Here is a 115,343-nt window from a genome sequence, read left to right on the forward strand (position 1 = left end):
CAGCTGTTTGTTGAGACAGTACCAGATGATGTAAAGAGATTGTATAATGAGGCAGCAGAAAGGGACTTGAGTTCGCTTGCTCAGACTGCGCATCGCCTGAAGGGTGTGTTTGCCATGCTTAATTTGACACCGGGCAAGCAGCTTTGTGAAACGTTAGAACAGCACATAACCGAGTGTGACAATTCAAACATTAAAAATACCACCAGTGAAATTGACCGCTACGTCAACGAACTGCTGCAGCAAGGTAACCAATAATATGAACAACCTGAACGTAATTATTGCCGATGACCATCCTATTGTTCTGTTCGGCATTCGCAAGTCACTTGAACAGATTGAATGGGTCAATGTTGTCGGTGAGTTCGAAGATTCCACAGCATTAATCAACAGCCTTTCCAAGCTCGACGCCAACGTCCTGATCACCGATCTGTCGATGCCTGGTGAAAAATATGGCGACGGTATTACGCTGATTAAGTATATCAAGCGTCACTATCCGGACCTGTCGATCATCGTTCTGACCATGAACAACAACCCGGCCATCCTCAGCGCCGTGCTGGACCTGGACATTGAAGGGATCGTGCTGAAACAGGGCGCGCCAACCGACCTGCCTAAAGCGCTGGCCGCACTGCAAAAAGGCAAGAAGTATACGCCGGAAAGCGTGGCTAAACTGCTGGAGAAAATCAGCGCGGGCGGCTACGGCGACAAGCGCCTGTCCCCGAAAGAGAGCGAAGTGCTGCGCCTGTTTGCGGAAGGTTTCCTGGTAACCGAAATCGCCAAGAAGCTGAACCGCAGCATCAAAACCATCAGTAGCCAGAAGAAGTCGGCGATGATGAAGCTGGGCGTGGATAACGATATCGCGCTGCTGAACTATCTTTCATCCGTCAGCACCATGCCGGTGGATAAAGACTAAACCCCCAGGGCTTGTCCTGAGCCTGGCTCCCGCCAGGCTTTTTTTATTGTCCGCGTTACCCTTCCCGGCTTTTCCTGACCCGATCCGCGTAAAACGCCAGCGTCTGCTGTAGCGTGTCCAGCGTAACCGGCTTCGACAGACAGTTATCCATACCCGCTTCCATACAGCGCTGTTTTTCTTCCGCCAGCGCGTTGGCGGTGACGCCGACCACCGGGAAGGTCAGGCCCAGCTGCCGCAGGCGCTGCGTCAGGCGATAACCGTCCATATTCGGCATGTTGACGTCGGTCAGGACAATATCAATCTCGTTGCGGCTCAGCACGTTGAGCGCATCCACGCCATCCTGCGCCGTTTTCACCCGATAGCCCAGCGAGCCAAGCTGATCGGACAGCAGCATGCGGTTGATAGGGTGATCGTCCACCACCAGGATAAGAATATCTTCGTTGGTGACGCTTTTCTCGTCCGTTTCCGGCAGCTCTGACGAAGCGTCCGGCATCTCTACTTCAACACGATAGATGCGTCCCAACAGCGCGGGCAGCTCGTGCGGCGTGGTGGTGCCGTAAACCCAACGCCCCGGCGAGAGCTCCTGCGGGCCATCGTTATGGCTGCCGTCAAAGCGGATAGTCGCCCGGTGCACCTGCTGACTCTGGAAGTCGTAATCGGTCACGATCACGTCATCCGGCTCGCAGCGGCTTAGCTCATGCAGGCGCTGCACCTTCAGGCCGTGCCCGTCGAGCAATTTTTCCAGGAAAGCGGCCAGCGCCTCGTTACGCAGTTCCAGCCAGCAGGTTTTGCCTTCCAGGCCTTCGTGCCGCTGCGGGGTTTTCACCTTGCTGTTATAAAGCGGAATGCGCACGATAAACTGGCTGCCCATTCCCGGTTCGGAATCGACCTCAATATCACCGTCCATCATATTGATCAGCTTTTCACAGATAGCCAGCCCCAGGCCGGTGCCCTGGAAATTACGCTGCACGCCGGTGCCGACCTGAAAGAACGGATCGAACAGGCGGGTGATCTCTTTGGCCGGTATGCCCACGCCGGTATCACGCACGCGGAAAGCCAGATAGCCGTCTTTAACGTAGGCCTGCAAAATAATGCCGCCGGTGTGGGTAAACTTAATTGCGTTGTTCAACAGGTTAGAGATGACCTGCTGAAGGCGGATCGGATCGCCGTCCAGCGTGACCGGCACGTCGCTGTCGATAAAGCACCAGAGCGTCAGGCGTTTTTTCACCACCATCGCCAGATAGTTAGAGGCGATATGGGTGATCACCTCGCGCGGCGCGAATTCCCGTGGTTCAATACGCAGCTGCTCGGACTCAATTTTAGAGAAGTCGAGAATATCGCTGATGATTTTCAGCAGCAGGCTGGAGGAGTTATTCATCGCCGTGACCAGCGACTCTACGCCTTTAGGCAGCGCGCGGGTTTGCAGCAGATCCAGGTTGCCGATAATGCCGTACAGCGGCGTGCGTAGCTCGTGGCTGACCGTGGCCAGGAACATGGATTTCGACTGGCTGGCCTGCTCGGCAGCCTGCGCCATTTCCTGTAGCGACTCTTCCATTTTCACGCGTGCGCTGACGTCCACCAGTACGCAAATCGCCACGTTTTCGTTGCGATAGCGCGAATGCACAAAGCTGATTTGCAAATTGGTATTGCTGCCGGTCAGCACGTCGACAAAGTTAACCTGCTGGCCGCAAATAATTTCGGTCAGGCGCTGCCTGTCTTCCTGCGTCAGCATACTGAGGTAGTTATGTGCCAGCTCGTTGCTGAGGATATTGGTGCCGTCGCTGGTGCGCAGGATGCAAATGCCGACCGGAGCAGAGGCGACGATTTTACGGTTAAACTGCTCGTGCTCTTCCAGGCGATGGGCATTATCTTCGGCGGGCAAAAACATGCGCCGCTCAAACAGCCAGGCCAGCGTAAACAGAATAATGGCGCTGATGACGTTCAGCAGAATGGCATTGATGATCAGCATTTTCAGCTTTTCGACCATCTCGTTGGTCTGCACCGAATAGACCATGGTCAGCGAAGACGGCGTCAGCGTTTTTTTCAGCACCAGCTGTTTGTAGCCGTTGATATAGCCGAACCAGGTACTGTCGTCGGGCAGATCGTCCAGCGATACCCGGCTGCCGGGCCGGGAAGAGGCAAGCACGCGCTGATTGTCTGCGTCCAGCAGCATAGCGTTGACCGGGAAGCTGCCCGGCACCACAAAATCATCCAGGCGGATGGTTTGCTCAATGCCCAGCAGCGCCGCCATTTTGCTGGCGACATACACCGGCGTCACCATATAGTAGTAGCCCGTACCGGGCTGGCTGGCCGGCGCGATCCAGAAGAAGCTGTTTTTGCGCTCTTCATCATTGCCGCTGCGGTATTTCAGGATGCGTTCGTGCAGCGCTTTCAGCGCGCGCTCGCGGTCGGCGGAGGCGTTGCCGACGCCAAAGTCTGCCAGGCACAGGCTTTCACCGCCAATAAAGAACACCCTGTTCAGCTCATAGGCGGAAGCGAAATTGGCTTTCCAGTAGTGCAGGAAATAGCTCAGCGACTCCAGCGAATTGCGCCAGACATCGCTCATGGCGCTACAGTCAGAGTCGGAATAGAGCGGATAGAACTGTGGCAGCGCCGTTTTGCCGGGAAAAACGCCGTTGAGCACGTCAAGGCCATTGGCGGACGCGTTCAGCCGGTTCTCGGCGATATATTTCAGTTCTCGCGTAACGTCTGTAGAATGGCGAATATACCACTGCGCCTGCTCAAAGCTGGCGTTGAACTCCTGCCGTACCTGCGCCTCTTTCTCGTGCAGCACGTTAATAATATAAAAGGTGGTGAGCAGCGCACCGAGCGTCCAGAGCATCAGCGCCAGCGCCCGGAACAGATAGCGAGAGATCCTTAACGTTGTTCTGAACGAGACTAAATATTTCAAACGGAACCTACAGTGGCGGCTGGTCGGGATGACAAATACGATCCCGCTACAGTACCGCCAGAGCCGTTAAAAAGCCAGTTACCCGTACGCTCAACGCGCTGTTTTCTGCGTAAAACGCCGCGCTTACTTAAGACTTTTCTGGATAACCGTCAGCGGAACGGCGACAGGCCGCAAAAACGTCGCTTTTTTGCGCCAGCGCGGCCAGTTTCTCGGCAGATTCATTCATACAACCCAGCGATAGCGCAATAATCTCCTCTCTGGAAGGTCGGCGCGCGCTCTGGCTTTGCGCTTTTTGATTTTTTCTCGATAACATAAATAGCCTCCTGCACATATGTCTGATGATAAAGATAACCGGCCGCCTCTGCGTGCCGGATAAGAAGACGATGATACAACCTGCCCAGCTTTTTCCGGATCGCCACCGCTACCAGCATCATCGGCCGATGCCGTTGCGAAAAATCCTCTATGGCGGCCCCAATTCCCTGCACCATAAACTTCTCCAGCTCGCTACGCGTAAAGTTCATGCCGCCGTCAGGCTTAAAACGTCCCTCTTTGCCTGGCAACAATAGCGCATCGTGCGGATAAAAGCTTACTATCCAGGCGAAATTTTCAACATAATCATGCGTCCAGTTTCCAGTAAAAAGAAAGTACATTGCCCTGTGTAATGGATTGATCTCAACAATGTATTTCCGGTTTCTTCCGTCCCACTTAATTACGCTGACCAGATAACATTCTCCCCTGCCCGTCAGCGGAGAAAAATAACGTTCGGCTTTGATTTGCATGGCAACCCTCCGTAGTTCGCCCTGCGTGTATAGCAATCCTCTTCGCCGCTGTCCGTTTCGGACGCCAATCCTGCGTAGCTTCTTCCGCATTTTCTTCGGCGCATAAAAAAAGGCCGGTTCACTGAACCGGCCTCTGGCACCTTAAGCGGAAGAAATTACTCTTCTTCGTCGCCTTCCGGCGCGTCATCTTCCATCACTTCCGGCGCGATGTCCTCGTCGCCTTCGGCCACGCTGCCGTCGATAGCATCCAGCTCTTCTTCAGCAACCGGCTCGGCCACGCGCTGTAGGCCCACCACGTTTTCATCTTCCGCAGTACGGATCAGAATAACGCCCTGGGTGTTACGGCCAACCACGCTGACTTCAGACACGCGGGTACGCACCAGCGTACCGGCATCGGTGATCATCATGATTTGATCGCTGTCGACCACCTGCACCGCGCCGATAACCGGCCCGTTGCGCTCGGTGACCTTGATCGAGATAACGCCCTGGGTCGCACGAGACTTGGTCGGGTACTCGCTGTTGGCGGTACGCTTACCGTAGCCGTTCTGCGTCACCGTCAGGATAGCGCCGTCATCACGCGGCACGATCAGCGAGACCACACGATCGCCTTCCGCCAGCTTAATGCCGCGCACGCCCGATGCGGTACGGCCCATCGCGCGCACCGCGTTCTCGGCGAAGCGCACCACTTTACCCGCCGCAGAGAAGAGCATCGCTTCATCGTTGCCGTTGGTCAGCGCCACGCCAATCAGCTCATCGTCTTCGCGCAGGTTGACGGCGATAATGCCGGCGCTGCGTGGACGGCTGAACTCGGTCAGCGCGGTTTTCTTCACGGTGCCGCTGGCGGTCGCCATAAAGATGTTCCAGCCTTCCGCGTATTCACGCACCGGCAGAATTGCGGTGATGCGCTCGTTCGCTTCCAGCGGCAGCAGGTTGACGATAGGACGTCCACGCGCGCCACGGCTCGCTTCCGGCAGCTGATAGACCTTCATCCAGTAGAGACGACCACGGCTGGAGAAGCAGAGGATCGTATCGTGGGTGTTGGCCACCAGCAGGCGGTCGATAAAGTCTTCTTCCTTGATGCGTGCTGCCGACTTGCCTTTGCCGCCGCGACGCTGCGCTTCGTAATCCGTCAGCGGCTGATATTTCACGTAGCCCTGATGCGACAGGGTCACGACCACATCTTCCTGGTTGATCAGATCTTCAATATTAATATCGGCGCTGTTGGCGGTGATTTCCGTGCGGCGTTTGTCGCCAAACTGGTCACGCACCAGCTCCAGCTCTTCGCGGATCACTTCCATCAGGCGCTCTGCGCTTTCCAGAATGCGGATCAGCTCGGCAATTTGCTCCAGCAGCTCTTTGTACTCGTCCAGCAGCTTTTCGTGCTCCAGGCCGGTCAGCTTCTGCAGACGCAGATCCAGGATCGCCTGGGCCTGCTGTTCGGTCAGGTAATACTGGCCGTCGCGAATGCCGTACTCTTCTTCCAGCCACTCCGGACGCGCCGCGTTGTCGCCCGCGCGTTCCAGCATGGCGGAAACGTTGCCCAGCTCCCACGGACGCGCCACCAGACCCGCTTTCGCTTCCGCTGGCGTTGGCGCGTGGCGGATTAGCTCGATAATAGGATCGATGTTGGCCAGCGCGATCGCCAGCGCTTCAAGGATATGCGCGCGATCGCGAGCCTTGCGCAGTTCAAAGATAGTCCGGCGCGTCACCACTTCACGGCGGTGGCGAACAAAGGCTTCCAGAATATCCTTCAGCGGCATGATCTTCGGCTGGCCCTGATGCAGCGCCACCATGTTGATGCCGAAAGAGGTTTGCAGCTGGGTCAGCGAGTAGAGGTTGTTCAGCACCACTTCGCCTACCGCATCGCGCTTCACTTCCACCACGATGCGCATCCCGTCTTTATCGGACTCATCGCGCAGCGCGCTGATCCCTTCCAGACGTTTCTCTTTCACCAGCTCCGCCATTTTCTCGATCAGGCGCGCTTTGTTCACCTGATAGGGAATTTCGTGGATGATGATGGTTTCGCGGCCGGTTTTAGCGTCCACTTCCACTTCGCCACGCGCGCGGATATAGATTTTGCCGCGCCCGGTACGATAGGCTTCTTCGATGCCGCGACGGCCGTTGATGATGGCGGCGGTCGGGAAGTCAGGCCCCGGAATGTGTTCCATCAGCCCTTCAATGCTGATGTTCTCATCTTCGATATAGGCCAGACAGCCGTTGATCACTTCCGTCAGGTTGTGCGGCGGAATGTTGGTCGCCATGCCCACGGCGATGCCCGAAGAACCGTTAACCAGCAGGTTCGGGATCTTGGTCGGCATGACTTCCGGGATCTGCTCGGTGCCGTCATAGTTCGGCACGTAGTCGACGGTTTCTTTTTCCAGATCCGCCAGCAGCTCGTGAGCGATTTTAGACATGCGCACTTCGGTATAACGCATTGCCGCAGCGGAGTCGCCGTCAACGGAACCGAAGTTGCCCTGGCCGTCTACCAGCATGTAGCGCAGCGAGAAAGGCTGCGCCATACGCACGATAGTGTCATACACGGCGGTATCGCCATGCGGGTGATATTTACCAATAACGTCGCCGACAACACGGGCTGACTTTTTATAAGGTTTGTTCCAGTCATTGCCCAGCACGTTCATGGCATAGAGCACGCGACGGTGTACTGGCTTCAGGCCATCGCGGACGTCTGGCAATGCACGGCCAACGATGACCGACATGGCATAATCAAGGTAAGAGTTCTTTAGCTCTTCTTCGATATTGACCGGTGTGATTTCTCTGGCCAGGTCACTCATGGAGGCGCTTTCCTTCTAAATTATACCCGGATTTAAAGGTGCGAAAGTATATCACCTTTAGGCACTATGGTGAACGGAAAGCGTCGTTCCGCCCGCTTTAATCGCGCGCTTTTATCCTGTCGGCCGTTCGCCTGCGGAAAGATGTATACTGAAGCCAAACTTCCAGGGAGTAAGAAACAATGAAGGCAGAGCAAAACAGCGCCACGGCTAACGTGGATCATCAGGAAATTGCCAAGTTCGAGGCGGTCGCGTCGCGCTGGTGGGATCTGGAAGGCGAGTTTAAACCGCTGCACCGCATTAACCCGCTGCGCCTGGGTTATATCGCTCAGCACAGCGACGGCCTGTTTGGCAAAAAGGTGCTGGACGTCGGCTGCGGCGGCGGCATCCTGGCGGAAAGCATGGCGCGTGAAGGCGCCGAAGTGACCGGCCTGGATATGGGCGCGGAACCGCTGGAGATCGCCCGTCTCCATGCGCTGGAAAGCGGCGTGAAGGTCGACTACGTACAGCAAACCGTTGAAGAGCATGCGGAGCAGTTCGCCGGTCAGTACGACGTGGTGACCTGTATGGAGATGCTGGAGCACGTGCCGGATCCGCGCTCGGTGGTGCACGCCTGCGCGAAGCTGGTTAAGCCCGGCGGCGAAGTGTTCTTTTCCACCCTTAACCGCAACAGCAAATCCTGGCTGATGGCGGTGATCGGTGCGGAGTATGTGCTGCGCATGGTGCCGCGCGGTACGCACGATATTAAAAAGTTTATCCGCCCCGGCGAGCTGCTGAACTGGGTTGATGAAACCTCGCTGCGCGAGCGTCATATGATTGGCCTGCATTACAATCCGCTGACCAACAAGTTCAAGCTGGCGCCGGGCGTCGACGTTAACTATATGGTGCATACGCACCGCCCTGCGGAATAACGCCTCTTCCCTTAAGGACGCTGTTTCTTAAGGGAAATTTTTTCCTGCCTCCGCTTTGGCTGCACTTCCCTTCTCGCACCGCACTTTTTGTCCTTCTGCCTTTGCAGGAATTTCTTATTAGCTTCGGCGTAAATTTTATTTCGTGCCTGCGTCGCTTTTTTCGCCATTCGTCAGGATATTTTCAGCATCTGAAGTATACTTTTTGGCCAAAAAAAAAGGCGGCGGATCAAGGGTGCGCAAAGATCCCGCATTCAGGAAAAATAAGAAAAAATTTCTCGCCCTGTTGACATGGACCCAGGGCCTTGAGAAACGCGGACTTAGGAAAACGGCCAGCCCGCGATCAGTAAAATTGCCGCTGCGTCAAGGCTTGTTAAGATCGCAGAAATTACTAAAATAACCACCATATTGTTATCAATACTTCATCCACCCCCTATATATAGTGTTTATCCACAGAGTTACTCACACGTGAGCAGTCTGTGTATAAACGGGGGATATTTTCGATCTCACGGACAGGATAAAAACGCCACATGAATCAGAGCCTGCTTGTCACTAAACGCGATGGCCGCACCGAACGCATCAATCTGGATAAAATCCACCGCGTGCTTGACTGGGCTGCAGAAGGTCTGCAAAACGTTTCCGTCTCTCAGGTTGAACTGCGTTCCCATATCCAGTTTTACGAAGGCATCAAGACCTCCGACATCCACGAGACGATCATCAAGTCTGCTGCCGACCTGATCTCCCGCGATGCGCCGGACTATCAGTACATGGCCGCGCGCCTGGCTATCTTCCACCTGCGTAAAAAAGCCTACGGCCAGTTTGAGCCGCCGAAGCTTTACGATCAGGTGAAGCGCATGGTCGATCTGGGTAAATACGATCGCCACCTGCTGGAAGACTACAGCGTGGAAGAGTTCGAGCAGATGGACGGCTTTATCGACCACTGGCGCGATATGAACTTCTCCTATGCCGCCGTTAAGCAGCTGGAAGGCAAATATCTGGTGCAGAACCGCGTGAGCGGCGATATCTACGAAAGCGCGCAGTTCCTCTATATTCTGGTGGCGGCCTGCCTGTTCTCCGGCTATCCACGTGAGACGCGTCTGGATTACGTAAAACGTTTCTACGACGCGATTTCTACCTTTAAGATTTCCCTGCCGACGCCGATTATGTCCGGCGTGCGCACCCCAACCCGCCAGTTCAGCTCCTGCGTGCTGATCGAGTGCGGCGACAGCCTGGATTCGATTAACGCCACCTCCAGCGCCATCGTGAAATATGTTTCCCAGCGCGCCGGTATCGGCATCAACGCTGGCCGCATCCGCGCGCTGGGCAGCCCGATCCGTGGCGGCGAAGCCTTCCACACCGGCTGTATTCCTTTCTACAAGCATTTCCAGACGGCGGTGAAATCCTGCTCGCAGGGCGGCGTGCGCGGCGGTGCAGCGACGCTGTTCTACCCAATGTGGCATCTGGAAGTAGAAAGCCTGCTGGTGCTGAAAAACAACCGTGGCGTGGAAGGCAACCGCGTGCGTCACATGGACTACGGCGTACAGATCAACAAACTGATGTACACCCGTCTGCTGAAGGGCGAAGAAATCACCCTGTTCAGCCCGTCCGACGTGCCTGGCCTGTATGACGCTTTCTTTGCCGATCAGGAAGAGTTTGAGCGCCTGTATACCAAATACGAGAAGGACGACAGCATCCGCAAGCAGCGCGTAAAAGCGGTAGACCTGTTCTCACTGATGATGCAGGAACGCGCCTCAACCGGCCGTATCTATATTCAGAACGTTGACCACTGCAACACCCACAGCCCGTTCGATCCGGCTATCGCGCCCGTGCGCCAGTCCAACCTCTGCCTGGAGATTGCGCTGCCGACCAAACCGCTGATGGACGTCAACGACGAGAACGGCGAAATCGCGCTCTGTACGCTGTCGGCGTTCAACCTTGGCGCCATTGAAAGTCTGGACGATCTGCAGGAGCTGGCCACGCTGGCAGTGCGCGCGCTGGATGCGCTGCTGGACTATCAGGATTACCCAATCCCGGCCGCCAAACGCGGCGCGATGGGCCGTCGTACGCTGGGTATCGGCGTGATCAACTTCGCGTACTATCTGGCGAAGCACGGCGTGCGCTATTCCGACGGCAGCGCCAACAACCTGACGCACAAAACCTTTGAAGCCATTCAGTACTACCTGCTGAAGGCCTCCAACGAGCTGGCACAGGAGCAAGGCGCCTGCCCGTGGTTTAACGAAACCACCTATGCGCAGGGCATTCTGCCGATCGACACCTACAAGAAAGATCTGGATGCGATCAGCAACGAGCCGCTGCACCTGGACTGGGAAGCGCTGCGCGAGGCGATTAAAACGCACGGCCTGCGCAACTCCACGCTTTCCGCGCTGATGCCGTCAGAGACCTCTTCGCAGATCTCCAACGCCACCAACGGCATTGAGCCGCCGCGCGGCCATATCAGCATCAAGGCTTCCAAAGACGGCATTCTGCGTCAGGTAGTGCCGGAGTATGAGCGTCTGAAAGATCAGTATGAGCTGCTGTGGGATATGCCGAATAACGACGGCTATCTGCAGCTGGTCGGCCTGATGCAGAAGTTTATCGACCAGGCGATTTCATCGAACACCAACTACGATCCGACGCGCTTTGCCAACGGTCGCGTGCCGATGAAACAGCTGCTGAAAGATCTGCTGACCGCCTATAAGTTCGGCGTGAAAACGCTTTATTACCAGAACACCCGCGACGGCGCGGAAGATGCTCAGGACGACCTGGCGCCATCCATTCAGGATGACGGCTGTGAAAGCGGCGCCTGCAAGATTTAACCAAAGCGGGGCGAGCTTCGCCCCCTGATTTTACGTCGGGCCGGGTTTTCCCTGCCCTTCCTCACTGGATAATGTCATGGCTTACACCACGTTCTCGCAAAATAAAAACGACCAGCTGAACGAACCGATGTTTTTCGGCCAGCCGGTCAACGTCGCCCGCTACGACCAGCAGAAATACGGCATTTTTGAAAAGCTGATCGAAAAGCAGCTCTCCTTTTTCTGGCGCCCGGAAGAGGTGGACGTGTCGCGCGACCGCATCGACTACCAGGGCCTGCCGGACCACGAAAAGCATATCTTTATCAGCAACCTGAAATACCAGACGCTGCTGGATTCCATTCAGGGACGTAGCCCGAACGTGGCGCTGCTGCCGCTGATTTCGATCCCCGAGCTGGAAACCTGGGTCGAGACCTGGGCGTTTTCTGAAACCATCCACTCGCGCTCTTATACGCATATCATCCGCAACATCGTTAACGATCCGGCGGTGGTGTTTGACGATATCGTTACCAACGAGCAGATCCTGTCGCGCGCCAAAGATATCTCCGGCTACTACGACGATCTGATCGAGATGACCAACTACTGGCATCTGCTGGGCGAAGGCACGCATCAGGTCAACGGCAAAACCGTGACCGTTAACCTGAGAGCGCTGAAAAAACAGCTTTATGTCTGCCTGATGAGCGTGAACGCGCTGGAAGCGATCCGCTTCTACGTCAGCTTTGCCTGCTCGTTTGCTTTTGCCGAGCGTGAACTGATGGAAGGCAACGCGAAAATCATCAAGCTGATTGCCCGTGATGAAGCGCTGCACCTGACCGGCACTCAGCATATGCTGAACCTGCTGAGAAGCGGCGAAGACGATCCGGAGATGGCGGAAATCGCTAAAGAGTGCCAGCAGGAGTGCTACGACCTGTTTGTGCTGGCCGCGCAGCAAGAGAAAGAGTGGGCGGAATACCTGTTCCGCGACGGCTCGATGATTGGCCTGAACAAAGATATTCTTTGCCAGTACATCGAATACATCACCAATATCCGCATGAACGCTGTGGGTCTGGAGCTGCCGTTTAAAACCCGCTCTAACCCGATCCCGTGGATCAACTCCTGGCTGGTTTCGGACAACGTGCAGGTTGCGCCGCAGGAAGTAGAGGTCAGCTCTTATCTGGTTGGGCAGATCGATTCCGAAGTAGGCGAAAACGACTTCGACGACTTCCAGCTGTAACATGCGGATGTACGTTACCCTCAGCGCCTGCGGCACGCGTCTGGAATGCGCTGAGGATCACCCTAACCTGCTGACGACGCTGGAAGCCCACAACTATCAGGTGGAGTTTCAGTGCCGTGAAGGCTACTGCGGCTCCTGTCGTATGCGCCTGGTAAAAGGGGAAGTCAGCTATGCGGAGAAACCGCTGGCCTTTATTCAGCCGGGAGAGATCCTGCCGTGCTGCTGCAAGGCTAAAGGTGATATTGAGATCGAGATCCTGCACCTTTAGTTGTACGCTAAATAACCGCGCCCTCCGGCGCGGTTTTTTTAGCCTCGCTGCGTCTCCACCACGCCAATCCAGCCGTGGCCGCCCGTAACCTCCAGACCATCCAGCCAGCGCCGCAGCATATTCAGCGCCATCATGGCAGAGACGTCCTGACGCGCCTTCAGCCCGTGCCGGTTGTTGCTGAACTTTACCCGCTGGCTCCAGCAGCCCTGCGGCGTAAAGAGGGCAAAGCCGAGGTGATTTTCTTTTTCTGCGCCAACCACCAGCGCCAGATCGGCTTTATCCGCTTCGGCTAACCGTTGCGCGCGCTGCATCAGTTCAGCCAGGCTTTCATCCTGTGACGGCAGCACGTTGCCCGCCGCCAGCGGCGCCTGTACCGAGGCGAGCTGATACTGCACCAGTCCGGCGGTAAATTGTTCGCTGACCGCCAGGCGATGGGTCTGTTCCTGCAGGCGACGCGACAGCTGCGCGGGCAGCCCTTCCGTACCTTCAAAAATCGTGCTTTCGCCAGCGATCTCGCGCACCTGCTGCCAGAACTGCTCCATCTCAGGCAGCTTAGAGGCCGGGCCATTCAGCTTCAGCTCGATAATCGGCATTGAGGCGCGGTATCCCATTACCACGCCTTCCGGCAGCGGCAGCGGTTCGATTTCTGACGCCAGATCGCTTTCTCCGCGACCAAAGGTAGTCAACCGCAGGCATACCGGCGGGTCTGACACCGGGAAGCGAGCTTTAAGACGAGGCAGAATTTGCTCCTCGACCATTCTTTTATATTCTGACGGCACGCCGGGGGTGAAGAAGATCCAGCAGCGGTTGAGCTGAAGCGCAAAACCGCAGGCGGTGCCGATCGGATTGTCAATCATCTCGGCGCCCGCCGGGATTTCCGCCTGCTTGCGGTTGCTGTCGGCCATTTTGCGGCCGCGTCCGGCAAAAAACGCCTCCATCTTCGCCAGCCACTCTTCCTGCATCACCAGCCCGACGCCTGCCGCTTTCGCCGCCGCAACCGCGCTTAAATCATCGCTGGTCGGCCCCAGGCCGCCGTTGACGATCAGCACATCCGCCACCTTGCTGCGCTCGGTAAGCACGCTGACCAGCTCTTCCATACTGTCGCCAACGGTCTGGCGGCTCGTCATGGGTAATCCCTCTTGAAACAACAGTTCGGCCAGCCAGGCCGCATTGGTATCCACGATTTGCCCGTGCAGCACTTCATCGCCGGTAGACAGCATTTCCACTCTGATCATGATCTTCTCCGCATTGTTCAGACCTGTTTAACAGTATGAAGCCTCACGGGAAATTACAACGTCATTTCACCATCAATACGGCAAATGGCAGCAATAGCTAACGCCAGATTGCCGTCGATTAACCGAAGCGGGCAATATAGCCCACACAATAGCCAGTGCCGATTGAAAAAGAAATTTTGAAAGGTATCACTTCAGTTAACGAGGATATGCGCTCATGACCAAAAAAGGACTCACCACCGCCTCAGGCGCGCCAGTCGCCCATAATAATAATGTAATGACTGCCGGACGCCGCGGCCCGATGCTGCTACAGGACGTTTGGTTTCTGGAAAAGCTGGCCCACTTCGACCGCGAAGTGATCCCGGAGCGCCGTATGCACGCCAAAGGCTCCGGCGCTTACGGCACCTTTACCGTAACTAAAGATATTACCCGTTTCAGCCGGGCGAAGATTTTTTCCGAAGTGGGCAAAAAAACCGACCTGTTTATGCGCTTTTCTACCGTGGCCGGCGAGCGCGGCGGCGCGGATGCCGAGCGTGATATTCGCGGTTTCTCGATGAAATTTTATACCGAAGAAGGCAACTGGGATCTGGTCGGCAACAACACCCCCGTTTTCTATCTGCGCGATCCGCTGAAGTTCCCCGATCTGAACCACGTGGTGAAACGCGATCCGCGTACCAACCTGCGTAACCCAACCTACAAATGGGATTTCTTCTCGCAGCTGCCGGAGTCGCTGCACCAGCTGACCATCGACTTCAGCGATCGCGGCCTGCCTACTTCCTATCGCCATATTCACGGTTTCGGCAGCCACACCTATAGCTTTATCAACGACCAGCAGGAGCGCTTCTGGGTTAAATTCCATATGCGCTGCGAACAGGGCATTCAGAACCTGATGGACGATGAGGCCGCGCTGCTGATTGGTCGCGACCGTGAAAGCTCGCAGCGCGATCTGTTCGACGCCATTGAGCAAGGCAACTTCCCGCGCTGGAAATTCTTTGTGCAGGTTATGCCGGAAGCCGAAGCCTCCTCCACGCCTTACAACCCGTTCGATCTGACCAAAGTCTGGCCGCACGCCGACTATCCGCTGATTGAAGTGGGCGAGTTTGAGCTGAACCGCAATCCGGACAACTACTTTGCCGAAGTGGAACAGGTCGCCATGAGCCCGGCTAACGTAGTGCCCGGCATCGGTTTCTCGCCGGATCGGATGCTACAGGGTCGCCTGTTCTCCTATGGTGACGCGCACCGCTATCGTCTGGGCGTCAACCATCATCAGATCCCGGTGAACGCGCCGAAGTGTCCCTTCCACAACTATCATCGCGACGGCGCGATGCGCGTGGACGGCAACAGCGGCAACGGCGCCACCTACGAACCCAACAGCTTTAACGTGTTCCAGGAGCAGCCCGATTTCAGCGAGCCGCCGCTGTCGCTGGAAGGTGCAGCCGACCACTGGAACCATCGCGAAGATGATGACTACTTCACCCAACCGCGCGCGCTGTTTAACCTGCTGAGCGAAGAGGAACACCAGCGGATGTTCCAGCGTATCGCCGGAGAGCTGCGTCAGATACCGGAGTTTATCCAGCAGCGCCAGCTCGCGCTCTTTTATCAGGTGCATCCGGCCTACGGCGCAGGCGTGGAACAGGCGCTGAAAGAAGCAAAACAGGGCTAAATGTCGGGCCGTCTTTGGCCTCGATAGCGCCAGTCAGCATAGCCATGCCGGGATATTTTCCCGGCATTATTGTTTGATGACCAACTTAAAAGCCTGCGGGTGTATTGCCGTTTTTTACAGCAGCACCACAGCGGTAGAGGCTGAGCGGACAGGCGATCGCGCATGGACGCGCGAAACAAGCCTGGATAGTCGTATTCACGGCGTCTCCGTGTTCCGCTCTGTCTCTGCGGCTATTCACCCAACGAAGTAGCGAACTGACGGCTGAGCATAGTTTTGTCAACAGTCAGTAATGCCGGAATTTGTTCCGGCATTACTGTTTTTCCTGCCGTAACACCCACTCCGCCAGCTGCCTGCGGGAAGGCTTGATGCCGCCGCCGCTCAGCTTCGGCAGTGTGTACCAGCGCACCGGGCGTTGAAACCCGGCCAGATTTTTTGCCGCCCAGTCCTGCAGCGGCGCGAACGAAGACGTGCCCTTGAGCGCCACCAGCGCGACCGGCCGGTGACCATATTCCTCATCAGGCTGCGGCACGATAAAAACCTGCTCCACCGTTTCGTGCCGGGCCAGCACCGCTTCCAGCTGTTCGGGTTGAATACCTTCCCCCGCCGAGAAAAACAGATTGTCCAGACGCCCGCTAATCAGCAGATTGTTACCGCGCTGCACACCACCATCGCGCGTGTGAAACCATCCTTCCTTATCGGTAAGCGGCAGCAGCTTCCCGTCCTGCCAGTAGCCGCAGGCCAACGCCTCTGAACGTATAGTAATTTCTCCCTCGTTTAGCCTGATGCTATGACCGGGCAGCGGATCGCCGACGCCTGGCTCGCCGTCCGCCCTTTTCGCCGCCACGGTCGAGGCCGTTTCCGTCATGCCGTACCCGCACCAGCAGGCGATGCCGCGCGCTTCCGCCTGAGCGGTCAAGGCTGGCGAAATAGCCGCGCCGCCAAGCAAAACGGTGCCCAGCCGCAGCGTCGGCTTCTGCAGCAAACGCCAGAGCTGCGTAGGCACCAGCGAGGCAAAAGTCGCTTCCGGGCTGATTTTGTTATCGCTGAGCACCAGCCTTGCGCCGCGGTAAAGCCAGCGCCAGAAAATGCCCTGGCCGGAAACATGAAACAGCGGCAGCGAGAGCAGCCAGCTGTCGTCCGCCCCGAAGTTCAGCCTTGTCGTTACGCCGTGCGCGCTGGCGAAATGCGCGTTAAAGGTGTGTGCAGCGGCTTTCGGCAGGCCGGTGGAGCCGGAGGTTAACGTCAGCGTGGCGATGGCGTCGCGCTGCCAGCGGGCCGGGATCGGGCCAGCTTGATTGATTATCTTTAACGCAGGGATATTTGCTGGCCCCTCGCCGTTCAGCGTCAGCGCATAGTCCATATTTAACGAAGGCAGCAGCGCGGCAGTCTGCCAGGCCGGCAGCCGGGGATTGACAGGCAGCAGGCGTGCGCCGCAGCGCAGCAGCGCCAGCCAGGCCAGCACGGCCCGTTCGCAGTTGGCGGCCTGTAACACCACGCCGCTTCCGGCGCTTACGCCCTGCGCGTGGAAGCCTGCCGCCAGCGCCTCGATTTGGTCTGCCAGCTGCGCCCAGCAGTAGGCGCGATCGTCAACCGTCAGCGCGAGGCGAGTCGGCGCCAGCTTCGCCCAGTACAGCCAGGGCCAGCAGTCAGCGCTCAGCATACTTCCTCCAGGTCTTCAGCAGCCGTCAGCGGCAGCGGCGACCCCGGCCAGGCGCGTACCAGCTGCTGCTGCATTAGCGAAAGCGTATCCAGACCGGGCGCGACGCCAGGCGTCAGCCAGCTGGCTATCCGCGCCAGCTGCGTCAGGCCCAGGCTCGACTCCACCGACGAGCTAATCACCGCCGTCAGGCCGGCCTCGCTGGCTCGGGCGATAGTTTCGCAAACCGTCGCCAGGCTGCCGACAAGCGTTGGCTTGATCACGATAGCGCGCAAATGGGGTTCCGCCGTCGGGACGTACCCTGGGCTTCGGCTGCTCTCATCCCAGGCCAGCGCGATGCCCGTTTCCTGCGCAAAGAGACGTGAATCCTCCTGCGTTCGGCACGGCTCCTCGATAAAAGCGATACGCGAGCGCAGAGGCTCCGGCACAAAACGGGCGAACTGCCTGGCTTTCTCCAGGCTCCACTGCTGGTTCGCATCCAGCCGCAGCCTCAGCGTCGGTACCGCTTCCAGCAGCAGCGATGCGGTTATGCCATCGCGCACCGCTTCGTAAAGGCCCACTTTCAGCTTGGCTACCGGCTGCGGCCGCTGGTTAAGCTGAACAATCAGCTCGTCGGGATCGCCTGTGCACAGCATTGCGCCAGAATAGTTGCCCGCTGACGGCAGCAGGCCAGCCAGTTCCGCCAGCGCGCAGCTGAGGCCAAACGCCACGGAAGGCGACAGGCCGTGCTCTTTTGGTAATGGCGCTGAGGACGAAAGCGATGGCGACACGGGCGTCAGCAAGCCGTGTCCCGTTTCCGCGCCCGATCGCCAGCCTTGCAGCCAACGCAGCGTTTCAGCCTGCGCCTGCGCCGCCGTTTCCGTACTGAAGCCGGGCAGCGGCGCTATCTCGCCCCAGCCTTCCCGGCCCGCCTCTTCCAGCCTGACCAGCAGCCCGTGGCGCGATGCTACCCGCCGATCGCGCAGTACCACGCCCGCCGTCATTAGTATGTTGTAATTAAAGAGCGTCGCCCGGCGCATCAGGGATTTCGCTTAAAGCGGCTGAAATCCGGCTGCCGCTTCTGATTAAAAGCGTTGCGCCCTTCCTGGCCCTCTTCCGTCATGTAGAACAGCATCGTGGCGTTGCCCGCCAGCTCCTGCAAGCCTGCCTGGCCGTCGCAGTCGGCGTTCAGCGCCGCCTTCAGGCAGCGCAGCGCCATCGGGCTGTTTTGCAGCATCTCACGACACCAGCGCACCGTCTCTTTTTCCAGTTCAGCCAGCGGCACGACCGTATTAACCAGGCCCATTTCCAGCGCCTGCTGCGCGTTGTACATCCGGCACAGGAACCAAATTTCACGCGCCTTTTTCTGACCAACAATGCGCGCCATATAAGACGCGCCCCAGCCGCCGTCGAAAGAGCCGACTTTGGGGCCGGTCTGGCCAAACTGCGCATTGTCCGCCGCTATCGTTAAATCGCACAGCATATGCAACACGTGCCCGCCGCCGACCGCGTAGCCTGCCACCATCGCCACTACCGGCTTGGGACAGGTGCGGATCTGACGCTGAAAATCCAGCACGTTAAGATGATGTACGCCTGCCTCGTCGCGGTAGCCGCCGTAGTCACCGCGAATTTTTTGATCGCCGCCGGCGCAGAAAGCCTTATCGCCCGATCCGGTAAGGATAATGACGCCGATTTGCTCGTCGTGCCGCGCGTCGCTCAGAGCATGCAGCATCTCCTTAACGGTTTGCGGCCGAAAAGCGTTGCGCACCTCGGGCCGGTTGATGGCGATCCTGGCGATGCCGTCCGACGTTTTGTGATAGAGGATATCGCTGTAGTCGCCACATGGCCGCCACTCTGTCGGCGCATACAGCATCGCTTCATCGGGATAAATCATGATTTCTCCTTAAACGGGGTTGAGCTTTTGCGCCAGGGCGGCGGCAAAGGCCTGTGGGCAGGCGCGATGGGCGTTGTGACCCGCCGCCGGGATAGTGGTAACCGGCAGCCCGGCCCCGGCGGCCAGACGCTGAAATTTGAGGTCGTGCTCGCCGCAGAGATAGTGGAAAACAGGAAGGCGCTGGATTTCCGGCAGCAGATACGGCTGGCGGGCGAGCGAGGTATTGAGCAGCATAGCGGCCAGCGCCTGCGGATCGTTATCGGCTCGCAGGGCGATCAGCTGTTGCCGCTGCGGTTCGCGCAGATCGGCAAATACCGGCTGGCGATACCACTTATGCAGCGTGTCGCCCAGCGGCTGCTGGCGGAGCAGGCTGGCCCAGTGGCGATCGTCAGCCAGCCGCTGCGCCCGCTCATGGGGCGACGCCAGCCCGAAGTGAGCGCCTTCCACCACCACGCCAGCCAGCGACGAATCTGCATAGCGGCAGGCGTGATACAGCGCCGCGCGGCCGCCGAGCGAATAGCCGATCAGCCAGTAGCGTTGAATGCGATGCTGTCGCAAAGTGGCGTTCAGCCGCGCCGAAAGCTGTTCAAAACCGCTGACCTGCTGCGCCCGTGAGCCGCCGTGTCCGGGTAGGTCAATGCTCAGCTGCGGCCAGTCGCGGAAAAAATCCTGCACCGGCTGCCATTCCCGACCGCTGCCCAAAAAGCCGTGCAGCCAGACCAGCGTCGGCCTGTCGCTGCGGTGTTCGCCCTGCCAGCGCGCGTGCAGCATCATTTTCGCCATGCTCCGGCGAGCCACGGTGCGCCCGCCTCAACCTTCAGCTCAATCAGCGTGGCGGTGGTGCTGCGCCAGCCCGCTTCAACAGCGGCCTGCAGCGATGGCCAGTCTTCCGGCTGACGGTAATCCAGGCCGAACATAGCGGCGGCGCTGGCGAAACACGCCTGCTGCGGCAGGGTGAAAAAGCGCGCCCGCTCGTTTTCAGGCGTTGGCAGCAGGGAAAAAATCTGTCCGCCGCCGTTATTGACCACAATCAGTACCAGCGGCCCGGCGGTCAGCGCCAGGCTGTTGAGGTCATACAGCGCCGAGAGATCGCCCACTATCGCCAGCAACGGTTTGCCGCTGCCGCGCTGTACGCCGGTCGCGGTGGCAAGTAGCCCATCAATGCCGCTGGCACCGCGGCTGGCATAGACGGGATAGCCAGCAGGCAGGCGGGCAAAGGCGTCGGCCAGCCTGATGGTCAGGCTGTTGCCCAGAAACAGCGCGCCCTGCTCCGGCAGCAGCTCTGCCAGCCGCTGCGCCAGCTGCGCTTCACCAAACTCCTGTAGCCTTTCGGCGAGCGCTGCATGGGTTTCCAGCGCCAGCGCCTGTAGAGAAGGCAGCCATGCAGGTTGCGAAACGGCTTGATGCGCGACAAGCCATTTGTCGATGTCGGCCACTATGCGCTGACTGCGATGATGGGCGGGATCCAGATGGCCGGGCAGCGGATCGATGAGCCAGTATGCCGCCGGATCCGCTGCCGCCAGCCAGCTGGTCAGCCTTTTCCCGGTAAGCCGGGCGCCAAACTGAATAAGGATTTCCGCCCGATCGAGCGCCTGCCGCGCATGTTCCTCCTGGAGCCAGAGTTCGCTACAGGGAAACGGCGCGCCGGTATGGGACTGTATATCCGCCAGCAGCGGCCAGCCCAGCGTCTCTGCCCATTTGGCCAGCGCCACGCCCTCCTGCGCCGTGATTTTGCCCGCGATAATCAGCCCACGCTTTTGCCGCCAGCGCGGCCAGCTGTCGAGCACAGGCGTGGCCCGCTCCGCATGGATGTTCAGCCAGGGCGTGTCTTCGAGCCACCATTTGCCCAGCGCATCGTGCCAGGTCTGGAACGCCGAGGACGCTTCGCCGTATAAAGGTTCGGCAAAAGGCACGTTGATATGTACGGCGCCTGTAGGATGCTGTTGCAGCAGCGCATCAATGGCCGAAACCAGCCAGCGAGACGGAATATCCGCAGAGGGTCGTGGAAGATCCAGCGCGCCGCCGACGTGGCTGGCGAAAATACCGGGCTGGATGATGGCCTGATTGGCGCCGCAACCGATGAGTTCCGGCGGGCGATCGGCGCTGAGCACGATAAGGCGTTCGCCGGTCAGGCTGGCTTCGATCACGGCGGGCGCAAGATTGGCGACGGCGGTGCCGGAAGTGACGATTATCGCCACCGGACGCTGCGTCGCTTTCGCCAGGCCCAGCGCCAGATAGCCGAGGCCGCGCTCGTCAAAGTGGGTATGACAGATCAGGTTGCCCGCGGCGGCTTCCAGCGTCAGCGGCGCGGATCGGGAACCGGGTGCAATACAGATGTGCTGCACGCCATGACGGCTAAGGGCTGCCAGTATAACGGCGGCCCAGCGGCGGTTGAAGATACTGTGCGACATCACCCACTCCAGATCAAACAAGCAGCGGGCAGTATAAGAGCGCCTTGGCGGGCCGATTTTGATTTAGGGCAGGATTAACGTGTTATTTTCACTTTGGCAACCTGGGCGGCAAAAACAAAACGGGCACCCTGAAGGTGCCCGTTATTACTGGCGTAGCGCCCGGCGTTATCGCTTAGCGACGCGCCAGCAGCAGTCCTACCACCAGGCCCAGCGTAGCGCCTACGCCGATGCCCTGCCACGGCTTCTCATGAACATACTCATCAGCACGGCTGGCAACTTGTTTAGCGCGATGGTAGTAGTTATCTGAGGCGTTGCTGACGCGTGCTTTAACGTCGTTCAGCGATTTTTCCGCTTTGGCTTTCAGCTCAACATATTTCTGATCGGCCGGATCGCCAGATGATTTCAGCACTTCCTCCAGCGTTTCGGTCAGCAGAGCCAGATCGTCATCCAGGCGGGTGTCGAGTTCTTGTGGGTCAGTTGTCTTAGCCATAACATCTCCTTGTGCGAATAATACCTTTAACTATAGACACTTTTTGCCGCTTTGCTTGTTTATCCGCCCAGGAATCGGCTGATATTGATTCCCGTTAAATGCCTGCTTTTGTCAGATTTATCTGCTAAATTTTGCCTGACTGAATTTCTGACGCCACACGCTGTCGTAACTCCCTGTGACCCGCTCACAATTCAGCTAAAACAGGCTCTTATAGCCACAGATCTAGCGCAGTTTTTACAGTTCCGTTCAGCAAAGGATATGACTCTGGCATGAATCGAAGAATGTTTATGAAGGCGTCAATGGCTTTCGCTACGGTAAGCGGGATGTCCGGTTTATCGACGTTGTTTGCACAGGCCGCCTGGGCCGACACCGATATCGCCGACGGCTCGGCAAAGCGTTTCGATTTTGACGTGTTGCAAAAAATGGCCGCAACCCTTGCGCAGAAACCTTACGGCGGCGCGCCCGCTCCCCTGCCCGAAACGCTGGCCACCCTGACGCCGCAGGCCTACAACGAAATTCAGTACGATGCGAATCATTCGCTGTGGAACGGCAACGCCGATCGCGAGCTTGACGTGCAGTTTTTCCACGTCGGCATGGGGTTTAAACGCCGTTTACGCATGTTCTCCGTGGATGCCGATCGGCAGGCGCGTGAAATTCACTTCCGCCCCGAGCTGTTTAACTACAACGACGCCAAAGTCGATACTAAACAGCTGGAAGGCAAAACCGATTTAGGCTTCGCCGGTTTCCGCGCGTTTAAAAAGCCGGAGCTGGCCAGCCGTGATATCGTCTCCTTTCTGGGCGCCAGCTACTTCCGCGCGGTTGACGATACTTATCAGTATGGTCTTTCCGCACGCGGCGTGGCTATCAACACCTTCGGCAGCAAAGAAGAGTTTCCGGACTTTACCGCCTTCTGGTTTGAAACGCCAAAAGCCGATGACACCACCTTCACCGTCTATACCTTACTGGACGGCGAGAGCTGCACCGGCGCGTTTAAATTTATTATTCACTGCGAAGAGAAACGCGTAGTCATGGAGGTGGAAAACCACCTTTATGCCCGTAAAGATATCGACCAGCTGGGCATTGCACCAATGACCACCATGTTCAGCTGCGGCACCAACGAGCGCCGCATGTGTGACACTATCCATCCGCAGATCCACGACTCCGATCGCCTGGCGATGTGGACCGGCAGCGGCGAGTGGATTTGCCGCCCGCTGAATAATCCACAGCGGCTGACGTTTAACGCCTATCAGGACGAGAACCCGCGCGGCTTCGGCATGTTGCAGCTGGATCACGACTTTGAGAATTATCAGGATGTGATCGGCTGGTACAACAAGCGTCCGAGCCTGTGGGTGGAGCCGGTCGGCAAGTGGGGCAAAGGCGCAATTAACCTGATGGAGATCCCGACCACGGGCGAAACGCTGGATAATATCGTGTGCTTCTGGCGTCCTACAGAAAGCATCAAGGCCGGCAGCGCGCACAGCTTCAGCTACAAGCTTTACTGGAGCGGCCTGCCGCCGGTTCACAGCGATCTGTCGCGCGTGAAGGCAACCCGCACCGGTATGGGCGGCTTCCCTGAAGGCTGGGCGCCGGGCGAGCATTATCCGGACGTCTGGGCACGCCGTTTTGCGGTGGATTTTGTCGGCGGCGATCTGAAAGCGGCCGCGCCAAAAGGCATCGAACCGGTGATTACGGTCACCTCGGGCACCGTTAAACAGGTCGAGATCCTGTATGTCGAGCCGATTGACGGCTATCGCATTCTGTTTGACTGGTATCCGAACAGCGATTCCGTCGAGCCGGTTAACCTGCGTTTGTTCCTGCGCACCAAAGACCAGACGCTGACCGAAACCTGGCTCTATCAGTATTTCCCACCGGCGCCGGATAAGCGTAAATACGTTGATGACCGGCAGATGACGGCGGGCTAAACGTTAACAGGCGAGGAACTCCTCGCCTTTTTTATCCCTGTTCAATTCAGGCAAATGGCACAGGGGTACTCGCAAAAGCCGTCCGGCTAATTTCTGTTACCTACAAAGAAAGTCCTGTGCCGACATCAGGCTACGATGCCTGGCGCGAGAAGAACGGCGCTGCCTGCTGTAGAAAAAATCGGACAGCATTATCCCATCGGGTAGCGCAAGCCAACCTGACGCCCCTGCCTCACGCCCGGTTGAGCTAAGTAATTCTAAGCCAGCCACTCCGTATCGAGCTTGCTGGCCTCTGTCATCAATCCGATCGCCAATATCCGCAATGGAAAATTGTATATACAAAAAATCCTTTAACTTTGGTATTAAAATAAGAAAACCACTTGAAATGGCTATAAAGTGGACTTATCTTGTATATACAAAAATCAGGGAAGAAGGATGAAACATCATGGAGCTGATGATTTCTCAGAAAATCAGGCTGAAACTGTCTGAAAAAAAGCCTCCCGTAACGGAAGATGAAATAATCCAGTGCTTTTCCAACAGGGACGGGCATTTTCTTGAAGATAACAGAGAGGATCATCAGTCAGATCCTCCGACGCGTTGGTTTATTGCTGAAACGGATTATGGAATAAAACTCAAAGTGGTTTTTATCTTTTATCCGGGTAGAGGGGTAGCTATCAGGACGGCCTACGCCCCTAACGATGACGAAATACGCATCTACAACAAATATGGATACGAAAAACTATGAGTAACAACGTTAACAAGCCAGACCAAAACGCCTCTCTCATCGCCTCAACGGATGCCGCATGGGAAGAAGGCGTGCTTGGGCGTAGCGAAGCGCATGTTAAAATTTCCAGCGAGGCAAGCGCTGCGGCGTTTGAAAAAGAGATTAATGAGGCGCTTGAGCTACAGCCCATCTCAATACGTCTTAACAAGTCGCTGATTGAAGATCTCAAAATGATTGCAGAGCTTGCGGGGCTGGGCTATCAGCCGCTGATCAGGCAGGTGCTGACAAGATTTACCGACTGCGAGAAAAAAAGAATTTTACGCCAGGTTCACTCTGAAGAGATGAAAAAACAGTCCGGCAAGAAAGCAAAAAAAGTGGCGTGACCCGCCCGGATAGCCCTGCTAACGCAGGGCTTGCCACCGCTGGCAAATGTCAGCAGCCGACGTGCTGTTAAGAAGCCATTGTTAAGGCGTCTTTCCGCTCTCTTACTTATTTGTGTATCCGCGCCCTTTCCATATCCACATGCGGGATGCCGTCTTCCGGATAGACCTCGCCCGTCGGCTTAAAGCCAAACTGTCCGTAAAAATCCTGCAGATGCGCCTGAGCGGATAAAAAGATGTCGTGCTGCGGCCAGTGGCGCTCGCAGTCAACAATCGCCTGCTCCATCAGCCGGTTGCCCAGCTTCAGGCCTCGCGCCTCGCCAGAGACGATCACTCGCCCAATCTTCACCGGCTCCTCGTCGTTTTTTGGCGCAAGCAGGCGCGCATAGGCCAGCAGCTGGTTATTCGCTATGCCCAGTAAATGACGGTTCTCACCGGCCAGATCCGCGCCGTCCACGTCCTGATAAGGACAGTTCTGCTCGACGATAAACACCGCATTGCGTAACGCCAGGATCTGGTACAGCTGAGTTGCATTCAGCTCGCTATGATGTAGATTCTGCCAGCGGATCTCCATTTTCTTTCTCCCGATGTGCGTCAATTTTGTTACTGTCGGGTGAGGGATACTGCCATTCCCTTCCGCACAGGCTAAGGTTTTATATGACAAAAATAACCGATCATAAAGAGTATTTCGATACCTGCTTCGACAGGCAGGCGCTGCCGTCCGCCTGTTTTGAAGGCGTCATTTTTGAAGGATGCGACTTCAGCCACTGCAACTTTACCGCCGCCAGGTTTATCCGCTGCAAATTTATTAACTGCCGCTTCGACCAGTGTAATCTCAGCGTGATGGAAATGCCCGATTCGCGTTTTAACGAGGTCAGCTTTACCGAATGCAAACTCAGCGGCACAGACTGGACGCGCGCTTACTGGCCCGCTTTTAATCTGGATCACGAGCTGCGTTTTACGCAATGCCTGTTGTCCAACGCCTCCTTTTTCGGCCTGACGCTGCAAGAAGTGAAAATGATGGAGTGCCAATTGCATGACGTGGATTTCAGAGAGTGCGATCTGAGCAAAGCCGAAATACTGAACTGCGATCTGGCCGGAAGCTTGTTTAACAGAACCAATCTTCAGGCGGCGGATTTGACCGACTCGCGCGATTTCTCCATCAATGTACTGAACAATTCGGTGGCAGGCGCAACGTTTTCCCGTCTGGAAGCGTTAAGCCTGCTGGAAAGCCTGGGCGTCAACCTGGTGGACTGAAGCCTGCCCGGTTGCGCACAAAAAAAATCCCGGCCTGTCAGTCAGGAGCCGGGATTTTTTAACAGCCTGCTGAGTTACATCAGCGGCTGCGCCATCTGCACCAGCGAGATCAGCGGCTGCGGATAAATACCCAGCACCAGCACCAGAATCGCCGAGATCAGTACAACCACGCCGCCGGCGGTAAAGGCCCAGTTAGCTGGCGTATCGCGCTGCAACAGCTCCGGTGGGTTCAGATACAGGCTAACGGTCACGCGCAGATAGTAGTAAAGGCCGATTGCGCTGCCTACCACTACCGCACCAGTCAGCCACCACAGCTGCGCGCCCACGCCTACGGCAATCACGTAAAATTTACCGATAAAGCCCAGCGTCATTGGGATACCCGCCAGCGACAGCATCATTACCGTCATCACCGCCGACAGGATCGGACGGTGCCAGAACAGGCCGCGATAGGAATACAGCGAGTCCGCGTCCGGGCCGCGATACGGGCTGGACATCAGGCTGACCACGCCGAAAGCGCCCAGGCTGCTGAACAGATAACCGGCCAGGTAAACGCCCACCGTTTCCAGCGACAGCTGATGCGTCTGGATAGCAATCAGCGCCACCAGCAGATAGCCCAGATGCGCAATGGAAGAGTAGCCCAGCAGACGTTTGATATTGCTCTGCGAAATCGCCATCAGGTTGCCGAACAGAATCGAGGCAAACGCGATAATCGCCAGCACCAGACGTACCGCTTCGCTGTCGGCGGCCGGCGCGTACAGGAACAGGCGCATCACCACGCCGAAAATGGCGATTTTGCTGGCGGTCGCCAGGAAGGTCGACACCGGCGCAGGCGCGCCCTGGTAGACATCCGGCGTCCACAGGTGGAAAGGCACCAGCGACAGCTTAAAGCCCAGGCCCACAATCATCATGCCCAGCCCCGCCAGCAGCAGCGGCTGTTGCAGCATTCCGTCGTTCAGGCTGCGGCCCAGCGCAATAAAGCCCAGGTTGCCGGAGTTGGAATAAAGCAGCGCCATACCGAACAGCAGAAAAGAGGAAGCCACAGCGGACATAATGGTGTATTTGATGCTGGCTTCCAGCGAGCGCTTCAGCTGGAAGGCGTAGCCCACCAGGCCGAACAGCGGCAGGGAAATCAGCTCAATACCGATAAACAGCGAAGCCAGGTGATTAGCGCTTGCCAGCACCACGCCGCCCAATGCTGCAATCAGCACCAGCAGGTAGAACTCTTCCTGGTTATCCGGGTAGTTGGTCAGCCACGGATAGGCGAAGGTGCAGGTTGCCAGGCTGGCTAAAATCACCAGGCCGGTATAGAGCATTGAATAGCCATCGACGCGCAGCAGCGGCGTCACGTCCATCGCGCCCGCGTGTCCCACGAACCAGAGTGAGAACAGCGCCAGGTTCAGCCCTACTACCGCCAGCGTGGCATTGACGAAGTGGTTGCGCCGCCACGCAATGGAGAGCATCACGACTACCACCGTCAATCCGACGATCAGCATGGGCAGCAGCGCGATCAAATGTTGAGGAGTTATTGTCATGGCGAATTACGGCCTTGTAGTTGAAATTGAAGCGGTAAACCACTGCTGAATATTGCTCATTGCAGCATGTGAGGTGTCCAGAATCGGCTGTGGGTAAACGCCCAGCAGCAGCAGCAGAACCACCAGCACCATAATCATCAGGAACTCGCGCGGCGACATCCCCCGCAGCGGCGTTTCTGACTTCGGTGCGCCATAATAGGCCCGCTGCATCATAATCAGCGAGTATACGGAAGCGAACACCAGACCAAAGGTAGCAATGACGATGATCACCGGCACCGACTGGAAGCTGCCGGTCAGGATCATAAATTCGCCAACGAAATTACCCGTGCCCGGCATCCCCAGATTCGCTACGGCAAAGAACAGCGACAGACCTGGCAGCCACTTGATGCGCGCCCACAGCCCGCCCATCTGACGCATATCGCGAGTGTGCAGACGCTCATAAAGCTGGCCGCACAGGATAAACAGCGCTGCGGCGGAAAGACCGTGCGCAATCATCTGCACCACCGCGCCCTGGAAAGCGAGCTGGCTGCCGGTATAGATAGCAATCAGCACAAAGCCCATGTGCGAAATAGAGGTGTAGGCGATCAGGCGTTTGATGTCGTACTGCGAGAAGGCCATCCAGGCACCGTAGAAAATCCCGATAATCCCCAGCCACATCGCAATCGGCGCGAACTCGGCGGACGCGTTCGGGAACAGCGGCAGCGCAAAGCGCAGCAGACCGTAAGCCGCCGTTTTCAGCAGAATGCCCGCCAGGTCAACGGAACCGGCCGTCGGGGCCTGACTGTGCGCATCCGGCAGCCAGCCGTGCAGCGGCACCACCGGCATTTTCACCGCGAAGGCGATAAAGAAGCCCAGCATCAGCAGATACTCAACGGTGTTGCTCATTGGCGTTTTCAGCAGATCTTCGTAGTTAAACGTCCAGACGCCCGTGGCGTTGTAGTTAACGAAGACCAGCGCCAGAATCGAAATCAGCATCACCAGGCCGCTGGCCTGAGTGTAGATAAAGAACTTGGTGGCCGCGGTGATACGCGTTTTCCCGTCCGACGCCTTGTGTCCCCACAGCGCGATCAGGAAGTACATCGGCACCAGCATCATTTCCCAGAAGAAGAAGAACAGGAACAGATCGATAGCCAGGAACACGCCGATAACGCCGCCCAGGATCCACAGCAGGTTCAGGTGGAAAAAGCCCTGCCATTTCTCAATTTCGTTCCAGGAGCAGAGGATAGCCATCACGCCCAGCAGGCCGGTAAGCACCACCATCAGCAGCGACAGGCCGTCCAGCGCCAGATGCACGTTGATACCGAAACGCGGTATCCAGGAAACCAGAAACTCGGATTGCCACTGCGGCAGCCCGGCGGCCTGGGTCAGCGAATAGCCGCCCTGCAGCCAGAGCTGTAGCGAGAGCGCCAGCGTCAGCCCCATCGAGATCAGCGCTATCCAACGCGGCACCTTGCTCCCGAAGCGTTCAAACTGCCAGCAAAGCAGGCCGCCGATGAACGGGATGAGTATAAGCCAGGGTAATAACATGGCGATTTGATTCCCTTTTCTGAACCTGCATGGGCTATCTTACTGGCCATTTTTGCCCCCGGCAGTGCTCGCAGTCCTCACATACTAAAGTATGCTGCGGGTGCGGCGCGCTGGCGGTGACAAAACTGACTGCGCCGATGACGCCCAACATTCAGGTAATTTTTAACATCTTTTAATTCTGGGTGAGTGTTTACCCCACCCCGCTCACAAACTTTTAGACCACCATCAACAGCGCGAGCACCACGACCGCACCGACGCTCATCGAAGCGACGTACCAGCGCAGATAGCCGTTTTCGCTGACCACCAGCCCTTTGTTAGCCAGGCGGGAGAACAGGGCCGGGATATTCATCAGCGCATTCAGCGGATCGCGTGAAAGGGCCCAGGCGACGAACAGATAAGGCTTGACGAAAATTTTGTCGTAAAGCCAGTCGAAGCCCCAGGCGGCGAACCACCAGGTGGTGAAGAATCGGCCAACCGCGCTGCCAGCGATGCTGTTAACCAGCGAGCGTTTGCCCAGCCACAGAAAGGCCGCCAGCAGGATGCCGATAATCGCCACTACGCCAGAAGTGATTTCCAGCGTCAGCACGCTGCCGTGCGCCAGCTCGGTGGTTTCCGGCAGCACGCCGCGCAGCGGAGGAACAATCAGCGCACCAATAAAGGTGGAGAGGATCAGCAGCACAATCAGCGGCAGATGGTGCGTAATGCCTTTGCCTGCGTGCGCGTGAATTTTCTCTTCGCCGTGGAAGGTAATAAAAATCATGCGGAAGGTGTAGAGCGAGGTCATAAAGGCCCCGACCAGACCGGCCACCATCAGATTAATATGACCGTTCGCCAGCGCACCCGCCAGGATCTCGTCCTTACTGAAGAAGCCAGCGGTGATCAGCGGCAGCGCCGACAGCGCCGCGCCGCCTACCAGGAAGCAGGCATAAACCAGCGGGATGCTTTTGCGCAGGCCGCCCATTTTGAAAATGTTCTGCTCGTGGTGGCAGGCCAGGATCACCGAACCGGACGAGAGGAACAGCAGCGCTTTAAAGAACGCATGGGTCATCAGATGGAAAATCGCCGCATCCCACGCCTGCACGCCAAGCGCCAGGAACATGTAGCCAATCTGGCTCATGGTGGAGTAGGCAAGCACGCGTTTGATATCGGTTTGCACCAGCGCGGCAAATCCCGCCAGCACCAGCGTAATCGCGCCAATAATCCCCACCAGGTGCAGCACTTCCGGCGTCATCAGGAACAGACCGTGGCTGCGGGCAATCAGATAAACGCCCGCCGTTACCATGGTCGCGGCGTGGATCAGCGCAGAAACCGGCGTCGGGCCTGCCATCGCATCCGCCAGCCAGGTTTGCAGCGGCAGCTGTGCCGATTTACCTACCGCGCCGCCAAGCAGCATCAGCGTCGCCCATTGCAGCATAGGGTTATCCGCCGCAAAGTGCGCAGGCGCCAGCTCGACCATCTCACGGAAGTTCAGCGTGCCCAGCTCGTTGTAGAGAATAAACAGCGCAAACGCCAGGAAGACGTCGCCGACGCGCGTGATGATAAAAGCTTTCATCGCCGCCGCGCCGTTGTTCGGGTTGGTATAGTAGAAACCGATCAGCAGGTAAGAGCAAAGCCCCACGCCTTCCCAGCCCAGATACATCAGCATCAGGTTATCGGCCAGCACCAATACCACCATGCTGGCGATAAACAGGTTGGTATAGGCGAAAAAGCGCGAGTAGCCCTCTTCGCCGCGCATATACCAGGAGGCGAACATATGGATAAAGAAGCCAACGCCCGTGACCACCGACAGCATGGTCAGCGACAGGCCGTCCAGCGTCAGGTTGACTTTGATATCAAAGTTGCCAACGTGCATCCAGGTCCACAGCGCCTGATTAAAAACAGCCTGGCCCTGCGCAAAGAAATCCAGTCCGGCATAGAGCGTGACCAGCGCGGCCAGCCCTACGGAGCCCATCCCTACCGTAGCGGCCAGATTTTCTGACCAGCGGCCGCGCGAAAACGCCAGCAGCACGAAACCGATCAGCGGGAATAAAATAGTTAAATAGAGAAGATTCATCCGCGCATCTCGCTCACTTTATCAATATTGAGGTTCTGGCTGCGACGATGCAGCTGCAGCAGCAGCGCCAGGCCAATACTTGCCTCGGCAGCGGCCAGGCTGATCGCCAGGATATACATCACCTGACCGTCCGCCTGTCCCCAATAGCTGCCCGCGACCACAAACGCCAGCGCCGCCGCGTTGATCATGATCTCAAGGCTGATCAGCATAAACAGCAGGTTGCGGCGGATCACCACGCCGGTCAGGCCAAGCACAAACAGGATGGCCGCCAGGATAAGCCCGTGTTGCAAAGGGATCATGCGTTTTCCTCCTTCTTCACCGCATCAGGGCGATTGCTTAACACCTCGCCCGGACGCTGTTCGCGACCGATATGGTAAGCCACCACCAGACCGGCCAGCAGCAGCATGGAAGCCAGCTCCACCGCCAGAACGTAAGGGCCGAACAGGCTGATGCCGACCGCTTTGGCATCGATCATCGTGCCGTCAATGCCCTGGTCATTAATAGTCAGGATGGCGTAAACCATCACCACCAGCAGCAGCAGCGACAGCAGACCGGGGCCGAACCAGACGCCCGGCTTCAGCCACTCGCGCTCCTGCGCCTGCACGCTGTCGCCCAGGTTTAGCATCATCACCACAAACACGAACAGCACCATGATAGCGCCCGCATAAACGATAATTTCCAGCGCCCCGGCGAAATAAGCGCCCAGCGAGAAAAACACGCCCGCCACCGAAAGCAGTGAAATAATCAGATATAACAGCGCGTGGACCGGGTTGGTGTGGGTGATAACGCGCAACGTCGTCAGCACGGCCACCAGTCCGCAAAGATAAAACGCAAATTCCATGCCTGGCTCCTTAAGGTAACAAACCCTTGACGTCGATGGGTTTGGCTTCGCTTTCCGCTTCACCTTTGTCTTTGCCTTCGATCGCCATGCCCGCCATCCGGTAGAAGTTATATTCCGGATATTTGCCCGGCCCGGAGATCAGCAGGTTCTCTTTTTCATAAACCAGATCCTGCCGCTTAAACTCGCCCAGCTCGAAATCAGGGGTAAGCTGGATAGCGGTGGTCGGACAGGCTTCTTCACACAGGCCGCAGAAAATGCAGCGCGAGAAGTTGATGCGGAAAAACTCCGGATACCAACGGCCGTCCAGCGTTTCTGCCTTTTGCAGCGAAATACAGCCTACCGGACAGGCTACCGCGCACAGGTTACAGGCCACGCAGCGCTCCTGGCCGTCGGGATCGCGGGTCAGCACGATGCGGCCACGGTAGCGAGGCGGCAAATAGACCGGCTCCTCCGGGTACATCTGCGTTTCACGCTTGGCAAAAGCATTCGATCCGATCAGGACGATACTGCGTACCGTGGTGCCGAACCCTACCAGAATATCTTTTATTTTCATGGTAATAACCTCTTACTGCGCGTTGTACAGAATCACTGCGGCAGTCGCCAGCAGGTTCAACAGCGTCAACGGCAGACATACTTTCCAGCCGAACGACATCACCTGGTCGTAGCGCGGACGCGGCAGCGCAGCACGGATCAGAATAAACATCATCATGAAGAAAGCTGTTTTAATCGCGAACCAGAAAACGGGCGGCAGCCACGGACCGTTCCAGCCGCCGAAGAACAGCGTCACAATCAGGGAAGAGACGGTTACGATACCGACGTATTCACCGACAAAGAACAGGCCGAACTTCATACCGGCGTATTCGATGTGGTAACCGTCGGCCAGCTCCTGCTCTGCTTCCGGCTGGTCAAAAGGATGACGGTGACAGACCGCGACGCCCGCAATGGCAAAGGTCAGGAAGCCAAAGAACTGCGGAATGATGTTCCACAGGTGCTGCTGGCTGTTGACGATATCCACCATATTGAAGGAACCGGCCTGCGCCACCACGCCCATCAGCGACAGGCCGAGGAACACTTCGTAGCTCAGCGTCTGCGCCGAGGCGCGCATCGCGCCCAGCAGCGAGTATTTGTTATTACTCGACCAGCCCGCAAACAGCACCGCGTACACGGCCAGACCGGCCATCATCAGGAAAAACAGCAGACCGATATTCAGATCCGCGCCCATCCAGGTCGAGGTGACCGGCACAATGGCCATTGCCAGCAGCAGCGAGGTGAACGCGATCATCGGCGCCAGCGTAAAAATCACGCGGTCGGTAAACGGCGGCGTCCAGTCCTCTTTAAAGAACATTTTGATCATGTCCGCCACCAGCTGGAGCGAACCGCCCCAGCCGACGCGGTTTGGCCCGTAGCGGTTCTGGAACAGGCCCAGCAGGCGACGTTCGCCAAAGCTCATAAAGGCGCCGCAGCCTACCACCACAAACAGGATCACCAGCGCTTTGCCGACGGCAATCAGTACATCTGTAACTTCCGGTGTCAGCCAGCTCATTGTGTTGCCTCCTGCAGATCCTCAATACTTGCCCCCAGCAGGAACGGCGGTACGCCCGGCAAGCCCAACGGTAAACCCACCTGCCCTGCCTGCAAGGCGGTCGAGAAGCGAACCGGCAGACGCAGCGTTTCGCCTGCGCAGCGGAAGGCGACCGTAGCGCCTGCGTTGACGCCCAGTTTCGCCGCGTCTTGCGGGTTAACCATCACGTAAGGCAGCGGCATACGCTGCTGGAATACCGGTGAACGCTGGGTCATCTCTTCGCTGCCGAACAGATGGAAGTAAGGCGCGACGCGCCAGCCGTTCTCTTTGCCCGCGAAGGCTTCCGGCACGGCGGTGAACCATTCCAGCTGGCCTTCGCCCGCTTCGAACAGGCGCACGCCCGGATCGCCAAAGCGCAGTTTGCCGCCCACTTCGTCCTGGAACTTATTCCACGCCTGCGGAGAGTTCCAGCCTGGCGCCCAGGCAAACGGGATCTGCGAACGAGGCGCATTCGGCTGGTTGTTCCCTTCCATAGAGAAGGCGAACATGGTGTCTTTATCCTGCGGCTGACGCGGTTCGTGCACGCTGATATTGGCGCGAGCCGCGGTACGGCCGCTGGCGCGGATCGGCGAGCGGGCCAGTTTCTGACCGCGAATACGGAAGCTGGCGTCCGGCGCGGCGGCCTTGATCCCGGCCAGCTGCGGCAGTGCCGCCACGCAGGCATCGATCACGTGATCGAGCTGCGTCCAGTCCACTTCGCGGCTGCTGATGGTGCTGGCCAGCGAGTGCAGCCAGCGCCAGCTTTCCAGCATCTGGATTTTGTCATCGTAGTAGGACGGATCGTAAACCTGGAAGAAGCGCTGCGCGCGGCCTTCCTGATTGACCACGGTGCCGTCGCTTTCTGCAAAGCTGGCGGTGGAAAGGATCAGACCCGCTTTCTCGGTGGTCGCCGTGCGTTGATGATCGATAACGATCACGTTCGGCGTGTTGGTCAACGCCGCATCGACACGGGCTTTTGGCGCATGGCGATAGAGATCGTTTTCCATAATGATAACAGCATCGGCAGAGCCACTTGAAAGCTCGTCGAGCGCTGCATCCAGCGGCTTGCCGCCGATCATGCCCAGGCCCACGCTATTGGCTGCGCCGGATAGCAAAGTGATACCCACGTCCGCGCCGCGTCCTTTCAGCGCTCTGGCAACGTTAGCCGCCGCCTGGATCATCGCCTCGCTGCCCGCGTGCACGCCGGAAATAATCAGCGGTTTCTTCGCGCCGGCCAGCGCCTGTACCACTACGTCGATCTTACCGCTCAGTTCACGATCGAGACCGTCTACCGCCGGCGCCGTTTCATCCAGCGCGTTAGCAATAGCGAAGCCCAGACGCGCCTGATCTTCCACCGGTGCGCGATAGCTCCAGGCGGCGATGTCGTCCAGACGGGTTTCGTCTACGTTGGTGACAAACAGCGGATGTTTGGCGTGTTGGCCGATGTTCATAATCGCCGCAATCTGCCAGTCGGCCACTTTCTGCGCCGCCGCCATTTCGCGCGCTTTGCCCTTAACGGCCTGGCGCACGGAGAGCGCGATGCGTGCGCCGACCTGGGTCAGATCTTCGCCCAGCACCAGCACGGCATCGTAGCTTTCGATTTCGCGCAGCGCTGGCGTATGGATACCGCCTTCGCGCAGTACTTTCAGCATCAGTTCCAGACGCGCCTGCTCGCCAGCCGGAATACCGGTGGAGAAGTTCTCGGTACCGACCAGCTCACGCAGCGCGAAGTTGCTTTCAACGCTGGCGCGTGGCGAACCGATACCAATCACTTTTTTCGCCTGGCGCAGCACGTCCGCCGCGCCCTGCATCGCCTGCTCGGCGTTGAGCGCGATCCAGTCGTCGCCGCGACGCTGCATCGGCTGGCGCGGACGATCCTTCAGGTTGACGTAGCCATAGCCGAAGCGGCCACGGTCGCACAGGAAGTACTGGTTTACGGTGCCGTTATAGCGGTTCTCAATACGACGCAGTTCGCCGTAACGCTCGCCGGGGCTGGTGTTGCAGCCGACGCTGCACTGCTGGCAGATGCTTGGCGCGTACTGCATATCCCATTTACGGTTATAACGCTCGGAGTGCGTTTTATCGGTAAATACGCCGGTAGGGCAGATTTCCACCAGGTTGCCGGAGAACTCGCTCTCCAGCACACCGTCTTCCGGGCGACCGAAGTAGACGTTGTCATGCGCGCCATACACGCCCAGGTCTTTGCCGTCCGCGTAATCTTTGTAGTAGCGCACGCAGCGATAGCAGGCGATACAACGGTTCATTTCGTGCGAGATGAACGGGCCGAGATCCTGATTGCGGTGGGTGCGTTTGGTAAAGCGGTAGCGGCGGAAGCTGTGGCCGGTCATCACCGTCATATCCTGGAGATGGCAGTTACCGCCCTCTTCACAGACCGGACAGTCGTGCGGGTGGTTGGTCATCAGCCACTCCACCACGCTTTCCCGAAACTCTTTCGCTTCGCCGTCATCAATAGAAATAAAGGTGCCGTCGGAGGCTGGCGTCATACAGGACATCACCAGGCGACCACGGGTATCTTCGGCATTCTGGAATTGCTTTACCGCGCACTGGCGGCAGGCACCGACGCTACCGAGCGCCGGATGCCAGCAAAAATAAGGAATATCAAGGCCGAGCGAGAGGCAAGCCTGTAGCAGGTTGTCCGCGCCGTCGACGTCGTATTCTTTACCGTCTACATGAATTGTAGCCATAGTGAAATTGCTCAAGTAAGGCTCGAAACCGAGCGTTAAACACAATTCTTTAAATAACCGTCTTACCTGACGTTGTAGCGGTGTTAGCGGCGTTCTCTTACCCCGGTCACTTACTGAAGTAAGCTGCCGGGGATGCGTTCTCTTGCTGCCTGGCTACAACGCCAATTAATTTGGTTATTTCGCGCATTTCTTTGTTTGCACGGTATTTTTACCAGCGCGCCTTCAACAGGTTCGCCTGGATACCGGCGATCGCGTGCGCGTTGCTGTAAACCTGCGGCGCCATGCCGGCTTCAAATTCTTCACGGAAATACTTGATGGCGCTCTGCAGCGGCTCTACCGCGCCCGGCGCGTGCGCACAGAAAGTTTTGCCCGGCCCAAGCTGGCGGCAAAGCTGCAGCAGGGTTTCGATATCGCCCGGCTGCCCTTCTTTCCGCTCCAGCGCGCGCAGGATTTTTACGCTCCACGGCAGGCCGTCGCGGCACGGCGTACACCAGCCGCACGACTCGCGAGCAAAAAACTCTTCCAGGTTGCGCACCAGCGATACCATATTGATTTCGTGGTCGACCGCCATCGCCAGCGCGGTGCCCAGACGGCTGCCCGCTTTGCCAATGCTGGCGAACTCCATCGGCAGATCCAGATGCGATTCGGTCAGGAAGTCGGTGCCCGCGCCACCCGGCTGCCAGGCTTTAAACTTCAGGCCATCGCGCATGCCGCCCGCGTACTCTTCCAGAATTTCGCGCGCCGTGGTGCCGAAAGGCAGCTCCCAGACGCCAGGGTTTTTCACCCGGCCGGAAAAGCCCATCATCTTGGTGCCGGTATCGTCGCTCTTAGAGATGTTCTTGTACCAGTCGACGCCGTTGGCGAGGATTGCCGGCACGTTGGACAGCGTTTCCACGTTATTGACGCAGGTCGGCTTGCCCCAGACGCCTGCCGAAGCAGGGAAAGGCGGCTTGGAGCGCGGGTTAGCGCGGCGGCCTTCCAGCGAGTTAATCAGCGCGGTTTCTTCGCCGCAGATATAGCGGCCCGCGCCGGTATGCACGATCAGCTCGAAATCAAAGCCGGTGCCCAGAATGTTTTTGCCGAGATAGCCCGCTTCGGTCGCTTCCGCGATGGCGCGACGCAGGTTGACGGCAGCTTCAATATATTCGCCGCGCAGGAAGATGTAGCCGCGATACGCTTTCAGCGCGAAGGCGCTGATCAGCATCCCTTCCACCAGCTGGTGCGGCATTTGCTCCATCAGCAGACGGTCTTTATAGGTGCCCGGCTCCATCTCATCGGCGTTACACAGCAGGTAACGAATGTTCATGGATTCGTCTTTCGGCATCAGGCTCCACTTCAGTCCCGTGGAGAAGCCTGCGCCGCCGCGCCCTTTCAGGCCGGAATCTTTTACCAGCGCCACGATTTCGTCAGGCGCCATGCCCTTCAGCGCTTTTTCCGCCCCGGCATAGCCGTTTTTGCTGCGATATTCATCGAGGAACACCGCCTGCTTGTCGTCGCGCATACGCCAGGTCAGCGGGTGCGTCTCTGCTGTACGAACAATCTCTTTAATGGTCATTGATACTGCTCCAGTAACGTGACGACGTTTTCCGGCGTGAGATGCACATGCGTGTCCTCATCCACCATCATCGTCGGGCCTTTGTCGCAGTTGCCCAGGCAGCAGGTCGGCAGCAGCGTAAAGCGGCCGTCCGGCGTGGTCTGGCCGGGCTTGATGTTCAGGCTGGCTTCCAGCGCTGCCTGAATACCCTGATAGCCGGTGATATGGCACACCACGCTGTCGCAGTAGCGGATCACATGGCGGCCAACCGGCTGGCGGAAGATCTGGCTGTAAAACGTGGCTACGCCCTCTACGTCGCTGGCCGGAATGCCCAGCACGTCGGCAATGGCTTTGATAGCGCCATCCGGCACCCAGCCACGCTGTTTCTGCACGATTTTCAGCGCTTCAATCGACGCCGCCCGCGCATCTTCGTAATGGTGCTTTTCCTGTTCTATCGCATCATGCTCTGTCGCACTCAGGACGAAAGCATCTGAAGGCTCGATCGTTTCGATCGCAATTCTTTGATCGTGCATAATTAGCGGTCCACGTCTGACATAACAAAATCAATACTGCCGAGGTAAACGATCAGATCGGATACCAGGCTGCCGTTGATGACGGAAGGGATCTGCTGCAGATGCGGGAAGCTAGGCGTGCGCACGCGGGTGCGGTAGCTCATGGTGCTGCCGTCGCTGGTCAGATAGTAGCTGTTGATCCCTTTGGTAGCTTCAATCATCTGGAAAGACTCGTTGGCCGGCATCACCGGACCCCACGAAACCTGCAGGAAGTGGGTGATCAGCGTTTCAATATGCTGCAGCGTGCGCTCTTTCGGCGGCGGCGTGGTCAGCGGATGATCGGCTTTAAACGGCCCTTCCGGCATGTTTTTCAGGCACTGTTCCAGGATGCGCATACTCTGCCGCATCTCTTCCATTTTCAGCATAACGCGGGTGTAGGCGCAGCTGATGCCGTCACCAATCGGCACTTCAAAATCAAAGTTTTCGTAGCCGGAGTAAGGACGCCATTTGCGCACGTCGAAGTCCAGACCGGTTGCGCGCAGGCCCGCGCCCGTGGTGCCCCATGCCAGCGCCTCTTCCATGTTGTAGGCGGATACGCCTTTGGCGCGGCCAATCAGCACGGAGTTTTTCAGCGCCGTCTGTTCGTAGGCCTTCAGGCGCTTCGGCATCCAGTCAAGGAATTCGCGCAGCAGACGATCCCAGCCCTTCGGCAGATCGTGCGCCACGCCGCCGATGCGGAACCACGCCGGATGCATACGGAAGCCGGTAATAGCTTCCACCACGTCATAAATTTTCTGGCGGTCGGTAAAGGCAAAGAACACCGGTGACATCGCCCCGACGTCCTGAATAAAAGTAGAAATATAGAGAAGGTGGCTGTTGATACGGAACAGTTCGGAAAGCATCACGCGGATCACGTCAACGCGCTCAGGCACTTTAATGCCCGCCAGCTTTTCTACCGCCAGCACGTAAGGCATCTCGTTTACGCAGCCGCCAAGATATTCAATGCGGTCGGTATAGGGGATATAGCTGTGCCATGACTGGCGCTCGCCCATCTTCTCCGCGCCACGATGGTGGTAGCCGATATCCGGCACGCAGTCGACAATCTCTTCGCCGTCCAGCTGCAAAATAATGCGGAAAGCACCGTGCGCCGAAGGATGGTTAGGGCCCAGGTTGAGGAACATAAAGTCCTCGTTGGCGGTGCCGCGCTTCATGCCCCACTCTTCCGGTTTGAAGGTCATCGCCTCCATTTCCAGATCTTCTTTCTGCTTGGTCAGCTCGAAGGGATCGAATTCGGTAGCGCGCGCCGGGTAATCTTTACGCAGCGGATGACCTTCCCAGGTTTGCGGCATCATGATGCGCGTCAGGTGCGGATGGCCGTCAAACGTAATACCGAACATCTCCCAGGTTTCGCGCTCGTACCAGTTGGCGTTGGCGAAAATTTTGGTGATGGTAGGTACATGCAAATCGTTTTCGGACAGCGCCACCTTGAGCATAATGTCGCGATTGCGCTCAATGGACAGCAGGTGATAGAAAACGGAAAAATCCGCCGCTGGCAGTCCGTCGCGATGCGTGCGCAGGCGTTCGTCCATACCGTGCAGATCGTACAGCATGACATAAGGCTTCGGCAGCTTGCGCAGAAACTCTACAATTTCCAATAATTGTTCGCGTCTTACCCAGACCACCGGAATGCCGGTGCGGGTTGGCTGAACGGTAAAGGCATCTGGCCCAAAACGGTTACGCAATTCGCCGATCACCGGATCATCCAGGTGATCCCGGGTTTGCCATTCTGGCTGAGCGAGATCTTGCGTGGTTAAATCTGTCATAGGTCGTTCACCATGTGGGCCTGTTGACAGGCACTCAGTATTGGCGTCAGAACAGGCCGCCCGCGTATTATTTTTTTCTGCGTGCTGTTTGGGCCTTGTTCATTAACTCTTAAATTTCGTCCGGGGTGCGCAAGTTGGTGACCGCAATGCGTTCGCCCTGCTTCCTTTCACGTTCGGACTGCATGTTGGCTCGATAAACGCCCTGATCGCCGACCACCCAGGAAAGCGGACGACGCTCTTTGCCGATCGATTCCTGGAGCAGCAGCAGAGCCTGCATATAGGCTTCGGGGCGTGGCGGACAGCCGGGAATATAAACGTCAACCGGCAGGAATTTATCCACGCCCTGCACCACGGAATAGATATCGTACATGCCGCCCGAGTTAGCGCAGGCGCCCATCGAAATCACCCACTTGGGCTCCAGCATCTGGTCGTAAAGACGCTGAATAACCGGTGCCATTTTGGTGAAAGGCGTACCGGCTACTACCATGAAGTCGGCCTGACGAGGCGAGGCGCGGATAACTTCGGAACCAAATCGCGCCACGTCGTGCACGGAGGTAAAGGAAGTTGTCATCTCTACGTAACAACAGGAAAGGCCGAAGTTAAACGGCCACAGAGAGTTTTTACGTCCCCAGTTCACCATATCGTGCAGAGCATGTTCGAGCTTGCCCATATAAACGCTTTGATGAACGTGCTTTTCCAGCGGGTCGGTGACGATCTCCTGCTTCTGCAGCGGGTAGCGATCGTTATCGCCGTTCGGGTCTGCGCGGGTTAGCGTATAATCCATTGTTATGCCTCGCTTTTACTGCGTGTGACGATGGGAATGCGAAACGGTAGTGGTTTTGGCTACCACACGGCGAGGTGGGGGTGCCCAGTCCAGCGCGCGGATCCGCACCAGATAAACCAGTCCGGCAAGCAGTACCAAAATAAAGATGGTGGCTTCGATAAAGCCGATCCAGCCGCTTTCGCGGATGGCGGTCGACCATGCATACAGATAGAGCGCTTCCACGTCGAAAATGACGAAGAACATGGCGACCAGGTAGAACTTGGCGGACATGCGCATCTTGGCGGTGCCGACCGGCGCGGCGCCGGACTCAAAAGGGGTATTTGTGTATCTTCCGCGTGCTTTTCCGCCCAGAAACCACGCTCCGGCTAACATTGCACAGCACAGACCGATGGAGACGATCAGAAATACGGCAAACGCCCAATGATGAGCGACGACTTCAGTGGTTGTTGACATACACTCTGCTTAACTCAATAAAGGGCGTCAGGGGGCTGCTCTCATGCACGGCAGTTGGCTGAAGCCTCGATTCACGGGAAAAAATAAAAAACCAGATAAACTATGCTGTCTTTGTTGATTAAGCAGCAATTTTATGGGGTTTTTTACTCCTTTATATAACCTTCTGTCAACTTTCATAAAAGTATCCGTAGGTTATTTTACACAAGTAGCATTTATTTAACATTTGATGCGCAAAGATTGCGCTAAATCGTGTCAGTGACCGACCCTGCACTAAAGTGTAGCGGGTATTTCCCTGCACGGATCGCGGTTTTAACACAGGCTATTCTGGCAGGAATTGCCTGCATTTCCTTCCCCTTACAAGGGTTATTTTTTTGATCCAGCACACGGTTTTAGTCTTTATGAGAAAAAAATAGCCAGGCAGAAGTGAGCAAAATCAATTCAATTTGATTTTTAATTTTTTCACGATGCCGGATAAGGTCAACAAACGGCGTTGGCGCTTTTTAAAACACCAGTATAAAAAAGACCAGGAGAAAAACGCGGGAGAAAGGAAATTAAGGCATAAAAAAAGCCCTCCGAAACACTAACCGTTTCGAAAGGCTTTTTTAGACAGCTCTGCTAACTTTTGTGAATATTAATCAGGATGTTAGAGAAACCGAATTATCACTCGTCTTCATCTGCAAAAGCGGAGCGATCCTGACCCGTAGCGGTCAGATTGTAGGGATCGTTGCTTGACTCCATGGCGTTGAAAATAGCCAGCGCCAGTTCGTTGTCGCTTTCCGGATTGCGGCACAGCAGGTATTCCGTATCCGGCAGCATCGGCAACCCTTCGGCTGCACCCATCACGCGGAGTTCCGGGCTCATCATCTCTACCGGACGAGCGGTCACGCCCAGACCCGCTTTAACGGCGGCGCGGACGGCAGCCAGCGTAGAGGCCACATAAGAGATGCGCCACGGGATACCCGCTTCGTTAAGGTGATCAATAGCCATATCACGATAAGGGCTTGGCTCGTCCAGCAGCACCAGAGGAATTGCTTCTCCGCGCTGGAACACGTAATCGGCCGCACAGTACCAGAGCGTGGGCGAAGTACGCAGGACCTGCCAGGTAAAGTTCATCGGGCTGGAAGTGGTTACCACCAGGTCTACTTCTCCCTGGTTCAGCATTTCCATCATAAATGGATTACGCTTGACGCGAACATCGATAGCCAGCTTCGGATAAACCGAGGTCACGCGGTTGAGCAGGAAAGGCAGAATGGTGTCTGACGTATCGTCAGAAGCGCCGATAGTCAGCACGCCCTGGATATTGCTGTACATCAGCGAGGTGCAGGCTTCATCGTTAAAGCGCAGGATTTTTCTGGCGTAGCCCAGCAGCTGAATACCGTGCTCGGTCAGCAGCTTATTACGGCCATGCCGGGCGAACAGCTCTTTCCCTACCAGCTGCTCCAGACGCTGCATCTGCTGGCTGACAGCAGACTGCGTACGGCATACTGCCGCCGCGGCAGCGGCAAAAGTATTCAGATCGGCGACGGCCACAAACGTTCTGAGCAGATCGAGATCGAGATTAAGAATTGGACGATTTGCACTGGTCATGTTTTCTTCACTTTTATAAGATTTTTAAGATACTACTATCCTGGTGTTATTATCTGCTTTATCAATAAGATAGAGAGACAACCGTAGGCAATGCGACCCGTTGGCTCGTCATTGCCTTAATCACAAACGCGTTATCCCAGCGGCCCAATATGCCCGACTGATGCCGTTGCAAGGCCGCTGACAGATTTATACGTTTGGTACTTCAGCGTGCGTCAGGTTACCTGCCGCCACACCCTGTTACCGTCCAGCCGCCCGCTGGATTAGCCCGGCGCTGTTAGTGTAAGACAACCATAAAAAATCAAACAGCCAGAACACTGTAGTCACAGTGGAATAATAATAAACAAAGCTTAACATTATTGGCGATAAAACGCGCTAAATATTGTTCCGGAAACAGGCTCGTCATACGTCCTTTTTCCTGAAGGATATCCTGACATACTGTCGATTACTTTTTAAGCCCAAATCCGATTATTCTTATCAGTAAAATAATTTTTTATTGTGGATCGCACCTTCTGCTCGCTTTGCACCATAAAAATTTATCAATTAGTAACAATATATCAGCAACGACTGCTCTCCCGTTAAGGTTCTGTCGCTTTTTGTCACCGTCGCCTGTTGCTGCGGTGATGGGCAACCACTGACCAGCCAGTTAAGCAAAGCTGAATAGTTTCATGCGGTGTCAATACATCTTATTTTACCTAATCGTTACAAAAATGGCCTTCTTGCTTGCAAAAAAACGGGCTTTTTTACACGCTCCTGCACCCAATGCAGGCGTAAGTTTTATTAAACCTTCTCCAGGAAAAAGCGTCGAACCTGAACGGGCTTTGCTGCTGTGCCGTTCAGACAACGCGCAGGCGCGCCGGGCAAACCCGCTATCGGGCTTCAAAAGCGCTGGCGAGAGGAGTACATTGTGCGGGTTTACTTTTCCACGGCAGGAATGCGGCTCAGCCAAAGGCGAATGAAATGACCCCAATTGATAAATCCAGCAAGCTCGATAACGTTTGTTATGACATCCGAGGCCCGGTATTAAAAGAAGCCAGACGCCTTGAAGAAGAAGGCAATAAAGTCCTCAAGCTCAATATTGGCAATCCTGCGCCTTTTGGTTTTGAAGCCCCTGACGAAATCCTGGTCGATGTTATTCGCAACCTGCCGAGCGCGCAGGGTTACTGCGACTCTAAAGGTCTCTATTCGGCGCGTAAAGCTATCGTGCAGCACTATCAGGCTCGCGGCCTGCGCGAAATCACCGTCGAGGACGTTTATATCGGCAACGGCGTTTCCGAACTGATCGTGCAATCGATGCAGGCATTGCTGAACAGCGGCGATGAGATGCTGGTGCCGGCGCCCGATTATCCGCTATGGACGGCCGCCGTTTCGCTTTCCAGCGGTAAAGCGGTGCACTACCTTTGTGACGAGTCGGCTGGCTGGTTCCCGGACCTGGACGACATTCGCAGTAAAATCACTCCGCGCACGCGCGGTATCGTGATTATTAACCCAAATAACCCAACCGGCGCAGTTTACAGCAAGGAGCTGCTGCTGGAAGTCGTGGAGCTGGCCAGACAGCATAATTTGATCATTTTTGCCGATGAAATCTACGACAAAATCCTTTATGACGCCGCTCAGCACCACTCTATCGCCGCGCTGGCGCCGGATCTGTTAACCATTACCTTTAACGGCCTGTCAAAAACCTACCGCGTGGCGGGGTTCCGCCAGGGCTGGATGGTGCTGAACGGGCCGAAAAAACATGCCAAAGGCTACATTGAAGGGCTGGAAATGCTGGCCTCAATGCGCCTCTGCGCTAACGTGCCTGCGCAGCACGCCATTCAGACCGCGCTGGGCGGCTACCAGAGCATCAGCGAGTTTATCGTGCCGGGCGGCAGGCTGTATGAACAGCGCCAGCGCGCCTGGGAACTGATCAACGATATTCCGGGCGTCAGCTGCGTCAAGCCGGACGGCGCGCTTTATATGTTCCCGAAAATCGATGCCAAAAAATTCAATCTCCATGACGATCAGAAAATGGTGCTGGATTTCCTGCTGCAGGAAAAAGTGCTGCTGGTGCAGGGCAGCGCCTTTAACTGGCCATGGCCGGATCATGTGCGCATCGTTACCCTTCCCCACGTAAACGATCTTGAAATGGCTATCAGCAAGTTCGGCCGTTTCCTGGAAGGCTATCGCCAGTAGTCTGATACCGAACCGGATCGGCCAATATCGCTGCATTCTGTAAACTACCGTGATGCCAGAGCGGAATACTTACCGCTCTGGTCTTCAGGCACAGGAAACCGTCCGATGAATCAAAGTCATTTTTTCGCCCATCTCTCCCGTCTTAAACTCATCAACCGCTGGCCTCTGATGCGCAACGTGCGCACGGAAAACGTTTCCGAACATAGTCTGCAGGTGGCGATGGTGGCCCATGCGCTGGCGGTGATTAAAAATAAAAAATTCAACGGCAACCTTAACGCGGAACGGATCGCGCTGATGGCGATGTACCACGACGCCAGCGAAGTCCTGACGGGCGATTTGCCAACGCCGGTAAAGTATTACAACGCGCAGATCGCCAACGAATATAAGAAGATTGAAAAGATAGCGCAGCAGAAGCTGGTCGAGATGCTGCCCGACGAGCTGCAGGATGCCTGGCGACCGCTGCTGGACGAGCAGCAGCGCAGCGAAGACGAGACGGCTATCGTCAAGCAGGCTGATGCGCTCTGCGCCTACCTGAAATGTCTGGAAGAGCTGGCCGCCGGTAACCATGAGTTTCAGCTGGCGAAAGCCCGGCTGGAAAAGACCCTGACTCAACGGCGCAGCCCGGAAATGGACTATTTTGTAGAGGTCTTCGTGCCGAGCTTCAGCCTGTCGCTGGATGAAATCAGCCAGCAATCGCTGTAGCCGCGATTAAAACGGGAAGAGCAGCGGCACCAGCAGCACGCTGACCACCATAATCAGCAGCGTAAAAGGCACGCCCGTTTTGACAAAATCGCTGAAGCGATAGCCGCCCGGCCCCAGCACCAGCGTGTTGACCGGACTGGAAACCGGCGTCATAAAGGCGCTGGAAGCCGCTACCGCGACAATCATGGCGAAAGGATAAGGCGAAACGCCCATTTGATGCGCTGCGGCGACGCCAACCGGCGCCATCAGCACCGCCGTGGCGGTATTAGAGATAAACAGACCGATAGTCGCGCACAGAACGAACAGGCAGGTCAGCATGACGTGCGGCGTATAGCCGCCGGCCAGATCCATCAATCCGTCGACAATCAGCGTTATTCCCCCGGTTTTTTGCAGCGCCAGCGCAAACGGCATCATGCCCACAATTAAAATAATGCTCGGCCAGTGGATCGCCCGGTAGGCGCTTTCCATATCGATGCAGCGAAATTTACCCATCAGCAAACAGGCAATGAGCGCCGCTATGGGATTGGGGATTTCATTGGTGAGCATCATGGCAACCATCAGCGCCAGGCAAAAAATGGCGTGCGGCGCCTGGCTGCTGGCGGGCGCGACGTCTTTAACCTCAGCAGGCAGGCTGAGCAGCAGCACGTCCCGCTTTTGTAGCTGCAGCTGAGTGATTTTTTTCCAGTCGCCGATCACCAGCAAACAGTCCCCCAGCTCCAGCGGCAGATCGCTCAGTAAGCCTTCCAGTACCTCGCCGCGACGGCGGATGCCGATCACGCTCACGCCGTAACGCGTACGGAACGAGCTTTCCCGCAGCGTTTTGCCCTGGAGTTCGGAATCGGGAAAAATCAGCACTTCCGCCATGCCGACATCCTGCGCCCGATCGGAAAAGTATTCGCCGCGCAGGATCATCGGTTCCAGCCGGTATTCGCTGCAAAATTCGCGGATATCGATATCGGCGGCGGACATATCGATCAGCAGCACGTCGCGGGCGCGAAACTGCGTCATGCCGGTCACCGGCACCATAACACGCCGGAATTTGCGCCAGCGCTCCAGCCCAACCACGTTAATGCCGTAGCGCTCGCGCAACCGTAAATCGTCCAGCGGCTCGCCAATCAGCGGCGAACCGGGGTGCACGGCCAGGCGGCGCGCTCTGCCGCTCAGCCTGTAATCCCTGATCAGATCGCGGAAAGTGCGTTCCTGTCCTTTTCTGGCCTGTTTGTTTTCCGCCGCGCCCAGCCAGAAACGCGCGACAAGCATATAGCCGATACCCAGCAGCAGCGCGACCAGCCCGATCGGCGTGACGTCGAAGAAGCCGAAACCCGCCAGCCCTTCCCGCACCAGCTCGCTGTTGATCACCAGATTGGGCGCCGTCGCGACCAGCGTCAGCATGCCGCTGATCAGCCCCGCGAAGCTCAGTGGCATCATCAGCCTGCCCGGCGAACGGTTCATCTTCGCCGAGACGCTCATCACCACCGGGATAAAAATCGCCACCACCCCGGTAGAGCTCATAAACGCGCCCAGACCGGCTACGGTCAGCATCAGCAAAGCCAGCATTTTCGCTTCGCTGCTGCCCGCCATTTTCATCAGCCAGTCGCCCATTCTCAGCGCCACGCCGGTACGAACCAGCCCTTCACCGATCACAAACAGCGCCGCGATCAGCAGCACGTTAGCGTCGCTGAAGCCCATCGTGGCTTCCTGCAAGGTCAGCGTGCCGCTAAGCACAAAGGCGATAATTACCAGCAGCGCCACAACATCCATACGCACCTTGCCGCTGACAAACAGCGCGATCGCCATTGCCAGCAGGCTCAGCACCCAGATAAGCTCGTTATTCACATCCGCTTCCCGCTTATGAGCAAAACTGTCGGGAGGATGCCATAAAAAAGCCCCGCGGATGCGGGGCTAAATCATAAGTTAGTGCTTTCGATGCACGTCGATGGTGCCGTCACCGTTTTTATTGATGATCAGCTCCTCCAGCGAGCTGAGCTGCATGGCGACCTCTTCCAGACGAGGTGAACCGGCAGGGGCGTTGACGGCAATCACATGGCTGCCCGCCGCGAGGCCGGAAAGGATACCCGCAGCGGCGTCTTCCACTACCACGCACTCTTCTGGCTCCAGCTCCAGCAGCTGGGCGCCCAGTAAATAGGCATCCGGTGCCGGCTTACCGTTTTGCACGCGTTCAGCGGTGACGAATACCTCCGGTTCCGGCAGGCCAGCCGCCTTACGCCGGGCAGAAGCAACGGGAACAGAGCCGGACGTAACGATAGCCCACGGAATATGCAGCTCGTTAAGCGTGGCGAGCAGTTCCTGCGCGCCCGGTAAAGCTACGATGCCGTCGGTATCTTCCGCTTCGATTTTTTCCAGCGCCAGAAACTCCTGCTGGATGGCCTCTTCAGACGCGCCGGCCATAAAATGACGCAGTGAGGTGATAGCCTGCTTGCCGTGGATAAAATTCAGCACCTCATCCGCTGCGATGTTGTGCCGCGAGGCCCAGTTTACCCAGGCGCGTTCGACTACCGGGAGAGAGTCCACCAGCGTGCCGTCCAAATCAAACAGAAAACCTTTACACTTCACTACATGTTCCTTCTCAGGCGTTGATGATTTGCGCGATCTCGTTCGCGCTCAGATGATACTGCCTTGGGCAAGTGTGCCATACGGCCAGCATCCGTTGATACTTTTCCCACATCGGCGTCTGGGCGTTAAAGCCGTGGCTGCCCGCATCAAACTGAGTATAGCGGCCTTCAATCTGTACCATAAACCGCACGTAGCCAAGGAATCGCGCCTCGGTAGCGGCGTCGAAGCCTAAAAACTGCAGGCGACGCGCTTCGATTTCGCCGGGATCTTTCAGATTTGTCCAGGACACATGCAGCGCGTGGTGCATCTCCATAATATCAATCAGCGTACGGCAGACGGATTCCGGCAGCTCGCCGAATTCGCGATCCAGCTCGCGCATTTGCAGGCCATAGCCGCGTTCGACGATCGTTTGCAGACGACGATAGCGCTCAAGATTATCGGGATCCAACAGGCTCATCAGCTTGTACTGGTTAGAAAGGATTAAACGCTGCGCATGGCTCATTTCCATCATCAACTCCTGGTGTCACGGTGGACAAAATGAAAGGATGGCGCAAGGATCGCATAACGCGCTGTGGCGAGGCACAGCAAACCGCTACTTCTTTGATGCAGGGCAGTTTTTCGCCGCCGCAGCGGCGAAAACCGTAGAACTCAGAGATCGTCGAGGAAAGTTTTGTCCAGCTGACCGAAAGCGCGCTTCAGCACGTCGGCGAGAGCCTGGTAAGTAGGTTTGCCTTCAACAGGCGCCAGCGCCTGGCCAGCGGCCTGAAGTTTTTCGCGCACTTCGTGAAACCAGCTAAGCAGCGTGGGCGGCAGCGGCGTGGCGGAACGTTTGCCCAGCCACCACAGGCCCTGCATCGGCAGGCTACAGGCGAACAGCGCGGTGGCGACGGCAGGCCCAAGCTGGCCCCCCAACGCGATCTGCCAGGTCATGGCGAAGACGGCCAGCGGCGGCATAAAACGGATGCCGAATCGCGTCGCCGTGGTGACTCTGTTTTCCGGAAACAGAGGCGCAAGACGCTTGTCGGCTGGCCACGTCTTCATATAATGCTGCCCGTTCTGAAACAGCTTGACCCAACCGACAGTGCCGGATTCATTTGCCATGGTTGACCTCAACTTCACGGATAAAAATTAAACAAAAAATACCACGTAACAACTTTACCTTACAGCCTTCAAAAAATTTTGTCTTTACAAGGCACTCTGGTTATCCTGTGCGCGATTGTTGAATGGCTGTTACATGCTTGCTGCGATTCTGCTGAGCTCACACGGGCCGGCCCGCACAAATTCAAAAAATCTTTGGGTTTTTATGAAATTTTTTTGCTTTCGGACAAATTATGCCGACAGCATGATGTTCATCATAATGTACCAGCTTTCATGCGCTACGCTGATAGTCTGATTGAGTTTTTTTTCGCCACCCTCAACCAATAGGACCTACCATGTCGAGTAAGTTAGTTCTGGTTTTGAACTGCGGTAGCTCTTCGTTAAAATTCGCCATTCTTGATCCCGCAAACGGCGACGAATATCTTTCCGGTTTAGCCGAATGTTTCCACCTGCCCGAAGCGCGCATCAAGTGGAAACTGGAAGGCGAAAAACAGGAAGCGGCCCTGGGCGCTGGCGCAGCTCACAGTGAAGCTCTTAACTTTATCGTTAAAACTATTCTGGCACAAAAACCAGCGCTGTCTGCACAAATTACTGCAATAGGTCACCGTATCGTGCACGGCGGCGAAAAGCTGACCCAGTCCGTGGTGATTGACCAGGACGTTGTTCAGGGTATTAAAGACGCCTCTTCTTTTGCGCCGTTGCATAATCCGGCGCACCTGATCGGTATCGATGAAGCGATGAAAAACTTTCCGCATCTTTCCGATAAAAACGTGGCGGTGTTCGATACCGCGTTTCATCAGAGCATGCCGGAAGAGTCTTACCTGTATGCCCTGCCTTATCATTTATATAAGGAGCACGGCGTGCGCCGCTACGGCGCTCACGGTACCAGCCACTACTACGTCACGCACGAAGCGGCCAAAGCGCTTAACAAGCCGCTGCATGAACTGAACATCATTACCTGTCATCTGGGCAACGGCGGTTCCGTCAGCGCAATTCGTAACGGCGAGTGCGTGGACACCTCTATGGGCCTGACGCCGCTGGAAGGCCTGGTCATGGGCACCCGCTCCGGCGATATCGATCCGGCGATTGTGTTTTTCCTGCACGACACGCTGGGGATGAGCGTTGACGCCATCAACAAAATGCTGACCAAAGAGTCCGGGCTGCTTGGCCTGACCGGCGTGACCAGCGACTGCCGCTACGTGGAAGAGAACTACACCACCAAAGAAGATGCTAAGCGCGCGATGGACGTTTATTGCCATCGCCTTGCCAAATACATCGGTTCCTATACGGCGCTGATGGAAGGCCGGCTGGACGCGGTTATCTTTACCGGCGGCATTGGCGAAAACGCCGCAATGGTGCGCGAGCTGACGCTGAAAAAACTGGCGCTGCTCGGTTTTGAACCCGATCATGAGCGTAATCTGGCCGCTCGCTTCGGCAAAGCGGGTTTTATCAATAAAGAAGGCACCCGACCTGCTATTGTCATCCCGACTAACGAAGAGCTGGTGATTGCGCAGGACGCCAGCCGCTTAACCGCTTAAGTGCACACCGTCAGCTCAGGCTGACGGTGCTGTTTCAGACATCAGGAAACCCACCGCCGCTGTTTTTCCGGCAGTTATCGCTAAAGCATCGGCATAACGGGTCTAATTATGAGAGGTTTACCTTGTCTCGTACCATAATGCTCATCCCTACCGGCACCAGCGTCGGTCTTACCAGCGTCAGCCTTGGCGTTATCCGCGCGATGGAGCGTAAAGGCGTCCGTCTCAGCGTGTTTAAACCTATCGCCCAGCCGCGTACCGGCGGCGATTCGCTTGACCAGACCACGCTGATTATCCGTAAAAACTCCGCGATTCCGGCAGCCGAACCGCTGCAGATGAGCCGCGTGGAATCGCTGCTCGGCGCTAATCAGCAGGACGTGCTGATGGAAGAGATCATCGCGCGCTACCACGAGAACACCAAAGATGCAGAAGTGGTGCTGGTGGAAGGCCTGGTGCCGACGCGCAAGCATCAGTTCGCTACGGCGCTGAACTATGAGATCGCCAAAACGCTGAACGCGGAGATCGTTTTTGTGATGTCGCCCGGCAACGATTCGCCGGAAGCGCTACAGGAGCGTATCAAGCTGACGCGCAGCAGTTTCGGCGGCAGCAAAAATAAAAACATCACGGGCGTGATCGTTAATAAGCTGAACGCGCCTGTTGATGAACAGGGCCGTACCCGTCCCGACCTTTCCGAAATTTTTGATGACTCCACCAAGGCCAGCATTGCCAATATCGATCCGCAGCAGCTGGCCGTCAACAGTCCGCTGCCGGTGCTGGGCTGCGTGCCGTGGAGCTTCGATCTGATAGCTACCCGCGCTATCGATATGTGCCACCATCTTAATGCGCAGATTATTAACGAAGGCGATATTGCCACGCGCCGCGTGAAGTCGGTGACGTTCTGCGCCCGCAGCCTGCCGCATATGCTGGAGCATTTTCGTCCCGGCTCGCTGCTGGTGACCTCCGCCGACCGTCCTGACGTGCTGGTGGCTGCCTGCCTGGCGGCAATGAACGGCGTGGAGATCGGCGCTATCCTGCTGACCGGCGGCTATCAGATCGATGCGCCTATCCAGCGCCTGTGCGAACGCGCCTTCGCGACCGGCCTGCCGGTGTTTATGGTGAAAACCAATACCTGGCAGACCTCGCTGAGCCTGCAAAGCTTTAACCTGGAAGTGCCCAGCGACGATACCCAGCGCGTTGAGCGGGTGCAGGAATACGTGGCCAGCCATATCAGCGCCGACTGGATTGACTCGCTGACCGCCGCCTCCGAGCGCAGCCGCCGCCTGTCGCCGCCGGCCTTCCGCTATCAGCTGACCGAGCTGGCCCGCCATGCCCGCAAGCGCATCGTTCTGCCGGAAGGCGACGAGCCGCGTACCGTTAAAGCGGCCGCTATCTGTGCCGAACGCGGCATCGCTACCTGCGTGCTGCTGGGCAATCCGGATGAGATCCAGCGCGTAGCCGCCGCCCAGGGCGTCGAGCTGGGCAAAGGCATCGAAATCGTCGATCCACAGCAGGTGCGGGAAAACTATGTGCCTCGCCTGGTGGAGCTGCGTAAAAACAAAGGTATGACCGAGGTTGTGGCGCAGGAGCAGCTGGAAGACAACGTGATGCTGGGCACCATGATGCTGGAAAGCAGCGAAGTGGACGGTCTGGTTTCCGGCGCGGTGCACACCACGGCCAACACCATTCGTCCGCCGTTACAGCTGATTAAAACCGCGCCGGGCAGTTCGCTGGTCTCTTCGGTGTTCTTTATGCTGCTGCCGGAGCAGGTGCTGGTGTATGGCGACTGCGCCATCAATCCGGATCCGAATCCGGAGCAGCTGGCTGAAATCGCCATCCAGTCTGCCGATTCCGCTACCGCTTTCGGCATTGAGCCGCGCGTGGCGATGATCTCCTACTCGACCGGCAACTCCGGCGCGGGCAGCGACGTGGAAAAAGTGCGCGAGGCTACGCGCATCGCCAAAGAGAAACGCCCGGATCTGGTGATCGACGGCCCGTTGCAGTACGACGCTGCGATTATGGCCGACGTCGCCAAATCCAAAGCGCCGGATTCACCGGTCGCCGGTCGCGCCACCGTGTTTATCTTCCCGGATCTGAATACCGGTAACACCACCTATAAAGCCGTACAGCGCTCTGCCGATCTTATTTCCATCGGGCCGATGCTGCAGGGTATGCGCAAGCCGGTTAACGATCTGTCGCGCGGCGCGTTAGTAGACGATATTGTTTATACTATCGCCCTGACCGCCATTCAGGCGAAACAGGCCGAAGGTTAATACGCACTTTAAATTGAAGCGGATCGAAAGGTCCGCTTTTTTTTTTGCGGAAATAAAAAAGTCATCCTGGCGGAATAACATTACCCCCGGTATTTGCGCCCGTCCTGAAACATTCATTTTTACGCAAAGAAAAAACACACAACTCTCTGATATAAAAAATAAAAATTCTGAATAAAATTATTCCTGGTAGAATCCAGGTTCCGGTGCCAGGCTTATCATGGCAAGAGACAGAGTCTTTTTGATAATAATGTCTTCAGGAACAACACCTATATCAGGCAAGGGAGTTCTCTCATGAGCGATCACCAAGTTCATCCGGTTTACAATGAAGTAAATAGCGGCATTCCGCTAAAGCGTATTTCATGGAGCGCTATTTTCGCAGGCGTGATCCTTTCCGTGGTTATTTATTTGCTGCTAACCATTCTGGGTACGGCAATTGGCGCGACCACGATCGATCCGTTAAAAGAACAAAATCCGCTTGAAGGCCTGGGCACGGGCGCCACTATCTGGACAGGGCTGAGCATGCTGATCTCTGTCGGTGCGGGCGCCTATATCACCGGCCGCCTAGCACAGCGTGAAGGCGCGCTGCACGGATTACTGATGTGGGCTGTGAACACGCTGGTTTGCGTGTGGCTGTTCGCTATTGTGCTTAGCAGCGCCGTTAGCGGTACTGCCAGCGTGATCGGCTCCGGCTTCAACATGCTGGGCAACGGTATTTCCAGCGTAGCGCCTTCTGTAGGCCAGAACATTAAGCAGAAACTGCAGGAAAACAATATTGACCTGAACAATCTGCAAAACGAGCTGGAAACCACGCTGCGTCAGACCGGCAAGCCAGAATTGCAGCCGGAAAAACTGCAGCAGGACGCTAATAAAGAAGCCGATACCGCGCAAAATCAGGCTGAGGACACTGCCAAAGATCAGCAGAATGCCGATACCGATTTAGCCAGCTGGTTCTCAGGCGTCGTGCAGCGTAACCAGGCTACCCTTCAGGCTGCCGACGTTGACGCGCTGAAAAACATCGTTAAAGCCCGTACTGGTAAGAGCGATCAGGAAGTCGATCAGATCGTTGCTCAGACGCAACAGAGCTATGAGCAGGCTTACCAGAAATATCAGGAACTGAAAAAACAAGCGGAGCAGAAAGCCCGTGAAGCCGGTGAAAAAGCCGCCGCCGCTACGGCAAAAGCCAGCTGGATCGCCCTGATCACGCTGCTGGTGGAAGCCGCGATCGCAGGTTGGATGGGTATGCTGGGTCGTAAAACACAGCCCCGCCTGGCCGTACGCGAAACTCGCTAATTACCAGTGCTAAAAAGGCCGCTTATGCGGCCTTTTTTTTTAGCGATTCTGCTCGCCGTTGCGGCTCAGCCACAGCGACAGCGCTTTCAGCGAATCATCCGTAAACTCGTCGCAGCGGCCAGTGATCTCTTCCGGCGTCATCCAGAATATCTCTTCGACCTCTTCTTCCTGCATCGCGAACGGGCCGTGAGACACGCAGCTAAACAGGCCTCCCCACACGCGACAGTGCTGGTCTTCATAATAGAACAGACCATGCTCCGCAAAAGGTACAGCGGCAATGCCCAGCTCTTCTTCTGCTTCCCGACGCGCCGACTCCAGCATCTCTTCGCCGCTTTGTACTACGCCGCCAGCGGTTGCATCCAGCATTCCCGGCATAAAGTCTTTGTTCTGCGTCCGGCGCTGCACCAGGATCTTGCCTGCGCCGTTATGCACCACGATATAGGTGGCGCGATGACGTAAACATTGCGCCCGCATCTGCGCCCGGCTGGACTTCGCGATTACCTCGTTATCTTCGTTAACGATATCCACCCACTCCGTGCCGCTGTCTTGCTCCACCATCCCCAACCCTTACTTTTCTGGCGCCTTCGCGCTCGTTGATGCCTGCCCGCGCAGTCTGCCACGGGTCGCCTTAAGATACTGATCCCGCTGTGTCATTCTGCGGTATCTTTAGAAGATTCAGACAGCCAAAGCTGCACCGACGCCCGCTGCCACTGAAAATGAGCGTAATCCGCCACGCGCGCCGGTACGCTGTCGCCATGCAGCGCCAGCCTGTTAATCATTATCGCTAAATCCGTATCCGCTATCGACCACTCGCCAAAAAGATTCTGCTGGCCCGACGGCAGCAGCTTTTCAACGGCGCTTATCAGTTTATTAGCGGAGCGCTGCGCCGCCGTCGACAGCGGCGCAAAGGTTTCGCCAGCAAACAGAACTTCCGTGGGGCGCTCCTGGCGAAGCGGCAGAAAATCACTGCGCAGCCAGGCCTGGATCTCTCTGGCCCTGGCGCGCTTTTCCCGGCCCTGCGGATAAAGCCGTTCAAACTCCGGCGCAGGAAAGCGCTCCTCCAGATATTCGGCGATGGCGGAGGATTCAGAAAGCATAAAATCATCAAGTTGCAAAGTGGGCACGCGGCGCGTCAGCGACAGCGCGCCATAGCCCGCCTCAAGGTGCTGGTCGCTGGCCAGATCGACACGCTTTACTGAAAAAGGCACCCCCTTTTCGCTGAGCGACACAAAAACAGACATCACATAGGGACTAAAAAAACAGGCATCTGACCACAAAACAACGTTGGGATAATTCATCCTCGGTTCCTTATCAGGCGGCGTCTGCAACCTGTTTACCCATTTTTTTAACAGAAGGCAATCTCTCCTGACCGGCGTCGGTTACTTTGCCGACGCGCGTCGCGCTTTCCCGTCAACTTCGCCTAAGCTTATGGCATTGACGACACCCTTTGAGGAGAAAAAAATGCACATTTTACTCACGGGCGGCACCGGTCTGATCGGCAGCCATCTGATCCCTCGTCTTCTATCCCGGGGCGACAGCGTGAGCGTGGTCACGCGCGACGTCGTCAGCGCACGGCAGAAACTGGGGGAAAAGGTTAGCCTGTGGTCCGGGCTGGATCAGCAGCGTAACCTTGACGGCGTGGATGCCGTTATCAACCTGGCCGGCGAGCCTATCGCCGACAAGCGCTGGACCGAACAGCAAAAGCAGCATCTTTGTGAAAGCCGCTGGCAGATGACCGAAAAGCTGGCCACGCTGATCAATGCCAGTACGACCCCGCCGAAAGTTTTTATCTCCGGTTCGGCAACGGGGTTTTACGGCGATACCGGCGATGTGGTGATCACTGAAGACGATCCCGGCCATGCGGAATTTACCCATAAGCTGTGCGCGCACTGGGAAGCGCTGGCGATGGCGGCCGACAGCGACAGAACACGGGTTTGCCTGCTGCGTACCGGCGTCGTGCTGGCTAAAACCGGCGGCGCGCTGAGCAAAATGAAGCTGCCCTTCAAACTGGGCATCGGCGGCCCCCTTGGCAGCGGACAGCAATATATGCCGTGGATCCACCTGGACGATATGCTGAACGCGATCCTGTGGCTGCTGGATAACCCGGATCTGCGCGGGCCGTTCAATATGGTTTCGCCCTACGCGGTACGCAACGAGCAGTTCGCCGCCATGCTGGGTCACGCGCTGCACCGACCAGCCTTTATGCGCACGCCCGCCAGCGCGATTAAGCTGATGATGGGCGAATCTGCGGTACTGGTGCTGGGCGGTCAGCACGTGTTGCCGAAGCGGCTGGAAGCGTCAGGCTTCAGCTTTCGCTGGTATCAGCTGGACGAAGCGCTGGCGGACGTGGTGTAACGGCCCTATTTCAATGCGCCCGCTAAAAACTGCTGCAGCCGCGGACTTTGCGGATGGTTAAACAGCACCTCCGGCGGCCCCTGCTCTTCTATCCGGCCCTGATGTAAAAAAATCACGTGGCTGGAGACGTGGCGGGCAAATTCCATTTCGTGCGTCACTACCACCATGGTTTTGCCCTCTTCCGCCAGCTTTTGCATAATCCGCAGAACTTCGCCCACCAGCTCCGGATCGAGCGCCGAGGTTGGTTCATCAAACAGCAGCACTTCCGGCTCCATTGCCAGCGCGCGGGCAATGGAAACGCGCTGCTGCTGGCCGCCGGAGAGATGCACCGGATATTTTGCCCGCGCGCGCTCGTCGATGCCGACCTTATCCAGATAGCGAATGGCCCGCGACTGCGCCTCGGCCTTGCTCAGGCCCAGCACCTGGATGGGCGCCTCCATCACGTTTTGCAGCACCGTCAGATGGCTCCAGAGGTTAAAGTGCTGGAACACCATCGTCAGGCTGGTGCGCAGCGCCCGCAGCTGCTCTTTATTGGCGACTTTTAGCTGGCCGTCGGTGTCGCGCACCAGATTAATCAGCTGATTATTAACGGCAATAGAGCCTTCGCTCGGCTTCTCCAGAAAGTTAATGCAGCGCAAAAAGGTACTTTTCCCCGAGCCGGAAGAGCCAATAATGGTGATGACATCGCCCGCCTTCGCCTGGAGCGAGACGCCCTTCAGCACTTCATGATCGCCATAGCGTTTATGCAGCTCGGTGACGTTTAGTTTATTGGACATAGATCTACTCAATGGGTCGATGAAGGTTTCATATGCGCCAGCCAGCGTTTTTCCGCCCTGCGGAACAGGCTAATCAATACATAAGAGATAATCAGATACAGCGCCGCCGCGATGCCGAAAGCAACGAAAGGCCGATAGGTGGCGGAGTTGATATCGCGCGCGACCTTCAGCAGGTCGGGCACGGTCGCGGTAAAGGCCAGCGCCGTAGAGTGCAGCATCAAAATTACCTCATTGCTGTAGGCGGGCAGCGCGATGCGCAGCGCCGAAGGCAGAATAATGCAGCGATAGAGCTTAAAGGTAGAGAAGCCATAGGCGCGCGCCGCCTCGATTTCACCATGCGGCACGGCGCGGATGGCGCCAGCGAAAATTTCCGTGGTGTAGGCACAGGTATTCAGCGTCAGCGCCAGCAGCGTACAGTTCAGGCCGCTGCGGAAAAAGGTATTCAGCAGATCGTTGCCTTTAACCACGTCCAGCGTATACATGCCTGAGTAGAACACCAGCAGCTGGACATACAGCGGCGTGCCGCGAAACAGATAGGTAAACAGCCAGACCGGAAAGCGTACGGCTTTAATGGACGACACGCGGGCGATCGCCAGCAGTATCGCCAGACAGCCGCCCAGCGCCACGGAGATAATCAGCAGCCAGAGCGTAATCGCCACGCCGGAAAAGCGGTAGCCGTCCGTCCACAGCAGGGCCTTCCAGTATTCCTGCAAAATGTCGATCATAAGTCCGCCCTTTTCACGCCCACGGAGTAGCGACGCGTAAGCCACCACAGCACGCCGTTAGAAAGCGTGGTGAAAATCAGGTAAACCACACCGGCGACGATGGCGAAATAAAACGGCTGCCAGGTGCTTTTGCCCGCCAGCTGCGTGGCTTTTACCACATCCTCCAGCCCCAGCAGCGACACCAGCGCGGTCGCCTTGAGGATCACCTGCCAGTTGTTGCCGATGCCGGGCAGCGCATAGCGCATCATCGCCGGGAACAGGATGCGGCGGAACGTTTGCGACGCGGTAAAACCGAACGCGGTGGCCGCTTCAATTTGCCCTTTCGATACCGCCATAAAGGCGCCGCGAAACGTTTCCGTGAAATAGGCGCCGTAGATAAAACCCAGCGTAATAATGCCCGCCGTCATCGGATCGATATCAAACTGGCTGAGGCCCATCAGCTCGGTAACCTGGTTAAGCGCGATTTGCAGCCCATAGAAGATCAGCAGCATCAGCACCAGGTCGGGCACGCCGCGGATTAGCGTGGTGTAGCCTTCAAACAGCATTGCCAGCGGACGACGGCCGGAAAGCTTTGCGCCCGCGCCAATAAGGCCCAGCACCACCGAAAGCAGCACCGAACACAGCGCCAGCTCCAGCGTCACCATCGCGCCTTTGAAAATGATTGCAGAGTAGCCATACAGCATAAGCAGTTTCCTGTCTGATTTAAGGCGTTTGCCCCAACGCCGGGGGCAAATCGGGAGCCGCCAGCGCCGCCCCCTGACAGGTTTTCTTAGCCGCCGTAGACGTCAAAGTTAAAATATTTTTTCGCCAGCTTGTCATAGGTGCCGTCCTGGCGCATCGCCGCCACGGCTTTATCGATAGCGGCTTTCAGCTCGGTGCTTTCTTTCGGCAGCCCCATACCTGTGCCGACGCCAAAGATTTTTTCGTCCTTCACTGCCGGGCCGGCAAAAGCGTAGTCTTTACCAACGGGCTGCTTGAGGAAGCCTTCGCTGGCGGCCACTTCATCCTGAAACGCGGCGTCGATACGTCCCGCCGTCAGATCCTGATAAACCAAATCCTGATTGGCATAAGGCGTTACGGTTACGCCCTGCGTGCGCCAGTACTGGTTGGCATAGGTTTCCTGCGTTGTGCCCTGCAGCAAACCAATAGTTTTGCCCTTCAGCGACGCCACGGTCGGTTCGATTTTGGCACCTTTAGGGGCGATCAGGCGGGCGTTGGCGGCATAAAGTTTTTCAGAGAAGGCGATTTCCTGCTGACGCTTTTCGGTAATAGAAAGCGAAGAGATAATCGCATCGATTTTTTTCGCCTTCAGCGACGGGATCAGCGCGTCGAAATCGCTTTCGACGAAGGTACATTTCGTTGCCATACGCTTACAGATCTCGTTGGCAAGGTCGATATCAAAGCCCACCAGTTCGCCCTGCGCGTTTTTGGATTCAAACGGCGCATAGGTTGGGTCGGTGCCGATACGCAGCGTTTTGGGCACGGCGGCCAGCGCGCTACCGGCAGAGAATGCCAGCAGCAGAGAAAGAGCCATCACCTGCTTCTTCATAGATTATCCTCAGAGTCACTTTTATTATGGAGGGGCCAGCGTAAAGACGTGCAGCTTTCATGCCACCTTTACCAGAGGGTCACGAAAGCGCACCGGCGCATAAAGAAGTTAAAAAAACGCGACCCGACAGCAGGATTATGGAAGAAGAATGCCTCGCTTTGGTGCATTTTCTGCACGCAAAGCGTGTTTATGGGAGCGGGCGCACCAAAAAAGCGCAGGAGACAGGCTTCTATGCACCCTGCCAGCGCGTGAAAAGATCGTTATCCAGCTCGATATCAAACTGATCCAGCACGCGGTTGACCGTCTGGTCAACGATGTCCATGACGTTCTCAGGACGATGATAGAAGGCCGGTACGGGCGGCATGATAATCGCGCCCAGCTCCGCCGCCGTGGTCATCATCCGCAGATGCCCAAGATGCAGCGGCGTTTCCCGCACGCAGAGCACCAGCCGACGACGCTCTTTCAGGATCACGTCCGCCGCACGCGTCAGCAGACCGTCGCTGTAGCTGTGGACGATGCCGGACAGCGTTTTCATTGAACAGGGCAGGATAGCCATTCCGTCGGTTTTGAACGAGCCGGAAGAGATGCTGGCGGCGATATCGCGCGCGTCATGCACCACATCCGCCATCGCCTGCACGTCGCGCACGGAATAGTCGCTTTCCAGCGCCAGCGTCTGCCGCGCGGCCTGGCTCATCACCAGATGCGTTTCCACCCCGTCGACCTGTTGCAGTATCTGGAGCGTGCGAATGCCGTAAATTACGCCGCTGGCGCCCGAAATGCCGATGATAAGTCGTTTCATAATAATCCTTAACCTTCCTGGGGCCGGCCCAAAAAAAATGGGCCGGAATAGCTTCCGACCCATGATACCAGGAAAGCGGCGAGCGCATCAGCCCTCGTTGTGCATTTCCAGGTTTTCGACCTCGTTCTGGCGCGCCAGCGCTTTCGCATCGTCGTTGCGCAGCGACTGGATATGCTCCAGATAGCGCTGATCGACATCTTTCGTCACGTAAACGCCGTTAAACACCGAACATTCAAACTGGGCAATATCCGGATTTTCTTCGCGCACCGCCTCAATCAGATCGTCCAGGTCCTGGAAAATCAGCGCGTCGGCTTTGATCAGCTTGCAGATCTCGTCCACTTCCCGCCCGTGCGCAATCAGCTCGGTCGCGCTTGGCATATCGATGCCGTAGACGTTCGGGAAGCGGATTTCCGGCGCGGCGGAAGCCAGATAGACTTTTTTCGCCCCGGCTTCGCGCGCCATTTCGATAATCTGTTCCGACGTAGTGCCGCGCACGATGGAATCGTCCACCAGCAGCACGTTCTTACCGCGAAACTCCGCGCGGTTGGCGTTCAGCTTGCGGCGCACCGCGCTGCGGCGCTGGTGCTGGCCCGGCATAATAAAGGTGCGGCCCACGTAGCGGTTTTTCACAAAACCCTGACGGTAAGGCTTGTCCAGAATGCGCGCCATTTCCAGCGCGATATCGCAGGAGGTTTCCGGGATCGGGATCACCACGTCAATATCCAGGTCTTCCCATTCGCGGGCAATCTTTTCGCCCAGCTTGGTGCCCATGCGCACGCGGGCGCTGTATACGGAAATTTTGTCCAGGAAGGAATCCGGGCGGGCAAAATAGACGTACTCGAACAGGCACGGGTTGCATTTGGGGTTTTCCGCGCACTGACGGGTGAACAGCTGCCCTTTCTCAGTGACGTAAACCGCTTCGCCCGGCGCCACGTCGCGCAGGAACTCAAAGCCCAGCGTATCCAGCGCCACGCTTTCGGAAGCCACCATATACTCGCTGCGGCCGTCTTTCATTGCGCGCTTGCCGATAACCAGCGGACGGATGCCGTTGGGATCGCGGAAGGCGACCAGGCCGTGGCCGATAATCATCGCTACGCAGGCATAAGCGCCGCGCACGTGCTGGTGCACCGCCGCCACCGCCGCGAAAATATTCTCCGCTTCCAGCGGATAGTGCTGAAAACGATCCAGCTCGGTGGCGAAAATATTCAGCAGGATTTCCGAATCGGAAGTGGTGTTCACGTGACGGCGGCCGCTTTCAAACAGCTGCTTGCGCAGCTCGTGGGCGTTGGTCAGGTTACCGTTGTGCGCAAGCGTAATGCCGTAAGGCGAGTTAACGTAGAAGGGCTGCGCTTCAGAAGCGCTGGAGCTTCCGGCGGTCGGGTAGCGGACGTGGCCGATCCCCATATTGCCCTGCAAACGCTGCATATGGCGGGCTTCAAAAACATCGCTCACCAGGCCGTTTGCTTTACGCAGGCGGAAGCAGTTCAGGGCATCAATGGTAACGATGCCTGCGGCATCCTGGCCACGGTGCTGCAGCACCGTTAACGCATCATAAATCGACTGGTTGACCGGCATAAAACCGGCGATCCCGACAATACCGCACATGTGGTCATTTCCTCATAAGCCGCAACCCCGGCTCAATTACCGGGGTAAAAAACTCGACGTGCTTTTCAGGTAGTCAAAAAACCACCTGATTATATAGCTAAACTGGGGAATCAGCTGGGACTGCTGCCAGTCCGGGCTTTTGGAAAAGCCGGTGAAGGTATCAAGGAAAAACAGCATGGCCGACACAATCAGTACGCCGCGTAATGCCCCGAAACAGACTCCCAGCACCCTGTCGGTTCCCGACAGGCCGGTTTTTTCAACCAGCGAGCCAATCACATAGTTGACTATCGCGCCGACAATCAGCGTGGCGATAAACAATGCCGCGATGGCGATTCCATTTCGAACCAGTTCGTCTTCAAAACCTGTGAACCAGACAGCAAGGAAGGAGTAATAATGACTGGCGACAAAAAATGCGCAACCCCAGGTGACGAGCGAAAGTGCTTCCCGAACGAACCCGCGGATCAGGCTGACAAGAGCCGAAAAACCAATAACCGCAATAATGACGTAATCTATCCAGACCATGAACTCTTCCAGCGACTGTGCCTCTGATCAGGCTGCATCCCTCTGCTGTCTGCCGCGTCGGCACGGGCAGCACAGGGACACAACCTGAGTTCGGGGCGAATTCTAACAGAAAAAGAAAACGTTTGCGTAGCTTTTCCTTAACCGTCCTGATGAAAACCGGGCGTGAAAAAAACCAGCGCAAAACCTGCAGAGATAACGGGAAAACAGGCTGGCCGACTCGTCCCGGCAACTGTTTGATTTACTTTGTTTTACGGGCTGCCGCCTCGCCTGAAACGGCACAACGACAGCCCGATTTCAGCGCCTGAAAGGCGCCGTCTCTTGCTGCGATAGCAACAATCTAACGTGCGCTATAAGGCTTTACCACGCCGCTCAGTCCGGAGATGCCTTTCAGCTCGCCCACGGCGGCCTGCATCTTCGCTTTTGAAGCGTCCGGCCCGACATAAACGCGGGTAATCTGGCCCTGCACCGGCGTTGACGGCACCGTAAAGGCGCGATAGCCGGAAAGGCGCAGCGAGGCGACGATTTCGTTAACCTTAGCGGCGTTCTTCAGCGCCCCCAGCTGCACGACCCACGCCTGACCTGCCGGCGCGCTCTCCTGCTGTACGGGCTTCGGCTCCGGTTTCGGTTCCGGTTTGGTTTCCGGCTTCGCTACCGGCTTAGGTTCCGCCTTCGGCTTCTCTACGGGTTTTGGCTGCGCTTTGGGTTTTTCGACCGGTTTTTCCGTCACAACATGACTTACCGGCGGCGGCGACACCACGGTCGGCTGGTTGCCCGCCTGCGGCGCGGTAGAGCCGCTTTCAGCCTGCGAGGTATTTTCATTGGTCTGGCCCGCTATCGCCGTGCCCGCGCCTTCCGGCGGCTGGGCTGGCAGCGACTGCGTGACCGGCGGCACCATCTCCGTTTCCTGCTGATCGCCAGGTTTAGGCACCAGCGGGATCGCGGCGAACTCTTCTTTATAGTGCTTTTTCTTACCGTCCAGCAGGCCCGGCAGCACGATAACGCCCAGCGCCACGATGATCACCGTTCCGACCAAACGATTTTGAAACTTACTTGCCACTGCCACTCTCCGTTTCCATCGTTTCCATTACCTGCGCTACGGTGTGGAAAGAACCGCACACCAGCACGATATCCTGCGGCCCGGCCTGCCGCCGCGCCTGGTCAAACGCCGCCGCCACGCTGGCACAGGCCTGCGCGCCCGGCAAATGCGCCAGCAGCTGCTCCGCGCTTGCGCCTCGCGGCCCTGCCAGCGGCGCGCAGTACCAGTAGTCGACCTGCGGCGCCAGGCAGGCCAGCGTCCCGGCGATATCTTTGTCGTGCAGCATGCCGACCACCGCATGGACCTTTCCGGCTTTCGGCAGCTCGCCCAGGCGTTCGGCCAGGTAGCCAGCCGCATGAGGATTATGCGCGACATCCAGAATAATGCGCGGCGATTGTGCAACGGTCTGAAAACGACCGGGCAAAATCGCTTTGTCCAGCTCGTAAAGCGTGGCGTCATCAACTTTTAACGATGATGCGCGCAGCGCGGCCAGCGCGGTGGCGGCATTCGGCAGCGGCACCTGCGGCATCGGCAGGCCGTTCAGCGTGCCCTGCGCGTCGGTAAAGCTCCAGTCGTGCCCGCCAACGCGGTAAGACCAGTCGCGACCACGCTTCAATAACTGCGCGCCCAGCTCATCGGCCACTTCGCCAATGGTATGCGGCATATCAGGTTCGCCAACGATAGCAGGCTTGCCGCCACGAAAGACGCCCGCTTTTTCGCGGCCAATGCTTTCACGATCCGGGCCAAGCCAGTCGGTATGATCGAGCGCGATGCTGGTGATTACCGATACGTCGGCATCCACGATATTGGTCGCGTCCAGGCGGCCACCCAGCCCCACTTCCAGGATCACCACATCAAGCTGCGCACGCTTAAACAGCCAGAGCGCGGAAAGCGTACCGTACTCGAAATAGGTCAGCGAAATGTCGCCGCGCCCTTTTTCAATATCGGCAAATGAGGCGGTATGCTCCGCTTCGGCCAGCTCAAGCCCCTGAATGCGCACGCGTTCGGTATAGCGCACCAGGTGCGGCGAGCTGTAGACGCCGACGCGATAGCCGGCGGCCATCAGCAGCGTTTCCAGCGTCCGGCAGGTGGTGCCTTTGCCGTTGGTGCCGGCGACGGTAAAAACAAACGGAGCAGGTTTAAGAAGGTCAAGCCGTGCGGCGACGCGCTGAACGCGCGCCAGCCCGAGTTCGATAGCCTGAGAATGCAGATTCTCAAGATAATGAAGCCACGTGGCCAGAGGCGACGTGGCTTGAGGAAGAGTATCCATGTATCCCGTTCACAAGTTACGGTTCATTGGTGAAAGGGCGACGCGCGCCCTTTCGGACATCGGTCAGGCTTCAGGGCTTTGTGGCGCCTCTTCCACCTCTGGCACGCGCTCTTCCTGCGGCGCCGGCAGATTCATCATCTTCGCCAGCACGGAGGCGAGCTTAAAGCGCATCACCGGACGGCGCACGATCATGTCGATAGCGCCCTTCTCGATTAAAAATTCGCTGCGCTGGAAGCCCGGCGGCAGTTTTTCACGCACGGTCTGTTCGATCACGCGTGGGCCGGCAAAGCCGATCAGCGCTTTAGGCTCGGCGATGTTCAGATCGCCCAGCATGGCGAAGCTGGCGGAAACGCCGCCCATGGTCGGATCGGTCAGCACGGAGATATAAGGCAGACCGCGCGCCTGCATTTTCGCCAGCGCGGCGCTGGTTTTCGCCATCTGCATCAGCGACATCAGCGCTTCCTGCATACGGGCGCCGCCGGAGGCGGAGAAGCAGATCAGCGGGCAGTTGTCTTCCAGCGCCTGCTCAACGGCACGCACAAAGCGAGCGCCAACCACGGAGCCCATTGAGCCGCCCATAAAGGAGAACTCAAACGCGGCCGTCACAACCGGCATGCCGTGCAGCGTGCCTTTCATCACAATCAGCGCGTCTTTCTCGCCGGTGTCTTTCTGCGCCGCGGCCAGACGATCCTTGTATTTTTTGGAATCCCGGAACTTGAGCACATCTTTCGGCTCCAGCTCGCTGCCCAGTTCGGTCATCGAACCTTCGTCCAGCAGGCTGTGCAGACGGTCACGTCCGTGCATACGCATATGGTGATCGCATTTCGGGCAAACTTCCAGATTGCGTTCCAGCTCGGCACGGTAGAGAACCTGGCCGCAGCTGTCGCATTTGGTCCAGACGCCTTCCGGAATGCTGGCTTTGCGCGATGGGGTGATTGTGCTCTTGTTGAGAATTCTTTCAATCCAGCTCATTGATGACCTGTTATGTTGTTTATTGTGCTAAATCAGATACTTAACACAGATTATCGCCTGAGAATTAGGCGGTATTACATCATAAAACCGTTTTGCGCGCTACCAATTCGTCAACGGCCCGCGTTTCCCTTTTGCACCACCGCGCACGGGCGGGCCGGGCTGTTTATTTATCATGCCGCGAAGCGGTCAGCAACGACCATGAAAACGTATTTTATGAGCAAAAGCATCAGGAAGGAACTCGTCCGCCGCCGCTGCCGGCGGACGGACGATAACAGAGAGGCTATTGCGGCTTCTGCTGACGCGCCGCGCGGCGATGACGTAACACTTCCACCACGCCTGGCAGAACCGAAACCAGAATAATAGCGACGATCAGATAGTGCAGATTTTGCTGGATAGCAGGCAGGTTGCCGAAGAAGTAGCCGGCATAAGAGAACAGCACCACCCAAAGAATACCGCCCGCCACGTTGAACAGCGCAAAATGGCGATAGGACATTTTGCCCATACCGGCGACGAACGGCGCAAATGTGCGGACTATCGGCACAAAGCGCGCCAGGATAATCGTTTTGCCGCCGTGACGCTCATAGAACTGATGCGTTTTATCCAGGTAGCTGCGGCGGAAAACTTTTGAGTTCGGATTGCTGAACAGCTTATTGCCGAACAGGCGTCCGATGGTGTAATTCACCGCATCGCCGACAATCGCCGCCACGCAAAGCAGCAGCGCCATCACGTGCACGTTCAGCGCGCTGTCCGGGATAGCCGCCAGCGCACCCGCCACAAACAGCAGCGAATCGCCGGGCAGGAAAGGCGTAACCACCAGCCCCGTCTCGCAAAACAGAATCAAAAACAAAATGGCATAAATCCAGACGCCATACTGTGCAACCATCGCCTGCAGATGCACATCAATGTGCAAAATAAAGTCGATGACGGTGTGAATCACTTCCATACAGGTTCCTTAATGCGTTAATCCTCGAGGAATAGCGGCCCCATCGGCGGACGGGGTAAATCATAACGTTCCGGGTAATCGACCGCGACCAGATAAAGCCCTTCGGCCCGCGCCGTTGCCGCCGCCAGCGTGCGATCTTTCGCCGCCAGCAGCTCGGCCATCCAGCTTTCCTGCTGATTTCCACAGCCTATTTCCATCAGGCTACCGACAATGTTGCGCACCATATGGTGCACAAAAGCGTTGGCTTTGATATCCACCACCACGTAAGCCCCGTGACGGCTGACATTAAGGTGTATGACGTTGCGCCAGGGCGTGCGTGACTGGCACTGCACCGCGCGAAAAGAGGTAAAGTCGTTTTCGCCCAGCAGCGCCTGCCCTGCCCGCTGCATTTTTTCCACATCCAGCGGATGGTAAAAATGCGTTACGCCGCCGTGCAAAATCGCCGGACGCAGACGACGGTTATAGATGACGTAACGATAGCGCCGCGCCGTGGCGCTGAAGCGGGCGTGAAAATCGTCCGCAACCGGCTTCACCCAGCGCACGGCGATATCGTCCGGCAGGTTGGCGTTGACGCCCAGCGTCCAGGCGGCATCTTTACGCAGCGAGGTGGTTTCAAAATGCACCACCTGGCCAGTACCGTGCACGCCCGCATCGGTTCGGCCTGCGCAGAACACCACCACCGGATGATCGGCCACCTTAGAGAGCGCTTTTTCCAGCTTCTCCTGCACGCTTCTGACTTCCTGCTGCCGCTGCCAGCCGTAATAGCGGCTGCCGTCATACTCAATGCCCAGCGCCAGTTTGTACGTTTGCGGCGCCGACATTACCAGAAGTACTCCTGTACCAGTTTCTCAGCGGTTTTCACCGCCATCAGCGCGCCGCCAAAGCGTACGTTGTCCGCTACCGACCAGAATTGCAGCAGCTCCGGGATGCCGTAATCGTTGCGCACGCAGCCCAGGCTGAGCAGTGCGCTGCCCGATGCGTCGCCGACCTGCGTCGGATAGTCGTTTTCATCGGAAAGCGCGATATCTTCCGCCTGCATCAGCGCTTCGCGCGCCTCTTCCGCCGACATCGGGCGCAGGTTTTCCACGTGCACAATTTGCGCGTTGCCGTAAAAAACCGGCGCCTGAACGGTGGTGACCGAAATCGGCAGCCCTTCATCCTGCAGCACTTTACGCACCTGATCGATCAGGCGGCGCTCCTGCAGCACGCTGCCTTCGGCGTCCGGCAGCAGCGGCAGCATGTTGAAAGCCAGCTGGCGACCGAAGAAGTTCTCTTCCGCCGGCATCCCGTTCAGCAGCCGCGCGCTTTCGCCCGCCAGCGAGTCCACGGCGGCCTTGCCGTGTGCCGAAGCGGCAATCAGGCTGGTCACCTGCAAACGGCCCAGGCCCGCCTGATCCACCAGCGGTTTGATCGCGCAGAGCAGCTGGCTGGTGACGCTGTCGGCCACGCTGATGATATTGCGGTTGCGGTAGTCGGCCAGCACCTGCGGGTTCACGTCCGGCACCACCAGCGGCACGTCCGGCTCCAGCGCGAAAAGATCGCTGCTGTCGATCACCAGGCAGCCCGCGCTCGCGGCTTCTTCGGCATAGCGCGCCGAGGCTTCGCGACCGGCGGCGAAAAAGGCCAGCTGCACCTGCGACCAGTCGAACTCGCTGGCGTTGTTAACCAGCAGCGTTCTGCCTTCAAAACGCAGGTTTTCGCCCGCGCTGCGTTCGCTCGCCAGCAGATACAGCTCACCAACCGGGAACTGACGCTCGGCCAGTAATTCCAGTACTGCTCCCCCTACTGCGCCTGTCGCGCCCAGTAGCGCAATATTCCAGCCGTCAGACATGTTGGTTTACTCCAGATAATGTACATAAAAAACAGAGGGCGGTGACGACACCGCCCGACGATTCAGAATTTTTCGTAGCGGGCGTCGCGCCCTTACGTGGGGGCGCGCCGCCTGAAATTTTTAGCAATCGGCCTGCCAGTACGCGCTGAAACCCAGCGCCGACAGCAGCGTCGCGGTGCTTTCGCTATTGCACTGCACGCGCAGCGAAGACCATTCGCGACGTTCCAGATAATTTTTACGCAGGCGATCGAATTCACCCGGTACGGCCGCCACTTTTCGCAGCGGCGCGTCGTCGCGGCGCACATCATACACCAGATGCACCAGTCTTTTCAGCGTCGGCTGATCCAGCTCGCCGCGCAGCGTGATCTGACCAAACTCCGGCGCGGGCAGCAGGGTTTCCAGCGCCACCTGCTGCGGGTTGCCTAAAAACTGCGTCCAGGCTTCAAATACCTGGGTGGTGCCGCGCGCTTTCCCTTCCAGGGTGTAGCCCGCGATATGGGCGGTGGCGATATCCACTTTTTCCAGCAGCGGCAGGGAAAGCTCCGGCTCCGGCTCCCACACGTCCAGCACCACGCTGAGATCGCGGCGCGTTTCCAGCACCTTCAGCAGCGCCTGATTGTCCACTACCGGCCCACGGCAGGCGTTGATCAGAATAGCGTTGGGTTTCAGCGCCCGCAGCAGCGCCTCGTCGGCCAGATGCAGCGTTTTGTAGGCGCCCTGCTTAAACAGCGGCGTGTGGAAGGTCAGGATATCGGCTTCCGCCACCAGCTGTGAAAGCGGCAGGAAGTCCCCTTCGTCGCCTCGATCGGCACGCGGAGGATCGCAAAGCAAAGTGCGGATCCCCAGCGCGGCAAGACGAGCCTGCAGGCGCCCGCCGACGTTGCCGACGCCGACAATGCCGACGGTGCGATCTTTCAGCGCGAAGCCGTCGCGTTCCGCCAGCAACAGCAGCGCAGAGAAAACGTATTCCACCACGGCGATGGCGTTACAGCCCGGTGCCGCCGAAAAAGCGATCCCCTGTTGTTGCAGAAAAGCCTCATCAATATGATCGGTGCCCGCCGTGGCCGTGCCGACAAATTTTACCGGCTTGCCGTTTAACAGCTCCGCATTGACTTTGGTCACGGAGCGCACCATCAGGCCGTCGGCGTCATCCAGCTCGGCCTGCGGGACGGGACGGCCGGGAACGGCCACTACATCGCCCGTGCGGCTAAACAGTTCGCGCGCATAGGGCATGTTTTCATCAACGAGAATTTTCACAATCGGGGTTCCTGCTCGGTAACAGTGAGGGACGTTATTCTGCCATAAAGCCGGGAAAGGGATAAGCCCGTGGTGCGGCGAGCCAATAAGCCGCCCTATTTAAAGATCATTTTTGCATAAGGGTTTTTGCGACAGGCCGCCAGCCGCTGGTAAAATGCCAGGCTAACACGTAAGTCCGTAACGGCCAGCGTTAAATGATTGAGTCCTTGAAGCATTATCGGCTACTGATTGATGCGTGTAATCAGCACGCGGGTGTTGTGACAGGCTTTGTCCTGACACACTTCGCTAAACCACAGCTGGCCGCTGTCGCCCACCATTACGCCCTGATCCCTGGCGAACAGATCTTCATATTTCTGCGCGATAATGACGCGGCTTAAATCGGGCGTGAATACGCTGCCGTAGTGCTTCTTTAACATTGCCGCAGTGCGATAGGTTTTCGCTTTCCCTTTTAAACCGACCTCAAGCGGATAAGCAATCATCGTCGCCACTTTGGCTTTGTCTTTTGCCGCCACCGCCTGTTGCAGTTCGCCAAGAAAATCCTGGTATTTCTGATGGGAGCCAAACAGAAAATCCAGACGCTGATCCACTTCCTGCGTGGTGGCTGCATAAACGTTCCCCATGCCGAGAAACAGGGATAGCAGCAGAATAGCCAGCCGGGTATACATAAAATTCTCCTTGAAAAGCGGCCTGTGCGCCGCGCTAACTTTAGGCTTAAGTCGGCAGCCACGTCAAAGACAGAGCGCGGTCAAGGGCGATCGAAAATGGCCGCCAGCGACGCCTCTTCCAGCTGTTGATACAGCGAAAACTCGTCGATAACCGCGCAGCCCAGCGCCTGCTCAAAGGCCAACTGATTGGGATGGCCCTTGCCCGCTGCTCCCCTTTCGCTGCCCAGGTTCGACTGGAAAATGCCCGCGGCGCTGACCGGCAGAAAATCTTCATAAACCACTGGCCTGGCCTCTATGGTGCCGTCGTCGATCAGGCTTTGCAGCTGCTCACGGCTGGCCTGCTCCGGCAGCGTCGCGCCCGCCGACAGCCGATAGCTAAAATAGCCCAGCTTCTGCCGACGCAGCTCGTGCATATCATCCGGGAAAGCGGCAAAGTTCGCGGCCAGCCCGGCGGCTTTATCCCCCGCCGTCGGCTGTTGCAAAAGCCGATCGTAAAGCGCACGGCCTGCGGGCGTCAGCGCCAGCCCGCGCTGCTCGATTTCACCAAAGCGCGCGGTGTGCCTGCCCTCGCTGTTGTCGGTAAAGGTGATTTTTTCGCTCAGCGCCTTAAAGCTGGTCTGACGCAGCAGAATGGGCACGCGACGCGGCGGCGGCCCTTCAATGCTCTCTTTCGGCACGATCTGATAAGCGGGCATCTGCCGCTGCACGGCGTCAATATCCAGCGTGCGCGGCGTAAGGTGGTTAATGTGCGGCCCTTTAAAAGAAACCACGTCCGCAATCAGGCGGTGCTGATCCAGCAGCGACTGATAAGTTGCCCCGTCCACCTGCGCTTCGCTGTGCCACTGAAAGGTTTTCAGCGCTTCGGCGACAAACTCATCCGCCTGTGCGGCGGTTAAGCCTTGCTGAGCATGGCCGATCTCAAGCAGTTCCAGCAGACGCGGCGTAAAGATATTCCGCTGGTCGAGGATCTGGCTCACCTTCTGCTTCAGTCCGTCATCATCGATCAGCTCCAGGCGCAGCAGCGAGGTAAACACGCGGAAAGGATTATATTGCAGCGAACGCGCGTCGACGGGGCGGAAAGCGGTAGCGTGCACCGGCACGCCTGCCGCAGAAAGATCGTAATAGCTGACCGGATACATGCCCATTACCGCAAACAGTCGGCGCATGGTCGCCAGCTCCTGCGCTTTGCCAAGGCGGATAGCGCCGTGCCGTTCAACGGCCAGCCGGTTCAGCTCCGGCGCGCTGTCGGCGTCCGCAAAGGTCTCGGGATGGGCCTGCAAATAGCGGGCGTTCACCTCTTTCACTAACTGCAACAGCGTGCGGTACTGCGGCACTTCCTGCTGGTACATCAGCGACATCGCTTTGGAAAAGGCGTCGCGGATCGCATCGGGTGAACTAAACCGGGTCATAGTCTGGCCTTATGATAGAGGGCGCCTAAACAGCGAAAGCCTTTCTTCAAGCATAGCGCCCGGCGGCCGGTTATTCGCCCTGTTTTTCGCCTGTTTGCGCAGCGGGCCGGCAGCTAGTCCGCAGCCAGCTTGCAGCCATTAAAAAAGCCATTCGCAGGAATGGCTCAGACTGCTGACAAAGCCAGAGGGTTCGTGCGGCCTGGATTTTTTGCCGCGAAACGGCAGCTTCACAGCAGCAGAGGCTGAACGGCCAGCCGTTCGCGCATGGATGCGCGAAACGAGCCCCCGTGGACGAGTTGTTCCGGCCTCCGCTGCTTTTCACCGGCCTGAACGCGACTTGATGACAGAGGATGATTTTGTCAGCAACCTCCGTTAACGCATCGTTTGCACCGCGCGAGGCTGCATTTTGCCGCTGCCGATTTTTTGCGTCTGCGCCGTGCGCCTGCGCGTGACAATAAAACTCAGCATCAGCACGATAGCGGCCACGGCGGCGGTCATCAGCGTTTCATAACGATAATCGGGCGAAATAAACATATAGCCCAATACCACCAGAATAATGCCGATGGTAAACAGCGTCAGCCACGGAAACAGCCACATCTTAAATTCCGGCGTCCGGCCGCTGCGTTCCAGCCTGCGGCGCATAATCAGCTGGGAAACGGCGATAACCAGATAGACCAGCAGCGCGATGGCGCCGGTGGTGGAAAGCAGAAAGTCGAAAACCCTGCCGGGAAAAGCGTAGTTAGCGAAACAGCCTGCAAAACCGGCCAGCGTTGAGCTGAGTACGGCAACGCGGGGCACGCCGCCGGCGGAAATTCGCGCGCCGGCCCGCGGCGCATCACCACGCTGCGCCAGCGAGTAAAACATGCGGGAGGCGGTATACAGCCCGGAGTTCATGCAGCTGCATACGGCGATAAACACTACCGAGCTGACCAGGATACCCGCGCCCGGCAGATGCAGCACGTTCAGCGCGTATTGAAAGGTTCCCTGTTCTTTCAGTTGTGGATCGTTCCAGGCGACCAGCGACACCACCAGGAAAATCGACAGCAGATAGAACAAGGCAATACGGTAAACCACCAGGTTAGTCGAGCGCCGAATCTGCTGCCCCGGATCCTTTGTCTCGGCGGCGGCAATGGTCACGATTTCCGCGCCAAAGAAGGAGAAGATGGTGATCAGCACGCCGGAAAGCACCGCGCCGCCGCCGTGTGGCATAAAGCCGCCGCTATCCCACAGGCGCGACACGCCGCTGACGTGTGCCAGAGGCCAGTAGCCCGCGACCGCCGCGATGCCCACCGCGATAAAAGCCAGGATAGCCACCACTTTAATCAGGGAAAACCAGAATTCGAACTCGCCGAAGTTTTTCACGTTGAAAAGATTGGTGCAGGTCAGCAGAGTCATAATAGAGAGTGTGTAAACCCAGGCGGGCACGGCGGGTAAAGCGGTATGAAGGATGTTCGCGCCGGCTATCGCCTCCACCGGGATCACCAGCACCCAGAACCACCAGTAGAGCCAGCCGATGGTAAAGCCTGCCCAGGGGCCAAGCGCCCGTGAAGCGTAGGTGGAAAAGGAGCCGGAATCAGGCTGCATAACCGCCATTTCTCCCAGCATTCTCATCACCAGCAGCACCAAAAAACCCGTTAATATATAAGAAATTAAGATAGCCGGCCCTGCGGTGGCAATGGCGCTGGCAGAGCCGATAAACAGACCGGCGCCGATAATCCCGGCGATGGAAATCATGGTGACCTGGCGACTGGATAACCCATCGCCCAGCGTGGATGGCGGTTTTGCTGAATAACTCATCGTAATTCCTGCCTTAGCGTAGTGGACGTTAGCGCTTAGCTCGTGCAAATTCCTTTTTTCAGTTTTGCCGTCATAAAACTGTCATTTCCTGAATTAATTCTGGACGTTGCCGAAAAAGGAGTAAAAGGCTTCAGGCCGTTTTGCCATAGCCTTTTCTTATTTCCGCCTGGAGGGTTTTACGCAGTGACGCTTTACTATGCAGAGAAGAGGCAAGAGAAAAATCAGGCAGCGGTAATAAAGGTTATTTATTTGTAGCCGCAGACGGGTACACTCTCGGCTCTTATTACTGATTCAGGCTCGACAATGAATTTTCTTTATCCTTTGATGGCGGTGTTGATCTGGTCGTTTAACGCCATCGTCAGCAAAGTCTCGGCAAACGTTATCGATCCTGCCGCTATTTCCTTTTATCGCTGGCTGATAGCGCTGGTGGCGCTGACGCCCTTCGTGCTGCCTGCGGTATGGCGCAACCGGACGCAGGTCAGGCAGCAGTGGTGGCGGCTGCTGACGCTGGGTCTGCTCGGCATGGTGCTTTATCAAAGCCTTGCCTACTATGCCGCGCACAGCGTCAGCGCGCTTTCGATGGGTATTCTGGTTTCGCTGATCCCTCTGCTGACCGTGCTGATCAGCATTGTGCTGCTGAAAGTGGCGCCCACGCTGGGCATTCTTATCGGCAGCGTGCTCTCTTTTGGCGGGCTGGTGTGGCTGATTAGCCAGGGCAGTCCCGAACGGCTGCTGACGCAGGGCATGGGCACGGGCGAGCTGATGCTGTTTGCCGCTTCCACCTCTTACGCGCTGTATGGCGTGCTGACCCGTCGCTGGGCGATCCCGCTGCCAAACTGGCAAAGCCTGTACGTGCAGATTGTGTTTGGCGTCATACTGCTGCTGCCGGGCTTTTTACTGGCAAAAGATGTGGCGCTGAACGCGCATAACCTGCCGCTGGTGCTGTTTGCCGCGCTTCCGGCTTCTATTCTTGCGCCGTTTTTATGGATCCAGGGCGTGATGCGCATGGGTGCCAGCACCGCCTCGATTTTTATGAATCTGACGCCTGTCTTTACAGCAGTTATCGCCGTGCTTTTTCTGCATGAAAAGCTGCACAGCTATCACTTTATCGGCGGCGGCGTCACGTTATGCGGCGTGATCCTGGCGCAGCGGCTGCGTACGCCGCTGCGGATCGGCAAAACAGCGCGCGCGACGGCGGATCCCTGAAAAATAATCCGCCGCGCGGCGCGCCGCTACTACCTATCGCGTAACGGGATTGTTATCATAGCCAATCCCCCTTTTTTCCGGCGCTTTCCGGACAGTGTTGAGTTAAGGATTTTGCCATGCAACCTCTTAATGGCCCAGGCGCGCCATTACCCGGCGAACGAGCGACGGTCGCTGATACCGGCCGAACCGGACCGGGCGATCAGCCGCTGACCCCTGCTCAGCGCACCACGCTGGAAAGGCTGATTGTCAAAATCATGTCGCTCAGTTCGCTAAAGGCCCCGGAGCTATGGGCCGGACTGCGTCATGAAGTGGGCGTGAAGAACGATGCCGGGCTGCTGGCGCGTCATTTTCCGGCGGCGGAGCAGTTTCTTAATACGCGGCTTGCGCAGGTGCAGAACACGCACGCCACCCGACAGCTGTTTCAGCAGCTGAGCGATTTGCTGCCTGCGGGCAATAATCGCCAGGCGGTGAGCGATTTTATCCGGCAGCAGTTTGGTCATACGGTGCTCAGCTCGCTGAATCCCGATCAGCTGCGACAGGTGCTGACCATGCTGCAAAATGGCCAGATGGCGATCCCGCAGCCGCAGCAGAACCGCGTCACCGATCGCTCGCTGCTGCCTGCGGAGCACCACGCGCTCAATCAGCAGGTCGCTCGCCTGGCTGCCGTTACCGGCGAACAGCCGGTGAAGCTGTGGACTTCCGTGCTGAAGGTGGTCAACCTGCACAGCGGCGATCCCATTCCTTCACGCCTGTTCCCGCTGCTGACCCAGTATCTTCAGGTTAGCCAGACGCTGAGCCAGCAGCCTGCCCCGACGCTGCATACGCTTCTCGCCTCGCTGAAGGTGCCTTCCGATCATGCAGAGCAGCGCATGCTGGAGGAGGCCAGCCAGCAGCGCTTCCAGCTGCCGCCGCAGGCGATCCTTACCGCAGCCCAGGCGCAGGATTTGATGAATCTGCTGTTTGCGCGGCGGGCCGAACGGCTGAAGGAGATGCCGCTGGCCGACAGCGAGATCCATCCGCAGCCGATTATTTCCGGCTACGTGCCGCCGGTGCTAAGGCCGATGGCGACGCGTCCGGCCGTAACCGCTTTTGCCGCGCTGGTGCTGTTTATTTTTCTGCTGTGGCTGTTCCTTTAGGCTTAACAGCCGCACGCCTGTAAATCCTGTTGCGGCCAGCTGCCCGCTTCTTCTCCTTGCGCGACCGGATGACGGTCGCGCAGCCAGAAATCCAGCCCGCCAATCAGCTCTTTAACCCGCAGTCCCGCCGACGCCAGTTTCCATGCGCCTTTGGTCGAGCCGTTGCAGCCAATGCCGTCGCAGTAGGTCACGTAAACTTTGCTGCTGTCCAGCGCCGCCAGCGTTTCTGCGCTCATGGTGCGGTGAGGAAAGCTTATCGCGCCGGGAATATGCGCGGCCTGATACTGCTCTGCCGCACGGGTATCGATCACCACGATATCGGTAATGCCGTTGGCGAGATCCTGCGCCAGATCCCAGGCATCGCTGTAGTAAGCCAGCTTTTCGCGTAGCCATGCTTCGCTGCGTGCGGCGTCAGGCGGTGGAAATTGTAAAACGGCGGACAGGGTCATCATGTGTACTCCTTTGCTTAAGGTCTGCCTGATGATAGGGTAAAACGGCCTTAAAAAGGATACCCATTTTAATCAGGTGATAAGACCATTATGCCGCTGACCAACGTGCCCTTAATCCAGCTGTTCGCCTCGCAGCAGGCCCGCACCCGACGGGACAGGCTATGCGCCGCCTTGCGTCAGCTCATCACCGACGGCACGCTGCGGCAAGGCGAGCGGCTACCCTCTTCCCGGCTGCTTGCCGTCGATCTGTCGCTGTCCCGAGTGACGGTGGAAGCGGCCTATGCGCAGCTGGAAAGCGAAGGCTGCCTGCTGCGGCACAGCGGCAAAGGCACTTTCGTCGCCGCCGATCTGCCGGCGCCGCGACGCCCCACGCCAGCGTCATCGACAGCGGCTGCCGCGCTCTCGTCACGCGGCAGCAACATTGTCGCCTCTGGCGGCTGCGACGATCCGCTTTTTCCCCAGGCTTTTGCCGCCGGTTCGCCGGATCTGCGGGCTTTTCCTCATGCTATCTGGCGGCGGCTGGTGGCGCAGCGGCTGCGCCATACGCCGGAAAAAATGATGGGCTATGGCGCGCCGCAGGGGCTGGCTGAACTGCGTGAAGCGGTGGCGCGTTATCTTGCCCAGGCGCGCGGCGTGCGCTGCGATGCCGGACAAATTATCATCCTGACCAGCTCTCAGCAGGCGTTGCAGATGCTGGCGATGCTGCTGTGCGATCCGGGCGATGCCGTCTGGCTGGAAGAGCCGGGCTATCGCGGCGCTTATCATGCTTTCAACAGCGCGGGCGCGACCATCGGCACGCTGGAGCTGGACGACGAGGGCGCAAAAATACCCGACCGGCCAGCGGCGAAGCTGATCTACCTGACCCCATCCCATCAGTATCCCACCGGCGCGACCATGAGCCTGACGCGTCGTCTGGCCTGGCTGGCGTACGCGCGCGCCCACGGTAGCTGGCTGATTGAGGATGACTACGACAGCGAATTTTATTACGGCGCACAGCCTGCGCCCGCGCTTCAGGGGCTGGATAAGGCCGGGCGCGTGCTCTACCTCGGCACCTTTTCCAAAACGCTGTTCCCTTCCCTGCGGCTGGCTTATCTGGCGGTGCCGCCCGCGCTGGTTGACGCCTGCTGCCGGATGCGCAGCGTGATGGACGGACACAGCGCGCAGCTGATGCAGGCGGTGACGGCGGATTTTCTCGATCGCGGCCATTTTCAGGCGCATCTGCGGCTGATGCGCAAACTTTACGGCAGCCGCCGCGAACTGCTGCTGACAGAGCTGGCGACAAAGCTGGGAGACAGGCTGCATCCGCTGAGCCACCAGCATGGGCTACAGCTGACGGCCACGCTGCCGGACGGCGGCGAAGAAAAATTAACGCGTCAGGCTTTGCAGGCAGGCCTGGTGCTGCCGCGCCTGTCGCCCCTGTATCAGGGAGATGCGCAGCAGGAAGGCTGGCTGCTGGGTTTTTCCGCCCTGGCGCCAGCAGAAATTGTCAGCGCGGTGGAGAAGCTGGCTCGTGTTTTTGCAGGCTAACGGCTTCCGCTTTCTCACGCGTTTTCTGACTGACGCGGCCTTCGCCATTCAGCCCGCGCGAAACGGTGGATGTCCCTGCGCCCTCAGCCGGGCGATATGCCTGATGGTCATCCGGCTATCAACGCTTCTGTGATTACAGCGGAGTGGGAAGGTTAACGTATTTGACGCTAACGCCTGGCCTTACGGCATGGCTGCTAACCTTTGTCCCTGGCGAGGCTTATCTTATACATCGGCATACTGCGGCCATAAAAAAAGGATGCCCTTGCGGAGCATCCTTTTTTGAAATTGCTTACTGATTACAGCTTGCGCATCACCAGCGTGGCGTTGGTGCCGCCGAAGCCGAAGCTGTTGGACATCACGGTAGTCAGCTGCTGCTCGGTTGGTTTGGTCACGATGTTCAGACCTTCCGCCGCCGGATCCAGCTCTTCAATGTTGATGCTTGGCGCGATAAAGCCGTGCTCCAGCATCAGCAGCGAGTAAATAGCTTCCTGCACGCCCGCCGCACCCAGAGAGTGGCCGGTCATGGCTTTGGTGGCCGACATCGCCGGCGTGTTGTCGCCGAAGACTTCGCGGATGGCGCCCAGCTCTTTCACATCGCCTACCGGCGTAGAGGTGCCGTGCGTGTTCAGATAGTCAATCGGCGTATCCAGGCCGTGCATAGCCAGACGCATACAGCGTGCTGCGCCCTCGCCTGATGGCGCTACCATGTCTGCGCCGTCGGAGGTGGCGCCGTAGCCAACCACTTCTGCGTAGATGTGCGCGCCGCGAGCCAGCGCGTGCTCCAGCTCTTCCACAACAACCATGCCGCCGCCGCCTGCGATAACAAAGCCGTCGCGGCTGTTGTCATAGGTACGGGACGCTTTTTCCGGCGTTTCGTTATATTTGGTGGACAGCGCGCCCATCGCATCGAACTCGCAGGACATTTCCCAGCACAGCTCTTCGCCGCCGCCTGCAAATACCACATCCTGTTTGCCCAGCTGGATCTGCTCAACGGCGTTGCCGATGCAGTGTGCCGAGGTCGCGCAGGCGGAGCTGATAGAGTAGTTTACGCCGTGGATTTTGAATGGGGTCGCCAGGCAAGCGGAAACGCCGGACGCCATCGCTTTGGTCACCATATAAGGGCCGACGCCGCGCAGGCCTTTGGCGCGCATTCCGTCAACGCTGGCTACCTGGTTGATCGGCGAGCCGCCGCCGGAACCGGCCACCAGACCCACGCGCGGGTTGTTCTGGTATTGTTCAACGGTCAAACCGGAATCTTTTACCGCTTCCAGCATAGAAATATAGGCATAAATGGACGCATCACTCATAAAACGCAGGGTTTTGCGATCGATGAGGCTGGAGATTTCGTCTTTATCGAGTTTGACGTTGCCCCAGACGTGACTACGCATACCGGAATCTTTCAGCTCCTGAGAGAAGGTAATGCCGGAGCGGCCTTCACGCAGGGATGCAAGGACTTCCTGTTGGTTATTACCAATGCTGGAAACGATACCCAGGCCAGTAATCACTGCACGTTTCATTCAATACCTCGTTAACTACTTATATTAGGATTCGACACGCACTTTAGCGTACAGTTGTAAGCCGAACAAGTCCAACCAGCGCCTGATTTTTGTAAATTTGCGTAGGCGTACCCCCAGAGTTACAATCGCCGCACCGCGAGATAACTGAGCTTTTGCCGTGAACAGCGCCCCAATAGAGTATGCAGAACTAAGCTGGAATGAACAGGGTACACCTGTATCCCGAACCTTTGGCGACGTCTATTTTTCCGACGCAAACGGCCTGGAGGAAACGCGTCACGTGTTTCTTGGCGGCAACGGCTTGCCCGACCGTTTTGCGCACCATTCTCGCGACCTGTTTATCACGGCGGAAACCGGTTTTGGCACCGGCCTGAATTTTTTAACGCTCTGGCAGGCTTTCGAGCGCTTTTGCGCCGAGCAGCCGCAGGCTCGTTTGCAGCGCCTGCACTTTATCAGCTGTGAAAAGTATCCGCTCAGCGTCAACGATCTCGCCAGCGCGCATCAAAGCTGGCCTGAACTGGCAGCATACGCGCGCGCGCTGCGCGAACAGTGGCCAGCCGCCCTGCCCGGCTGTCACCGGCTGCTGCTGGCCGAGGGTCGCGTCACGCTCGATCTCTGGTTCGGCGATATTAACCAGCTGATCCCGACCTTCGATGACAGCCTCAATCATCAGGTCGACGCCTGGTTTCTGGATGGCTTTGCGCCGTCGAAAAATCCTGACATGTGGACGCCGGCACTGTTCGCCTGCATGGCGAAAATGGCGCGTCCCGGCGGCACGCTGGCCACCTTTACCTCGGCAGGCTTTGTGCGACGCGGATTGCAGGAGGCGGGTTTTACCGTCGGCAAGCGTAAAGGCTTCGGCCCCAAACGGGAAATGCTGGCGGGCGTGCTGGAGAACGCTATCGACGCGCCAGCCGAAGCGCCGTGGTATCACCGTCCGGCGGCGGAAGGCGACGACATTGCGGTAATCGGCGGCGGCGTGGCCAGCGCGCTGCTGGCGCTGGCGCTGCTGCGTCGCGGTAAAAAAGTCACGCTCTACAGCGCCGACGGCGAACCGGCCCGGGGCGCTTCCGGCAACCGCCAGGGCGCGCTTTATCCGCTGCTGAACCATCACGATCCGGCGCTGGCGCGCTTTTTTCCGGCCGCATTTACCTTTGCCCGTCGTGTTTACGATAGCCTGCCGGTCGCGTTCGATCACGAGTGGTGTGGCGTTACCCAGCTGGGCTGGGATGAAAAAAGCGCGGACAAAATCACTAAAATGCTGACCATGCAGCTGCCGGAAACCATCGCTCGCGGTGTGGACAGGCAGGAAGCCGAAGCGCTGTGCGGGGTGGAAACCGGCTTTGGCGGCATTACCTATCCGGCTGGCGGCTGGCTCTCACCCGCCCAGCTGACGCCTGCGCTGTTTGCGCTGGCGCAGCAGCAGGGGCTGATTACGAGCTGGCATCACAGGCTGACCGCACTGTCCGCAACACCGACGGGCTGGCAGCTCGATTTTGCCGATCGGCCCGCGCAGACTCACCGCAACGTGGTGCTGGCGACCGGCCACGCGCTGACCGCGCTGCCGCAGAGTGAAAAGCTGCCCGCCTATGCCGTCAGCGGCCAGGTCAGCCATATCCCGACTACGCCCGCGCTGGGCCAGCTTAAACAGGTTTTATGCTACGACGGCTATCTGACGCCGGTTAATCCGCATAATCAGCAGCACTGTATCGGCGCAAGCTATCATCGCGCCGACAGCGCTACCGCCTATCGCGAAGAAGATCAGCAGGAAAACCGCGAGCGGCTGCTCCGCTGTCTGCCGGAGGCGGAATGGCCTCGCGAAGTGGACGTTAGCGCAGGCAGCGCCCGCAACGGCGTGCGCTGCGCCACCCGCGATCATCTGCCGATGATTGGCCCGCTGCCGGACTATCAGCAAACGCTGGCGCAATACGCAGATCTGGCGCAAAACAAAGCCACGGCGCAGCCGGCGCCCCTCTGGCGCGGCCTGTTTGTGTTGGGCGCGTTAGGCTCCAGGGGATTATGCAGCGCGCCGCTGGCGGCAGAAGCGCTGGCGGCGGAGCTGTGCGGCGAACCGATCCCGCTGGACAGGCAGACGCTGGCGGCCACCCATCCTAATCGCTACTGGGTGCGCAAGCTGCTGAAAGGTAAAGCGGTGAAGGCGGCAGGCTAAAAGCCGCTGCCGCCCTGGAGGGCAGACAGGAAACCGGAGACGTCGCGTAGAGCAGACAGGAAATTGGGGATGCCGCCCAGGGCAGACTGGAAACCGGAGACGCCGGACGCATCAGGCCGCTAAAATCACGGCGGCCTTGCTTGTTGCCGACGGCGCCGTCAGGGATCAGGAGGGATGGCGCGCCTGCAGGAACAAATTATCCCACATGCCCAGCACCAGCGCCTGGTCGCGCGGCGAAAGCTCACCGGCGTGGATCGCCGTCTCCAGGCTGTTCAGCACCTGGATTTGCAGCGCTTCCGGCGTGTGCTCGCCCGACTGCTCAATTTCGGCCACGGCCAGCGTCAGATGCCCGCGCAGATAGCCGCTGGCGAACAGCTCGTCATCGCTGGCGCTCTCCACCATGTTATCGATCAGGGCCAGGATACGCGCTTCAAATTCATCAATCATACAATTCCTTATTTACCATGCTGGTCAGAGATCTTCCGGCCAGGGAAACTGCGCTGCGGTCAGCGGCGGCGTTGAGTAGTAGCGACCCAGTTCGGTGATAAAACGGGCTGGCCGTGACGGAATTCCCTTTTCCAGATGAGCCATTACCTGCGCGTGTACCTTGCGCTGGAACGCAATGCGATCCGGCTCGAAATCGCCATTGAGATTGTCACAACTTACGTTGAAGGGAAAGCCCGCCGCTACACAAAACAGCCATTCCAGCGCCTGCGGCTTGACCTCCACCGCTTCAAACTGGCCTTGCGTCATGGCGTCGCGGCCGTCGGGACAATACCAGTAGCCGAAATCCACCAGCTTGCGCCGCTCGGCTCCGGCGATACACCAGTGGGAGATTTCATGCAGCGCGCTGGCGTAATAGCCGTGGGCGAACACCACGCGGTGATAGCTGACTTCCTCATCGGCGGGCAGGTAGATGGGTTCGTCATCGCCCTTCACCAGGCGGGTCTGAAAATCGTCAAAAAAACAGCGGTCGAAAATCTCGATCAGCTGCGAATAGTCGTGAGTACGCATTGTTCTCTTCTGCAAAAATTTCACGTCTTGCGACGCGTCAACATTAAGATTCAGCTAAACAGATGGTGAAACCAGGCGGCGATCTCTGCGCCGTGGCTGTCGTAGAGCAGCTTAGCGCTCATGACAATGGAAACGGTGACCACCATCGGGCGGATCAGCTGCTGCCCCCGGCTCAGCACCAGCCGTGCGCCGAGCCGTGCGCCGCAAATGGCGCCGAGGAGCATAATCAGGCCGGTGCCCCACACCACTTTGCCGCCGAAAATAAAAAACAGCAGGCCGCCCAGGTTAGAGGTCAAATTCAGCACCTTGGCATGCGCGGTAGATTTCGCCAGGTTAAAACCGCAAAGCGTGACGAAGGCCAGCGCATAGAAGGAGCCAGCGCCCGGCCCGAAAAAGCCGTCATAAAAGCCGACGCAGCCGCCCGCCACCAGCGCAAACGGCAGGCCGTGCAGGCGACGATGGCGATCTTCTTCGCCGATCTTAGGCATCAGCAGAAAATAGAGGCCTATCGAGATAATCAGCAGCGGCAGCACCTGGCGCAGCAGCCCCGGCTGAATGTGTTGGATCAGCATCGCGCCGAGAATCGAGCCGATAAACGCCATCAGGATATTCAGCCGCTGCGCTTTAAGATCCACCGCCTTGCGCCGGATAAAATAGAGGCTGGCGGAAAAAGAGCCGCCGACGGACTGAAGCTTGTTGGTCGCCAGCGCCTGCGCCGGAGAAAGCCCGGCCGCCAGCAGCGCCGGAACAGTCAGCAGCCCGCCGCCGCCGGCGATAGAATCGATAAAAGCGGCCAGCACGGCGATGCAAAACAGTAGCCCAAGCAGCAGCGGGCTGACGGCAAACCATTCCATTTTTTCTTCCTAAAGCTGATGGTTATCCAGAAGCGCCTGACAGGAAGGCGGCAACGGCGGCGGCTCGCGTTTTATCGGCGCGCCGGAAGGTTTTGGCGGCGCGAACCAGCTTGCCAGCTCTGCGCCACAGCCATCCCCTGGCGGCGGCGCGGGCTGATCCTGGCACTCCAGGCTGTCCGTAGGACAGCGCAGGCGCACGTGCATATGCGCCCGATGGCCGAACCATGGGCGTACCTTGCGCAGCCAGTCGCGATCGCTGCCCGCATCGGCGCAGAGCTGTTTTTTAATCGCCGGATTCACAAAGATACGCGTGACGTCGTCATCTTTTGCCGCCAGCTTGATCAGGCTGTCGATCTGCGGCTGCCAGTGACGCGCCACCACGTTTTTCCCGTCTGCGGCCACCAGATCCAGCGGCTGCGGCTTCAGCAGCATTTGTGAACTCCAGCGCGCCTGCGGTAACTGCAACCAAATATCGACATCCAGCCCGGTCTGGTGGCTGGCATGGCCGCTGCTGAAGCGACCGCCCGCCGCCATGCCCATATCCCCAATCAGCACTTCGCCCAGCTGCAAATTATGCACCTGAGCGCCCAGCCGCTGAATAAACAGGATCAGATCGGGATGACCATAAAAGCGACGCTGGTCCTGACGCATCACCTGATAGGTCGGATCGTTAAGCGGCAGCGCCTGCGCGCCGACGATACAGCCGTTGGCGAAAGAGCCGATAGCGTGCGGCGCGCCGCTTATTGGCTGCCGGATCGATTGCCAGGGCGTAGCCGCCAGCGTGGAAGCGCTGAGCAGCAGGCCGCAAAGCGCGAACAGCGTCTTTTTCATGGTGATTACCAGCGTGGAATGTTCGTCTGCACGTCCGCATTCTGTCCGCGATGACGCAGTAAATGATCCATCAGCACGATCGCCATCATGGCTTCCGCGATCGGCACGGCGCGGATCCCTACGCAGGGATCGTGACGGCCTTTGGTGATCATTTCCGTTTCTTCGCCCGTGCGGGTAATGGTTTTGCCCGGCACGGTAATGCTGGACGTTGGCTTCATCGCCAGCGTCGCCAGGATCGGCTGGCCGCTGCTGATGCCGCCCAGAATGCCGCCCGCGTGGTTGCTCTGAAAGCCGTCCGCGCGAATTTCATCACGATGTTCGCTGCCGCGCTGGTTGACCACGGCAAAGCCGTCGCCGATTTCCACGCCTTTCACCGCGTTAATGCTCATCAGCGCATGCGCCAGATCCGCGTCCAGACGATCGAAAACCGGCTCGCCCAGGCCAACCGGCACGTTCTCCGCCATTACGGAGACTTTAGCGCCGATAGAATCGCCCTCTTTCTTCAGCGCGCGCATCAGCTCGTCCAGCGCCTCGATTTTTGACGGATCCGGGCAGAAGAACGGGTTCTGTTCCACCTGATCCCAGTCCTTCAGCTCGCAGGCCACGTCGCCAATCTGCGCCAGATAGCCGCGCACCTTCACGCCGTGCTTCAGGGCGAGGTATTTTTTGGCGATAGCGCCCGCCGCCACACGCATAGCGGTTTCACGCGCGGAAGAGCGCCCGCCGCCGCGATAGTCGCGCAGGCCGTACTTTTGTTCATAGGTATAGTCGGCGTGGCCGGGACGGAAGACGTCTTTGATGGCGCCGTAATCCTGCGAGCGCTGGTCGGTATTTTCAATCAGCAGGCCGATGCTGGTGCCGGTGGTGACGCCTTCAAACACGCCGGAGAGGATTTTGACCTGGTCCGGCTCGCGGCGCTGGGTGGTGTAGCGTGAGGTGCCGGGACGGCGGCGATCCAGATCGTGCTGCAAATCGGCTTCCGTCAGGGGGATGCCGGGCGGCACGCCGTCGACAATACAGCCCAGCGCCAGCCCGTGCGATTCACCAAAGGTGGTGACGCGGAAAACCTGTCCAATCGTATTACCAGCCATGAAGTCCTCTGAACTTTTCAGGAGGCCATCCCGTTTGCCGCTTCCGTTCCGGCCAGCGCGAAATCCGTGCACAGGCTACGGTTTCCGCGCTGATCGGAGCAAAACCGCCTGCGCCGGGGATGCCTGTGATGTTTTTTAGTCTTTATAAATGCCGAAATGATGTTGCGCAGCAACAATTTGCTCGCGGGTCAGCATAAATACGCCGTCGCCGCCGTTGGCGAATTCCAGCCAGGTGAACGGCACGTCGGGATACTGTTCGATCATATGCACCATGCTGTTGCCCACTTCGCAGACCAGCACGCCTTCTTCGCTCAGGTAGTCCGGCGCACAGGCCAGAATGCGGCGCGCCAGCTTCAGGCCGTCGCGCCCGGCGGCCAGCCCCAGCTCCGGCTCGTGCTGATATTCCTCCGGCAGATCGCCCATATCCTCTTCATCCACGTAGGGCGGATTGGTGACGATCAGATCGTAAGGGGTCTTTGGCAGATCGCGGAACAGATCGGAGCGGATCGGCGTCACGTTATGATCCATACCGTGCGCGGTGATATTCTGCTCGGCCACGGCCAGCGCGTCCGCAGAAATATCTACGGCGTCCACTTCCGCTTCCGGGAAGGCATAGGCGCAGGCGATGGCAATGCAGCCGCTGCCGGTGCACATATCCAGAATATGGCTGGGTTCATGCGCGATAATGCCGGCGAAGCGGTCATTGATCAGTTCGCCGACCGGCGAGCGCGGCACCAGCACGCGTTCATCCACGTAAAACTCGTGGCCGCAGAACCAGGCTTTGTTGGTCAGATAGGCGACGGGAAGACGCTCGTTGATGCGGCGAATAACGCGCTCGACAATGCGGTGACGCTCGCTGGAAGTCAGGCGCGCGGTACGCATATCTTCCGGGATATCCAGCGGCAGATACAGCGTGGGCAGCACCAGCTGAACGGCTTCGTCCCAGGGGTTATCGGTGCCGTGGCCGTACCAGATCTCCGCGGCGGCAAACCGACTCACCGTCCAGCGCAGCATATCCTGGATGGTATGCAGCTCACTGACTGCCTCATCAACGAAAATTTTGTCCAAAGTGCCCTCCACAGGCCAAACTCAACTCGGCAGCTAGTTTGCCATGAAGCTGACGAGAATCCAGCGCGCAGGCGTGAAAAAACTGACATTTGTTTATTTGCAGGGATTAGACAGGGTAAACTGATGGGATTATTGTTAAAAATCCCGCCGCCGCGTGCCGCCTGAGGATCAGATGAGTAAAAAACAGCCCCTGAGCGCCGAAGATGAAGCGCTGTTCCGTGGATTAATGACCGGCACGCGTAAGCTGGCTCAGGACACGATAGTGCATAAGCCATTGCGGAAAACATTCTCGCAGGTGCCGCAAAAGCGCCTGCTGTCCGAGCAGATAGACAACAGCCACTATTTTTCCGATGAGTTTCAGCCTCTGCTGTCCGCTGAAGGGCCAGTGCGCTACGTCAGAAGCGACGTCAGCCATTACGAGCTGAAGAAGCTCAGGCGAGGCGACTATACGCCGGAGATTTTTCTGGATTTGCACGGGCTGACGCAGAAACAGGCAAAAGAGGAGTTGGGCGCGCTGATAGCCGCCTGCCGCCGCGAGCATATCTTTTGCGCCAGCGTGATGCACGGTCACGGCAAGCACGTGCTCAAGCAGCAGACGCCGCTGTGGCTGGCGCAGCATCCTATGGTGATGGCCTTTCATCAGGCGCCGAAAATGTTTGGCGGCGATGCCGCTTTGCTGGTGCTGATTGAAGTAGAAGAGTGGCAGCCGCCGGAGCTGCCTTAGTCAGGCCGCCTCCCGGCGAACAGCGTTGGGGCTGGCCGCTTTATCTTACGACGCGACGCCAGCCACGAAGCAGGCCGGTTCAACCGGCCCGGTGCGATCACATCGCTTTTGCCAGCCGTCCAGGGCTGACCTGCCATTCCAGCTTGCCGCAGCCGCTTTCGTCGTTCAGCGTGACGCTGGCGATGGCGGAAGTGGCGAACATCGGCGGCGTTTCCTGCGGGCAAAGCTCGGACACCAGATAGCCCACCAGAGGCAGATGGGAAATCACCAGCACCGCTTTGACGCCTTCCTTCGCCAACGCCTGAAGATAGCAGGCCACCAGCGCCGGATCGCCGCCCGGCGTCAGCTCCGGCAGCACTTCCTGCTCCACGGGCAGGATCAGGGCTTCACGTACCGTAGAGAGCGTCTGCTCAGCTCGCAAATAGGGACTGACCAACACCCGATCGATATCCACTTTCTGACCGTTGAGCCAGCCTGCCATCTGCCGCGACTCGTCGCAGCCGCAGTGGGTCAAAGGCCGTACCGCATCACTGGCTGCATCCAGTGCCGCATCGCCGTGACGCATAATGAAAACTTGCATATTGCACCGCTGTTATTAAACATAAACGCCGGAAAATCAGGTTTTCCGACTCTTCACTCTGTGAATGAACGCTGTGTTGTACCCTAATGCCAGAAGGCAAGTCAACCGATTGTTTACTAAATAACCGCCTGTTGACAAACGGTTATCAGCACCTTTCAGAAGCGTCCGATCTAACCCGTTGAAACAGGCTGGGTATTCGCCTTACCTGTAGTTTTGTAAAAGGTTTCTCCCGTTTGCGCCATTTTTTGCAGGCGTTCGCAGGGGGTAAAACGCGCGCCGCAGGTGCGGGAAAGCTGTTCCAGCTGCGCCACTATCTGCCCCGCGCCCAGCGCGTCCATATAGCGGAACGGGCCGCCGGTAAACGGCGGAAAACCTATCCCGAACACCGCGCCAATATCGCCGTCGCGCGCGCAGCGAATCACGTTTTCATCAAACGCCCTCGCCGCTTCATTCAGCAACATCATTACGCAGCGTCGCGCGATAAGCTCTTTGCTCAGGTGCGCTTTTGGATGAACGTTCAGTAATTTATAAATTGTCGCATCGGGCCGTTTTTTGCCGCCCCCTTTCTTGCCGTAGCGATAAAATCCCCGCCCGTTTTTGCGTCCTTTGCGGTTATCGTTCAGGACGGCGTCCAGCGCGGGCGGCGCCTGAAAGCGTTCGCCCCAGGCTGCGGCCAGCACCGGCAGGATATGGGCACCTGTATCGATGCCGACCTCATCCAATAGCTGGATCGGCCCGACGGGAAAGCCGAAGTCCGCCAGCGCCTCATCAATGTTTTCTATCGGCTCGCCTTCCAGCAGGCAGCGCAGCGCCTCGTTGATGCACGGCGTCAGAATACGGTTAACGTAAAACCCGGCGCTGTCCGCCACCACTATCGGCGTTTTGCCCTGCAATTTCGCCAGCTTTACCGTGGTAGCGAGGGTTTGCTCGCTGGTCTGCGCGTGGGGGATAACCTCCACCAGCGGCATTTTGTCGACCGGGCTGAAATAGTGCAGCCCGATAACATTCTCCGGGCGGCGGGCGTGCGCGGCGATATCGCTAATCGGCAGCGAGGAAGTATTGGAGGCGAAAATCGTGTCGGGCGACGCGTTGGCCTCCACTTCCGCCACCATTTTCTGCTTCAAAAAAAGGTCTTCAAATACCGCTTCGATCACCAGGTCGCGACGCCGAAATCCCTGATAGTCCAGGCCGCCGCTAATCAGGGCCATTTGCCGCTGGCGCTGACCCGGCGTCAGCTGGCGGCGCGCGATCTTTTTCTCCAGCAGATCCCAGCTATATTTCAGCGCATGCGTAATCCCTTCCGGCCGCACATCTTTGATGCGCACCGGCAGATTTCCCCGACAGGCGGTGACGTAAGCAATGCCGCCGCCCATCAGTCCACCGCCCAGCACCGCAACGGATTTCACCTCTTGCGGCGCCGCCTGTGCCCCGCTCTCTTTCTTTATTTCCGTGGTCGCAAAGAACAGGCCGCGCAGCGCGATGGATTCCGGCGACATCGCCAGCTCGCCGAACGCTTTAGCCTCGGCGGCGTAACCGGCGCTACGGCCCTGCTGCAGGCCGGTACGCACCACCGAAAGAATTTTGCGCGTGGCCGGATAGTTACCGCGCGTTTTCGCTTCCGCCCGTCTGGTCGCCATCTTAAAGAGCAACGCGCGTCCCATGGGCGCGTTAAGCATCCGCTCGCTCAATGGCAGCACGCGGCGCGGCTGTCGGCCTCTGAGCACCATGTCCACCGCCGTTTCCAGCAGAATTGTCTGCGGCACGGCCTCTTCCACCAGGCCCAGCTTTAATGCCTGCTTTGCACGCAGCGTTTTGCCGGTCAGTATCAGATCCAGCGCGTGAGAGGCGCCAATCAGCCTGGGCAGCCGCTGCGTGCCGCCGGAGCCGGGCAAAAGGCCCAGCTGCACTTCCGGCAGGCCCAGCCGCGTTTTCTCGTCCAGCGTGCAGACGCGCTGGTGGCAGGCCAGTGCCAGCTCCAGCCCGCCGCCCAGACAGGCGCCGTGAATGGCGGCCACCGCCGGAAAAGGCAAGGCGGCGATCTCTGCCATGACCTTTTGCCCCTGTCGCGCCAGCGCAGCCGCCTCTTCTGCCGAGCGGCAGGCAGCAATCATGGTGATATCCGCGCCCGCGATAAAACTGTCCGGCTTGCCGGAGATAAAAACCAGGCCAGCCAGCTCCGGCTGACGACGCGCCTGCGCAATCACTTCCCGGATCTGCCCGACGAATTCTGCCTTTAGCGTATTGAGCTTTTCACCCGGCACATCGAAAGTAATGACGCCCACGTTGTCGGCACGCAGGCTGAATGTAAATGCGGATGCCGTCATTATTCCGCCTCCAGAACCATAGCCGCACCAAGACCGCCAGCGGCGCAGGCCGTGACCAGCCCCAGGCCGCCGCCGCGACGCCGTAGCTCGTGCAGCGTCTGGGTGATCATGCGTGCGCCGGTCGCGGCAAAAGGATGTCCATAGGCGATAGAGCCGCCCAGCACGTTAAATTTTTCTTCGTCCACCTCGCCCAGCGCATGAGGCCGGTTCAGGACTTCACGAGCGAACCGCTCATCGGCGAACATGTTGAGGTTGGCCAGCGTCTGGGCCGCAAATGCCTCGTGCATATCAATAAGCGTTAAATCCTTCAGGGTAATGCCTGCTCTGTCGAGCGCCAGCGGCGATGCCCAGGCCGGGCCAAGCAGCATATCCTCCTGCACGCCGATGGCGGTGAAGGCGTAGCTGCGCAGATAGCCCAGCGGCGTAATGCCCAGCTCTCTGGCGCGCGCTTCCGTCATCAGTACTACCGCTGCCGCGCCGTCGGTCAGCGGCGTGCTGTTAGCCGCCGTTACCGTACCGTGTTTACGGTCGAAAGCGGGACGTAGCCGGGCATAATCTTTCAGGCTGGAATGCAGACGCACGTTGTTATCCTGCTGTAAAGGGCTGCGCCACGGCGGCACCCAGGCCGTCATTACCTCCTGCGCCAGCCTGTTCTCTTCCCAGGCCTTTGCCGCACGCAGGTGCGAACGATGCGCCAGCGCGTCCTGCTGCTCGCGCGTGATGCCGTAGCTTTTCGCCATCTGTTCTGCGGTATCGCCCATGCGCAGGCCGGTGGAATATTCCGCTACGGCAGGCGGCACGGGCAGCAAGTCGCGCGGGCGAAGCTGGCTGAGCAGCCGTAATTTTTGCACCAGAGAGCGGGTTTTACTGAGGTCCACCAGCACGCGGCCCAGCTGTTTGCTGACGCCGATAGGCAAGACGGAAGCGGAGTCCGCGCCGCCTGCAATACCGGCCTGAATGGTGCCGGCCAGCAGGCTTTCGGCCACGTTAGCGACGGCCTGGAAACTGGTGGCGCAGGCGCGGCTTACGCTATAGGCGTCGGTATGTACGCTTAAGGAAGTGCCGAGGACGATTTCGCGCGCGATATTCGGCGCTTCGGGCATCTGGATCACCTGGCCAAACACCAGCTGTTCAATAACGTCGGGCGGGATATCGCTGCGTACCAGCAGTTCGCTGACCACCATTCGCCCCAGCTCAATAGCCGGGATAGCCTGAAGCGCCGTGGCCTGGCGAGCAAAAGGGGTGCGTAAACCGTGCGTTATCGCTATGCGTTGACCCTGACGCGTCAGCAAGGGGAGCGCTTTCATTATTCACCTGTAAAAATCAGCGGCATCACTGCCAAAAGAGGTCAGACCTGTTTATTGTTAACCAGATTTTTACATTTTGCATAATGTGGAAAAGAAAAGTGCGAGGGAAACCACGGTTTTGGGAACCATGAGCGGGCGTAGCCCACTCATTTTTTTAAGAATGCCGGGCCAGGCCCGGCGGTTCCGCGTTGAACAATTAGCGCAGCGCCAGCTGAAAGATCATCGTTTCTGCCTGGCAACTAAAAGTAAAATCTGCATCCAGCTGCACGCCGTCCGGCTTCTCTTCGAAACGGCCGACAATATCGCAAGGTTCGGATTCCACCTGGCGCGCCTTGCCGATAAGCTCCTGCAGGGCGGCTTCAGCCTGCTGGCGATTTTCGTACAGGTGACGCCAGCTGGCTGTGCAGTCGGTGTTATCCATGATAGTACCGACATCCACACAGCAACAGGCGGCGGTTTCGTTGGCGCTACATTTATTGATGGCGTGGGTCATAAGATCCTCCGGTTAGCGGCCGCTCGGGGCGGACTTAAGGTCATAATGCTTTTATTCTACGCCTGCCCTTTTTTTCTGTCCGGTGATTCAGTGAATAAGCGTCATCCGGTAATGAAAATCAAAGATAAATTTGATCTGAAACAGGCTAGACTCAACGCCGCCTGTTGTGACTCGCAGGTTTTTGTTAAGCAGATCGCTTTTTATTGATCAATTTAGAAATATTTATAAAACAATATTGCAACAACTACAGGGGCCAGACCTATACTGGGGCCACTGGTCTGATTAGTTAGCCGTCTTTCAGCCCCTCTGTAGCGTCCTGCCGTTGCCTGCGTAACGGTATTAATAAAATCAGATAAAGAGGTTGTGGTCATGAACCATAAAAACCTGTTTGCGAAGTCTGCTCTTGCAGCCGCAGTGGCCATTGTTTCTTCCCATGCTTTTGCAGCCGGCTTTCAACTTCATGAATTTTCCTCTGCCGGATTAGGTCGTGCCTATTCTGGCGAAGGCGCAATGGGCGATACCGCCGCTTCCGCCAGCCGTAACCCGGCGACCATGGCGTTGATGGATCGTCCAATGTTTTCGGCAGGCGCGGTTTTTATCGATCCGGGCGTCAGTATTGACGGCACCAGCAGCCTGTCCGGCCAGAGTCTGAACGCGGACAATATCGCGCCCACGCAGTGGGTGCCCAATCTCCATTACGTGCAGCCGCTAAACGACCAGTGGTGGCTGGGCGCGTCCGCGACCGCTAATTATGGACTGGCGACGGAATTTAATAATGATTACGCCGCCGGGCCGTATGCCGGTAAAACGGATCTGCAAACCGTTAACTTTAACTTAAGCACCGCTTATAGACTGAATCAGCATTTCAGCTTTGGCGTCGGCTTTGATGCCGTCTATGCGCGCGCGAAGATTGAACGTTACGCAGGCGAAGCGGGCCGCGCGCTGGGCTTTCCAACCGATACGCAAATTGCGCACCTGAAGGGCGATGAGTGGGGCTACGGCTGGAACGCGGGCATCCTGTACGAAGTGGATGAGGATAACCGCTTCGGCTTTACTTACCGTTCCGAGGTTAAAGTCGATTTCGACGGCGACTATAAAAGCAGCATTCCGGGCGCTATCAACCCGCTTAATCAGGCGCTTAACCTGGGCCTGCCCTATGGCACCAGCGGATCGACCATTCCCGGCGCGCTGACGCTAAACCTGCCGGAAATGTGGGAAGTCTCGGGCTACCATAAAGTTGCCCCGCAGTGGGCCGTACACTACAGCCTGACCTATACCAGCTGGAGCCAGTTCCAGGAGTTGAAGGCCACCGGCAGCGGCGGTCAGACGCTGTTCTATAAGGAAGAGAGTTATAAGGATGCTTACCGCCTCGCGCTGGGCACGTCCTACTTCTACGATGATAACTGGACGTTTCGCGCCGGTATCGCGTTTGATGACAGCCCGGTACCTGCCGATCAGCGCTCCATCTCTATCCCCGATCAGGATCGCCTGTGGCTAAGCACCGGCGCGTCCTACGCCTTTAATCAGGATGCGTCCGTGGACGTGGGGCTTTCTTATATGCACGGCCAGCACGTCACGGTAGAGGAAGGCCCCTATACTTTCCGTTCCACCGGCAAAGCCTGGCTTTACGGCGCTAACTTTAACTACAAGTTCTGAGGCTTAAGCCAATAAAAAAGGCCCGATTCGGGCCTTTTTTGCAAACAGCATGCGGCAAATCAGTTGGCGTCGATATCGTCCAAATCGCCCTGAATGGCGGCGGCGTTCGGGTTTTCCTGCGGGATCAGCTTGCCGTCGCTGGCAAGGAAATCGTGGCGCTGGAAATAGGCCGCGCGGACAAAGGCATAGGGATCTTTGCTGTTGTGCAGAATAGCGTCGGAATCCAGCAGCTGCGCGCGGGTTTCCACGCCTTCCAGCGCCCACTTACCGGCGGTCATCCACCAGGTCAGCCAGCTCAGCGGCGCATAAAGATCGTCGACCATGCCGCCCACGTCTTCACGCGGCGTAAAGCTGCCGTAGCCCGGCAATTCAACATAGGTGCCATAACCCACGCCATAGTTGCCCAGCGTGCTGCCGAAACGGCGCGGCTCTTCCTTCGCCAGCGTCGGGTTGGCCATGCCGGCCACGTCGATAAAGCCGCCCAGACCCAGAATGGTATTCAGGAAGAAGCGGTTAAAGTGGATCATCGCTTTATAGGGCTTGCCCTCAATAAAGTAGTTCACCATGGTAGACGGCTCGCTCAGGTTGCCGAGAAAGTTGCTCAGGCCGCTGCGCGCGGGCACCGGCACGTAATCGCGCCAGGCGACGGCGACGGGACGAACAACATAGGGATCCAGCACGTTGTAATTAAAGTCGAACATCGTGCGGTTGAACCCTTCCAGGGGATCGGAGCGCCCCTGGGGTTCATCCGCCGTCTGCGAACTGGCGCAGCCAATCAGCAGTACGCTGGCCAACGTCACGCCCATCACGCGGTAGTTCATCTCTCTCTCCCTGTTAAATCAAGCCGACTACGGCTGCTGTTGGTTAATCTCAACGGCCAGCTGTTGATGACCATCGAAAGGCGTGACCGCGCTGGCACCGAACCAGTCGCCGGCCTGCGGATTGGCGCTGCCGTCTCGCGAGATGCGCACGCGCACCTGAACCTGATGCTGCGCCGAGAGCAGACGCTCCGGCATCATGGCGTTGCTGTCATCCAGCGTCAGCGAGAGCGGGAAATGGCTCAACGGCACTCTTTTCACCGCCACCGGCACTTTCGCCACGCCGTCGGAAACAGAAATATAGAGCACGCCGCCTTCGGGCAGCTGCTTTTCCGCGCCGGCGGCCAGCGTCACGGTCAGCGCCAGGCGGCTGGTTTGTCCGCCGGACTCGGTTTTAGCCTGCTCGATGCTGCGGCGGATCGCCGCCACCCGCTTATCGTCGGCCGGTAACAATTGTAACATCTTTTGCCAGACCGCTGTGGCCTGCGCGTAACGCTGCTGGCTAAAAGCATTAAATGCCAACAGGCTGAGCAGGCGAATATTGTCGCCGTCGCTTTTCACCATCTCGTTGAGCATAGCCGTTGCCTGGCGATTATCCTGCGGATCCTGCGAGCGCGTCAGGGCATCGGCATAGCTTAGCTTTACTTCCGGATCCGTGGGAGCAAGCTGCATGGCGCGGCGAAAAGCCTGGGTTGCCGTAGCGGCGTTGTTCAGCACCATGCCGATACGGCCCAGCATCAGCCAGTCGCTTACGTTGCGCGGATCCTGTTGCAGCGAGGTGCGGATCCCCAGCCCAAGCCGGGCCAGCTGTTCCATTGTCAGCGGCTTTGCCTGCGGATCCATCAGCTGCGCCCGCAGCGTGGGCAGTTCGTTATTGACCTGCTGCCAGGCAAGCACCTGCGCAAAGCCGCCGGTTTTGAAATAGACGCCCAGGCTGACGACCACCAGAATCACCACGCCGGGCAACAAGACCCAGCGGCTGAGCGCGCGCTCGTGGGTTGGCGCTTCCTGAGGAATGTCCAGCAGCAGCGTCTGCTGTAGCTCGCGGATCATCTCCGCGCGCTCTGCCACGACGCCCTGCGCTTCGTCCTGCTCCAGCTCCTGAAGGCGCTGATGGTAAAAAGTTTTGTTCAGCGTGTCACGGTCTGTCGCCAGCGCCGCGCGCTTGCGGCCTCCGGCGATCAGCAGCAGCGTACTGGCGGCCACCAGTAAAGCCAGAACGGTGAGCCAGAATTCACTCATGGTTGCTTCCTGTTATTTAACAGCGCGTCAAGCCGCGCCTGCTGCTCCGCATCCAGCCCGGAACCGGTGCGTTTTCTGCTGCGTAGTACCATCACCACCGCGCCCGCGACTACAAACAGCACGGGGCCAGCCCACAGGATCAGCGTGGAGGCCATCACCGGCGGCTCGTAAGTGACGAAATTACCGTAGCGCGCCACCATCCAGGCTTTGACCTGCTCCGGCGTCTGGCCGCTTTGCAGCAGCTGATAAACCTTCAGCCGCATATCGGCGGCAATCATCGCGTTTGAATCCGCAATGCTGTTGTTCTGGCATTTGGGGCAGCGCAGCGATTCCGTCAGATGCCGGTACTGCTGCTCCTGGGTTACCGATGAGAATCGGTAGGTGTCTATGTTGTCCGCCAGTACGCCGAAAGAGAAGATCAGTGCGGCGAGAAGTAAAACGCGTTTCATTGGCCTGCTTCCTTGCTGTATTTATCCCACAATGGCTTTACTTCGCTGTTCCATACCCGGTCGTTCATATCCCCGGCGTGGCGATAGCGAATAATCCCTTTGCCATCGATTAAAAAGGTTTCAGGCGCGCCGTAGACGCCCAAATCAAGCCCCAGCATACCGTCGCCATCGTAGAGACTCAACGCATAAGGATTACCCAGCGAGTTGAGCCAGTTAACGGCCTTGCTGCGATCGTCCTTGTAGTTCAGCCCCACGACGCGGATGCCCTGTACCGCCAGCGTATTGAGATACTGGTGTTCGGCGCGACAGGTAGGACACCAGGTCGCCCAGACGTTGAGCAGGATCGGTTTACCGTCATGCAGTACCGACTGGTCGTAGATTTTGCCGGGCCTGTCCAGCGATTCCAGCCGGAAAACCGGTACGGGCTTGCCTACCAGCGCCGATTCCAGCTTTGTCGGATCGTCGCCGTTGGCGTTGCGGGTGAGTTGCCACATCAGCGCGGCGGCCAGCAGCAGAAACAGCGCCAGCGGAATATAAAGGGTCTTTTTCATGCCGGCACCTTTTTACGCGAGCGATAGCGCGGATCGAGCAGGCATAATATGCCGCCGGCCGCCATAAACAGGCCACCGAACCAGATCCAGCGCACGAATGGTTTGTAATAGATACGCACCGCCCAGGAATTATCCTCCAGCTCTTCGCCCAGCGCCGCGTAGAGATCGCGCGTAAAGCCGCCGTCGATTGCCGCTTCGGTCATCATAGTGTGCGCCACGCTGTAGTAGCGCTTTTCGGCATGCAGCGTTGCTTCATGCTTGCCGTTGCGCGTTACGTCGATGATGCCCACGCCGCCGGTGTAGTTTGCGCCCTGTAGGTTACGCACATCGCGAAAGATAAAGTGATAGTTATGGATATCAACCGTATCGCCCGCACGCATACGGACATCGCGCTCCACGCTGTAGTTCTGGCTGAAAGCGATGCCGATAACGGTCACGGCGACGCCAAGATGCCCCAGCACCATGCCCCAGTGGCTGCGTGAAAGGTGACGCAGCCCGGTGAAAAAGCGATGGCGATGGGTAGCGCGCTCGTGCAGCTCCATCAGCGTCAGGAAGATAACCCACAGCGACATCAGCAGTCCCACTACCGTCATCGCTTCAATGCTGTCCTGCATCAGCCACGGCAGCAAAATGGACAACGCCAGCGTGGCAACCAGCGCCAGCGCCAGCCGCTTCCACAGCTTTTGCGGCTCGTCGCGACGCCAGCGCACCAGCGGCCCGATGCCCAACAGCAGCGCCAGCGGCGCCATCAGCCAGGTGAACAGCGTATTAAAGAAAGGTTCGCCGATAGAGATGCTGCCCAGGCCCAGCTGCTTGTGCACCAAAGGCAGCAGCGTGCCGAGCAGCACCACCAGCATGGCGGCAATCAGCAGAATATTGTTGCCCAGCAGGAAGGATTCGCGCGACCAAAGCTCGTTCTGTACGCGGCCGCGCACCTTGCTGCCTTTGATGGCGTACAGCAGCAGCGAACTGCCGATAACGATCACCAGAAAAGCCAGGATAAACATGCCGCGCGCCGGATCGGAGGCGAAAGAGTGCACCGAAATCAGCACGCCCGAACGCACCAGGAACGTCCCCAGCAGGCTGAGCGAAAACGCGGTGATAGCCAGCAGCACCGTCCAGGCCTTAAAGGTGCCGCGCTTTTCCGTTACCGCCAGCGAGTGGATCAGCGCCGTACCCGCCAGCCACGGCATAAAGGAGGCGTTTTCTACCGGATCCCAGAACCACCAGCCGCCCCAGCCAAGCTCGTAATAGGCCCATGCCGAGCCGAGCACGATACCGACGGTCAGAAAAACCCAGGCCGCCGTGGTCCAGGGACGCGACCAGCGCGCCCAGGCGGTATCCAGCCTGCCCGTCATCAGCGAGGCGATGGCAAAAGCGAAAGCCACGGAGAACCCGACGTAGCCCATATAAAGCAGCGGCGGATGGAAGATCAGGCCGATATCCTGCAGCATCGGGTTAAGATCGCTGCCGTCGATCGGGAAGTCAGGCAGCGTGCGGGTAAACGGGTTTGAGGTCAGCGTGATAAACAGCAAAAAGCCAAGATTGATCATGCCCATGACGGCCAGCACGCGGGCCACGGAATCCAGCGGCATCGCGCGGCTGAACAACGCGACCGCCAGCGTCCAGGTGCTGAGCAGCAGCAGCCACAGCAGCAGCGAACCTTCGTGCGCGCCCCAGGTCGCCGCAATACGGTAGTAGACCGGCAGCAGCGTGTTGGAGTTGGTGGCGACGTAAGCGACGCTGAAATCATTCACCACAAAGGCGTGCACCAGCACGATAAAAGCGGCGAGCACGCAGGCGAACAGCGCGTAGCTCAGCGGCCTGGCCAGGCCCATCAGCCGTCTGTCCTGACGGGAAGCGCCCCACAGGGGATAGACGCTCAGCAGCAGCGCCAGCGCCACGCCCAGTGCAAGCAGAAAACTGCCGATTTCCGGTATCATGGCTGGTTCACCGCAATCTTATGGTTCTTTTTCATTGCATCCTCAATTTCCGGCGGCGTGTATTTTTCATCATGCTTCGCCAGCACTTCTTTCGCTTCGATCAGGTTGCCCTGCTCCAGCACGCCCTGCGCGACCACGCCCTGCCCTTCCCGGAACAGATCCGGCAGGATGCCAAGATAGCTTACGCTGACCACACCGTTAGCGTCGTAGAGTTTAAAGGAAACCTGTAACGTGTTGGGATCGCGCTTGACGCTGCCGGGCATCACCATGCCGCCGACGCGCAGACGCTGGCCCGGCGTCGGTTTTTGCTGGCTTTCGCCTTTGCCGTTCAGGATTTCGCTGGGGGTGTAGAACAGATCGATATTCGAACGTAACGCATACATAACCAGTGCGGTTGCCAGCCCGAGTCCGGCCAGGATGGCAATCGCTACGAGCAGGCGATTTTTACGACGGGTATTCACGATGATGCTCCCTGCTTTTTCATTTTTGCCGCTTTGATGCGGCGTTCCCGCGACTCGCGCTGGCGAATGTCGGCCAACAGCCGCCGACGGCTAATGATGGTGTGCAGCACCAGCGCGCCCAGCGCCATCAGCGTGCAGGCGACGGCAAGCCAGACGTAAAAGGCGTAGCCGCCCATCGCCCAGAAGGCCTGCCAGGATGAGAAAGCCGTCATTGGCGCGCTCCTTTTTCCGCCACTTCCCTTACCCAGGGACGATGGCGCTCGCTCAACAGCAGCAAATTACGCAGACGCATCAGCGTCAGCGAGATAAACAGCAGCCAGAAGCCCGCAATAGCCCAACGTAAAGGCGTGCGCATGGAAGGCGCTATCGCCTGCTGGAAGACGCCGGAAGAGCCCTGATGCAGCGTATTCCACCACTGCACCGAATAGTGGATTATCGGCAGGTTTACCACGCCCACCAGGACAAGGATGCCAGCCGCCCGGCCCGCCATACGGCGATCGTCAAAGGCGTTATAAAGCGCGATTACGCCCATATAGAGGAACAGCAGCACCAGTTCCGAGGTCAGGCGCGCATCCCAGATCCACCAGGTTCCCCACATCGGCTTCCCCCAGGCGGAGCCGGTGACCAGCGCGATAAAGGTGAACACCGCGCCGACGGGCGCCATCGCCGCAGCGGCAAGATCGGCCGTTTTCCACTGCCAGACCAGGCCGGTGAACGCGGCGATCGCCATGGCGGCGTAGATACCCATTGACCACATCGCGGCGGGAACATGAATATAAATGATGCGATAGCTGTCGCCCTGCTGATAGTCGGACGGCGCAAAACCAAATCCCCATATCCAGCCGGTGGCTAACGTAACCGTCGCGGCAACTGCAAACCAGGGCAGCAGGCGACCACATAACTGGTAAAGCCTGTCGGGCTTCCCTGACTGATGTAACCATTTCCACATTGTTAATTGCTCATCTAAAAAGAAACGCGTTTCTGTCTGTTATTGTTAGTGTACGCTAACCCGCAGTGCCGCAGCCGTAGCGAAAGGCGCCAGTGTTGCGCTGGCGACCAGCATCGCGCCGAGGATGGCCAGCTGGCCGTTTATCGCCAGGCCCATTCCCGCAGCGTCAATGGCCGCCGAGGCGAAAATCAGTACCGGCACCGCCAGCGGCAGCACCAGCAGGCTCAGTAAAACGCCGCCGCGTCGCAGCCCGACCGTTAATCCTACGCCTATCGCGCCCAGGAAACTTAACGTCGGGGTGCCCAACAGCAGAGAAAGCGCCATCGCACGCCAGGTGGCGAAATCCAGCGACAGCAGCAGCGCCACCAACGGCGAAAGCAGCAGCAGCGGCAGGCCGGTCACCAGCCAGTGCGCGATCACTTTCCCCAATACCGTTATCGGCAGCGGCGTCGGCAACAGCAGCAGCTGTTCCAGCGAACCATCGATAAAATCATCGCGAAACAGCCTTTCCAGCGCCAGCAGCGAAGAGAGCAGCGCCGCGACCCAGACAATGCCCGGCGCGATACGCGCTAATAGCTGCGGTTCGGGACCAATCCCCAGCGGAAACAGCGTAATAACGATCAGGAAAAACCACAGCGGATTAACCACTTCCGCGCCGCTACGAAAAGCCACGCGCAGCTCCCGCATAATAATGCGTCCGATCATCATCCCGCCTCCGTGACGGAAAGCCGAATTTTGCGCACGCGCTGCGCCGATCCCGGCAGCTCCTGATGGGTGGTCAGGATCACTGAACCGCCATTATCGGCATGACGGGCAAACAGCGCCATCAGCTTTGTCACGCCTGATTTATCTATAGCGGTCAGCGGCTCATCAAGGATCCACAGCGGGGAACGGCTCAGCCAGAGCCTGGCCAGCGCAACGCGACGCTGCTGTCCCGCGGAAAGCTGCGCGACAGGCACCTCTTCATATCCCGCCAGGTCGACCTCTTCCAGCGCCTGCCACAGTTTTTCTTCCGGCTCCAGCGCATGAAAAAATTGCAGATTTTCCCGTGCGGTCAGCACCGCTTTCACGCCGGGATGATGCCCCAGATAGAGTAACGCGCGGTGCCAGACCTCTCGCTGTTTGCGCACAGGCTGCTGCTGCCAAAGCACCTCGCCCTGCTCAGCCCGGCTTAAGCCCGCCAGAATGCGCAGCAGCGAGGTTTTTCCCGCGCCGTTGGCGCCTTCTATTTGAACGATATCGCCTGCGGAAACGGTAAAACTGAGTTCGCTGAACAGCGTACGTTCATCACGAACGCAGGTCAGATTGTGGGCCTGGAGCATCAGGTGGCATCGCGCTTGTTAATAGTGCGTGAAATAGTACCACAGCTGATAATGGTATCGCAGCCTGCGCGGTATCACTGGATGCTTAAGTTGCCGCTATTATGCCCTGTGCAGGCCGCTTAATGCCGAAAAATGCCGCCTCGTTAAATCCTTGTTACGTTTATTCTGAAACGCAGTTACATTTCAGCAACGCTAAAACCCGCTACGCTTAGGCAGAGTGTCGATTACGGGAGCAGGAAGAATGAAAGAAGATAATGTGGAAGTCGAGAGTGAAGAACGTGAAGGAGAAGAGATAGAGGTGGATGAGGAAGCGCTGCCCTCGCGTGCGGCGGCTATCCATGAGGAGATACGCCAGGACGGCGAGAAAGAGCTGGAGCGCGACGGCCTGGCGCTGCTGTTTTCGGCTATCGCTGCGGGGCTTTCTATGGGCGCCTCGCTGATGGCGAAAGGGATTTTTCAGGCGCATCTTGACGGCGTGCCCGGCGCTTTTCTGTTGGAAAATCTTGGCTACACCTTTGGTTTTATCATTGTCATTATGGCGCGCCAGCAGCTGTTTACAGAGAACACCGTGACCGCCGTACTGCCGGTTATGCACAAACCAACCGGTGGCAATCTGGTCCTGCTGCTGAGGCTGTGGGCCGTAGTGCTGTTCGGCAATTTGATCGGAACGGCGCTGGCTTCGCTGGCCTTTACCCATATGCCGATCTTTGACGATGCCACGCGGCAGGCTTTTGTGGCTATCAGCCAGAAAGTGATGGAAAACACGCCGGGCGAGATGTTCGCCAATGCGGTGATCTCCGGCTGGATTATCGCCACGATGGTCTGGATGTTTCCTTCCGCCGGCAACGCGAAAATTTGGGTAATTGTGCTGATGACCTGGCTGGTGGCGCTGGGCGACCTGGCGCATATCGTGGTGGGTTCGGTAGAAGTCCTTTATCTGGTCTTTAACGGTCTTATCAGCTGGCAGGAATTTTTATGGCCTTTTGCTCTTCCTACGCTGGCCGGCAATATTATCGGCGGCACCTTTATTTTTGCACTGATTAGCCACGCGCAGATCCGCAACGATATGAGCACCCGCGCTAAAGCGGAGGCGAAAGCGAAAGCCGAAGCGAAGAAAAAGCGTGATAAGAAAGAGAAGGCTGAAGAGGGTTAACCGGCTGGCGGCAAGCCGCTAAAGTTATCGCTAAGCGGCAGTCGTCTCATAGGGGGCGCTGCCGTTATCGGCGGGCAGTTCAGAAAAAGCATCCAGCTATGGGGCGGCTTTAGCTGAACAGCGCAAAAGTGTGCATATAGAAATTGCTGGCGAAAGCGACATAGGCCAGCCAGACCAGCATGATAAGACCGAGCGACAGTTTCAGGGACATAGCGACCTCTTTTATGAGCTAAACAAACGAGTAACCTTGCTTGAATTCGCTTTACATTAGTCCTCTGTCAGATCGCAGTTCTTGATCCAGCGCAACTATCTTCCACTAATCGGCTAACGGCTTCTTTGCTCAACCTTGTTCAGATCAACGTTAATCACTCAGCGGCCAGCTTAATCAGCTACTCAGCTACTCAGCTACTCAGCTACTCAGCTACTCAGCTACTCAGCTACTCAGCTACTCAGCTACTCAGCTACTCAGCTACTCAGCTACTCAGCTACTCAGCTACTCAGCTACTCAGCTACAAAAATATTATCAAAGCTGAAAATTTTATATATTTTATTATAAATAATAAAGCCAATACTCACATTTAAAATAAATCAAAAATAAAAATAACAAAAAACTACCTTAATAATTAATAAACAATATTTCAAATACCGGCAGCAGAATTTCCTCTTCCTTGCGGCACTGCTATTATCTGTTACTATAACCTTCCGCAAAGCCATCATCACAATAAAGTAAAATACATGTTTTTAATTTGTTTTATTTCTTCATGGTTAATGGTGGGTTTTATTTTATCGCATTATTTTTTCACGGATGAAAAACCCGAGGCGTATAAGGAGTGCCCCTACGAATGAGCCTGTCTCTGTCAGAACTGCCTGGCGCGTTAAAAAGACTTAACCGGCAAAGAAATCGTTACCTTCACGAGCAAAAAAGAAGAATTCGGCTGGTGCTGTCAGCCATGCTTCTGCGTAGCGCCAACAAGCATGAAAAAATCCCTCAGGCGCCGCAGCGCGTGGTTTTTCCTTTTGTTAACCTTGGGATTGGCGATGCGGTATGCCATACCGGATTATGGCGAAAATTAAAGGATTTGGGCTACAGAGTACAAATCATCGCCGAGACCAGAAGCGAGGTATTTTTTAAAGGGCTGGACTGTGTCGATGACGTGTTTATTGTCGATGTCAATCATATTGACCGGCTGGAGAAAATCGATAGCGATATCGTTATCAGCATGTACTCCTGGATGCAGCGCAAGGAGCTTCTGGAGATAAAACTGCTGTCGCGGATTAATTATAGCTATGCTATCAGCATCGGTGGCTGGTTGAAGCGTCCTTATCATATCACGCTGGATTTAGCCGATAACTTTCATATTACCGATCCGCAAAAACAGCTGCTGGCAGCGCTGGGACATCCGTGTAATACACTGCGCTATTGGCTAAATCCCTTGTCTTTTAGCGATGCGTTTATCAAAAACTGCCTGCAGAAATATGCTAAAAAACCCCTGATTGTGCTGAGCCCTTTCGCCAGCGTGAGCGAAAGAACCATGACGCGACAGCAAATCTTCGATCTTATTGCAAAGCTGCAGCATAGTGTGGATTGCAACATTTTTATTACGGGTGAGAAGCACCAGCTGGCGACGCTTGATCATACCTCAGCCAATGTTTTTATCTGCGCCTTCGATTCCTTGTGGCATACCATCTCGTTGGTCAATAAGGCCGATCTCGTTATCTCGGTGGAAACAGCTATTGTCCATGTCGCCTGCGCGCTAAATAAAAAACTCGTCAGTATCTTTTATTCTACCAATATTAATTATAACGATGTGTTACAGAGTAATACTGTCTTCAAGCCCATTGGAGAAAACGTACGGCAAATAATCGTTAACAGAACCACCCTTCCTTTCGATACGGATAAAGTTCTCCAGGCGTCTTTAGCTACGCTGGCCGCTGCCGATCGTCTCGCTGTTGATCCTGCTGGCTCTGGTAACTGTTCATCTGAACCGCTTGAGCCTGCCACCGTGGCGGACTCGTGACTTTTGCTTAAAACCCAGGCGAAATGGAACGTATTTCCGGTGCATTATTTGCCATTCGCCTGTTTAAACGCCAATGCGTTCAATTTGCCACCATATGATGCAAAGACCGGTACAGGGGAAAACGTGTTGAGAAATGAAGGCCTTGAGGCGCAGCCACACTTACGGTAACATATGCAACTGGATGAACGCCCCCGTTTATCCTGTTGCTGTCTCCTTAGTTAAATGGATATAACGAGCCCCTCCTAAGGGCTAGTTGCAGGTTCGATTCCTGCAGGGGACACCATTTCACAGTTCGCTCCCATCCGTAGTAGTTCGCAAAAACCCTCAGAAACCAAGCGCCCCGTAAACTAATCGTTCGCCATAGTTCGCAATCGTCCGTTGACAGCCGCACACTTCGGCGGGTAAAAAACGGGTAAATAATTTTACCCACCGGAATTTTACCCATGCTGACCATTAAGCAGATCGACGCGGCCAAGCCAAAAGACAAACCTTACCGCTTGCTGGACAGCAACGGCCTGTACCTCTACGTTCCGGTTTCCGGTAAAAAGGTATGGCAACTGCGATACAAAATCGACGGTAAAGAGAAAGTGCTGACTGTGGGCAAATATCCATTGATGTCACTGCAGGAGGCCAGAGAGAAAGCCTGGCTGGCAAGGAAGGATGTTTCGGTGGGCGTGGATCCGGTTAAAGCGAAAAAACTATCAATTAAAGACAACTCTTTTGGCGCTATTTACAATGAATGGTATGAGCACAAAAAGCAGGTATGGTCGCTGGGATATGCTGACGAGCTGGCGCGGATGTTCCGGGATGACATCTTGCCAATGATCGGCGGGCTAGAAATCAACGAAATTGAGCCGATGAAGATACTGGAAGTGATCCGCAGGTTTGAAGAGCGAGGCGCGATGGAGAGGGCCAATAAGGCCAGGCGCCGCTGTGGAGAAGTTTTCCGCTATGCCATTGTGACCGGACGGGCCAAATATAACCCGGCACCGGATCTGGCCGATGCGATGAAGGGATACAGAAAGCAGAACTACCCTTTCCTCCCCGCTGACCAGATACCGGCTTTTAACCGTGCGCTGGCAGGCTACTCAGGGAGCATTGTTTCTCGTGTCGCTACACAGGTTCTGCAGTACACCGCGCTCCGAACGAAAGAACTCCGGTCTATGCAATGGGCGAACGTCGACTTTGCAACCAGGACGATTACGATTGCCGCTGACGTAATGAAAGGCCGCCGTATCCACATCGTCCCAATGTCAGATCAGGTTATTGCCCTGCTGGAGATGCTCAGACCTATCACGGCGCCGGTATCCGATTTTGTATTCGCCGGCCGCAATGACAAAAAGAAGCCGATCAGCGAGAACGCCGTTCTGTTGGTGATCCGCCAGATAGGTTAACCATGAAAAAGCAATTTCATCACCAAAGCTGGAATATTCTTTAAATATACATTTCCTAAGATAAAAGCTCAGAGTACACGACCCAAGAATGATCATTATAGCGAAAAATGCACGAATTCTATCTTTCATGCTGCTTACCCGAACTGAAGCATAATTTTTTATCGACCACATACTTGCTGGCCGTTCCGGGTGTCCATCCAGATGGTACTCCTGAGCAAAGAATGTAACCTTTGCTTTTTAATGCTGAAAAATAGCCAAACGAAATAGTACATGACAAAGCAAAAGCAAACACACACATACACTTGAAAAGCGGAATAACTTTATTCACTTTTTTAAGTGCGTATTCTTGCTCATATCGGAGCGAAAGGTAAAACCAGTATAAAGGAAACGCAAAAATAATTGGTATTGATATAAGACTTAATGACATCCACGAAAAAATAATTTCATCATGAAATTTGAGATAATCAAAGACCTCGCTCAACCAAAAATAAAAAGACAGAATAGAAAAAACCAACAATATAAGAATTGAAAAAACAGCATTGGTTTTTTTCGTCATATGTTAGTATATCCTCTTGGTAATATCGTCAATTGAGTTTCTCAAAAAACCTCTAATTTCTGACTCTATAATTTGCTTGCCTTTAATTAACATTCGCTCTGCAAGCATAGCACCTAAGTCCCAAAAACCTTCTTCCATTTCTCTGGCTTTTTCAGCAAATTCTTGTTGAGCCGCATCAATGTACTCAACTACTTTGTCTGTCACACCAAACTTCTGGTCCAGCTTATTTAAACCCCAGGCAGCAAAAAATCCAACGCCAATGACTATTACAAGGTTAAATGCAATCAACGGGGTTACTACGACACTTCCAACGACAAATGTGACTACTGATACAATGCCGATTTTCATTACATCAGTAGCCAGAGATCCTATGAATTCAGCTAAAGATCTCTCATCGTTCAAAATAAAATCAAGAGTCCTGTAAGCGGCTGCAACATAAAATGTCAGCCGTGCTCCTTCAACAACAGATTTTGCAAACCCATATTTACCAATTCCCAAATCAACAATCTTTGGATTTTTAGCCGCAAACACAGGTGCATTCAATATCTTCCTTACACCAGGATAACCACTTATTTTTATCAGTTCTGTACCGTTGCGGTTTACATATGTTGTTGCTTTTATGCTGAAGCTTCCCAATTGGTTGATCAACATGGATGCAGTCACAACATCCTTAATATTTGTTCCATAATTTACAACTATTTGTCCGGGGTCACTTTCTGTTATTGCTACCCATCCGTGTTTCCATGCCCCCCACGAGGACAATATTTCGAAAGCTTCTGGAAGAGTGAGCAGCATCACATCCTGATTAGTTTGCCTTAGCATTGCCCTCAAATTACCATCAGGTAAATCATGCGTATTCCGTAAAACTGGATAATCAGGTACAAATCCCGTTGGCTTTTGCTCACCAGTGAGATAAGAGGGCAATTCCGGGGAAGTTTGCCCCGGTGCCACAAAACCTGCTGCCGATTCGCCAGCGGAAGCTCCACTGCTCTTCTCGTACGTATCATCCATCATCGACGGAATAAACTTCGCTTTACAAGGACAAGTACTGTAGCTGTCGAGGGTTCCGGCCATTCGCCGGTCATGAATGGTATCGTTGTCAATGCCACCGGCTATCCTGAAAAGCCCGGCATGTTTACCGCAGGTCACACTGTCCTGCTCTCGGGCCACAGGTTTATCAAACAGCGTGTGATCCTCTGCGCCCGTGGTGATTTTCCCTCCGCAGGTCGTCTTATCGCCCTGCACCAGATAAAAGCCTTCTGCTGCCATATTTTTCCCTTTAGCTGAATTCTGTCCGGGTTATCCGCAAAGCACCGCACTGCTTGCCGGATCGAGCGCAATCAGACCGGACAGAAGCTGGTCCATCTCCGGCTGAAGCTGTGATTTATCGGTTTTACTGCGTGTGGCTTTCATGCACAGCAGTCTGAGGCGACGCAATTTCACTTCAAATAGCAGTGCCTGTGTCCACTGCGTGAGGGTGATTGACTGTGCGGCGCTGTCGAGTTCATCCAACAGATGCAGGGCCAGTTCATTTTTGCCCTTTTGCTCGGCCACACCGGCTATCAGCAGACGCAGCAGCCATTTGTCTCTTATAGAGTCGGTTCCTGACCGGGTCTGCAGCCAGTGGAGCGTGGCATCCAGGCCTTCGCTGTCTGCTTTCTCCAGCGCTTCCGGCTCAAGGGCCAGAATATCGTCTGATGGATATACCACTGCAAATCCAGCCAGAGGTGATTGGCGCCACGCGAGAAAGTGCTGTCCGCCTGCTCCAGAATCTCCAGCCAGCTCTGCTGCAGATAGAGGCATTTGAGCATGGGTCTTCTCCGGTCGGACTGGTGGCACTTACCGCAGCAAGCCAGGGCTGCCAGCTTTCCGTGCGTGTGCCTGTTGCTGTCGTTAGTCTGACAGGCGGCGACCAGATTTTGCAGAGTGCTTATTATTCGACTTCATCCATGTCACTGTTTCCGGTGTTGGCCATCAGCGCCTGAGCGGTAGCCGCGCTGTCGACACTGAATATCTGATCCGGTAACGTGAAACCGTGCAGATCCAGTAGCGCCAGCGGACCTTTTCCAAGTTGTGAACGCAGTACCCACTGCAGCGTGCGACCATCTGGCGCGGTGAAACTCATCATCCACTGGCTACGGTTAAGCTGCTGGCGCTTGCCCTGATCCAGCCAGCGAATAAAGCCCCAGGCCCCGCTGTAATCCCCGAACAGACGCGTTCCGGCATTGACCGTGATCCAGGTCAGCATAGTCCCCGGCTTGTAAGTGTCTCCCGGCCAGCGGAAGCTTTGCCAGTCGGCCATCTGGTTGAAGTAGTGCAGCTTTTGTCCATCAATAGTCAGCTGAGTTTCCACCACCTGTGGTACAGGACGCGCCTGCAGCTCAAAGCGGATGCCCTGACTGCCATCGGTGAACAGAATGTCTGACAGCTGGCTCAGCTGGTTAATGGCCCGCAGGAAGGCCGGGTTAAAGGTAAGCCCCTGGCTGTTGACCTTATCCGGTACCCACTGGCTGCCCTCTTTGTGCAACACACCGCTGAGTTCCGTGGTCAGGAAGCGCTCTATACGTCCGCTGTCCTTACGCACAAATTCAGCCATCATGGGTAAAGAAGCATCACTTTTGCTGGCCGCAAACGGGAAACGCCCGTCAAAAGCAGTTTGCCAGTTCGCGACAACCGAGCGGCTCCATTTATCATTCAGACTGGCTGCCGACGGCTGAAGCACAGTCTCCCAGGCCTGGGTCAGCGGCTGCACAAACATCGTGTTGCCAAAACCACTCCACTCTTCGCCAAGGCTTGCCGAAATCAGACTGCCGTATTGCTGAGTGTCTGTCAGATCCACGCTTTTGCCCTGGAATACGGTCTGCGCCAGGATCTGCATCATCGCCTGCGGATCTGAGGCGCTGGCCACCTGTTGCAGTCGCAGACGCACGCGGGTGATACGGGTCAGATACGTCTGCAGGCTCAGGGAGGTGTCAGCCGACATGACGTTACTGCCTTTATTTTTACCCAGAAGCTGAAGCAGTGGACCAAAGGTTTCATCCAGCGGCCCCTGCGGCCCTGACGCAGACTGCTCAATCGCGGGTTTATCTTTTCCACCTACGAGATCTTTAGCCGATTTGATGATGGAATCCGAAAGACTTTCGCTTTGCTGGCCGGTCTGCCCCTGCCAGGCGAGGGTATTCATCAGGGCAATCAGTGGCGACTGCCGGACATCACTCATCAGCGTCAGCTGGTCGGTAACGTCAGCAATGTTGTTTGCCTGGTTAAGTCGCAGGCTGTTGAGGAAGCTCAGCCAGCTGCCGGCAAAGTCGGTGAAGTAGCGTTGCGTCAGACGCGCCTTCAGGGCTTCCGGTGACAGGTCAGCTGATATGGCCTTATGGGAGTCGCTCAACACCCAGTCAATTTCATCCCGGCGGGAATTTGCGGCCTTTGCGATAGCCTGCTGGATGCCCCCTTCCCACGCCTGGCGGGTAAACATGCCTGGCACCACTTCCTCGGTGGTGAACAGTCGCCGCGCATCGGTACCGCTGGTCATGTCTTCCAGAGACACATCGGCAAAGTTACGACGTACCGATTTGAGCATGTTCTCATACAGGGTGCTTTCGGCGTTACGCCGTCCAATTTGCTGCAACAGTACCTGGCGGCTCTGACTCACCAGCTGCGCATCCGGCCTGATTTTCCACTGTGGTTGCTCAGGCAGTTCGGTGATGTAGAAGGCCCACAAGTCCGGCGACAGGCTTTGCCAAAGGCCGGTTGAAATGCCCATCCGCGTCGGCTGCACGGCTTTCATGGTCTGGGCGTAATACGCGCCGTCGACTTTATCCGGACGGGCCATCATTAACCAGGCTTTCAGTTGGTCATAGCCCGGCTTCGCCAGCTGTGCCCGCTGGTCGCTGCCGGGTACAGAGCCTGCCAGCGCGCTGAGCTTCTGCGTAAGCGCCTCGTTCGCCGGGTCACGTATCAGGCGGTTGTTTGCCACACCGTACCAGGGCAGCAACGCATCGAGCAGTTGCTGGTTATGGTCAAGACCGAAGCGCTGGTACCAAGGGGCACCATCCTCAATATGCTGCTGCAGGCGGCCGGCGTCATTACGCAGCATATGCAGAGCCGTCAGCTGGTAATCCGATACGGAAGAATGCTCCACCAGAGCATGCGCCTGCTGCGCCACAGAGACAATCTGCAGACGGTTGACCGCAAACGACAGCAACGTCCCCGCCCCCCAGACACCGATAATGGCCATCAGTGTCCAGGCCAGCGTCTGTTCCCGCGCCATACCGACACGGCGGCCACGCACGCGGGTACAGTCATCAACGATCCCCTGCCAGGTCACCGGCAGGGTCAGCGCATGGCGTTGTGATTCCGGGATATATTTCTCAGCGTTGGCAGCTGCAGCACCGGCTGTTTCTCCTGCGATAGCGGCGGGTTTATTCTCCGGCAGGCTAAACATCAGGCCACGCAGCGGAACGCGCTGTTGGGAGGCTGCCAGCCATGGCACCAGTTGCTGAGTCCAGCGGGCGATACCGCCGTCTTTGAGGTGCTGGCCCAGGCGCAGCAGGAAGTCGTGGCCGTTGTTCTCAGCGACCTGACTCATCCCCTGCGTTCGCAGGGCCGGAAGCATCAGCTCAAGCTGGCGGGTAATTTCGTCAGGCTTAGCACGCAGCGGGAAACTGGCACCTACCGTCTGTTCAGTGCGTTTTGCCTGCGACCACTTGCTGTCGCACAGCTGCCACAGCCAGACCGGGGCGGAATAGCGCAGTAATTCGCTGATTTTTTCCAGCCCGCGTAAATCGTTATCGCTAATCTGAGGTGTGAGGTTAAGTGACTGAGGTAAGACGCGGACAATACCGTCCAGTGGGCGTCCGCGACGCAGTTTGCGTAGCGCGGTATATTTTCCCTTGTCCGGTTCAGCAGTCAGACTACCGCCGTAAATCAGCACGGTACGGTTGCCTTCAAGCCACTGCTGCTGTTGCAGGCCGAGTACCAGCTGTTCAATCGCAGCTTCGTCACCGGTAATCAGCAACAGGCGGGTTTTACGACGCCAGTAAAGGCCAATACGGGAGCGGAGATGCCCCCGAATCCTGTCACACATGGCCACCGCAGGATGAACAGGCGCTTTATCATTTTCCCGTTTCTTTTTCTCATCATCACCGTTGGTATTGTCGACAAGCGCATTAAACTCCTGCTTACCGACACTACGTACTGCCGCCAGAAGCACCACTGATACAATTAGGGCACAGCCTGAAATACATCCGCCAGCGATAAGCCAGTAAATTTGCTGCTGACTACCGTCTTCAATCCCGGCAATATCCGGATGCTTCCAGACCATGAACGTCATAACGGCTAACAGCAAAAAGAAAATCAATGCGACAGCAAGATAGCGGCCTTCCGTAGTCTTCGGTGCTAAAGGTAGCTTCACGGATCCATCTCCTGTCGGGAAGCAATCGGGGTAATGAGCGTGCTCCACAGCACATTCTGTGTGGTATCTCCGCAGATAATCATCTGTGGTGACTGAGTTTGTCGGGCGATTTCAGTGGCGGCAGCGATAGCCAGCCAGGGGGCTGCGGCTCCGGCATGTCCCATGGATATATCGAGCGAAATGACGGCTTCGTCCTCTACAGACTGCGCAGGGTGAGCATTCTGGCACTCGATAACCTCTGCGCGCTGCTTACCCGTAAGACCGGCAAGCCATAAATTTTTCACGATATTTTCTTTGAGCGGGACGTTCCAGGCGGCCATGTTCATCCCCTCGCGCAGTTCACCTGATGGAGCAGGATCAGGCCGGTGCAGCAACGCGAGAGGCTCGAGCGCCTCCTGGGTCAGGCGGTTGCCAAGAAGCAGAGCAACGGCTGCTTCAGCAGTATTGTTTGAAACAACCGGGTCAATCTGGAGGCCAACAATCAATAACATTGCTTTATCTTTAATGCGTTCATTCAACCAGCGGTCAATTACACTGAGCCCACTCCCTTCACCATATTCAACAGAAAGAGTAATATTGTTCTTTTGCCAGGCCTCATCCCAGTAATGGCGAATACTCTCCAGAGGCAGCGATGTTGTTACATCAAAAAATACTACCAGTGGTACTTTGTCAGGGATTCGTGCGAAAGGAATGCCAGTAATCAACTTCGAAAAAATATTCGTTATTACGAATTTTAGCGAGTCCTGCGGGCTAGAAGAAATTTGGCTCATCCTGGAGCTTTCATTACCATCCCGGTCGACCTGCGAAACAATAATACTATCGTTATTTTGCATGGCAATAGCTGTATCTTTCTGAGCAACTAATGAGTGGCCGGTAATAAATGTTGCATTCAGCACCTGCAGTGCACGACGTGCATTACGGGTTTCTCGAAGAATCCATTGTTCTCGCTGTTTGTCGAAAGCATTTGCTTTGCTATCCTGCAATGCCCACAGAAGCAGACAAGAAGCAAACGGAACACTCCACAAAACAACAGGCACACCTAAAGAAATTTTCCAAAAATACAGATTTTCAACATAACGCCCAAATATACGCATTAATATAACACTGACCGAAAGCATGGCAACCAGAGCAATAAGCCAACGAGAAAATTTTAGAGGCTTAGGTCTGGGATAGCGTTCTGGTAAATGTTTAAGTGTATATGGCATGATTATCCTTTGCTTACTTAATTATCTAAAACAATCAAAATCATCTATACTTTTTGAATTGCCATGATTTATATCCAGTGCATAATTCAAAATTATTATCGCTTAAAGAATCGAATGCTGAGCTAATTCCAATAAAATCCCCATTAGCCAGATCTATAAAAAACCTTGGTTATTATCAAGATATGCAAGGGCTATAGACCTCAGATAATTCACATCGAAAACACCATCACTAACACTTTTCTCTATATTTTTATAAGAGCGTTAAGATTAATTAGTATTATATTGGTAGTTTGAGAGTTCTCTTCATTTATCTTTTTGGCTTCTCCCATATGACTATTTTTGAACCGTCACATTTAACTCTATAACCATTAACTATGGTATCCAAATATATTTTTTTAACTACTGACTTTTATTTTATACCAATTGCGTCATCTTCAATAAGTTCAACATCAACCGAACAAGCATTAAATGAAATCACAGAAAGCAAAACGATCGCTATAAACCACCTCACCCTCTCTCCTTAAAAATATCACTAAGCTAAATGGCTCCTCTGTAGATTTATGACTTAAAACCACACGATTTAATTCACTTTTGTTGTGAAAATAGAATCCCATTTTCCCATCATGTATTTCAGAAGAGATTTGTCATTCTTGAGATTGAAATCAGGCACTGGAATCTTCTCCCCACCGAATCCCTCACTACCGACAATAATATGCTCTTCTCCCCTTAACGAATATTTTACACTATCTTTAAAAGCAAAATATTTTACAGTTACAGGGTCAACCCCACCAACACACCCTATTTTGTAGGCAAATAAAATGGTTCCCACACCATCAGAAAATTTTTTATTCACCTCGACAGAATCAGGTAAAATATCTAATTTTATATCTTCGTCGCAGTTTCTGACAAAATCCTTAAGGATCCAATCGTTACTGTTCCCTGTGACTTGTTTAACAAGTAAGGCCACTCCACCGTCTTTGCTATCAAGTTTTTTATCTATAATTAGAACATGTTTACCGGAATTATCATTCCATACCTTTTGGAAGGATTCAGAACTTGCAAAAGCTGATTGGGATAATACAAACGTAAAAGTAATAATTAGGTTCCAAATCACCACTGTTGCTACTTTCATTTTGGCCTGCCAGGTTTACTAAATACTTAATCAAAACAGATTTATTCCAGAACAACCGTTGACGCTTTATGCCAGTTACTGGTCATGTATTTATATAATAGGATGTTATTTTTCAAATTAGTATCAGGCACCGGTTTAACATTATCATCAATCACCCCATTAGGTATAATCATCCGTTCTTCTCCTCGAAGAGAATGTTTCACACCATTTTCGTAAGCAAAATATTTTACAGTAACTGGATCAAGACCACCCACACAACCTATGGTATAAGAAAATAACACTGCATCAAATGAGCCATTGATTTTTTTAATCTCGAACGAGTCCTTAATCAAAGCCATGTTTATATCAAGCGGGCATTTATTTACATAATCGACAAGACTCCATATCTTTTTGTCTCTTACATATTCCGAAGCGGTAATTCTTGCATTTTTAATGTTGCCAAAATTTTCTTCGTTAATATCAATTTTCACCTTATGAGTACCATCCGGGCGATCAAACTCCTTGGTAAGGGTAGATGCAAAACCACTAATTACAG

General features: G+C 56.8%; 101 protein-coding genes, 1 tRNA gene and 3 pseudogenes (2 of these 105 only partly in view). 27 read left to right on the forward strand and 78 right to left on the reverse strand.

Annotated elements, in window-relative coordinates; all coding sequences use genetic code 11:
• Together rcsD and rcsB are read left to right on the forward strand one after the other, a co-directional pair.
• Window positions 1-255: the 3' portion of a phosphotransferase RcsD gene (rcsD, locus tag ACA373_RS08120; RefSeq protein WP_253459839.1), read on the forward strand. The gene continues 2,397 nt to the left of window position 1, outside the view; the window shows 255 of its 2,652 coding nt (coding positions 2,398-2,652); the start codon falls outside the window, past its left edge; it ends in the stop codon at window positions 253-255.
• Between the two features lies 1 nt (window position 256).
• Window positions 257-907 carry a response regulator transcription factor RcsB gene (rcsB, locus tag ACA373_RS08125; RefSeq protein WP_034938033.1) on the forward strand — a complete coding sequence of 217 codons (651 nt, stop codon included), beginning with the start codon at window positions 257-259 and terminating at the stop codon, window positions 905-907.
• A gap of 55 nt (window positions 908-962) precedes the next feature.
• Here the strand turns inward: rcsB and rcsC are convergent, their stop codons facing one another.
• The 3 genes from rcsC to gyrA form a co-directional block, all read right to left on the reverse strand.
• Window positions 963-3,818, reverse strand: a complete 2,856-nt coding sequence (rcsC, locus tag ACA373_RS08130) for a two-component system sensor histidine kinase RcsC (RefSeq protein ID WP_253459836.1) — start codon at window positions 3,816-3,818, stop codon at window positions 963-965.
• Between the two features lie 218 nt (window positions 3,819-4,036).
• The gene (locus ACA373_RS08135) at window positions 4,037-4,597 is read right to left on the reverse strand and encodes a hypothetical protein (protein ID WP_301251913.1); all 561 of its coding nucleotides are present in this window, start codon (window positions 4,595-4,597) and stop codon (window positions 4,037-4,039) included.
• A 155-nt stretch (window positions 4,598-4,752) separates the two neighbouring features.
• Window positions 4,753-7,389, reverse strand: coding sequence for a DNA topoisomerase (ATP-hydrolyzing) subunit A (gyrA, locus tag ACA373_RS08140; RefSeq protein ID WP_253459830.1), 2,637 nt, complete (start codon window positions 7,387-7,389; stop codon window positions 4,753-4,755).
• Window positions 7,390-7,568: 179 nt separating this feature from the next.
• Between gyrA and ubiG the strand changes: the two genes are divergently transcribed.
• From ubiG to yfaE, 4 genes are all read left to right on the forward strand, one after another.
• Entirely contained in the window at window positions 7,569-8,297 is a 729-nt protein-coding gene (gene ubiG / locus ACA373_RS08145; RefSeq protein WP_125288228.1) for a bifunctional 2-polyprenyl-6-hydroxyphenol methylase/3-demethylubiquinol 3-O-methyltransferase UbiG, read from the forward strand.
• A 527-nt stretch (window positions 8,298-8,824) separates the two neighbouring features.
• Entirely contained in the window at window positions 8,825-11,110 is a 2,286-nt protein-coding gene (gene nrdA / locus ACA373_RS08150) for a class 1a ribonucleoside-diphosphate reductase subunit alpha (RefSeq protein WP_253459827.1), read from the forward strand.
• A 76-nt stretch (window positions 11,111-11,186) separates the two neighbouring features.
• Window positions 11,187-12,317 carry a class Ia ribonucleoside-diphosphate reductase subunit beta gene (gene nrdB / locus ACA373_RS08155; protein WP_253459825.1) on the forward strand — a complete coding sequence of 377 codons (1,131 nt, stop codon included), beginning with the start codon at window positions 11,187-11,189 and terminating at the stop codon, window positions 12,315-12,317.
• A gap of 7 nt (window positions 12,318-12,324) precedes the next feature.
• On the forward strand, window positions 12,325-12,585 hold the full coding sequence (yfaE, locus tag ACA373_RS08160) for a class I ribonucleotide reductase maintenance protein YfaE (RefSeq protein ID WP_199746382.1): 261 nt from the start codon (window positions 12,325-12,327) through the stop codon (window positions 12,583-12,585).
• Window positions 12,586-12,623: 38 nt separating this feature from the next.
• On the opposite strand, the gene ACA373_RS08165 is transcribed toward yfaE, so the two are convergent.
• The gene (locus tag ACA373_RS08165) at window positions 12,624-13,820 is read right to left on the reverse strand and encodes a nicotinamide mononucleotide deamidase-related protein YfaY (RefSeq protein WP_370734315.1); all 1,197 of its coding nucleotides are present in this window, start codon (window positions 13,818-13,820) and stop codon (window positions 12,624-12,626) included.
• Between the two features lie 214 nt (window positions 13,821-14,034).
• On the opposite strand from ACA373_RS08165, the gene ACA373_RS08170 reads away from it, so the two are divergent.
• The gene (locus ACA373_RS08170; protein ID WP_253459819.1) at window positions 14,035-15,480 is read left to right on the forward strand and encodes a catalase; all 1,446 of its coding nucleotides are present in this window, start codon (window positions 14,035-14,037) and stop codon (window positions 15,478-15,480) included.
• A gap of 310 nt (window positions 15,481-15,790) precedes the next feature.
• Here the strand turns inward: ACA373_RS08170 and menE are convergent, their stop codons facing one another.
• The 6 genes from menE to elaB form a co-directional block, all read right to left on the reverse strand.
• On the reverse strand, window positions 15,791-17,137 hold the full coding sequence (menE, locus tag ACA373_RS08175; RefSeq protein ID WP_370734464.1) for an o-succinylbenzoate--CoA ligase: 1,347 nt from the start codon (window positions 17,135-17,137) through the stop codon (window positions 15,791-15,793).
• On the reverse strand, window positions 17,134-18,156 hold the full coding sequence (gene menC / locus ACA373_RS08180) for an o-succinylbenzoate synthase (RefSeq protein WP_370734316.1): 1,023 nt from the start codon (window positions 18,154-18,156) through the stop codon (window positions 17,134-17,136). The genes menE and menC overlap by 4 nt, the downstream gene beginning before the upstream one ends.
• Window positions 18,156-19,010, reverse strand: coding sequence for a 1,4-dihydroxy-2-naphthoyl-CoA synthase (gene menB, locus ACA373_RS08185; RefSeq protein WP_301251920.1), 855 nt, complete (start codon window positions 19,008-19,010; stop codon window positions 18,156-18,158). The genes menC and menB overlap by 1 nt, the downstream gene beginning before the upstream one ends.
• A 9-nt stretch (window positions 19,011-19,019) precedes the next feature.
• The gene (menH, locus tag ACA373_RS08190) at window positions 19,020-19,793 is read right to left on the reverse strand and encodes a 2-succinyl-6-hydroxy-2,4-cyclohexadiene-1-carboxylate synthase (protein WP_370734317.1); all 774 of its coding nucleotides are present in this window, start codon (window positions 19,791-19,793) and stop codon (window positions 19,020-19,022) included.
• Complete coding sequence (gene menD, locus ACA373_RS08195; protein ID WP_370734318.1) at window positions 19,781-21,421, reverse strand: 2-succinyl-5-enolpyruvyl-6-hydroxy-3-cyclohexene-1-carboxylic-acid synthase; 1,641 nt, start codon at window positions 21,419-21,421, stop codon at window positions 19,781-19,783. Before menD ends, menH begins: the two co-directional genes overlap by 13 nt.
• 172 nt (window positions 21,422-21,593) lie before the next feature.
• Window positions 21,594-21,911: a stress response protein ElaB gene (gene elaB, locus ACA373_RS08200; RefSeq protein ID WP_253459807.1), complete on the reverse strand. Its 318-nt coding sequence runs from the start codon at window positions 21,909-21,911 to the stop codon at window positions 21,594-21,596.
• Between the two features lie 269 nt (window positions 21,912-22,180).
• On the opposite strand from elaB, the gene ACA373_RS08205 reads away from it, so the two are divergent.
• From ACA373_RS08205 to ACA373_RS08215, 3 genes are all read left to right on the forward strand, one after another.
• Complete coding sequence (locus ACA373_RS08205; RefSeq protein ID WP_125288238.1) at window positions 22,181-23,833, forward strand: glucan biosynthesis protein D; 1,653 nt, start codon at window positions 22,181-22,183, stop codon at window positions 23,831-23,833.
• A gap of 442 nt (window positions 23,834-24,275) precedes the next feature.
• Window positions 24,276-24,575, forward strand: a complete 300-nt coding sequence (locus tag ACA373_RS08210) for a hypothetical protein (protein WP_125288239.1) — start codon at window positions 24,276-24,278, stop codon at window positions 24,573-24,575.
• Window positions 24,572-24,937 carry a hypothetical protein gene (locus ACA373_RS08215; protein WP_125288240.1) on the forward strand — a complete coding sequence of 122 codons (366 nt, stop codon included), beginning with the start codon at window positions 24,572-24,574 and terminating at the stop codon, window positions 24,935-24,937. The genes ACA373_RS08210 and ACA373_RS08215 overlap by 4 nt, the downstream gene beginning before the upstream one ends.
• A gap of 106 nt (window positions 24,938-25,043) precedes the next feature.
• Here the strand turns inward: ACA373_RS08215 and ACA373_RS08220 are convergent, their stop codons facing one another.
• A complete protein-coding gene (locus ACA373_RS08220; protein WP_253459804.1) occupies window positions 25,044-25,508 on the reverse strand; it encodes a GNAT family N-acetyltransferase in 465 nt (154 codons plus the stop codon).
• A gap of 83 nt (window positions 25,509-25,591) precedes the next feature.
• Between ACA373_RS08220 and ACA373_RS08225 the strand changes: the two genes are divergently transcribed.
• Complete coding sequence (locus tag ACA373_RS08225; protein ID WP_370734319.1) at window positions 25,592-26,191, forward strand: pentapeptide repeat-containing protein; 600 nt, start codon at window positions 25,592-25,594, stop codon at window positions 26,189-26,191.
• A 74-nt stretch (window positions 26,192-26,265) separates the two neighbouring features.
• Here the strand turns inward: ACA373_RS08225 and nuoN are convergent, their stop codons facing one another.
• The 14 genes from nuoN to lrhA form a co-directional block, all read right to left on the reverse strand.
• Window positions 26,266-27,723: an NADH-quinone oxidoreductase subunit NuoN gene (gene nuoN, locus ACA373_RS08230; RefSeq protein ID WP_370734320.1), complete on the reverse strand. Its 1,458-nt coding sequence runs from the start codon at window positions 27,721-27,723 to the stop codon at window positions 26,266-26,268.
• 6 nt (window positions 27,724-27,729) lie between these two features.
• Window positions 27,730-29,250, reverse strand: coding sequence for an NADH-quinone oxidoreductase subunit M (gene nuoM / locus ACA373_RS08235; RefSeq protein ID WP_253459796.1), 1,521 nt, complete (start codon window positions 29,248-29,250; stop codon window positions 27,730-27,732).
• Between the two features lie 214 nt (window positions 29,251-29,464).
• Window positions 29,465-31,303 (reverse strand): NADH-quinone oxidoreductase subunit L, encoded by a 1,839-nt coding sequence (gene nuoL / locus ACA373_RS08240; RefSeq protein ID WP_253459793.1) that lies wholly within the window; start codon window positions 31,301-31,303, stop codon window positions 29,465-29,467.
• Window positions 31,300-31,602, reverse strand: a complete 303-nt coding sequence (gene nuoK, locus ACA373_RS08245; protein WP_034894855.1) for an NADH-quinone oxidoreductase subunit NuoK — start codon at window positions 31,600-31,602, stop codon at window positions 31,300-31,302. Before nuoK ends, nuoL begins: the two co-directional genes overlap by 4 nt.
• The gene (gene nuoJ / locus ACA373_RS08250; RefSeq protein WP_125288247.1) at window positions 31,599-32,144 is read right to left on the reverse strand and encodes an NADH-quinone oxidoreductase subunit J; all 546 of its coding nucleotides are present in this window, start codon (window positions 32,142-32,144) and stop codon (window positions 31,599-31,601) included. Before nuoJ ends, nuoK begins: the two co-directional genes overlap by 4 nt.
• A gap of 10 nt (window positions 32,145-32,154) precedes the next feature.
• Window positions 32,155-32,697 (reverse strand): NADH-quinone oxidoreductase subunit NuoI, encoded by a 543-nt coding sequence (gene nuoI / locus ACA373_RS08255; protein ID WP_253459790.1) that lies wholly within the window; start codon window positions 32,695-32,697, stop codon window positions 32,155-32,157.
• Window positions 32,698-32,709: 12 nt separating this feature from the next.
• The gene (gene nuoH, locus ACA373_RS08260) at window positions 32,710-33,687 is read right to left on the reverse strand and encodes an NADH-quinone oxidoreductase subunit NuoH (protein WP_253459787.1); all 978 of its coding nucleotides are present in this window, start codon (window positions 33,685-33,687) and stop codon (window positions 32,710-32,712) included.
• Window positions 33,684-36,410, reverse strand: a complete 2,727-nt coding sequence (nuoG, locus tag ACA373_RS08265) for an NADH-quinone oxidoreductase subunit NuoG (protein WP_370734321.1) — start codon at window positions 36,408-36,410, stop codon at window positions 33,684-33,686. Before nuoG ends, nuoH begins: the two co-directional genes overlap by 4 nt.
• A 208-nt stretch (window positions 36,411-36,618) precedes the next feature.
• Window positions 36,619-37,959 (reverse strand): NADH-quinone oxidoreductase subunit NuoF, encoded by a 1,341-nt coding sequence (gene nuoF / locus ACA373_RS08270; protein WP_370734465.1) that lies wholly within the window; start codon window positions 37,957-37,959, stop codon window positions 36,619-36,621.
• A gap of 2 nt (window positions 37,960-37,961) precedes the next feature.
• Window positions 37,962-38,477, reverse strand: coding sequence for an NADH-quinone oxidoreductase subunit NuoE (gene nuoE / locus ACA373_RS08275; protein WP_253459782.1), 516 nt, complete (start codon window positions 38,475-38,477; stop codon window positions 37,962-37,964).
• A 2-nt stretch (window positions 38,478-38,479) separates the two neighbouring features.
• Window positions 38,480-40,279 (reverse strand): NADH-quinone oxidoreductase subunit C/D, encoded by a 1,800-nt coding sequence (nuoC, locus tag ACA373_RS08280; RefSeq protein ID WP_253459780.1) that lies wholly within the window; start codon window positions 40,277-40,279, stop codon window positions 38,480-38,482.
• A 109-nt stretch (window positions 40,280-40,388) separates the two neighbouring features.
• Entirely contained in the window at window positions 40,389-41,063 is a 675-nt protein-coding gene (locus ACA373_RS08285; RefSeq protein ID WP_125288254.1) for an NADH-quinone oxidoreductase subunit B family protein, read from the reverse strand.
• A gap of 15 nt (window positions 41,064-41,078) precedes the next feature.
• The gene (locus ACA373_RS08290; RefSeq protein ID WP_253459778.1) at window positions 41,079-41,516 is read right to left on the reverse strand and encodes an NADH-quinone oxidoreductase subunit A; all 438 of its coding nucleotides are present in this window, start codon (window positions 41,514-41,516) and stop codon (window positions 41,079-41,081) included.
• Between the two features lie 660 nt (window positions 41,517-42,176).
• The gene (gene lrhA / locus ACA373_RS08295; protein ID WP_125288256.1) at window positions 42,177-43,103 is read right to left on the reverse strand and encodes a transcriptional regulator LrhA; all 927 of its coding nucleotides are present in this window, start codon (window positions 43,101-43,103) and stop codon (window positions 42,177-42,179) included.
• 957 nt (window positions 43,104-44,060) lie between these two features.
• Here lrhA and ACA373_RS08300 point away from each other — a divergent pair.
• Together ACA373_RS08300 and yfbR are read left to right on the forward strand one after the other, a co-directional pair.
• A complete protein-coding gene (locus ACA373_RS08300) occupies window positions 44,061-45,275 on the forward strand; it encodes a pyridoxal phosphate-dependent aminotransferase (RefSeq protein ID WP_253459776.1) in 1,215 nt (404 codons plus the stop codon).
• A 105-nt stretch (window positions 45,276-45,380) separates the two neighbouring features.
• Entirely contained in the window at window positions 45,381-45,977 is a 597-nt protein-coding gene (gene yfbR, locus ACA373_RS08305; protein WP_253459774.1) for a 5'-deoxynucleotidase, read from the forward strand.
• Between the two features lie 6 nt (window positions 45,978-45,983).
• Here yfbR and ACA373_RS08310 read toward each other — a convergent pair whose 3' ends face one another.
• The 4 genes from ACA373_RS08310 to yfbV form a co-directional block, all read right to left on the reverse strand.
• Entirely contained in the window at window positions 45,984-47,813 is a 1,830-nt protein-coding gene (locus ACA373_RS08310) for an SLC13 family permease (RefSeq protein ID WP_253459772.1), read from the reverse strand.
• Between the two features lie 78 nt (window positions 47,814-47,891).
• On the reverse strand, window positions 47,892-48,551 hold the full coding sequence (locus tag ACA373_RS08315) for a sugar phosphatase (RefSeq protein WP_301251932.1): 660 nt from the start codon (window positions 48,549-48,551) through the stop codon (window positions 47,892-47,894).
• Between the two features lie 13 nt (window positions 48,552-48,564).
• Window positions 48,565-49,059 carry a YfbU family protein gene (locus ACA373_RS08320; RefSeq protein ID WP_301251980.1) on the reverse strand — a complete coding sequence of 165 codons (495 nt, stop codon included), beginning with the start codon at window positions 49,057-49,059 and terminating at the stop codon, window positions 48,565-48,567.
• 140 nt (window positions 49,060-49,199) lie between these two features.
• Window positions 49,200-49,652: a terminus macrodomain insulation protein YfbV gene (gene yfbV / locus ACA373_RS08325; RefSeq protein WP_253459766.1), complete on the reverse strand. Its 453-nt coding sequence runs from the start codon at window positions 49,650-49,652 to the stop codon at window positions 49,200-49,202.
• Between the two features lie 332 nt (window positions 49,653-49,984).
• Here yfbV and ackA point away from each other — a divergent pair, with 332 nt between their 5' ends.
• The 3 genes from ackA (at window position 49,985) to ACA373_RS08340 (ending at window position 54,744) form a co-directional block, all read left to right on the forward strand.
• Window positions 49,985-51,187 carry an acetate kinase gene (gene ackA / locus ACA373_RS08330; protein WP_253459762.1) on the forward strand — a complete coding sequence of 401 codons (1,203 nt, stop codon included), beginning with the start codon at window positions 49,985-49,987 and terminating at the stop codon, window positions 51,185-51,187.
• A 122-nt stretch (window positions 51,188-51,309) separates the two neighbouring features.
• Window positions 51,310-53,454 carry a phosphate acetyltransferase gene (gene pta, locus ACA373_RS08335; protein WP_253459759.1) on the forward strand — a complete coding sequence of 715 codons (2,145 nt, stop codon included), beginning with the start codon at window positions 51,310-51,312 and terminating at the stop codon, window positions 53,452-53,454.
• Window positions 53,455-53,745: 291 nt separating this feature from the next.
• Entirely contained in the window at window positions 53,746-54,744 is a 999-nt protein-coding gene (locus ACA373_RS08340; RefSeq protein WP_301730504.1) for a hypothetical protein, read from the forward strand.
• 39 nt (window positions 54,745-54,783) lie between these two features.
• On the opposite strand, the gene yfcD is transcribed toward ACA373_RS08340, so the two are convergent.
• The gene (yfcD, locus tag ACA373_RS08345) at window positions 54,784-55,302 is read right to left on the reverse strand and encodes an NUDIX hydrolase YfcD (RefSeq protein ID WP_125288264.1); all 519 of its coding nucleotides are present in this window, start codon (window positions 55,300-55,302) and stop codon (window positions 54,784-54,786) included.
• 92 nt (window positions 55,303-55,394) lie between these two features.
• Window positions 55,395-56,042 (reverse strand): glutathione transferase, encoded by a 648-nt coding sequence (gene yfcF, locus ACA373_RS08350; RefSeq protein WP_370734322.1) that lies wholly within the window; start codon window positions 56,040-56,042, stop codon window positions 55,395-55,397.
• Window positions 56,043-56,205: 163 nt separating this feature from the next.
• Here yfcF and ACA373_RS08355 point away from each other — a divergent pair, with 163 nt between their 5' ends.
• Window positions 56,206-57,099 carry a TIGR01777 family oxidoreductase gene (locus ACA373_RS08355; RefSeq protein ID WP_253459749.1) on the forward strand — a complete coding sequence of 298 codons (894 nt, stop codon included), beginning with the start codon at window positions 56,206-56,208 and terminating at the stop codon, window positions 57,097-57,099.
• A gap of 5 nt (window positions 57,100-57,104) precedes the next feature.
• Here the strand turns inward: ACA373_RS08355 and hisP are convergent, their stop codons facing one another.
• The 17 genes from hisP to ACA373_RS08440 all read right to left on the reverse strand — a co-directional run bounded on the left by hisP (window position 57,105) and on the right by ACA373_RS08440 (window position 74,255).
• Window positions 57,105-57,875 (reverse strand): histidine ABC transporter ATP-binding protein HisP, encoded by a 771-nt coding sequence (hisP, locus tag ACA373_RS08360; RefSeq protein WP_253459747.1) that lies wholly within the window; start codon window positions 57,873-57,875, stop codon window positions 57,105-57,107.
• 8 nt (window positions 57,876-57,883) lie between these two features.
• Window positions 57,884-58,600 carry an ABC transporter permease gene (locus ACA373_RS08365; protein ID WP_301251938.1) on the reverse strand — a complete coding sequence of 239 codons (717 nt, stop codon included), beginning with the start codon at window positions 58,598-58,600 and terminating at the stop codon, window positions 57,884-57,886.
• Window positions 58,597-59,283, reverse strand: a complete 687-nt coding sequence (locus ACA373_RS08370) for a histidine ABC transporter permease HisQ (RefSeq protein WP_301251939.1) — start codon at window positions 59,281-59,283, stop codon at window positions 58,597-58,599. The genes ACA373_RS08365 and ACA373_RS08370 overlap by 4 nt, the downstream gene beginning before the upstream one ends.
• 86 nt (window positions 59,284-59,369) lie before the next feature.
• Window positions 59,370-60,149 carry a lysine/arginine/ornithine ABC transporter substrate-binding protein ArgT gene (gene argT / locus ACA373_RS08375; RefSeq protein ID WP_253459738.1) on the reverse strand — a complete coding sequence of 260 codons (780 nt, stop codon included), beginning with the start codon at window positions 60,147-60,149 and terminating at the stop codon, window positions 59,370-59,372.
• Window positions 60,150-60,378: 229 nt separating this feature from the next.
• Window positions 60,379-60,948, reverse strand: a complete 570-nt coding sequence (locus ACA373_RS08380; RefSeq protein WP_253459736.1) for a UbiX family flavin prenyltransferase — start codon at window positions 60,946-60,948, stop codon at window positions 60,379-60,381.
• A gap of 87 nt (window positions 60,949-61,035) precedes the next feature.
• A complete protein-coding gene (purF, locus tag ACA373_RS08385) occupies window positions 61,036-62,553 on the reverse strand; it encodes an amidophosphoribosyltransferase (protein WP_125288272.1) in 1,518 nt (505 codons plus the stop codon).
• Window positions 62,554-62,589: 36 nt separating this feature from the next.
• Window positions 62,590-63,075 (reverse strand): colicin V production protein, encoded by a 486-nt coding sequence (gene cvpA, locus ACA373_RS08390; RefSeq protein ID WP_125288273.1) that lies wholly within the window; start codon window positions 63,073-63,075, stop codon window positions 62,590-62,592.
• Between the two features lie 337 nt (window positions 63,076-63,412).
• A complete protein-coding gene (dedD, locus tag ACA373_RS08395) occupies window positions 63,413-64,132 on the reverse strand; it encodes a cell division protein DedD (protein ID WP_253459733.1) in 720 nt (239 codons plus the stop codon).
• Window positions 64,122-65,381 carry a bifunctional tetrahydrofolate synthase/dihydrofolate synthase gene (gene folC, locus ACA373_RS08400; protein ID WP_370734323.1) on the reverse strand — a complete coding sequence of 420 codons (1,260 nt, stop codon included), beginning with the start codon at window positions 65,379-65,381 and terminating at the stop codon, window positions 64,122-64,124. Before folC ends, dedD begins: the two co-directional genes overlap by 11 nt.
• Window positions 65,382-65,444: 63 nt before the next feature.
• The gene (gene accD / locus ACA373_RS08405) at window positions 65,445-66,353 is read right to left on the reverse strand and encodes an acetyl-CoA carboxylase, carboxyltransferase subunit beta (RefSeq protein WP_125288276.1); all 909 of its coding nucleotides are present in this window, start codon (window positions 66,351-66,353) and stop codon (window positions 65,445-65,447) included.
• Between the two features lie 280 nt (window positions 66,354-66,633).
• Window positions 66,634-67,296: a DedA family protein gene (locus ACA373_RS08410; RefSeq protein ID WP_125288277.1), complete on the reverse strand. Its 663-nt coding sequence runs from the start codon at window positions 67,294-67,296 to the stop codon at window positions 66,634-66,636.
• A 17-nt stretch (window positions 67,297-67,313) separates the two neighbouring features.
• Complete coding sequence (truA, locus tag ACA373_RS08415) at window positions 67,314-68,117, reverse strand: tRNA pseudouridine(38-40) synthase TruA (RefSeq protein WP_253459728.1); 804 nt, start codon at window positions 68,115-68,117, stop codon at window positions 67,314-67,316.
• On the reverse strand, window positions 68,117-69,127 hold the full coding sequence (locus ACA373_RS08420; protein WP_301251943.1) for an aspartate-semialdehyde dehydrogenase: 1,011 nt from the start codon (window positions 69,125-69,127) through the stop codon (window positions 68,117-68,119). The genes truA and ACA373_RS08420 overlap by 1 nt, the downstream gene beginning before the upstream one ends.
• 120 nt (window positions 69,128-69,247) lie before the next feature.
• Complete coding sequence (gene pdxB / locus ACA373_RS08425; RefSeq protein WP_253459722.1) at window positions 69,248-70,384, reverse strand: 4-phosphoerythronate dehydrogenase PdxB; 1,137 nt, start codon at window positions 70,382-70,384, stop codon at window positions 69,248-69,250.
• A 221-nt stretch (window positions 70,385-70,605) separates the two neighbouring features.
• On the reverse strand, window positions 70,606-71,049 hold the full coding sequence (locus tag ACA373_RS08430) for a hypothetical protein (protein WP_301251945.1): 444 nt from the start codon (window positions 71,047-71,049) through the stop codon (window positions 70,606-70,608).
• 80 nt (window positions 71,050-71,129) lie between these two features.
• Complete coding sequence (locus tag ACA373_RS08435) at window positions 71,130-72,458, reverse strand: VOC family protein (RefSeq protein ID WP_253459717.1); 1,329 nt, start codon at window positions 72,456-72,458, stop codon at window positions 71,130-71,132.
• Window positions 72,459-72,830: 372 nt separating this feature from the next.
• Window positions 72,831-74,255, reverse strand: coding sequence for an amino acid permease (locus tag ACA373_RS08440; protein ID WP_369896418.1), 1,425 nt, complete (start codon window positions 74,253-74,255; stop codon window positions 72,831-72,833).
• Between the two features lie 303 nt (window positions 74,256-74,558).
• Between ACA373_RS08440 and ACA373_RS08445 the strand changes: the two genes are divergently transcribed.
• Together ACA373_RS08445 and flk are read left to right on the forward strand one after the other, a co-directional pair.
• The gene (locus ACA373_RS08445; RefSeq protein WP_253459710.1) at window positions 74,559-75,461 is read left to right on the forward strand and encodes a DMT family transporter; all 903 of its coding nucleotides are present in this window, start codon (window positions 74,559-74,561) and stop codon (window positions 75,459-75,461) included.
• A gap of 116 nt (window positions 75,462-75,577) precedes the next feature.
• The gene (flk, locus tag ACA373_RS08450) at window positions 75,578-76,597 is read left to right on the forward strand and encodes a flagella biosynthesis regulator Flk (RefSeq protein ID WP_370734324.1); all 1,020 of its coding nucleotides are present in this window, start codon (window positions 75,578-75,580) and stop codon (window positions 76,595-76,597) included.
• 2 nt (window positions 76,598-76,599) lie between these two features.
• Here the strand turns inward: flk and ACA373_RS08455 are convergent, their stop codons facing one another.
• Window positions 76,600-77,049, reverse strand: a complete 450-nt coding sequence (locus tag ACA373_RS08455; RefSeq protein WP_301251948.1) for a rhodanese-like domain-containing protein — start codon at window positions 77,047-77,049, stop codon at window positions 76,600-76,602.
• An 87-nt stretch (window positions 77,050-77,136) separates the two neighbouring features.
• On the opposite strand from ACA373_RS08455, the gene ACA373_RS08460 reads away from it, so the two are divergent.
• On the forward strand, window positions 77,137-78,573 hold the full coding sequence (locus ACA373_RS08460; protein WP_370734325.1) for a PLP-dependent aminotransferase family protein: 1,437 nt from the start codon (window positions 77,137-77,139) through the stop codon (window positions 78,571-78,573).
• On the opposite strand, the pseudogene ACA373_RS08465 reads toward ACA373_RS08460, so the two are convergent.
• Both ACA373_RS08465 and fabB read right to left on the reverse strand, forming a co-directional pair.
• Window positions 78,533-78,637, reverse strand: a pseudogene (locus ACA373_RS08465) (hypothetical protein); the annotation flags it as partial. The gene ACA373_RS08460 and the pseudogene ACA373_RS08465 sit on opposite strands and share 41 nt — an antisense overlap.
• Window positions 78,638-78,869: 232 nt before the next feature.
• Window positions 78,870-80,090, reverse strand: a complete 1,221-nt coding sequence (gene fabB, locus ACA373_RS08470; protein WP_125288293.1) for a beta-ketoacyl-ACP synthase I — start codon at window positions 80,088-80,090, stop codon at window positions 78,870-78,872.
• A 157-nt stretch (window positions 80,091-80,247) separates the two neighbouring features.
• Here fabB and mnmC point away from each other — a divergent pair, with 157 nt between their 5' ends.
• Entirely contained in the window at window positions 80,248-82,257 is a 2,010-nt protein-coding gene (mnmC, locus tag ACA373_RS08475) for a bifunctional tRNA (5-methylaminomethyl-2-thiouridine)(34)-methyltransferase MnmD/FAD-dependent 5-carboxymethylaminomethyl-2-thiouridine(34) oxidoreductase MnmC (protein WP_301251952.1), read from the forward strand.
• 165 nt (window positions 82,258-82,422) lie between these two features.
• On the opposite strand, the gene ACA373_RS08480 is transcribed toward mnmC, so the two are convergent.
• The 6 genes from ACA373_RS08480 to prmB all read right to left on the reverse strand — a co-directional run bounded on the left by ACA373_RS08480 (window position 82,423) and on the right by prmB (window position 87,115).
• Window positions 82,423-82,704, reverse strand: coding sequence for a YfcL family protein (locus tag ACA373_RS08480; RefSeq protein ID WP_125288295.1), 282 nt, complete (start codon window positions 82,702-82,704; stop codon window positions 82,423-82,425).
• 24 nt (window positions 82,705-82,728) lie between these two features.
• On the reverse strand, window positions 82,729-83,271 hold the full coding sequence (locus ACA373_RS08485) for an elongation factor P hydroxylase (RefSeq protein ID WP_301251954.1): 543 nt from the start codon (window positions 83,269-83,271) through the stop codon (window positions 82,729-82,731).
• 50 nt (window positions 83,272-83,321) lie between these two features.
• Window positions 83,322-84,125, reverse strand: a complete 804-nt coding sequence (locus ACA373_RS08490) for a sulfite exporter TauE/SafE family protein (RefSeq protein WP_301730514.1) — start codon at window positions 84,123-84,125, stop codon at window positions 83,322-83,324.
• A gap of 9 nt (window positions 84,126-84,134) precedes the next feature.
• Window positions 84,135-84,956 carry a penicillin-insensitive murein endopeptidase gene (gene mepA, locus ACA373_RS08495; RefSeq protein WP_370734326.1) on the reverse strand — a complete coding sequence of 274 codons (822 nt, stop codon included), beginning with the start codon at window positions 84,954-84,956 and terminating at the stop codon, window positions 84,135-84,137.
• 5 nt (window positions 84,957-84,961) lie between these two features.
• Window positions 84,962-86,047: a chorismate synthase gene (gene aroC, locus ACA373_RS08500; protein ID WP_301730516.1), complete on the reverse strand. Its 1,086-nt coding sequence runs from the start codon at window positions 86,045-86,047 to the stop codon at window positions 84,962-84,964.
• 135 nt (window positions 86,048-86,182) lie between these two features.
• The gene (gene prmB / locus ACA373_RS08505) at window positions 86,183-87,115 is read right to left on the reverse strand and encodes a 50S ribosomal protein L3 N(5)-glutamine methyltransferase (RefSeq protein WP_253459685.1); all 933 of its coding nucleotides are present in this window, start codon (window positions 87,113-87,115) and stop codon (window positions 86,183-86,185) included.
• A 172-nt stretch (window positions 87,116-87,287) separates the two neighbouring features.
• Here prmB and smrB point away from each other — a divergent pair, with 172 nt between their 5' ends.
• The gene (smrB, locus tag ACA373_RS08510) at window positions 87,288-87,839 is read left to right on the forward strand and encodes an endonuclease SmrB (protein ID WP_125288301.1); all 552 of its coding nucleotides are present in this window, start codon (window positions 87,288-87,290) and stop codon (window positions 87,837-87,839) included.
• 97 nt (window positions 87,840-87,936) lie between these two features.
• Here the strand turns inward: smrB and sixA are convergent, their stop codons facing one another.
• The 4 genes from sixA to ACA373_RS08530 all read right to left on the reverse strand — a co-directional run bounded on the left by sixA (window position 87,937) and on the right by ACA373_RS08530 (window position 92,543).
• Window positions 87,937-88,419, reverse strand: coding sequence for a phosphohistidine phosphatase SixA (sixA, locus tag ACA373_RS08515; protein WP_125288302.1), 483 nt, complete (start codon window positions 88,417-88,419; stop codon window positions 87,937-87,939).
• A 170-nt stretch (window positions 88,420-88,589) separates the two neighbouring features.
• Window positions 88,590-90,743: a fatty acid oxidation complex subunit alpha FadJ gene (fadJ, locus tag ACA373_RS08520; protein WP_370734327.1), complete on the reverse strand. Its 2,154-nt coding sequence runs from the start codon at window positions 90,741-90,743 to the stop codon at window positions 88,590-88,592.
• The gene (gene fadI / locus ACA373_RS08525) at window positions 90,743-92,053 is read right to left on the reverse strand and encodes an acetyl-CoA C-acyltransferase FadI (protein ID WP_253461262.1); all 1,311 of its coding nucleotides are present in this window, start codon (window positions 92,051-92,053) and stop codon (window positions 90,743-90,745) included. The genes fadJ and fadI overlap by 1 nt, the downstream gene beginning before the upstream one ends.
• Before the next feature lie 193 nt (window positions 92,054-92,246).
• Window positions 92,247-92,543 (reverse strand): YfcZ/YiiS family protein, encoded by a 297-nt coding sequence (locus ACA373_RS08530; RefSeq protein WP_253459680.1) that lies wholly within the window; start codon window positions 92,541-92,543, stop codon window positions 92,247-92,249.
• 369 nt (window positions 92,544-92,912) lie between these two features.
• On the opposite strand from ACA373_RS08530, the gene fadL reads away from it, so the two are divergent.
• Window positions 92,913-94,199, forward strand: coding sequence for a long-chain fatty acid transporter FadL (gene fadL / locus ACA373_RS08535; RefSeq protein ID WP_253459678.1), 1,287 nt, complete (start codon window positions 92,913-92,915; stop codon window positions 94,197-94,199).
• Between the two features lie 59 nt (window positions 94,200-94,258).
• On the opposite strand, the gene mlaA is transcribed toward fadL, so the two are convergent.
• From mlaA to ccmA, 10 genes are read right to left on the reverse strand one after another with little or no spacing between them, the layout of a single operon-like run.
• Window positions 94,259-95,020: a phospholipid-binding lipoprotein MlaA gene (mlaA, locus tag ACA373_RS08540; RefSeq protein WP_370734328.1), complete on the reverse strand. Its 762-nt coding sequence runs from the start codon at window positions 95,018-95,020 to the stop codon at window positions 94,259-94,261.
• 27 nt (window positions 95,021-95,047) lie between these two features.
• Window positions 95,048-96,259, reverse strand: coding sequence for a c-type cytochrome biogenesis protein CcmI (gene ccmI, locus ACA373_RS08545; protein WP_253459674.1), 1,212 nt, complete (start codon window positions 96,257-96,259; stop codon window positions 95,048-95,050).
• The gene (locus ACA373_RS08550) at window positions 96,256-96,708 is read right to left on the reverse strand and encodes a cytochrome c-type biogenesis protein (RefSeq protein ID WP_301251960.1); all 453 of its coding nucleotides are present in this window, start codon (window positions 96,706-96,708) and stop codon (window positions 96,256-96,258) included. Before ACA373_RS08550 ends, ccmI begins: the two co-directional genes overlap by 4 nt.
• Window positions 96,705-97,259: a DsbE family thiol:disulfide interchange protein gene (locus tag ACA373_RS08555; protein WP_253459670.1), complete on the reverse strand. Its 555-nt coding sequence runs from the start codon at window positions 97,257-97,259 to the stop codon at window positions 96,705-96,707. Before ACA373_RS08555 ends, ACA373_RS08550 begins: the two co-directional genes overlap by 4 nt.
• Window positions 97,256-99,202 carry a heme lyase CcmF/NrfE family subunit gene (locus tag ACA373_RS08560; RefSeq protein WP_301251961.1) on the reverse strand — a complete coding sequence of 649 codons (1,947 nt, stop codon included), beginning with the start codon at window positions 99,200-99,202 and terminating at the stop codon, window positions 97,256-97,258. Before ACA373_RS08560 ends, ACA373_RS08555 begins: the two co-directional genes overlap by 4 nt.
• Window positions 99,199-99,663: a cytochrome c maturation protein CcmE gene (gene ccmE, locus ACA373_RS08565; protein WP_253459666.1), complete on the reverse strand. Its 465-nt coding sequence runs from the start codon at window positions 99,661-99,663 to the stop codon at window positions 99,199-99,201. Before ccmE ends, ACA373_RS08560 begins: the two co-directional genes overlap by 4 nt.
• Window positions 99,660-99,875: a heme exporter protein CcmD gene (gene ccmD / locus ACA373_RS08570; protein WP_301251963.1), complete on the reverse strand. Its 216-nt coding sequence runs from the start codon at window positions 99,873-99,875 to the stop codon at window positions 99,660-99,662. The genes ccmE and ccmD overlap by 4 nt, the downstream gene beginning before the upstream one ends.
• Entirely contained in the window at window positions 99,872-100,612 is a 741-nt protein-coding gene (locus tag ACA373_RS08575) for a heme ABC transporter permease (protein ID WP_253459661.1), read from the reverse strand. The genes ccmD and ACA373_RS08575 overlap by 4 nt, the downstream gene beginning before the upstream one ends.
• A gap of 45 nt (window positions 100,613-100,657) precedes the next feature.
• On the reverse strand, window positions 100,658-101,317 hold the full coding sequence (gene ccmB / locus ACA373_RS08580) for a heme exporter protein CcmB (protein WP_253461261.1): 660 nt from the start codon (window positions 101,315-101,317) through the stop codon (window positions 100,658-100,660).
• Complete coding sequence (gene ccmA, locus ACA373_RS08585) at window positions 101,317-101,934, reverse strand: cytochrome c biogenesis heme-transporting ATPase CcmA (protein WP_301251965.1); 618 nt, start codon at window positions 101,932-101,934, stop codon at window positions 101,317-101,319. The genes ccmB and ccmA overlap by 1 nt, the downstream gene beginning before the upstream one ends.
• 241 nt (window positions 101,935-102,175) lie before the next feature.
• Here ccmA and ACA373_RS08590 point away from each other — a divergent pair, with 241 nt between their 5' ends.
• The 4 genes and pseudogenes from ACA373_RS08590 to ACA373_RS08605 all read left to right on the forward strand — a co-directional run.
• Entirely contained in the window at window positions 102,176-103,087 is a 912-nt protein-coding gene (locus ACA373_RS08590; protein WP_370734329.1) for a formate/nitrite transporter family protein, read from the forward strand.
• Window positions 103,088-103,929: 842 nt separating this feature from the next.
• Complete coding sequence (locus tag ACA373_RS08595; protein WP_370734330.1) at window positions 103,930-105,105, forward strand: glycosyltransferase family 9 protein; 1,176 nt, start codon at window positions 103,930-103,932, stop codon at window positions 105,103-105,105.
• Between the two features lie 208 nt (window positions 105,106-105,313).
• Window positions 105,314-105,388 (forward strand) — tRNA-Arg (locus tag ACA373_RS08600).
• A gap of 160 nt (window positions 105,389-105,548) precedes the next feature.
• Window positions 105,549-106,496: pseudogene (locus ACA373_RS08605) on the forward strand (tyrosine-type recombinase/integrase); the annotation flags it as partial.
• A 121-nt stretch (window positions 106,497-106,617) separates the two neighbouring features.
• Here the strand turns inward: ACA373_RS08605 and ACA373_RS08610 are convergent.
• The 7 genes and pseudogenes from ACA373_RS08610 to ACA373_RS08640 form a co-directional block, all read right to left on the reverse strand.
• Entirely contained in the window at window positions 106,618-107,055 is a 438-nt protein-coding gene (locus ACA373_RS08610) for a DUF1240 domain-containing protein (protein WP_370734331.1), read from the reverse strand.
• Window positions 107,056-107,058: 3 nt separating this feature from the next.
• Complete coding sequence (locus tag ACA373_RS08615; protein ID WP_370734332.1) at window positions 107,059-108,324, reverse strand: PAAR domain-containing protein; 1,266 nt, start codon at window positions 108,322-108,324, stop codon at window positions 107,059-107,061.
• A 30-nt stretch (window positions 108,325-108,354) separates the two neighbouring features.
• Window positions 108,355-108,875 (reverse strand): annotated as a pseudogene (locus ACA373_RS08620) (type VI secretion system domain-containing protein); the annotation flags it as partial.
• Window positions 108,876-108,988: 113 nt separating this feature from the next.
• Window positions 108,989-112,471, reverse strand: a complete 3,483-nt coding sequence (locus ACA373_RS08625) for an ImcF-related family protein (protein ID WP_370734333.1) — start codon at window positions 112,469-112,471, stop codon at window positions 108,989-108,991.
• Entirely contained in the window at window positions 112,468-113,676 is a 1,209-nt protein-coding gene (locus ACA373_RS08630; protein WP_370734334.1) for a hypothetical protein, read from the reverse strand. Before ACA373_RS08630 ends, ACA373_RS08625 begins: the two co-directional genes overlap by 4 nt.
• Before the next feature lie 580 nt (window positions 113,677-114,256).
• Window positions 114,257-114,808, reverse strand: a complete 552-nt coding sequence (locus ACA373_RS08635) for a M949_RS01915 family surface polysaccharide biosynthesis protein (protein WP_370734335.1) — start codon at window positions 114,806-114,808, stop codon at window positions 114,257-114,259.
• Between the two features lie 41 nt (window positions 114,809-114,849).
• Window positions 114,850-115,343, reverse strand: partial view of a M949_RS01915 family surface polysaccharide biosynthesis protein gene (locus ACA373_RS08640; RefSeq protein ID WP_370734336.1) — the 3' portion only. It continues 43 nt past the right edge of the window; the window shows 494 of its 537 coding nt (coding positions 44-537); the start codon falls outside the window, past its right edge — the gene reads right to left on this strand; it ends in the stop codon at window positions 114,850-114,852.

Source organism: Erwinia sp. STN24 (genome assembly GCF_041320675.1).
Lineage (GTDB): Bacteria > Pseudomonadota > Gammaproteobacteria > Enterobacterales > Enterobacteriaceae > Erwinia > Erwinia aeris.

Bases quoted from the DNA above. Each gene is read 5' to 3' on its own strand.
- rcsB (WP_034938033.1), top strand. From the start codon at position 257: ATGAACAACCTGAACGTAATTATTGCCGATGACCATCCTATTGTTCTG.
- ACA373_RS08135 (WP_301251913.1), bottom strand. From the start codon at position 4,597: ATGCAAATCAAAGCCGAACGTTATTTTTCTCCGCTGACGGGCAGGGGA.
- gyrA (WP_253459830.1), bottom strand. From the start codon at position 7,389: ATGAGTGACCTGGCCAGAGAAATCACACCGGTCAATATCGAAGAAGAG.
- ubiG (WP_125288228.1), top strand. From the start codon at position 7,569: ATGAAGGCAGAGCAAAACAGCGCCACGGCTAACGTGGATCATCAGGAA.
- nrdA (WP_253459827.1), top strand. From the start codon at position 8,825: ATGAATCAGAGCCTGCTTGTCACTAAACGCGATGGCCGCACCGAACGC.
- nrdB (WP_253459825.1), top strand. From the start codon at position 11,187: ATGGCTTACACCACGTTCTCGCAAAATAAAAACGACCAGCTGAACGAA.
- yfaE (WP_199746382.1), top strand. From the start codon at position 12,325: ATGTACGTTACCCTCAGCGCCTGCGGCACGCGTCTGGAATGCGCTGAG.
- ACA373_RS08165 (WP_370734315.1), bottom strand. From the start codon at position 13,820: ATGATCAGAGTGGAAATGCTGTCTACCGGCGATGAAGTGCTGCACGGG.
- ACA373_RS08170 (WP_253459819.1), top strand. From the start codon at position 14,035: ATGACCAAAAAAGGACTCACCACCGCCTCAGGCGCGCCAGTCGCCCAT.
- menC (WP_370734316.1), bottom strand. From the start codon at position 18,156: ATGCGCCGGGCGACGCTCTTTAATTACAACATACTAATGACGGCGGGC.
- menB (WP_301251920.1), bottom strand. From the start codon at position 19,010: ATGATTTATCCCGATGAAGCGATGCTGTATGCGCCGACAGAGTGGCGG.
- menH (WP_370734317.1), bottom strand. From the start codon at position 19,793: ATGGCGAAAATGATGCTGCACGCGCGCTGGCAGGGCGAACACCGCAGC.
- menD (WP_370734318.1), bottom strand. From the start codon at position 21,421: ATGTCGCACAGTATCTTCAACCGCCGCTGGGCCGCCGTTATACTGGCA.
- elaB (WP_253459807.1), bottom strand. From the start codon at position 21,911: ATGGCTAAGACAACTGACCCACAAGAACTCGACACCCGCCTGGATGAC.
- ACA373_RS08205 (WP_125288238.1), top strand. From the start codon at position 22,181: ATGAATCGAAGAATGTTTATGAAGGCGTCAATGGCTTTCGCTACGGTA.
- ACA373_RS08210 (WP_125288239.1), top strand. From the start codon at position 24,276: ATGGAGCTGATGATTTCTCAGAAAATCAGGCTGAAACTGTCTGAAAAA.
- ACA373_RS08215 (WP_125288240.1), top strand. From the start codon at position 24,572: ATGAGTAACAACGTTAACAAGCCAGACCAAAACGCCTCTCTCATCGCC.
- ACA373_RS08220 (WP_253459804.1), bottom strand. From the start codon at position 25,508: ATGGAGATCCGCTGGCAGAATCTACATCATAGCGAGCTGAATGCAACT.
- ACA373_RS08225 (WP_370734319.1), top strand. From the start codon at position 25,592: ATGACAAAAATAACCGATCATAAAGAGTATTTCGATACCTGCTTCGAC.
- nuoN (WP_370734320.1), bottom strand. From the start codon at position 27,723: ATGACAATAACTCCTCAACATTTGATCGCGCTGCTGCCCATGCTGATC.
- nuoM (WP_253459796.1), bottom strand. From the start codon at position 29,250: ATGTTATTACCCTGGCTTATACTCATCCCGTTCATCGGCGGCCTGCTT.
- nuoL (WP_253459793.1), bottom strand. From the start codon at position 31,303: ATGAATCTTCTCTATTTAACTATTTTATTCCCGCTGATCGGTTTCGTG.
- nuoK (WP_034894855.1), bottom strand. From the start codon at position 31,602: ATGATCCCTTTGCAACACGGGCTTATCCTGGCGGCCATCCTGTTTGTG.
- nuoJ (WP_125288247.1), bottom strand. From the start codon at position 32,144: ATGGAATTTGCGTTTTATCTTTGCGGACTGGTGGCCGTGCTGACGACG.
- nuoI (WP_253459790.1), bottom strand. From the start codon at position 32,697: ATGAAAATAAAAGATATTCTGGTAGGGTTCGGCACCACGGTACGCAGT.
- nuoH (WP_253459787.1), bottom strand. From the start codon at position 33,687: ATGAGCTGGCTGACACCGGAAGTTACAGATGTACTGATTGCCGTCGGC.
- nuoG (WP_370734321.1), bottom strand. From the start codon at position 36,410: ATGGCTACAATTCATGTAGACGGTAAAGAATACGACGTCGACGGCGCG.
- nuoE (WP_253459782.1), bottom strand. From the start codon at position 38,477: ATGCACGATCAAAGAATTGCGATCGAAACGATCGAGCCTTCAGATGCT.
- nuoC (WP_253459780.1), bottom strand. From the start codon at position 40,279: ATGACAGATTTAACCACGCAAGATCTCGCTCAGCCAGAATGGCAAACC.
- ACA373_RS08285 (WP_125288254.1), bottom strand. From the start codon at position 41,063: ATGGATTATACGCTAACCCGCGCAGACCCGAACGGCGATAACGATCGC.
- ACA373_RS08290 (WP_253459778.1), bottom strand. From the start codon at position 41,516: ATGTCAACAACCACTGAAGTCGTCGCTCATCATTGGGCGTTTGCCGTA.
- lrhA (WP_125288256.1), bottom strand. From the start codon at position 43,103: ATGACCAGTGCAAATCGTCCAATTCTTAATCTCGATCTCGATCTGCTC.
- ACA373_RS08300 (WP_253459776.1), top strand. From the start codon at position 44,061: ATGACCCCAATTGATAAATCCAGCAAGCTCGATAACGTTTGTTATGAC.
- yfbR (WP_253459774.1), top strand. From the start codon at position 45,381: ATGAATCAAAGTCATTTTTTCGCCCATCTCTCCCGTCTTAAACTCATC.
- ACA373_RS08320 (WP_301251980.1), bottom strand. From the start codon at position 49,059: ATGGAAATGAGCCATGCGCAGCGTTTAATCCTTTCTAACCAGTACAAG.
- yfbV (WP_253459766.1), bottom strand. From the start codon at position 49,652: ATGGCAAATGAATCCGGCACTGTCGGTTGGGTCAAGCTGTTTCAGAAC.
- ackA (WP_253459762.1), top strand. From the start codon at position 49,985: ATGTCGAGTAAGTTAGTTCTGGTTTTGAACTGCGGTAGCTCTTCGTTA.
- ACA373_RS08340 (WP_301730504.1), top strand. From the start codon at position 53,746: ATGAGCGATCACCAAGTTCATCCGGTTTACAATGAAGTAAATAGCGGC.
- yfcD (WP_125288264.1), bottom strand. From the start codon at position 55,302: ATGGTGGAGCAAGACAGCGGCACGGAGTGGGTGGATATCGTTAACGAA.
- yfcF (WP_370734322.1), bottom strand. From the start codon at position 56,042: ATGAATTATCCCAACGTTGTTTTGTGGTCAGATGCCTGTTTTTTTAGT.
- ACA373_RS08355 (WP_253459749.1), top strand. From the start codon at position 56,206: ATGCACATTTTACTCACGGGCGGCACCGGTCTGATCGGCAGCCATCTG.
- hisP (WP_253459747.1), bottom strand. From the start codon at position 57,875: ATGTCCAATAAACTAAACGTCACCGAGCTGCATAAACGCTATGGCGAT.
- ACA373_RS08365 (WP_301251938.1), bottom strand. From the start codon at position 58,600: ATGATCGACATTTTGCAGGAATACTGGAAGGCCCTGCTGTGGACGGAC.
- ACA373_RS08370 (WP_301251939.1), bottom strand. From the start codon at position 59,283: ATGCTGTATGGCTACTCTGCAATCATTTTCAAAGGCGCGATGGTGACG.
- argT (WP_253459738.1), bottom strand. From the start codon at position 60,149: ATGAAGAAGCAGGTGATGGCTCTTTCTCTGCTGCTGGCATTCTCTGCC.
- ACA373_RS08380 (WP_253459736.1), bottom strand. From the start codon at position 60,948: ATGAAACGACTTATCATCGGCATTTCGGGCGCCAGCGGCGTAATTTAC.
- purF (WP_125288272.1), bottom strand. From the start codon at position 62,553: ATGTGCGGTATTGTCGGGATCGCCGGTTTTATGCCGGTCAACCAGTCG.
- cvpA (WP_125288273.1), bottom strand. From the start codon at position 63,075: ATGGTCTGGATAGATTACGTCATTATTGCGGTTATTGGTTTTTCGGCT.
- folC (WP_370734323.1), bottom strand. From the start codon at position 65,381: ATGGATACTCTTCCTCAAGCCACGTCGCCTCTGGCCACGTGGCTTCAT.
- accD (WP_125288276.1), bottom strand. From the start codon at position 66,353: ATGAGCTGGATTGAAAGAATTCTCAACAAGAGCACAATCACCCCATCG.
- ACA373_RS08410 (WP_125288277.1), bottom strand. From the start codon at position 67,296: ATGGAAGTGATTCACACCGTCATCGACTTTATTTTGCACATTGATGTG.
- truA (WP_253459728.1), bottom strand. From the start codon at position 68,117: ATGTCGGCGCCGCAAACGTACAAACTGGCGCTGGGCATTGAGTATGAC.
- ACA373_RS08420 (WP_301251943.1), bottom strand. From the start codon at position 69,127: ATGTCTGACGGCTGGAATATTGCGCTACTGGGCGCGACAGGCGCAGTA.
- ACA373_RS08430 (WP_301251945.1), bottom strand. From the start codon at position 71,049: ATGTATACCCGGCTGGCTATTCTGCTGCTATCCCTGTTTCTCGGCATG.
- ACA373_RS08435 (WP_253459717.1), bottom strand. From the start codon at position 72,458: ATGACCCGGTTTAGTTCACCCGATGCGATCCGCGACGCCTTTTCCAAA.
- ACA373_RS08440 (WP_369896418.1), bottom strand. From the start codon at position 74,255: ATGAGTTATTCAGCAAAACCGCCATCCACGCTGGGCGATGGGTTATCC.
- ACA373_RS08445 (WP_253459710.1), top strand. From the start codon at position 74,559: ATGAATTTTCTTTATCCTTTGATGGCGGTGTTGATCTGGTCGTTTAAC.
- flk (WP_370734324.1), top strand. From the start codon at position 75,578: ATGCAACCTCTTAATGGCCCAGGCGCGCCATTACCCGGCGAACGAGCG.
- ACA373_RS08455 (WP_301251948.1), bottom strand. From the start codon at position 77,049: ATGATGACCCTGTCCGCCGTTTTACAATTTCCACCGCCTGACGCCGCA.
- ACA373_RS08460 (WP_370734325.1), top strand. From the start codon at position 77,137: ATGCCGCTGACCAACGTGCCCTTAATCCAGCTGTTCGCCTCGCAGCAG.
- fabB (WP_125288293.1), bottom strand. From the start codon at position 80,090: ATGAAACGTGCAGTGATTACTGGCCTGGGTATCGTTTCCAGCATTGGT.
- ACA373_RS08480 (WP_125288295.1), bottom strand. From the start codon at position 82,704: ATGATTGATGAATTTGAAGCGCGTATCCTGGCCCTGATCGATAACATG.
- ACA373_RS08485 (WP_301251954.1), bottom strand. From the start codon at position 83,271: ATGCGTACTCACGACTATTCGCAGCTGATCGAGATTTTCGACCGCTGT.
- ACA373_RS08490 (WP_301730514.1), bottom strand. From the start codon at position 84,125: ATGGAATGGTTTGCCGTCAGCCCGCTGCTGCTTGGGCTACTGTTTTGC.
- mepA (WP_370734326.1), bottom strand. From the start codon at position 84,956: ATGAAAAAGACGCTGTTCGCGCTTTGCGGCCTGCTGCTCAGCGCTTCC.
- aroC (WP_301730516.1), bottom strand. From the start codon at position 86,047: ATGGCTGGTAATACGATTGGACAGGTTTTCCGCGTCACCACCTTTGGT.
- smrB (WP_125288301.1), top strand. From the start codon at position 87,288: ATGAGTAAAAAACAGCCCCTGAGCGCCGAAGATGAAGCGCTGTTCCGT.
- sixA (WP_125288302.1), bottom strand. From the start codon at position 88,419: ATGCAAGTTTTCATTATGCGTCACGGCGATGCGGCACTGGATGCAGCC.
- fadJ (WP_370734327.1), bottom strand. From the start codon at position 90,743: ATGACGGCATCCGCATTTACATTCAGCCTGCGTGCCGACAACGTGGGC.
- ACA373_RS08530 (WP_253459680.1), bottom strand. From the start codon at position 92,543: ATGACCCACGCCATCAATAAATGTAGCGCCAACGAAACCGCCGCCTGT.
- fadL (WP_253459678.1), top strand. From the start codon at position 92,913: ATGAACCATAAAAACCTGTTTGCGAAGTCTGCTCTTGCAGCCGCAGTG.
- mlaA (WP_370734328.1), bottom strand. From the start codon at position 95,020: ATGAACTACCGCGTGATGGGCGTGACGTTGGCCAGCGTACTGCTGATT.
- ccmI (WP_253459674.1), bottom strand. From the start codon at position 96,259: ATGAGTGAATTCTGGCTCACCGTTCTGGCTTTACTGGTGGCCGCCAGT.
- ACA373_RS08550 (WP_301251960.1), bottom strand. From the start codon at position 96,708: ATGAAACGCGTTTTACTTCTCGCCGCACTGATCTTCTCTTTCGGCGTA.
- ACA373_RS08555 (WP_253459670.1), bottom strand. From the start codon at position 97,259: ATGAAAAAGACCCTTTATATTCCGCTGGCGCTGTTTCTGCTGCTGGCC.
- ACA373_RS08560 (WP_301251961.1), bottom strand. From the start codon at position 99,202: ATGATACCGGAAATCGGCAGTTTTCTGCTTGCACTGGGCGTGGCGCTG.
- ccmD (WP_301251963.1), bottom strand. From the start codon at position 99,875: ATGACGGCTTTCTCATCCTGGCAGGCCTTCTGGGCGATGGGCGGCTAC.
- ACA373_RS08575 (WP_253459661.1), bottom strand. From the start codon at position 100,612: ATGTGGAAATGGTTACATCAGTCAGGGAAGCCCGACAGGCTTTACCAG.
- ccmB (WP_253461261.1), bottom strand. From the start codon at position 101,317: ATGATCGGACGCATTATTATGCGGGAGCTGCGCGTGGCTTTTCGTAGC.
- ccmA (WP_301251965.1), bottom strand. From the start codon at position 101,934: ATGCTCCAGGCCCACAATCTGACCTGCGTTCGTGATGAACGTACGCTG.
- ACA373_RS08590 (WP_370734329.1), top strand. From the start codon at position 102,176: ATGAAAGAAGATAATGTGGAAGTCGAGAGTGAAGAACGTGAAGGAGAA.
- ACA373_RS08595 (WP_370734330.1), top strand. From the start codon at position 103,930: ATGAGCCTGTCTCTGTCAGAACTGCCTGGCGCGTTAAAAAGACTTAAC.
- ACA373_RS08610 (WP_370734331.1), bottom strand. From the start codon at position 107,055: ATGACGAAAAAAACCAATGCTGTTTTTTCAATTCTTATATTGTTGGTT.
- ACA373_RS08615 (WP_370734332.1), bottom strand. From the start codon at position 108,324: ATGGCAGCAGAAGGCTTTTATCTGGTGCAGGGCGATAAGACGACCTGC.
- ACA373_RS08630 (WP_370734334.1), bottom strand. From the start codon at position 113,676: ATGCCATATACACTTAAACATTTACCAGAACGCTATCCCAGACCTAAG.
- ACA373_RS08635 (WP_370734335.1), bottom strand. From the start codon at position 114,808: ATGAAAGTAGCAACAGTGGTGATTTGGAACCTAATTATTACTTTTACG.